The 115,343-nt window shown below is 45.1% G+C and carries 105 protein-coding genes and 3 pseudogenes (1 of these 108 only partly in view); 64 read left to right on the top strand and 44 right to left on the bottom strand.

Going from position 1 to position 115,343, the window contains the following annotated elements:
• The first annotated feature begins 629 nt into the window (after window positions 1-629).
• From MD588_RS08790 to MD588_RS08755, 9 genes are all read left to right on the top strand, one after another.
• Window positions 630-953, top strand: a complete 324-nt coding sequence (locus tag MD588_RS08790; RefSeq protein ID WP_265696727.1) for a hypothetical protein — start codon at window positions 630-632, stop codon at window positions 951-953.
• 287 nt (window positions 954-1,240) lie between these two features.
• Complete coding sequence (locus MD588_RS08785; protein WP_265696726.1) at window positions 1,241-1,564, top strand: hypothetical protein; 324 nt, start codon at window positions 1,241-1,243, stop codon at window positions 1,562-1,564.
• 530 nt (window positions 1,565-2,094) lie between these two features.
• Window positions 2,095-3,501: a tryptophanase gene (locus MD588_RS08780; RefSeq protein WP_265696725.1), complete on the top strand. Its 1,407-nt coding sequence runs from the start codon at window positions 2,095-2,097 to the stop codon at window positions 3,499-3,501.
• Window positions 3,502-3,679: 178 nt separating this feature from the next.
• Window positions 3,680-3,964, top strand: a complete 285-nt coding sequence (locus tag MD588_RS26115) for a YkgJ family cysteine cluster protein (RefSeq protein WP_407676559.1) — start codon at window positions 3,680-3,682, stop codon at window positions 3,962-3,964.
• Between the two features lie 9 nt (window positions 3,965-3,973).
• The gene (locus MD588_RS08775; RefSeq protein WP_265696724.1) at window positions 3,974-4,363 is read left to right on the top strand and encodes a TerB family tellurite resistance protein; all 390 of its coding nucleotides are present in this window, start codon (window positions 3,974-3,976) and stop codon (window positions 4,361-4,363) included.
• Window positions 4,364-4,365: 2 nt separating this feature from the next.
• Window positions 4,366-5,373, top strand: coding sequence for a hypothetical protein (locus MD588_RS08770; protein WP_265696723.1), 1,008 nt, complete (start codon window positions 4,366-4,368; stop codon window positions 5,371-5,373).
• A gap of 41 nt (window positions 5,374-5,414) precedes the next feature.
• Window positions 5,415-7,010: a hypothetical protein gene (locus MD588_RS08765; protein ID WP_265696721.1), complete on the top strand. Its 1,596-nt coding sequence runs from the start codon at window positions 5,415-5,417 to the stop codon at window positions 7,008-7,010.
• A 398-nt stretch (window positions 7,011-7,408) separates the two neighbouring features.
• Complete coding sequence (locus MD588_RS08760) at window positions 7,409-8,617, top strand: ammonium transporter (protein ID WP_407676558.1); 1,209 nt, start codon at window positions 7,409-7,411, stop codon at window positions 8,615-8,617.
• Window positions 8,618-8,820: 203 nt separating this feature from the next.
• The gene (locus MD588_RS08755; RefSeq protein ID WP_265696719.1) at window positions 8,821-9,306 is read left to right on the top strand and encodes a copper resistance protein NlpE; all 486 of its coding nucleotides are present in this window, start codon (window positions 8,821-8,823) and stop codon (window positions 9,304-9,306) included.
• A gap of 51 nt (window positions 9,307-9,357) precedes the next feature.
• On the opposite strand, the gene MD588_RS08750 is transcribed toward MD588_RS08755, so the two are convergent.
• Window positions 9,358-10,311, bottom strand: coding sequence for a VirK/YbjX family protein (locus tag MD588_RS08750; RefSeq protein WP_265696718.1), 954 nt, complete (start codon window positions 10,309-10,311; stop codon window positions 9,358-9,360).
• 548 nt (window positions 10,312-10,859) lie between these two features.
• Here MD588_RS08750 and MD588_RS08745 point away from each other — a divergent pair.
• Together MD588_RS08745 and murQ are read left to right on the top strand one after the other, a co-directional pair.
• Window positions 10,860-12,920 (top strand): DUF885 domain-containing protein, encoded by a 2,061-nt coding sequence (locus tag MD588_RS08745; RefSeq protein WP_265696717.1) that lies wholly within the window; start codon window positions 10,860-10,862, stop codon window positions 12,918-12,920.
• A gap of 130 nt (window positions 12,921-13,050) precedes the next feature.
• Window positions 13,051-13,956, top strand: coding sequence for an N-acetylmuramic acid 6-phosphate etherase (murQ, locus tag MD588_RS08740; protein WP_265696716.1), 906 nt, complete (start codon window positions 13,051-13,053; stop codon window positions 13,954-13,956).
• A gap of 246 nt (window positions 13,957-14,202) precedes the next feature.
• On the opposite strand, the pseudogene MD588_RS08735 reads toward murQ, so the two are convergent.
• Window positions 14,203-14,507, bottom strand: a pseudogene (locus tag MD588_RS08735) (IS30 family transposase); the annotation flags it as partial.
• 291 nt (window positions 14,508-14,798) lie between these two features.
• Between MD588_RS08735 and MD588_RS08730 the strand changes: the two are divergent.
• Together MD588_RS08730 and MD588_RS08725 are read left to right on the top strand one after the other, a co-directional pair.
• On the top strand, window positions 14,799-15,908 hold the full coding sequence (locus MD588_RS08730; RefSeq protein WP_265696715.1) for an HlyD family secretion protein: 1,110 nt from the start codon (window positions 14,799-14,801) through the stop codon (window positions 15,906-15,908).
• Entirely contained in the window at window positions 15,898-16,902 is a 1,005-nt protein-coding gene (locus MD588_RS08725) for a DUF2955 domain-containing protein (RefSeq protein ID WP_265696714.1), read from the top strand. The genes MD588_RS08730 and MD588_RS08725 overlap by 11 nt, the downstream gene beginning before the upstream one ends.
• A gap of 496 nt (window positions 16,903-17,398) precedes the next feature.
• On the opposite strand, the gene MD588_RS08720 is transcribed toward MD588_RS08725, so the two are convergent.
• On the bottom strand, window positions 17,399-19,567 hold the full coding sequence (locus MD588_RS08720; protein ID WP_265696713.1) for a DUF6351 family protein: 2,169 nt from the start codon (window positions 19,565-19,567) through the stop codon (window positions 17,399-17,401).
• 482 nt (window positions 19,568-20,049) lie between these two features.
• Window positions 20,050-21,000: a LysR family transcriptional regulator gene (locus MD588_RS08715; RefSeq protein WP_265696712.1), complete on the bottom strand. Its 951-nt coding sequence runs from the start codon at window positions 20,998-21,000 to the stop codon at window positions 20,050-20,052.
• Window positions 21,001-21,136: 136 nt separating this feature from the next.
• Between MD588_RS08715 and MD588_RS08710 the strand changes: the two genes are divergently transcribed.
• Both MD588_RS08710 and MD588_RS08705 read left to right on the top strand, forming a co-directional pair.
• Window positions 21,137-21,949, top strand: a complete 813-nt coding sequence (locus tag MD588_RS08710) for an enoyl-CoA hydratase/isomerase family protein (protein ID WP_265696711.1) — start codon at window positions 21,137-21,139, stop codon at window positions 21,947-21,949.
• A gap of 166 nt (window positions 21,950-22,115) precedes the next feature.
• Entirely contained in the window at window positions 22,116-22,997 is an 882-nt protein-coding gene (locus MD588_RS08705; protein WP_265696710.1) for a radical SAM protein, read from the top strand.
• A 171-nt stretch (window positions 22,998-23,168) separates the two neighbouring features.
• Here MD588_RS08705 and MD588_RS08700 read toward each other — a convergent pair whose 3' ends face one another.
• Window positions 23,169-23,705: a lactoylglutathione lyase family protein gene (locus MD588_RS08700; protein WP_265696933.1), complete on the bottom strand. Its 537-nt coding sequence runs from the start codon at window positions 23,703-23,705 to the stop codon at window positions 23,169-23,171.
• Between the two features lie 152 nt (window positions 23,706-23,857).
• On the opposite strand from MD588_RS08700, the gene MD588_RS08695 reads away from it, so the two are divergent.
• From MD588_RS08695 to MD588_RS08685, 3 genes are all read left to right on the top strand, one after another.
• Window positions 23,858-24,760 carry a LysR family transcriptional regulator gene (locus tag MD588_RS08695; protein WP_265696709.1) on the top strand — a complete coding sequence of 301 codons (903 nt, stop codon included), beginning with the start codon at window positions 23,858-23,860 and terminating at the stop codon, window positions 24,758-24,760.
• Between the two features lie 206 nt (window positions 24,761-24,966).
• Window positions 24,967-25,158, top strand: a complete 192-nt coding sequence (locus MD588_RS08690; protein ID WP_265696708.1) for a hypothetical protein — start codon at window positions 24,967-24,969, stop codon at window positions 25,156-25,158.
• A gap of 203 nt (window positions 25,159-25,361) precedes the next feature.
• Complete coding sequence (locus MD588_RS08685) at window positions 25,362-26,342, top strand: aldo/keto reductase (RefSeq protein ID WP_265696707.1); 981 nt, start codon at window positions 25,362-25,364, stop codon at window positions 26,340-26,342.
• Between the two features lie 93 nt (window positions 26,343-26,435).
• On the opposite strand, the gene MD588_RS08680 is transcribed toward MD588_RS08685, so the two are convergent.
• A complete protein-coding gene (locus tag MD588_RS08680; RefSeq protein ID WP_265696706.1) occupies window positions 26,436-28,289 on the bottom strand; it encodes a hybrid-cluster NAD(P)-dependent oxidoreductase in 1,854 nt (617 codons plus the stop codon).
• A gap of 662 nt (window positions 28,290-28,951) precedes the next feature.
• Here MD588_RS08680 and MD588_RS08675 point away from each other — a divergent pair.
• Both MD588_RS08675 and MD588_RS08670 read left to right on the top strand, forming a co-directional pair.
• On the top strand, window positions 28,952-29,164 hold the full coding sequence (locus MD588_RS08675; RefSeq protein WP_265696705.1) for a hypothetical protein: 213 nt from the start codon (window positions 28,952-28,954) through the stop codon (window positions 29,162-29,164).
• Window positions 29,165-29,473: 309 nt separating this feature from the next.
• The gene (locus tag MD588_RS08670; protein ID WP_265696704.1) at window positions 29,474-30,964 is read left to right on the top strand and encodes a SulP family inorganic anion transporter; all 1,491 of its coding nucleotides are present in this window, start codon (window positions 29,474-29,476) and stop codon (window positions 30,962-30,964) included.
• Between the two features lie 90 nt (window positions 30,965-31,054).
• Here MD588_RS08670 and fbpC read toward each other — a convergent pair whose 3' ends face one another.
• The 10 genes from fbpC to MD588_RS08620 all read right to left on the bottom strand — a co-directional run bounded on the left by fbpC (window position 31,055) and on the right by MD588_RS08620 (window position 41,405).
• Window positions 31,055-32,110: a ferric ABC transporter ATP-binding protein gene (gene fbpC, locus MD588_RS08665; protein ID WP_265696703.1), complete on the bottom strand. Its 1,056-nt coding sequence runs from the start codon at window positions 32,108-32,110 to the stop codon at window positions 31,055-31,057.
• Window positions 32,111-32,128: 18 nt separating this feature from the next.
• Window positions 32,129-34,225, bottom strand: coding sequence for an ABC transporter permease (locus MD588_RS08660; RefSeq protein WP_265696702.1), 2,097 nt, complete (start codon window positions 34,223-34,225; stop codon window positions 32,129-32,131).
• Window positions 34,226-34,412: 187 nt separating this feature from the next.
• Window positions 34,413-35,447, bottom strand: a complete 1,035-nt coding sequence (locus MD588_RS08655) for an ABC transporter substrate-binding protein (RefSeq protein WP_265696701.1) — start codon at window positions 35,445-35,447, stop codon at window positions 34,413-34,415.
• A 145-nt stretch (window positions 35,448-35,592) separates the two neighbouring features.
• The gene (uhpC, locus tag MD588_RS08650; RefSeq protein WP_265696700.1) at window positions 35,593-36,921 is read right to left on the bottom strand and encodes an MFS transporter; all 1,329 of its coding nucleotides are present in this window, start codon (window positions 36,919-36,921) and stop codon (window positions 35,593-35,595) included.
• A 90-nt stretch (window positions 36,922-37,011) separates the two neighbouring features.
• Window positions 37,012-38,604, bottom strand: coding sequence for a signal transduction histidine-protein kinase/phosphatase UhpB (gene uhpB / locus MD588_RS08645; RefSeq protein WP_265696699.1), 1,593 nt, complete (start codon window positions 38,602-38,604; stop codon window positions 37,012-37,014).
• Entirely contained in the window at window positions 38,604-39,230 is a 627-nt protein-coding gene (locus MD588_RS08640) for a response regulator (protein ID WP_265696698.1), read from the bottom strand. Before MD588_RS08640 ends, uhpB begins: the two co-directional genes overlap by 1 nt.
• A 223-nt stretch (window positions 39,231-39,453) precedes the next feature.
• Complete coding sequence (locus MD588_RS08635) at window positions 39,454-39,732, bottom strand: hypothetical protein (protein ID WP_265696697.1); 279 nt, start codon at window positions 39,730-39,732, stop codon at window positions 39,454-39,456.
• Window positions 39,733-39,769: 37 nt separating this feature from the next.
• Window positions 39,770-40,288 carry a thiol peroxidase gene (gene tpx, locus MD588_RS08630; RefSeq protein WP_265696696.1) on the bottom strand — a complete coding sequence of 173 codons (519 nt, stop codon included), beginning with the start codon at window positions 40,286-40,288 and terminating at the stop codon, window positions 39,770-39,772.
• 307 nt (window positions 40,289-40,595) lie between these two features.
• Window positions 40,596-40,940: a hypothetical protein gene (locus MD588_RS08625; RefSeq protein WP_265696695.1), complete on the bottom strand. Its 345-nt coding sequence runs from the start codon at window positions 40,938-40,940 to the stop codon at window positions 40,596-40,598.
• 144 nt (window positions 40,941-41,084) lie between these two features.
• Window positions 41,085-41,405 carry a hypothetical protein gene (locus MD588_RS08620; RefSeq protein ID WP_265696693.1) on the bottom strand — a complete coding sequence of 107 codons (321 nt, stop codon included), beginning with the start codon at window positions 41,403-41,405 and terminating at the stop codon, window positions 41,085-41,087.
• 651 nt (window positions 41,406-42,056) lie between these two features.
• Here MD588_RS08620 and MD588_RS08615 point away from each other — a divergent pair.
• The 6 genes from MD588_RS08615 to napC all read left to right on the top strand — a co-directional run bounded on the left by MD588_RS08615 (window position 42,057) and on the right by napC (window position 47,643).
• Window positions 42,057-42,317, top strand: coding sequence for a chaperone NapD (locus tag MD588_RS08615; protein WP_265696692.1), 261 nt, complete (start codon window positions 42,057-42,059; stop codon window positions 42,315-42,317).
• Between the two features lies 1 nt (window position 42,318).
• On the top strand, window positions 42,319-44,805 hold the full coding sequence (gene napA, locus MD588_RS08610; RefSeq protein WP_265696691.1) for a nitrate reductase catalytic subunit NapA: 2,487 nt from the start codon (window positions 42,319-42,321) through the stop codon (window positions 44,803-44,805).
• Between the two features lie 178 nt (window positions 44,806-44,983).
• The gene (gene napG, locus MD588_RS08605; protein ID WP_265696690.1) at window positions 44,984-45,748 is read left to right on the top strand and encodes a ferredoxin-type protein NapG; all 765 of its coding nucleotides are present in this window, start codon (window positions 44,984-44,986) and stop codon (window positions 45,746-45,748) included.
• Entirely contained in the window at window positions 45,748-46,614 is an 867-nt protein-coding gene (napH, locus tag MD588_RS08600; RefSeq protein WP_265696689.1) for a quinol dehydrogenase ferredoxin subunit NapH, read from the top strand. The genes napG and napH overlap by 1 nt, the downstream gene beginning before the upstream one ends.
• Window positions 46,604-47,038 (top strand): nitrate reductase cytochrome c-type subunit, encoded by a 435-nt coding sequence (locus MD588_RS08595; RefSeq protein ID WP_265696688.1) that lies wholly within the window; start codon window positions 46,604-46,606, stop codon window positions 47,036-47,038. Before napH ends, MD588_RS08595 begins: the two co-directional genes overlap by 11 nt.
• A 14-nt stretch (window positions 47,039-47,052) precedes the next feature.
• On the top strand, window positions 47,053-47,643 hold the full coding sequence (gene napC, locus MD588_RS08590; RefSeq protein ID WP_265696932.1) for a cytochrome c-type protein NapC: 591 nt from the start codon (window positions 47,053-47,055) through the stop codon (window positions 47,641-47,643).
• Window positions 47,644-47,691: 48 nt separating this feature from the next.
• Here the strand turns inward: napC and MD588_RS08585 are convergent, their stop codons facing one another.
• Window positions 47,692-48,177: a hypothetical protein gene (locus tag MD588_RS08585; protein ID WP_265696687.1), complete on the bottom strand. Its 486-nt coding sequence runs from the start codon at window positions 48,175-48,177 to the stop codon at window positions 47,692-47,694.
• Between the two features lie 699 nt (window positions 48,178-48,876).
• Between MD588_RS08585 and MD588_RS08580 the strand changes: the two genes are divergently transcribed.
• Window positions 48,877-50,169 (top strand): sensor domain-containing diguanylate cyclase, encoded by a 1,293-nt coding sequence (locus MD588_RS08580; protein ID WP_265696686.1) that lies wholly within the window; start codon window positions 48,877-48,879, stop codon window positions 50,167-50,169.
• Window positions 50,170-51,000: 831 nt separating this feature from the next.
• Here the strand turns inward: MD588_RS08580 and MD588_RS08575 are convergent.
• A complete protein-coding gene (locus MD588_RS08575; protein ID WP_265696684.1) occupies window positions 51,001-53,232 on the bottom strand; it encodes a glucosidase family protein in 2,232 nt (743 codons plus the stop codon).
• A 359-nt stretch (window positions 53,233-53,591) separates the two neighbouring features.
• Window positions 53,592-54,203, bottom strand: coding sequence for a LysE family translocator (locus MD588_RS08570; protein ID WP_265696683.1), 612 nt, complete (start codon window positions 54,201-54,203; stop codon window positions 53,592-53,594).
• Between the two features lie 130 nt (window positions 54,204-54,333).
• Here MD588_RS08570 and MD588_RS08565 point away from each other — a divergent pair, with 130 nt between their 5' ends.
• Together MD588_RS08565 and MD588_RS08560 are read left to right on the top strand one after the other, a co-directional pair.
• On the top strand, window positions 54,334-55,356 hold the full coding sequence (locus MD588_RS08565) for a GlxA family transcriptional regulator (protein ID WP_265696682.1): 1,023 nt from the start codon (window positions 54,334-54,336) through the stop codon (window positions 55,354-55,356).
• Window positions 55,357-55,509: 153 nt separating this feature from the next.
• Window positions 55,510-56,382 carry a DMT family transporter gene (locus tag MD588_RS08560; RefSeq protein ID WP_265696680.1) on the top strand — a complete coding sequence of 291 codons (873 nt, stop codon included), beginning with the start codon at window positions 55,510-55,512 and terminating at the stop codon, window positions 56,380-56,382.
• An 85-nt stretch (window positions 56,383-56,467) separates the two neighbouring features.
• Here MD588_RS08560 and MD588_RS08555 read toward each other — a convergent pair whose 3' ends face one another.
• Window positions 56,468-57,013, bottom strand: coding sequence for a sugar O-acetyltransferase (locus MD588_RS08555; protein WP_265696679.1), 546 nt, complete (start codon window positions 57,011-57,013; stop codon window positions 56,468-56,470).
• Between the two features lie 954 nt (window positions 57,014-57,967).
• The gene (locus tag MD588_RS08550; RefSeq protein ID WP_265696677.1) at window positions 57,968-58,891 is read right to left on the bottom strand and encodes a DMT family transporter; all 924 of its coding nucleotides are present in this window, start codon (window positions 58,889-58,891) and stop codon (window positions 57,968-57,970) included.
• Between the two features lie 152 nt (window positions 58,892-59,043).
• Here MD588_RS08550 and MD588_RS08545 point away from each other — a divergent pair, with 152 nt between their 5' ends.
• On the top strand, window positions 59,044-59,940 hold the full coding sequence (locus MD588_RS08545; protein WP_265696675.1) for a LysR substrate-binding domain-containing protein: 897 nt from the start codon (window positions 59,044-59,046) through the stop codon (window positions 59,938-59,940).
• A gap of 218 nt (window positions 59,941-60,158) precedes the next feature.
• A complete protein-coding gene (locus tag MD588_RS08540) occupies window positions 60,159-60,719 on the top strand; it encodes a sugar O-acetyltransferase (RefSeq protein ID WP_265696673.1) in 561 nt (186 codons plus the stop codon).
• Window positions 60,720-60,791: 72 nt separating this feature from the next.
• Here MD588_RS08540 and MD588_RS08535 read toward each other — a convergent pair.
• Window positions 60,792-60,923, bottom strand: a pseudogene (locus MD588_RS08535) (thioredoxin peroxidase); the annotation flags it as partial.
• A 170-nt stretch (window positions 60,924-61,093) separates the two neighbouring features.
• Here MD588_RS08535 and MD588_RS08530 point away from each other — a divergent pair.
• Window positions 61,094-61,669 carry a VOC family protein gene (locus tag MD588_RS08530; protein ID WP_265696672.1) on the top strand — a complete coding sequence of 192 codons (576 nt, stop codon included), beginning with the start codon at window positions 61,094-61,096 and terminating at the stop codon, window positions 61,667-61,669.
• Window positions 61,670-61,753: 84 nt separating this feature from the next.
• On the opposite strand, the gene MD588_RS08525 is transcribed toward MD588_RS08530, so the two are convergent.
• Window positions 61,754-63,529 (bottom strand): acyl-CoA dehydrogenase, encoded by a 1,776-nt coding sequence (locus tag MD588_RS08525; RefSeq protein WP_265696671.1) that lies wholly within the window; start codon window positions 63,527-63,529, stop codon window positions 61,754-61,756.
• 825 nt (window positions 63,530-64,354) lie between these two features.
• On the opposite strand from MD588_RS08525, the gene MD588_RS08520 reads away from it, so the two are divergent.
• Window positions 64,355-65,542 (top strand): dicarboxylate/amino acid:cation symporter, encoded by a 1,188-nt coding sequence (locus MD588_RS08520; protein WP_265696670.1) that lies wholly within the window; start codon window positions 64,355-64,357, stop codon window positions 65,540-65,542.
• A 105-nt stretch (window positions 65,543-65,647) separates the two neighbouring features.
• On the opposite strand, the gene MD588_RS08515 is transcribed toward MD588_RS08520, so the two are convergent.
• Window positions 65,648-66,601, bottom strand: a complete 954-nt coding sequence (locus tag MD588_RS08515) for a DUF3179 domain-containing protein (RefSeq protein ID WP_265696669.1) — start codon at window positions 66,599-66,601, stop codon at window positions 65,648-65,650.
• Window positions 66,602-66,683: 82 nt separating this feature from the next.
• Window positions 66,684-67,478 (bottom strand): AraC family transcriptional regulator, encoded by a 795-nt coding sequence (locus MD588_RS08510; RefSeq protein WP_265696668.1) that lies wholly within the window; start codon window positions 67,476-67,478, stop codon window positions 66,684-66,686.
• A 263-nt stretch (window positions 67,479-67,741) separates the two neighbouring features.
• Between MD588_RS08510 and MD588_RS08505 the strand changes: the two genes are divergently transcribed.
• The gene (locus tag MD588_RS08505; protein ID WP_265696666.1) at window positions 67,742-68,593 is read left to right on the top strand and encodes an MBL fold metallo-hydrolase; all 852 of its coding nucleotides are present in this window, start codon (window positions 67,742-67,744) and stop codon (window positions 68,591-68,593) included.
• Between the two features lie 319 nt (window positions 68,594-68,912).
• Window positions 68,913-69,959 (top strand): hypothetical protein, encoded by a 1,047-nt coding sequence (locus tag MD588_RS08500; RefSeq protein ID WP_265696664.1) that lies wholly within the window; start codon window positions 68,913-68,915, stop codon window positions 69,957-69,959.
• 206 nt (window positions 69,960-70,165) lie between these two features.
• Here the strand turns inward: MD588_RS08500 and MD588_RS08495 are convergent, their stop codons facing one another.
• A complete protein-coding gene (locus MD588_RS08495) occupies window positions 70,166-71,047 on the bottom strand; it encodes an NAD-dependent epimerase/dehydratase family protein (protein WP_265696663.1) in 882 nt (293 codons plus the stop codon).
• Between the two features lie 442 nt (window positions 71,048-71,489).
• On the opposite strand from MD588_RS08495, the gene MD588_RS08490 reads away from it, so the two are divergent.
• Window positions 71,490-71,672, top strand: a complete 183-nt coding sequence (locus MD588_RS08490) for a hypothetical protein (RefSeq protein WP_265696662.1) — start codon at window positions 71,490-71,492, stop codon at window positions 71,670-71,672.
• 382 nt (window positions 71,673-72,054) lie between these two features.
• Here MD588_RS08490 and MD588_RS08485 read toward each other — a convergent pair whose 3' ends face one another.
• From MD588_RS08485 to MD588_RS08475, 3 genes are all read right to left on the bottom strand, one after another.
• Window positions 72,055-72,432 (bottom strand): hypothetical protein, encoded by a 378-nt coding sequence (locus MD588_RS08485; protein ID WP_265696661.1) that lies wholly within the window; start codon window positions 72,430-72,432, stop codon window positions 72,055-72,057.
• Window positions 72,433-72,803: 371 nt separating this feature from the next.
• The gene (locus tag MD588_RS08480; protein WP_265696660.1) at window positions 72,804-73,670 is read right to left on the bottom strand and encodes a hypothetical protein; all 867 of its coding nucleotides are present in this window, start codon (window positions 73,668-73,670) and stop codon (window positions 72,804-72,806) included.
• Window positions 73,671-73,708: 38 nt separating this feature from the next.
• On the bottom strand, window positions 73,709-75,220 hold the full coding sequence (locus MD588_RS08475) for an alpha/beta fold hydrolase (protein ID WP_265696659.1): 1,512 nt from the start codon (window positions 75,218-75,220) through the stop codon (window positions 73,709-73,711).
• Between the two features lie 626 nt (window positions 75,221-75,846).
• Between MD588_RS08475 and MD588_RS08470 the strand changes: the two genes are divergently transcribed.
• The 13 genes from MD588_RS08470 to MD588_RS08410 all read left to right on the top strand — a co-directional run bounded on the left by MD588_RS08470 (window position 75,847) and on the right by MD588_RS08410 (window position 84,667).
• The gene (locus MD588_RS08470) at window positions 75,847-76,911 is read left to right on the top strand and encodes a pentapeptide repeat-containing protein (RefSeq protein WP_265696658.1); all 1,065 of its coding nucleotides are present in this window, start codon (window positions 75,847-75,849) and stop codon (window positions 76,909-76,911) included.
• Window positions 76,912-77,026: 115 nt separating this feature from the next.
• On the top strand, window positions 77,027-77,485 hold the full coding sequence (locus MD588_RS08465) for a hypothetical protein (RefSeq protein ID WP_265696657.1): 459 nt from the start codon (window positions 77,027-77,029) through the stop codon (window positions 77,483-77,485).
• 218 nt (window positions 77,486-77,703) lie between these two features.
• On the top strand, window positions 77,704-78,081 hold the full coding sequence (locus MD588_RS08460; RefSeq protein ID WP_265696656.1) for a hypothetical protein: 378 nt from the start codon (window positions 77,704-77,706) through the stop codon (window positions 78,079-78,081).
• Window positions 78,082-78,221: 140 nt separating this feature from the next.
• Complete coding sequence (locus tag MD588_RS08455) at window positions 78,222-78,569, top strand: SH3 domain-containing protein (protein WP_265696655.1); 348 nt, start codon at window positions 78,222-78,224, stop codon at window positions 78,567-78,569.
• A gap of 180 nt (window positions 78,570-78,749) precedes the next feature.
• Window positions 78,750-79,187: an excinuclease gene (locus tag MD588_RS08450; RefSeq protein WP_265696654.1), complete on the top strand. Its 438-nt coding sequence runs from the start codon at window positions 78,750-78,752 to the stop codon at window positions 79,185-79,187.
• 133 nt (window positions 79,188-79,320) lie between these two features.
• Window positions 79,321-79,854 (top strand): 2'-5' RNA ligase family protein, encoded by a 534-nt coding sequence (locus tag MD588_RS08445; RefSeq protein ID WP_265696652.1) that lies wholly within the window; start codon window positions 79,321-79,323, stop codon window positions 79,852-79,854.
• A gap of 111 nt (window positions 79,855-79,965) precedes the next feature.
• A complete protein-coding gene (locus tag MD588_RS08440; protein ID WP_265696651.1) occupies window positions 79,966-80,313 on the top strand; it encodes a hypothetical protein in 348 nt (115 codons plus the stop codon).
• Between the two features lie 137 nt (window positions 80,314-80,450).
• Window positions 80,451-80,813 (top strand): hypothetical protein, encoded by a 363-nt coding sequence (locus tag MD588_RS08435; RefSeq protein ID WP_265696650.1) that lies wholly within the window; start codon window positions 80,451-80,453, stop codon window positions 80,811-80,813.
• 251 nt (window positions 80,814-81,064) lie between these two features.
• Window positions 81,065-81,370: a hypothetical protein gene (locus MD588_RS08430; RefSeq protein ID WP_265696649.1), complete on the top strand. Its 306-nt coding sequence runs from the start codon at window positions 81,065-81,067 to the stop codon at window positions 81,368-81,370.
• Between the two features lie 411 nt (window positions 81,371-81,781).
• Window positions 81,782-82,627: an MBL fold metallo-hydrolase gene (locus tag MD588_RS08425; protein ID WP_265696648.1), complete on the top strand. Its 846-nt coding sequence runs from the start codon at window positions 81,782-81,784 to the stop codon at window positions 82,625-82,627.
• Between the two features lie 67 nt (window positions 82,628-82,694).
• On the top strand, window positions 82,695-83,201 hold the full coding sequence (locus MD588_RS08420) for a GNAT family N-acetyltransferase (RefSeq protein WP_265696647.1): 507 nt from the start codon (window positions 82,695-82,697) through the stop codon (window positions 83,199-83,201).
• A gap of 124 nt (window positions 83,202-83,325) precedes the next feature.
• Entirely contained in the window at window positions 83,326-83,964 is a 639-nt protein-coding gene (locus MD588_RS08415) for a glutathione S-transferase family protein (protein ID WP_265696646.1), read from the top strand.
• Between the two features lie 223 nt (window positions 83,965-84,187).
• Complete coding sequence (locus MD588_RS08410; protein ID WP_265696645.1) at window positions 84,188-84,667, top strand: cupin domain-containing protein; 480 nt, start codon at window positions 84,188-84,190, stop codon at window positions 84,665-84,667.
• Between the two features lie 199 nt (window positions 84,668-84,866).
• Here MD588_RS08410 and MD588_RS08405 read toward each other — a convergent pair whose 3' ends face one another.
• The 4 genes from MD588_RS08405 to MD588_RS08390 form a co-directional block, all read right to left on the bottom strand.
• Entirely contained in the window at window positions 84,867-86,129 is a 1,263-nt protein-coding gene (locus MD588_RS08405; RefSeq protein WP_265696644.1) for an MFS transporter, read from the bottom strand.
• 12 nt (window positions 86,130-86,141) lie between these two features.
• Window positions 86,142-86,519, bottom strand: coding sequence for a RidA family protein (locus tag MD588_RS08400; RefSeq protein ID WP_265696643.1), 378 nt, complete (start codon window positions 86,517-86,519; stop codon window positions 86,142-86,144).
• A gap of 181 nt (window positions 86,520-86,700) precedes the next feature.
• Complete coding sequence (locus tag MD588_RS08395; RefSeq protein WP_265696642.1) at window positions 86,701-87,648, bottom strand: sugar phosphate isomerase/epimerase family protein; 948 nt, start codon at window positions 87,646-87,648, stop codon at window positions 86,701-86,703.
• An 8-nt stretch (window positions 87,649-87,656) separates the two neighbouring features.
• Complete coding sequence (locus MD588_RS08390) at window positions 87,657-88,361, bottom strand: GntR family transcriptional regulator (protein WP_265696640.1); 705 nt, start codon at window positions 88,359-88,361, stop codon at window positions 87,657-87,659.
• 457 nt (window positions 88,362-88,818) lie between these two features.
• Here MD588_RS08390 and MD588_RS08385 point away from each other — a divergent pair, with 457 nt between their 5' ends.
• From MD588_RS08385 to MD588_RS08370, 4 genes are all read left to right on the top strand, one after another.
• Window positions 88,819-89,076, top strand: coding sequence for an EF-hand domain-containing protein (locus tag MD588_RS08385; protein ID WP_265696639.1), 258 nt, complete (start codon window positions 88,819-88,821; stop codon window positions 89,074-89,076).
• 14 nt (window positions 89,077-89,090) lie between these two features.
• The gene (locus MD588_RS08380) at window positions 89,091-89,648 is read left to right on the top strand and encodes a DUF6515 family protein (protein ID WP_265696638.1); all 558 of its coding nucleotides are present in this window, start codon (window positions 89,091-89,093) and stop codon (window positions 89,646-89,648) included.
• 176 nt (window positions 89,649-89,824) lie between these two features.
• Entirely contained in the window at window positions 89,825-90,370 is a 546-nt protein-coding gene (locus MD588_RS08375; RefSeq protein WP_265696637.1) for a 3'-5' exonuclease, read from the top strand.
• A 160-nt stretch (window positions 90,371-90,530) separates the two neighbouring features.
• Entirely contained in the window at window positions 90,531-90,974 is a 444-nt protein-coding gene (locus MD588_RS08370) for a hypothetical protein (RefSeq protein ID WP_265696636.1), read from the top strand.
• Between the two features lie 116 nt (window positions 90,975-91,090).
• Here the strand turns inward: MD588_RS08370 and MD588_RS08365 are convergent, their stop codons facing one another.
• Entirely contained in the window at window positions 91,091-91,546 is a 456-nt protein-coding gene (locus MD588_RS08365) for a hotdog fold domain-containing protein (RefSeq protein ID WP_265696635.1), read from the bottom strand.
• A gap of 372 nt (window positions 91,547-91,918) precedes the next feature.
• Here MD588_RS08365 and MD588_RS08360 point away from each other — a divergent pair, with 372 nt between their 5' ends.
• Together MD588_RS08360 and MD588_RS08355 are read left to right on the top strand one after the other, a co-directional pair.
• A complete protein-coding gene (locus MD588_RS08360) occupies window positions 91,919-92,806 on the top strand; it encodes a DMT family transporter (protein ID WP_265696634.1) in 888 nt (295 codons plus the stop codon).
• 83 nt (window positions 92,807-92,889) lie between these two features.
• Window positions 92,890-93,099 (top strand): annotated as a pseudogene (locus MD588_RS08355) (AzlD domain-containing protein); the annotation flags it as partial.
• A gap of 56 nt (window positions 93,100-93,155) precedes the next feature.
• On the opposite strand, the gene MD588_RS08350 reads toward MD588_RS08355, so the two are convergent.
• Together MD588_RS08350 and MD588_RS08345 are read right to left on the bottom strand one after the other, a co-directional pair.
• Window positions 93,156-94,736: a DHA2 family efflux MFS transporter permease subunit gene (locus tag MD588_RS08350; protein ID WP_265696632.1), complete on the bottom strand. Its 1,581-nt coding sequence runs from the start codon at window positions 94,734-94,736 to the stop codon at window positions 93,156-93,158.
• 4 nt (window positions 94,737-94,740) lie between these two features.
• Window positions 94,741-95,784, bottom strand: a complete 1,044-nt coding sequence (locus MD588_RS08345; protein WP_265696630.1) for an HlyD family secretion protein — start codon at window positions 95,782-95,784, stop codon at window positions 94,741-94,743.
• Window positions 95,785-95,913: 129 nt separating this feature from the next.
• On the opposite strand from MD588_RS08345, the gene MD588_RS08340 reads away from it, so the two are divergent.
• Window positions 95,914-96,813, top strand: coding sequence for a LysR family transcriptional regulator (locus MD588_RS08340; RefSeq protein WP_265696629.1), 900 nt, complete (start codon window positions 95,914-95,916; stop codon window positions 96,811-96,813).
• A gap of 68 nt (window positions 96,814-96,881) precedes the next feature.
• Here MD588_RS08340 and MD588_RS08335 read toward each other — a convergent pair whose 3' ends face one another.
• The 7 genes from MD588_RS08335 to MD588_RS08305 form a co-directional block, all read right to left on the bottom strand.
• On the bottom strand, window positions 96,882-97,868 hold the full coding sequence (locus tag MD588_RS08335) for a DUF3187 family protein (protein WP_265696627.1): 987 nt from the start codon (window positions 97,866-97,868) through the stop codon (window positions 96,882-96,884).
• A 363-nt stretch (window positions 97,869-98,231) separates the two neighbouring features.
• Entirely contained in the window at window positions 98,232-99,704 is a 1,473-nt protein-coding gene (locus MD588_RS08330) for a hypothetical protein (RefSeq protein ID WP_265696625.1), read from the bottom strand.
• Window positions 99,705-99,852: 148 nt separating this feature from the next.
• A complete protein-coding gene (locus tag MD588_RS08325) occupies window positions 99,853-101,079 on the bottom strand; it encodes a DUF3179 domain-containing (seleno)protein (RefSeq protein WP_265696624.1) in 1,227 nt (408 codons plus the stop codon).
• Window positions 101,080-101,192: 113 nt separating this feature from the next.
• Entirely contained in the window at window positions 101,193-102,095 is a 903-nt protein-coding gene (locus MD588_RS08320) for a LysR family transcriptional regulator (protein WP_265696623.1), read from the bottom strand.
• Window positions 102,096-102,226: 131 nt separating this feature from the next.
• Window positions 102,227-103,408, bottom strand: coding sequence for a diaminopropionate ammonia-lyase (dpaL, locus tag MD588_RS08315; RefSeq protein ID WP_265696621.1), 1,182 nt, complete (start codon window positions 103,406-103,408; stop codon window positions 102,227-102,229).
• A 68-nt stretch (window positions 103,409-103,476) separates the two neighbouring features.
• The gene (locus tag MD588_RS08310) at window positions 103,477-103,863 is read right to left on the bottom strand and encodes a RidA family protein (protein ID WP_265696620.1); all 387 of its coding nucleotides are present in this window, start codon (window positions 103,861-103,863) and stop codon (window positions 103,477-103,479) included.
• A gap of 24 nt (window positions 103,864-103,887) precedes the next feature.
• Window positions 103,888-104,565 (bottom strand): helix-turn-helix transcriptional regulator, encoded by a 678-nt coding sequence (locus MD588_RS08305; RefSeq protein WP_265696619.1) that lies wholly within the window; start codon window positions 104,563-104,565, stop codon window positions 103,888-103,890.
• A 350-nt stretch (window positions 104,566-104,915) separates the two neighbouring features.
• Here MD588_RS08305 and MD588_RS08300 point away from each other — a divergent pair, with 350 nt between their 5' ends.
• The 8 genes from MD588_RS08300 to MD588_RS08265 all read left to right on the top strand — a co-directional run bounded on the left by MD588_RS08300 (window position 104,916) and on the right by MD588_RS08265 (window position 114,405).
• Complete coding sequence (locus tag MD588_RS08300) at window positions 104,916-106,082, top strand: M24 family metallopeptidase (protein WP_265696618.1); 1,167 nt, start codon at window positions 104,916-104,918, stop codon at window positions 106,080-106,082.
• A 71-nt stretch (window positions 106,083-106,153) separates the two neighbouring features.
• Window positions 106,154-106,924: a maleate cis-trans isomerase family protein gene (locus MD588_RS08295; RefSeq protein WP_265696617.1), complete on the top strand. Its 771-nt coding sequence runs from the start codon at window positions 106,154-106,156 to the stop codon at window positions 106,922-106,924.
• A gap of 24 nt (window positions 106,925-106,948) precedes the next feature.
• On the top strand, window positions 106,949-107,902 hold the full coding sequence (locus tag MD588_RS08290; protein WP_265696616.1) for a DMT family transporter: 954 nt from the start codon (window positions 106,949-106,951) through the stop codon (window positions 107,900-107,902).
• A gap of 81 nt (window positions 107,903-107,983) precedes the next feature.
• A complete protein-coding gene (locus MD588_RS08285) occupies window positions 107,984-108,955 on the top strand; it encodes a DMT family transporter (RefSeq protein WP_265696615.1) in 972 nt (323 codons plus the stop codon).
• Window positions 108,956-109,010: 55 nt separating this feature from the next.
• Window positions 109,011-110,165 carry a M20 aminoacylase family protein gene (locus MD588_RS08280; protein WP_265696613.1) on the top strand — a complete coding sequence of 385 codons (1,155 nt, stop codon included), beginning with the start codon at window positions 109,011-109,013 and terminating at the stop codon, window positions 110,163-110,165.
• Between the two features lie 502 nt (window positions 110,166-110,667).
• Complete coding sequence (locus MD588_RS08275; RefSeq protein ID WP_265696931.1) at window positions 110,668-112,533, top strand: methyl-accepting chemotaxis protein; 1,866 nt, start codon at window positions 110,668-110,670, stop codon at window positions 112,531-112,533.
• Window positions 112,534-112,559: 26 nt separating this feature from the next.
• Window positions 112,560-113,453 carry an EamA family transporter RarD gene (rarD, locus tag MD588_RS08270; protein ID WP_265696612.1) on the top strand — a complete coding sequence of 298 codons (894 nt, stop codon included), beginning with the start codon at window positions 112,560-112,562 and terminating at the stop codon, window positions 113,451-113,453.
• A 67-nt stretch (window positions 113,454-113,520) separates the two neighbouring features.
• The gene (locus MD588_RS08265; protein WP_265696610.1) at window positions 113,521-114,405 is read left to right on the top strand and encodes a radical SAM protein; all 885 of its coding nucleotides are present in this window, start codon (window positions 113,521-113,523) and stop codon (window positions 114,403-114,405) included.
• Window positions 114,406-114,458: 53 nt separating this feature from the next.
• On the opposite strand, the gene MD588_RS08260 is transcribed toward MD588_RS08265, so the two are convergent.
• Window positions 114,459-115,343, bottom strand: the 3' portion of a protein-coding gene (locus tag MD588_RS08260; RefSeq protein ID WP_265696608.1) for a glutathionylspermidine synthase family protein. Its footprint extends 279 nt past the window's final position; only the last 885 of its 1,164 coding nucleotides appear in the window; the start codon falls outside the window, past its right edge; the stop codon is at window positions 114,459-114,461.

Genomic DNA, 115,343 nt, shown 5'->3' with positions numbered 1-115,343 from the left:
TCCCGCGCCCATTTGGCGTCGGCTGTTATCGTTTTAACTCATTGACCTTTATCTATTTACCGCTATGAGTTCACCCTACTCAATAGCGCATCACTGCATGGTCGATTGCAACGATACCAAACGTAATTATTATCTGGACCAATCAGAGCGGCTCCAGCGGTTTGGCATACACGACGGCAGTGGAAATAAATCATGTTTATGATTTTTGTTGGATGTTCTTCTTTACAGCAGGCTTTGGCGAGAAGCTAGGAGTGTGAAGTGTTCTTCGAAAATCATTTTCAGGTCTGAGTTGCAGACCGCAAAACAGTAAACAGAAAATTATTGGCTGTAAATATATTTTTTGAAAAAAAAGTAAATACGAATGACAACAGAATATGGGGCTGTGCTTAATGTTTTGATTTTTAATGACTTATTGGCATTCTGTTAGAGGTGTTTTTTTCTTGTGTTATTTGAAATATTTCGTTGCCTCTCTCTTCATGTCGGATCTCAGACTAAATTCTTGCTCAAATTTTTCGAACATCTCCTATCAAAATGCATTGTGGAGTGTGAGGTACATCACGCCTAAGATAATGATCAATTCGCAAACATCCTGCGTATAACCAAGCTGATAATCAACATGAGAGGACGTTATGAATAAATCAATTCTAGGAATTATTTTAGGTGCCGCGACTTTTTCAGGTCTGGCAATGGCTGATCTTCAACAGGGACTGACGCTTGATATTTCACCGCAGAAAGGTGGTGCTTGGGTGGTCGTAGAAAAAGACGGCATGCCGCAGGTTGGTGCCCATGTGATGATTGATGGAGATACCAACAACAGCTATACCACCGCTGAAAACGGGCGTGTGTTTGTTCACAGTACGGGGGAAGCTGCGCGTTCACTGACATTCATGGCGACCGATGATGAGGGTAATACCGCGTCGGCTCAACGTTTTATCCCTGCCAACCGTTCATAACTCTAGTAACGTTAATATGCATAGATGTTGACACTGCTTTTAGCTTGCCGCGAAAAATGGATTTCACTCGCGGCCGTTTTGTCGTTGATTCATAAGAACTGTAATTTAGAAATGTAAGCTTAGAGTCAATCTTATTATTACTATTTGGTAAAGGTTGTTTGCTTTATTGGCCAATTATCACCTTTATTAAAGGTAATATAATACACCCTATCGAACGGGTACACCGCAAAGCTAAATTGAAAGCTGGCTAAGTTATCAAACTGAAAACAGATTTAGTTCGAGGGGTTATGAATAAATTATTCTCAGGAATCATGTTAGCAGCCGCTGCATTTTCAGGCTCAGTACTGGCATGTAACAAAACAGGTCTGACACTTGATGTCTTTCCACAAAGAGGGGGAGCCTGGGTGTTGGTAGAAAAAGATGGTGTACCACAGGCGGGAGTAGAAGTAACTGTAAAAGGTGCGACTAACCAGCGTTACACCACAACAGAGTGTGGTCTCGCATTTGTATATAGTTCACTGGAGGCTTCTCGTTCCATGACGTTCGAGATTACTGATGATACTGGCAATACTGTCTCAACCCAGCGCTTTATTCCGTCTAACCGCTCGTAACCAATATTACGAGCGAGTTAAACATGGATGGAAATCGACGACAATTTACTAATTAGAGAGCCGGGATTGAAGGATTTTACTCGCGGCTCCTTTCTGCTGTTCATCAATACCATTCGTTCCTCAGTGAATACTCCCTCAGTGCAAATTTTGTCCATGTCTCAGTTTTAAACTTCCCCTGTGGTTTATCGGCCATGCGTCTGGCTATACTGGTCTAGAAACCCACGTCAAGGAAGGATGACATGATGAGCACAACCTGCTTGGTTACGCCAGACATCACACTCGTGTTGTCATCTTGGTACAATCAAGACTTTCGCCTGTCCCACGATTTCCCGTCTGTATAAGCCTTTTTAATGCATTTTGCTTAACGCACTTCGCATTTTCTTGCTTGTTATCAACAAGCCAACCTAAGAAACCTAACAGCACAGCTTTTGGCTGAAAGTTGCTGTTGGTCAATTGTTGAACCCGCCATTGATTCGCTATATCGAAGAGAAAATTAGCAGAATCTGGCGGTTGCTTATGAGGCATTTTCTATGAAACGTATTCCAGAACCGTTCCGCATCAAAATGGTGGAACCGATCCGCATGACTAATGAGGATGATCGCCGTGAAGCCCTAATCGAAGCCGGGTACAACCCGTTTATGTTGCGCAGCGAAGATGTCTATATCGATTTGCTGACTGATTCGGGAACCGGGGCGATGAGTGATGTACAGTGGGCCGGTTTGATGATGGGCGATGAGTCTTATGCCGGAAGCCGTAACTATTTCAATCTGTGCGAGGCCGTGCAGTATTTCTTCGGCTATAAACTGACAGTGCCAGCCCACCAGGGACGAGGAGCAGAGCAGATACTATTTCCTTGTTTGATCGAGCGAATGAAAACAGTGCGCGGTGGCGACAAGCCGGTGTTCATTTCTAACTACCATTTCGATACGACAGCTGGCCATGTGGAACTCAACGGCGGCAAGGCGATCAATGTCCTGACCGAGAAAGCCTTCGATACCGAAACTTATGAAGACTGGAAGGGCAACTTCGATCTCGACAAGCTGGAATCGACTATCGCGCATTATGGCTCTGAAAATATTGCGGCGATTATCACAACAGTGACTTGCAATAGCTCGGGCGGCCAACCGGTGTCGATGGCTAACATGCGTGCGGTGTACGAGATCGCGAAAAAGAACGATATTCCGGTTGTGATCGATTCTGCCCGCTACTGTGAAAACGCCTATTTCATCAAGCAGCGCGAGCCGGGCTATGAGGACAGTTCGATCCTCGAGATCATCCGTGAGATGTACCAATATGGCGATATGCTGACGATGTCGGCGAAGAAAGATCCTATGGTCAATATTGGTGGTTTATGCTGTATTCGCGATCATGAAGAGTTGTTCCAGGCGGTACGCACCCGCTGTGTGCCGATGGAAGGCTTTGTGACCTATGGTGGTATGGCGGGGCGTGATATGGAAGCACTGGCGCGCGGCTTGTACGAAGGGGCCGATGAAAACTTCCTGCACTACCGGATCAGTCAGGTGGAATACCTTGGTGAACGCCTGCGCGAGGGGGGGGTACCTATCCAGTATCCGACGGGCGGCCATGCGGTGTTTGTCGATGCCAAGAAAATCCTGCCGCATATTCCGCCGGAGCAGTTCCCGGCTCATGCGCTGTGTAACGAGCTCTACCTTGAGTCCGGGGTTCGAGCGGTTGAAATTGGTTCATTGTTGCTGGGGCGCGATCCGGAAACGGGTAAGCAGAAGGAAACGCCGCTGGAGTTGATGCGTCTGACGATCCCGCGTCGTGTCTATACCAATGATCATATGGACTATATTGCCGATGCTCTAATTGCCGTTTGCCAACGGGCCCATGAAATCAAGGGGCTGACATTTGAATATGAGCCGCCGGTATTGCGTCACTTTACCGCCAAGCTTAAGCCAGTTGAGTATGTATGAGCTCACGTTTCAGCTACATGACTGAACATTAAACAAGAAATAGCCTCGGTGGAAACTGGGGCTGTTTGTTTTTTAAACGAACGTTTTAATTGTGCTTCAACTGTCTGTTTTTTTTGAACCTTCTCCCATTTTTTGTCAAAAATAACTGTCACACTCTTTCATAGATTGCAGTTGAATAATGTCTATGAACCATCATAAAAACAAATCTTTCCCATGTGATAAATGTGGCTTGTGTTGCCGGAATATCAGAGGCCATGAGCTCTACCTGCATTTAGATCGGGGCGATGGCGTTTGTTGTCACTTTGATGAAAATAATAACCTTTGTGCTATTTATGATGAGCGTCCCGATATCTGCAATATCGATACGATGTATCGCAAGTTCTTTAGTCAATCCATGACTCTTCCTGAATATTACGTTTTGAATATTGAAGCCTGTAAAAAGCTCCAAGGCATTGAACAATAGGTATCCCTCATGTTTATACAAAATCTAAATACAAAGCAGCAAAAAGTTTTTTTGGCATTGGCCAATGATTTGATTAAGGCGGATGGCGTCCTTGAGCAGCAAGAACTGGATTTGCTGGCAGTATTAAAAGCTCAAGCAGAAAATGGAATTGAAGCTGAAGGCTATGAGTTAAGTGCTCTGGCAACAATTTTTGATTCTCGCAAAGCAAGATACTCAGTGATGTTCGAACTCATTGGCCTAGGGCATGCAGATGAAGATTTCGACCCGGCAGAGCAGAAATTTGTGCTCGATGTTGCCGAAGTGCTGGGCTTTAGCCAACAAGATGTAGATGAAGTTGAGTTTTGGGTGACAAGGCAGATGTCATTGGTTGCTGAAGCTTCGATGATGATGGAGGGGTAATTATGCCTATTCCATTTATTCTTGCTGGTGCGGCGATTGCTGCTGGTGCGTATGGTGTGAAGAAAGGGGTTGATGCCAAAGAAGATTTTGAACTGGCAAAAACAATCAATGCCCGAGCGAAAAAGAAAGTCGATGCTGCCGATGAGCTGTTGGAAAAGGCCCGTAAACAGACTCAGAATAAGCTCGAAACCTATGGCAAAAGAAAGGTCAATGCGATTGATGTTGGCCTAAAGGCCTGGAAAGCTGAATTTGATAGCTTCAAGAATGTCGATTTATCCAAGGTCGAAGCAGCTGATGTTGGGAGCGTCGATATTTCGAAGACCATCCTTACCCTTAACAGGCTGCAAGTTTCACTAACCGAGTGTGGCCTGGGTGGTGGGGCGGCTGTCAGTAGCGGTGCTATCGCAGGTTTTGCGGCTTATGGTGGTGTGCAGGCACTGGCTGCGGCATCTACCGGGACGGCGATCAGTAGCCTGAGTGGGGCGGCGGCGACAAACGCAACATTGGCCTGGCTTGGCGGCGGTGCCCTGGGTACCAGTTCTACAGCCTTTGGTATGGCGGGTGGTACCGCTGTACTGGGTGGTGTTGTGGCTGGACCTATTTTGGCTGTTGGGGGCATGATGCTGGCTTCGAAAGCAGAAGAAGCCTATGAGCAGGCCCGCGCTAATGAAAGAAAGGCCGAAGCCTATGAGAAGCAAAAGAAGGCAGCCAGTGCTGCTACCAACCGGATTTATAAAGCTGCCAGTGACCTAGATCTATTGTTGGTAAAACTGACTCGTCTTCTGGGGGGCTTTACTATCGAGCTGTCTAAGATTGCGTACAGAGAAACGGATTACCGGAAACTAACCAAAGATGAGCAGGTTAAATTAGCGCACAGCGCGCTGATGGCGAAGTTGGTTGTTGGGGTTATCGAGTGTCCATTATTGCTGGAAGACGGCTCAGTCTCTGTTAAAGGTAAAGCCCTAATCGAAGATACCAACGCAGTATTGGAAAAAATCAATTCTATCTAATGTGAAGGAGCCTATGGCTCCTTTCTTTTAACGCTATTTTTATGAATCAATCTAATATTTTTGTAAATGATGTCATTACTGAGTTCTGTAATGACATTTCTGGTCGTTTAAATATTGACTTAGGATGGGCTGTAAAGGAAAGAGCGGAAAATATAGCCAAGGCGACAGATCAGTATGTTGAAGGACTTGCTGACGTTAACTATCGAAAGGATGGCGAGCGAAACAATAACCCCAACCGGTTTGGTAACCAGTTTGAAGAGAGGGATGTAGCCTTAAGGAATATTGATGAGGCGATAAAGGGATCAGGAAAGCAGTTCACGACAACCGACAAGCTTTACAATGACAAGATGAATGGACAGAAAATGTCCAAGAGTAAATCTGACGCCGCGACATACAACGATGATTCTACTGATGTCATTGCTCATCAGAGGGGGAGAGTGCTCAAGGGGGAAAACCGTCAGCACAAGGTTATACAGAATTCGGCTGATTTGGCAGTTGATCGGTATTTGGAAAATAATCAGTATCTCACTGTTCCGCAGGAAGATATCGAAAAGCACCGGAGCTACTGGGAAAAGCAGAAAGCGCAAGGTGACGCGAAGGCGGAGTCTGTTTTGCAGAAGCTTGAAGTCGCCGTGTCTTCTAAATCTGCAGTCACGCTCGAAGGTGGTTTGGTTGAAGCTTGCATCAATGCGACAACTGCCGATTCTGCTGAAGCAAAAAAAAAATTACGGCGATTGGCTGATCATAAATTAGAGCTTGAAGCGAAAACTATGCAAGTTGCGTCGCATGCATCGGTGTCAGCGGTAAATGTTGCGAAAAATGCGAGTGGAAAGTTTGTTTCATATCTTGCTGGAAGGGTCATTCAAGAGATATATGAAGCCTGGAACAGTAATGATCAAAAGAGTATTACTGAAAGCCTGTCGTCAATATTTAATGATGCAAAGGCCCGCTTTAAAGAGGAGTTCAAAACCTCAGGCCTTACTGAGATAAGATCGAAAGCCTCTGAATTTTTCAAGAATATCATCTTTTCTTTTTTTAAAGATTTAAGAGGTGCTTTTAAGAAAGGTGGAAAATATCTTTCTATTTTGGTCAAGGAAGTGTGGTCCTTTATAAAGGGAGAAACGCGTTCGTTTTCATCGGTCATCATTAATATTTCAAAGGCTCTAGTGGGTTTGGCTGTGATTGGCGTTTGTTCTACATTCAATACCTACCTCAAGTCACTCGGGCTACCCGATTATATTTGCATTGTGTTAACGGCATTTGTATCTGCGGTGTTGACGGTTACCTTGCTAAAACTGATTGACCAAACGGCTAAGGTGGTGATTAGTATTTTGGCAGCCGCTGAAGCTGCAAAACTAAAAAGGCAAGAGATTGAAGCAATCTGTGAACAGGCATTTCCGCTGATTGATCAGCAAACGATAGAGTATGAGAATTTGGTGCTGAAAGAAATCGAGGAGCGTCAGGAAACATTTAACTCCAGTTTTGCGGATATTCAAAACTCGGTGGATAGTGAATCAATCAGTGTGATTTCGTCAGCGTATAGCGGCCTGTATCAATACTTTAATATTGAGTTGCCGTTTACCAATGAAGAAGAGTTTGACGCTTTCATGCTCGGCGATGAGGATTTTGTTCTGTAGTTAACTTGAAGCAGGTGCTGGGTATCAATCTACTTTAATAGAGAGGTTGGTATCTATTTCCCCTTCGGCACCTACTTTTTTGCTTTATTTATATTCGGCTAGGGTGCTCGCGATAAAATTTAGGCACTATGGTGGTGCGAGGTTCATTGGTATGCACCAAATAAGCGCACAATATCCCTATCTCTAAGGCTTGCTTGGAGTGCTTGGGCTTTCTAGTTGTCGTTGTTATGCACAAAATTCGTGCGTCAGTATTACTATTAATCTAATTAAAAACATTAGCTTATAATCAGTGCCGTATCGCTATTCCAATTCGGTTCCCTAATATGGTTCGCTCTGGCACAGAACCTGCTCTGTTCTTGGTGCAAACATGATTAATCAACAAGGATGTGGGGACGTTTGTGGACAACATCAACAACGCTGTAGAAATATTGATCCAAAGTTCTAATACGTTATTTATTCTGATGGGGGCGATCATGGTTCTGGCCATGCACGCCGGTTTTGCCTTCTTGGAAGTCGGCACCGTCAGGCAGAAAAACCAGGTGAACGCATTAGTTAAAATCATTGCTGATTTTGGCTTTTCCGCGATAGCCTATTTTTTCATCGGCTACTGGGTTGCTTATGACATTACCTTCTTGTCCAGTGCCGAGCAGCTCAGTGCCAGTAATGGTTATGAACTGGTGAAGTTCTTTTTTCTTATGACCTTTGCAGCGGCGATCCCGGCGATTATATCGGGCGGTATTGCTGAACGTGCACGTTTCTATCCGATGCTGGTCGGCTCCTTTTTTATTGTCGGCTTGGTCTATCCGTTCTTTGAAGGGCTCATCTGGAACGGAAATTACGGCTTTCAGGACTGGCTGACAGCAACATTTGGTGCCGCTTTCCATGACTTTGCCGGCTCGGTGGTCGTCCATGCCGTCGGTGGCTGGATCGCTTTGGTTGCGGTGGCTATGCTGGGTATTCGAAATGGTCGTTATCGTGGTGGCCGTCTCGTTGCTTTTGCACCATCCAATATTCCCTTGCTGGCCTTGGGGGCATGGATCCTGACGATTGGCTGGTTTGGCTTTAACGTGATGTCGGCGCAAACCATGGAGGGTATCAGCGGCCTGGTTGCGGTGAATACCTTGATGGCGATGGTCGGCGGGATCATTACGTCACTCTTTGTCGGCAAGAATGACCCCGGTTTTATTCATAACGGCCCGCTAGCAGGCTTAGTTGCCGTTTGTGCTGGTTCCGATCTTATGCACCCTGTCGGTGCCCTCGTTACAGGAGCTATTGCGGGAGCCCTGTTTGTTTGGTTATTTACCTATATTCAGAATAAATTGCATCTTGATGATGTGCTGGGTGTATGGCCATTGCATGGCGTATGCGGAGCGTGGGGTGGTATTGCTGCTGGCATCTTCGGCAGCGAGGCGTTTGGCGGGCTCGGTGGAGTGAGTTTGGCGAGCCAGTTCATTGGCACTATTGTCGGCATTGTAGTGGCAGTTGCCGGCTCGGCGATAATTTATGGCCTGATTAAGAAGACGGTCGGTTTACGTTTGACCGCTGAAGAAGAATACAACGGCGCTGATCTATCTATCCATAGAATTGGTGCGATTAACGAGGACTAACCGTTATTCCGTAATCTTCTGGATACAATGAAAAGGTGGTGCATTTGTTGCCTTTTTTGTCGGCGATGTGCGGGGTAAATCTACAAAGCTGGCCAACCTATTGAGAGTGGTATACTTTTTTGACTTACCGCTAACTTGGCGATGACGCTGCGCAGACATAGCCCTGTCTATAATTGCTCTGTGTTTGAGACTAAGGAGTTATCATGAACAAAACACTACTTGCACTGGTTTTGGCTGGTTTAGTTATAGCGGGATGTGATCAAAAAGCCACTCCAGATACCGCGCCGCAAGAGCAGACTGATAATACGGTGGTAACAGAAGCCCAAGTACCTGGTGAACAGGTTCTTTCAGCCGATATGGCACATAATGCCCGCAACTCCCTGGACTGGAACGGTACATACCGAGGTATTTTACCGTGTGCTGATTGCGAAGGGATCGAAACCACGCTGGAGATTAACCTCGATGGTACTTTTGTTCTGACAGAGACTTACTTGGGGAAAGAAAAGGGCCAATTTTCTCATCAGGGTAAATTCAACTGGAATACAGCCGGTAATACGATAGCCGTGCCCAATGACAATGAAGATGTGGCGCAGTATTTTGTCGCTGAAAACCAATTGTTCCGGTTGGATCGTGATGGTCAGCGGATCACCGGTGATCTGGCAGATAAATACGTGTTGAAGAAACAGTAGGTACGGTTCGAGTTTACTATTTTAATCCAAAGGTTGATAAAAGGAGCGTCCTCACTTGAGGCCGCTCTTTTGGGTTTGAGTTACTGCTTTGATTCGGTCTGTGATGCTCTGCTCGGCGCCATCAAGCCACTGGTAGCGTTTTGTATATAGACGGCGCTTTGTTTTCTTCAGGGTTGCCGGATCTTTCCTTGCCGGATTTATTGGCAGCTGATAGAAATATTTGTTGATCTTTGTCGCGCCGTATTCACTCCATAAATCGTCGTAGTCGAACGTAATTGAGTTTCTTTTGGAACCTATGTATCGAAGAGCCTGATAGATGTGTCCTTTGTTAGAGATGGCGTATATCTCATCTATTTCTAATACCCTTGCCATGATTAGAGTCAACTCTGTCATTAGTGCCTTGGTTCGCAGGCCATGGATAGAGCGCGTGAGTGTCTTGATAACCTGCTGGCGGTCTGAAATGCTTTCGCTTGGTCCCTGAAGGGCGCCAATGTAGAGTTCTTTCTTTTTGCCGGCAGAGATGTGACAGGTCAGCGAGTATATGTTCCGGTTTTGGTCGTCTATCAGTTTCAGTCCAAGTGAACCTTCACGGCTTTCGCCCCGGAAAAGTTGAACTTTGTATGTTTTCTTCTGTGAGTCTTGAAACTCGAAGATTGTTAGGCCGAACGGAGAAAAGATGGTTGATGTATGGTGGCCAAAGGTATCTTTAAGGAAGAGGAAATGATTGCAAATATGTTCAAGCTTTTCTTCTTTTTTCCAGTTAACGCACAGGTAGGGCTTAAGTGGCTTTTCGATAATATTAGGGTTTTGCTTGATTATCGGTAACAACACTGGGTCGGAAAAGATGTTTGTTATTGCCTTTATGGCTTTCGCATTAACGATTCCCCACATACAGAAACGGGCATTCTTTTTTATTTTTCTAAACCCTTTGGAGTTTGGATAAATGGTATTGGCTAATGCTGGTAGGGCACGAATGTAATCTGAGTGGGTTGTTGTTGAATTCAAAGCACAAACTCTAATTGGTAAATACATACCGTATTATACACTGTGCAATTGTTGTTTATGACAGCCATACAATGTACGTGATTGTATGGCTGCTATCTTAAGATAAATTCAATCAGACATGGTTAGTAATACTATTGTTGCTTTTTGTGATAATAAATATGAGTGGTAAAATAAGTAGTTTGGAAAGAAGTGAACGCTATATAAAGAGGATTTATTCTATTTTCTGAAATAATATCTGTGTTGATCTCACACTTGATTCAATAAATTTGATCTCCAATCAAAACTTGGTTTTTTTATTAGTTGCAGGTTAGATTTTTATATTCATTCTAGTCTCTAATGTATGCAACGTCGCTCTCCACCCTCTAGAAAATACCAACATCTTGTGAATAAACTCGCTTGTAGGTGAATATGCGTGCACTTGAATAAAATAACTGCCGCGTTATAGCGTGAGGGCTTTCACAATGTCACTACCTGTATTCCTTTAGCCTTGCCGATGTATTCATTACTCATCAATGAGATACGGTCATAAAAACAATAAGGAAAACGTTATGAAAGGTATTGGTACGATGCGTCTGTCCCCCTTGGCGATTGCGGTATTTGCACTAACAACGCTGGCGGGCTGTAATGATGAAACAACCCATATAGATAAATCCACGAGTGTAATAGAGCAGCCGAAGGAAAAGTCGGATGCCGCGGCTGAAATGCGAACAGTTTTTTCTGACTATCAAAGTGCGATGGATACGTTAGATAGCACAACATTCGGTCAGATCACCGATCAGATGGCATCCTCGCGTCAGTCTGTCGATCGACTGTATCTGGATAAGCTTGAAGCGATTGATCGCGGTGCGTTAACGGATGAAGATAAGATTTATTACGATACATTCCAGTTTGATCGCAATATTGCTATTCGCGGTACATCATTGCCCAATACCCGTTTCGGTAACTTTGCCATTCCGATTACCCATTTTTACAACTATATTGAGTGGAATGCCGGGTGGGCGGGAACAACGCAAGATAGCCCAGAAAAATACCAAAGCCATGTTCAGGTCGTGCGCGAATTTACTGCCTGGGTGAATAACCTGCACTCTCAATATGCGATGGGGCAGATTGAGCGCTCACAATTGCCGAAAGTGTTGACGGAGCGCCTGATTCAGAGCACAGAAGCGACCGTATCCAAAGATAGCTATGCGATGCTGAAGGCTGGTATTACAGATATTCAAAATCACAGTGACGACTACGACATAGCGTTTATCAAGGAATACCAGCGTGCTGTTGATGATGCGGTTGCGGCAACGAGTGGTCTTGTTGCCTATCTGAAAGACGACTATATGGCTGCCGCACGCGGCACTGGCGAGACCGGCAGCCTGACCGATACCAATATCGGCTGGGGGGATCTGCCTAACGGCCAGGCTTGGTATCAGTGGCATCTGGATAGAAACAGTACCACTGGTAAGCCCGCGATGGAGCTCAGCCAGCTTGGCGAAGACCTGGTTGCCGATGCTAAAGCAGAAATGATACGTGTCGCCAAACTGATTGTGGAAAACCATGGCAAAGATATTACAGCAGATTGGCGAGATAGTGAGGGTAACGTTGTCAGCCGAACTTTCCATGTCGAAGATGCCGAAGGCAATATCAATCTTGCCGAGTTTTTTGCTTACCTGAACAGCGAGAAGTTCTTCTATGGCCGTGATGGCCGGTCGATTGCAGATACCCCGTATGCCGATACCTGTACCTCGGCTTCGGTACCGACAGCTTGTGAAGCCGCGCTGGTGGACTATTACAAGTTTAAGAACGATGCCAATGATGTTGTGGCCAAGTACTTCAAGCCAATCAAAACGGACTACAGCATCGTGCCTGTTCCGGCAAGTCGTGAGTTGTATGACGGGGTTGCCTCCTACGGTGGCAATGAATTTAACTTAAATACTAACCCGGACTACAGCCTGCAGAAGTGGAATGTCTCTACCTTGTTGTTGCATGAGGCAGCGCCAGGACATCACTTCCAAAATGCCTATTCGATTGAGTACCCGCCAGCCAATAAGCCTGATTATATCAAGAAGGTCAGGTATACCGCTTATGCCGAAGGCTGGGCGCTGTATACCGAATGGCTGGGTATGGAGATGAATATCTACGGTGAACTGGATAAAAATGGCAAACCGACCTTCACTAACGCAACCGGTATGTGTAAAACCGATCTGGATTATACCCAGTTCCAGGGCGGTATTTATAAAGATGCCGAAGAGTGTAATGCCTTGCAGTATTTCGGTAGCCTGAACGAGGCGCAGCTGCGTAATATGCGCTTGGCCGTCGATACCGGTATCCATGCTAAGGGCTGGAGTATCCAGGAGGCGCGTGATTACATGAGTGCAAACTCGGCGCTGGGTGAAGGTGATATCGAGTCGGAAAGCTTCCGTTATGCTGCGTATGTCGGTCAGGCTGTTTCTTATAAATCGGGTTATCTGGTGATCAAGGAAATGATGACAAAAGCACAGTCGGAACTCGGTAACGAGTTTGACTGGGCTGAGTTCCATGATCAACTTCTCAAGTATGGTGCTCAGCCAATGGAAGTGGTTCAGACCAGTATCGAGAACTGGATCAAGTCCAAAGGCTAACCTCTTTAATCGCTGACTAAGCCGCTGGGTTCCGAAAGGATCCGGCGGTTTTTTTCATCTGTACCTTTCGGTTTAATCCCTTAAAATTACTTGCAACGATCCGATCTGACTACAGAGCAACAGAAAGTCCATGAAAATTGATCTATCCAAGATGGTAACGGAAAGCCGTAACGAGGCGAGCCAATATATTGATACCTTATCGACGCTGGATATGCTGAAGGTTATCAATGATGAAGACAAGAAAGTGGCGCTGGCGGTTGAACAGGCATTGCCGGAAATTGCTCAGGCTGTTGATGTTATTGCTGAGGCATTCCGCCGGGGGGGACGCCTGATCTATAGCGGTGCTGGAACTTCCGGTCGGTTGGGAATTCTTGATGCAAGTGAGTGCCCGCCAACTTATGGTAGCAAGCCTGAACAAGTAGTGGGGCTGATTGCTGGTGGTCATCGGGCGATTCTCAAAGCGGTAGAAAATGCCGAGGATAATCGCGAGTTGGGGGCAGACGATCTCAGGGCATTGCACTTCAATCAAGGCGATGTCTTGGTTGGTATTGCCGCCAGCGGCCGGACACCCTATGTACTGGGGGCAATGGCCTATGCCAAGTCTGTCGGCGCGACCGTTGCCTGCATCAGTTGTAACCCGCAGAGCGCGATGACCGAGGCGGCGGATATCAGTATTACCCCGGTGGTGGGCCCCGAAGTAGTGACAGGTTCATCCCGAATGAAAGCGGGAACTGCCCAGAAGCTGGTGCTGAATATGCTGACGACCGGTGCGATGATCCGTACAGGCAAAGTCTACGGCAATTTGATGGTCGATGTGGAAGCGACTAATGCCAAACTGGTCGAGCGGCAGAAGAACATTGTTATTGCGGCGACGGAATGCAGTCGCGAACAGGCCGAGGCGGCACTGGCTGCCTGTGACGGTCACTGCAAAACAGCAATCGTAATGATTTTGGCTGGCTTGTCTGCCGAAGATGCCCGTGAGGTACTTGAACAGAACCAAGGCGTCACTCGTCAGGCAATAAGTGCGGTGAAATAAGCAAGATTAGCCGTGTATCAGTGCTAACTGTTTTTGCCTGGCGAGAAGCTACTAATACCGCTGGGCAGAAACAGTATTGATACCTGCGTGTTGGTAGGGCACCGCCTCAACTTAGCTTGCGGGTGGTTTATAAACGATTATTTCATTAATAGCTTCAATGTTTGGGTCTGCCCATGTTGCCAAATGAATAATCACAAACCCCATTCGGAAAAGTTTGCTTTAATGCGCTCCCTTTAGCAGACAAATTCAAATTGCCATACATGCTATTTCTTTGAAAATGACTTCTGGCTGCTTGAACCCTAAACACTTTTGTGACCGATAATTTATCTTAGATTGTGCAAATAGAATATTCTCATCAGTAATCATTCTTAAGTCTGTGCCTTTATTTACGTACCGCCTCATACATATTCCTTATATGGCATAAGCAAATCTACCGCCACTTGGTTGACCTCTTCTGAGGATTTTGAAGGCACTTTTACGACCAAATAAATATGACTTTTACGCTCCAGTATCGAGGCTACATCGCCAGTGGCATGCTTACCTAAAACCGTGAATGTGGCAAGCTTGATGAGGAATAAAATGTTATTGCTGACGGATACAAGGCTTTGAGGACAAATAGGCGAGAATCGTTGTCTGATAAACGGATGAGGATAGTCAGCCCTGTTACGGTTAAATACCCTATAGTTTTTCTGTCGTTAAATGGTAAATTTTCTGTCGGCTAGCGATGTATATTATTACTCGAGAGTCAGGTTGTTTATCAGGGTATCTGTTGATTTTTAGGTATTAAATGTACTGGTGTATACCTGTCGGTTCGCGAACAAAACAACTCTACGAGACTAGACATGACAGAAAATACACAAAAACAAGAAACTAAGGAACTAGGTCAGAAAAAGGGAAATAAGGTTAAAACGACGACAAATACATTGTTAGCGCTTACGGCTTTATCCATTTTGACTTGTATTTTTGCAGATAGAATTGTGCCAACAACCGATAATGTACGTGTAGAAGGTAATGTAATTTCATTAATTCCACAAGTGTCAGGTCAAGTCTCGAGTATTCAAGTACAAGCTAACAGTGAAGTTAAAAAAGGGGATGCCTTAGTACAGATCACCCCAATCGATTATCAAATTGCCGTTAAGAAAGCTGAGACAAAGCTTGAGATGGCTGGTCAACAAGTTGGTGCACAAATGGCGGGTGTGCTTTCTGCACAAGCTCAATTAACCAATGCACTCGTTTCGCAGGAAAATGCAAAACGACAAGGACAGCGTGTTCTGGCTATGGCTGAAAAAGGTGTCGTTTCTAAATCTGATGCGGATAAAACACGTGCTGCTCTTGATAAAGCGGATGCTGATGTTTTGAACGCAAAAGCGAATCTGGAAAAAGCACAAACTCAAGTTGGTGCGGCAGGTGAGGATAATGCGCAGATCCAGGCAGCGTTGCTAGAACTCCAACAAGCTCAATTAAATCTTGAGCGTACCATGTTACGTGCACCATCTGATGGTGCAGTAACCAACTTTAACTTATCTGAAGGTGCTTATGCTTCTGCTGGCAGCCCGTTGATGACGTTTGTAGAAAAAAATGGATTTTGGATCGAAGCATTCTTTCGTGAAAACAGCATGGGGCACATCAAGCCTGGCGACAAAGTCGAAGTCGCTTTGGACTATGCACCAGGTGAAACCTTCGAGGGAACAATTAGTTCTGTTGACCTTGGTGTAGCTTGGGGGACGAACAATCAGCCTGGTACATTGGCTAGTGTTAAGAACCAAAATGGATGGTTACGTGATACTCAGCGTATGCCTGTATCTATCAAGCTTGAAAACGAAGAAGCGATGCAAATGATGCGGATCGGTGGTCAGGCAGATGTGATTGTGTATACCGGAGACAATACGCTGTTCAATCTGCTTGGTAAAGCTTGGATTAACTTAGTAAGCTGGTTCTCTTATGTTCGATGATCTAGATAAAGCGCAGGAAAGACGCATCCTGCGCTACACAATAACGGTTGGCTTTTCGGTATTTTTAGCCGTGTGGTTTAACTGGCCTCTCGCATTTTGTGCCCCTTTATTCACTGCAAAATTTATTGTCGACAAGCCGAGTTTTCATATTTTGCATGTAAAGCAACTCGGTTTCGCTTTAGTTTCTACCGCAGTGATTGGTATTCTTGTATCTACAGGGATACCGGAATACAAGTTTGCTTTTTTAACTCTGTTTTCATTGGGTTTATTGTGGGGCTATTACTTGTTTACAGACCCTAAGTGGGTCATGTTTGCTACATTTTTGATTATTCAATTAGTACTGGTACCAGCGATAACAATAATCGATCAAAAAGCTGCGCTAGATGTTGCGGCTGGGTTGGCGTTCTCTGGTGTGTTGGCAGTAGCACTATACGCAATATCTCATGTTTACTTCCCAGAAGATAATGACGCTGAGTTTGAAGGATTTCCTCCTTCTCCTTTACCTTGTGAGGTGAGGTGGGCTGCAGCAGTGCGAGCTTGGATGATTTCTTTTCCATTAGTTTGTTTATTCTTTTTCTTTCAACTGTCGCAGGTCTTGCTTACGGTGGCTTTCGTTGCACTGTTGTCATTCATGACTACTGGAGAAAAGGCAACTAAAACATCAATGTTTTTTGTTCTGAGCAATGTTGTTGGTGGTCTCGTTGCTTTCTGCGCATTTTTTGTTATCTCGTTAGTGCCTAACATGTATATTTATATGCTGGTGACACTTTTGGTGATTGTCGTATTTGGTACGAAAATATACACAGACCCAGCAAAAGCCCCAATATATTCTACAGCATTTACGGGATTTACTGTACTTATGGGTACATCCATGAGTACAGGCGCGCTAGATGACAAGTTCTTTATACGTATTTTCCAACTTCTGCTGGTTATTGTCTATCTTGTTTTCATGGCTTACTTTTTTGAGGGGCGAGAGGTAAAAGCAGCACAATAAAAAACCTTTACCATCGGAGTTGACCGCCATATTATCAGTCAATCTCGATGTGTCTTTTATACTTGTCATCAATAGGCAATCATTCCAACCTGTGTTTGATATCCTAACTTATACCTAAGTAACGTTTAGGTTGTCTTGCGGCTTTTAAATTCGTTTACTAGTCCAAAGCTTTTACTTTCTGTTGATTTTGACGCAATGACAAAACTCGGAAGGGCGCCCTTTGAGGTCTTTTGAGGGCAAAAAATATTGCTAGAACCCGAACCTTAGGGAGCTTCCTGCTATCTTCTATAAAACCAACCACTTCAGTGACACGTTACGCATATATCTAGCTTATGAGCAATTTGTTTTTGGCGGGTTTGTCTGTTGAAGGTGCCTGTGAGGTACTTGAGAAGCCGCTAATATCGTTGGGCAGAAACAGTATTGATACTTGGCTGTCTATTGGTCACCGCCTTAACTCTGCTTAGCTTGTATGATAGTTCAGAAACGATCTTTTTCGTTAATGGCTTAAATGCTTTGGTTTGCCCATATCGCCAAGCGTATAGTCACAAACACCATCTGGAAAGGTTTGCTTTAATGCGCTTACTTTTGCAGACAGATCCAAATCGCCATATATGCCATTTTCAATGGCAGTGTCGATAGGAATGGTGTGACACTTAAATATACTTCCTTGCCAGGGAGCTCCTGCTTTTATTCGACTATTGCTATAGATAGGGAAAAGCTTAGTACAAGCGCCACTTGGCTGTTGATTCCAATCACCATTAAAAACATCTTTGCCAGAAGCGATGATGTTACCTTTTTCGGCAAAGCAGGCGTCTTTGGCCATGATGGGCTTAGCCATTTGTACTTTTTGTTGATAAGACAATTGGTCGGGCAGTAGGTTTATGGCCATCAGCCATTTATCCATAACATCATAGGCTTTTTCAATTGGAGAATATTCCTTATCTGAAATCCATATCACATGGTTTTGAGTATGTTTTTGCGAGTTAAGGATCCGTAAGCGGCTGGCAAAAGAGGCTGAGGTATGATGCATATTTAAATCGTCTTCAAGGTAATTGCGAATATCAATGATGGGTAAGGAAATACGGCCAATAAACACCTGACCATATTCATAGGCCTTGTTAATCGCTGTTAATGATGCCGATTGTCGTTTCGCCGAGACGGTGTCGACTTTGGTAATATTATGATTTCCCCATAGCGATAACCAAATTGGCGGAGTATTTGCGCTAAGGCTGATTATTCGTTCTGCCTTCATTTCGTTGAGAGGCTTCCATGAGCCAATCTTTCTATTTAAATCAATAAACTCATCAAATGTAATATGGTTGTTGAGCAGCGCTTGCAGACCATATTGAACCCCTACATTATCCCAGGTTGATAAGCCAAAGCCGTGTTCGTCCTGGCCAAATATATGCACCATATCCTGCCAATAATTCCAGTTGACTTGCTTAACAACAGAATCATGAAAGTAGGGTTTGAGAAAGCCTTCTTTAGGGTTGTTAAGGTAACTGCTTAAGCCAAAATAGCCGTTGATACACTCATTATTACCCCGTGGGAATTCTGGTTTTTGCCAACGTAATAACTGATTTAGCGGTTGCAACCAACCGGCTTTTTGTTTCGCGCCATTAATGGCCCGTAGGCCCTCTACATGCTGTCTATTTTGCCAGTCTTGCCACCTGGCTCTATCGTTGGCTAGAAAGCTGAAGTAGTTATTAAATAAGTCACAATCTAAGGCGTAGGTAGCGACACTTACCATGTCTGGATAAGAATACAAAGGCAGTAAGCCGTCTAATATATCCTGGCTATTTTGGCCGATAAGGTATTGCGATAGGCCACCGCCTGAACCGCCGATTCCGACTGTATACAAAGGTTTGCCAAATAAGCTGACAAATTGCGCCTTTACCCGTCTGGCGGTATCTTCAGCCAGCAGCATATTATATCCATAACTGGTTTTATTGCCGCTGGAGGTGATTAAGGCGTAACCTTTTTTCAATTGGGAAAGCTCTTTATTAATTAATCTGAATAGATTAATTCGACCTTGTCTGTAACCTATGCCCGACCCTCCTTCAAACCGATAAATCAAACGTTTATTCCAGGCATTGGCGCTGCTTTGATTACCGACCTCTTCCACTTGAATAGGCATCAAAATGGTATAGATATAACGGTTGATGGTGCCTTGTTCCACCCTAATTAATAGGTCGTCTTTGTTTAGCGATAATTGCTTTAGTTCAAACTCTGTTTTGCTATGTAAATTATTGTCTGTATCGACCACGACATAGGTGAGGCGGGTTTTTAATGAACAATCTTTAGAATAACCAAGGTGTCTTTTGCCGGTAACCATGTCATAAATGGGAACCCCAAAGCCGGCTTGGTTATCTATGAGGGGCTGGCCTAAACCTGAGTCTAAGGTCATGCAATAAAAGGGGTATTGATTGGGGCCGGAATAAAGGGATGACACCGGTCCAACGCCCCCCACTTTAATGGGAAACGGAAAAGTCTCTTCAGGCCGTTGGGTTTTGCTAATGTGCTGGTTAATCTCTAGCAGATAATTAGCTTCAGGAGTGGCGATGGCTTTTACTTGCCTGGCAACTAAACTGTCCTGATCAGTCATCTGGCCTAGGGTGATAAATAACAGTAAGAAGCCAACCAGCCCAAACATTACTTTTCTCATAGCATCATTCAATCTTTCCGAACTATATCTATGAGTTTAGCTTCGCAATACCGGAACTTATTTAGATGTAACGAGAACCAGAGTTGATGCCATGTATGCTAGTGCGTATCAATGGAGGGGGATCTTGCTTTTGTTTCATTGCCTACAGGAAGTGAAATGTTGCCGTTAGAGAGACCATATTAATATCATCATCTCCGACAGCATAACTCATGTATTCAGCACCTAACGCTAAAGGGCCAAAGACCTGATAGTCTGCGCCTACTCCCCGCACCGAGTTTGAAAGGTCGCTCAGGAGTTTTTTTGCAAAAAAAACCGAGCATCCAGCCCGGTAAAAATATATTAAATTTAAGCAGCGGTTTTGCATGAAACCGTTAGTCATTATCATAACTTTAAATACTGAAGCCTTGCTGAATACCAGAGGTCTTCTTGTTGGCCTAAAATTACAGATTCAAACTTGTTCAGCTCCGATTAATCATAACGCCCTATCTTATTCGGCCATACATCTGTTCAAAGTTTGGGATATGCTTTTCCCACACTGGCACACCTTCACCAATGATGGATTTGAGCGTCTCTATGAACAATTTAGTTTTGATGGGGGCATCTCTATGAGGGTACACAGCATAAAAAGTACCGAAATCATCTAAATGAAGCTGCGTCATGATCGGGATGAGCTTGCCATCCAAGATTTCGTTTTCAATCATCTGCGCTGTTACGACAGCAAGTGTGTTCCCCGCTACCGCACTTTTTGTGACCATTTCAACATCATTTACTTTATAGGCAACCCTTAACTGAAAATGCTTGCTCTCTTTGTTGCCATCTAAATACCTGAATTTATCGATCAAAAGCCCCGGGGCAGCGTAGACCGTAGCGGGCAGTGACTCCAACTGTTCAACCGTTTTGATTTCTCCGTGCTTTTTAATAAACGCGGGGGATGCAACAATCAATAACCGGTTACGGGCTATTTTTCTGATGATCAGGCTAGAGTTTTTCGGCTTGCCGATGCGAAAGCCAATATCAAACCCTTCTCTTACCATATCCACAACCCGATCTTCTAAACGTAATTCAATATCCACATCGGGGTATTGCTGCTGAAATGCCAGCACCGCTTGCTGAACATATTGACGACCAAACAAGGTTGAACTGGTGATCCGCAATACGCCTTTGGGCTCGGCATGGTAATTCTGTGCCAGCCGATGAGTGTCACTTAACAGCGTTCGTAATGATTTGGCCTGGTTCACCATTTCACTGCCAGCGGCGGTTAAAGAGAGTGAGCGTGTTGTTCGGTTTAGCAAACGGACACCAAGCTCATCCTCTAATCGGCTTATATGTTTCGAGATAACCGATCTATCGACATTTCTTTGCTCGGACACTTTAGTAAATGAACCGAGCTCTACCACTTCAAGCAGCAGCAATAATCGACTAGGAAAATCCATACGCCCTCTTTGTTGCAATTTTAGCACCAATTAGGTGTCAATTTGAGCATTTTTCTTCACCTAAGACAAATTTATAGTAGCTACACATTGAGGGCTTAGACTGATAAGGCCCATTTAGTCAAGTGAGGAAGATTCCATGAACAAGTTATCGATTACCCACAACAACGGCATTGCAACAGTAACTATCAACAATCCACCAGTGAATATCCTGACGATTGAGCTGATAAACGAAATTAACGAGTTTGTGCTATCGCTAAAAGATGAGCGCGATATAAAAGTGGTGGTATTCAAATCACTTCACGAGCAGTTCTTCCTGGCTCACTTAGATCTACATGTAATCAACGGAACTCAGGGCGGCCAGGCGGCATCTATTGAATTCAATCATATGATTGCCAACATCAAAGCAATGAAGCAGGTATCTGTGGCCGTGGTAGACGGTGTAGCGCGAGGTGGCGGTAATGAGTTCGTAATGGCGTGTGATTTAGCTTACGGCACGGAAAACGCCGCATTCGCTCAGCCAGAAATTCACGTCAACATTCCTACTGGCGGTCAAGGTGCGGTGCATTTTGCGAGACGAATGGGTAAAAACAAGGCGCTACAAGCACTGCTTGTCGGTAATGATTTTACTGCTCAGCAAGCAGAGGCATTGAACATCATTACTAAGTATGTTCCTAAAGCAGAAATGGATGCCTTCCTGGCTCAGACTCTTGGTGTCATTAGCCTGTTAGAAATTCGGGATATCGTGATGTACAAAGAGATCATCGAGACGTCAATTAAAGATGAAAATGCCGGTGTGGAATTAGAGTTACGCTACTTCCTGGAACGCGCAAAGGAAGAAAAGACCCAAGCTATCATTGAAGCGTTTCTTAAGCATGGAGGACAAACCGAGCGTGAGGCAAAAGATATTCAAGGTATCTTTGTAGACACTGCTGCCGAGCTTGAAAAATAAGTACTGGCTTAAAATCATTAAAGGCAGCCGCAGCGAAATATCACGGCTGCTTTTTGTTGAAAGTTAGATAATTACAAGACGGATCAGACAGGCAAATTGCTCGTTCTATCTATTTGATTGTTAGCTATTCTCTTACCAGTTTTCAATATATAGCCTGAGGTGATAAATGAGATACGAAGGTAATATTTATCGTCCGCCACCAGAAGCTGATGCGTATATATTACAATGCACTGTTGGCTGTTCTTACAACAAATGTACCTATTGTTCGATGTACAAAGATGTGCGTTACCGGGTTCGGCCTATCGAAGAGCTTAGAGAAGATATACAGATGGCAAAAAGGGCTTTTGGCTCTAGAGTTGAAAAAGTATTCTTAAGCGATGGCGATGCGATTTCGCTTCCCACAGACATGTTGTTAGAAATTTTGTCCGAGCTGTACTCTGCTTTTCCAAAGCTAAATCATGTAAGTACATACGCAGGCCCGCAAAGTACACTGAGTAAAACACAGAAAGAACTTAAGCAATTAAGAAATGCGGGCTTAACCATGACCTATTTGGGGGTGGAATCCGGCTCTGATGAAGTACTAGAAGCGGTACGTAAAGGGGTCACCGCCGAAGAGATGCTTGAAGCGGGAAGTAATATCGTTAAATCCGGGATCAAACTAGTTGCAATGGTAATGATTGGACTGGGAGGCAGCGGTGAACTTTCACAGATCCACGCTAAAAAAACGGCTCAATTAATTAATCAGATGAAGCCTTATTTATTGGGAACATTAACGACGGTACCAATCGAAGGCACTGTGTTGTTCAGACAAATGGTCAAAGGTGATTTTAAGTTGCTCGAGCCATATGAGGTTCTGGAAGAAATGAGGATATTGCTGGAACATATTGAATTAAAAGACCTATATGTCGATGGTACCCACGCTTCTAATTTATTACCGGTAAAAGGTTCACTTAAAGAGAGTAAGTCAGAAATGCTTGCTTCTATTAATAAGTACCTATTAAACAAGGACGAAAACTTGATAGGAAAAGCTTACGTGGGACGATTTTAAGCACCGGATTTAAGCCATTATAGCTTCTATAATGGCTTTTCTAGTCAACTCTCTCAGGTATTAGAAAGTTGTGTGCAATTGGTATTGATGATGGAATATAAACGAGTTTTCTTAACTAGTCTCACTCTCGCATTGCGTAAAGCAACGGCCTCTCGCTTCGTTATTGTTGGTTTAACCTGTATAGGCGACGCTCGAGTAGTGTAACTCGTAGCTGTGGCTGTAGATCTCAAGGATATTGCCGAACGGGTCTTCCATATAAATCATGCGGTATGGTTTCTCGCCTGGGTAGTAGTAACGTGGTGCTTTCATACGCTTCTTACCACCTGCTACCACAATTTTCTCTGCTAATTCTTCGATGTTTGGATCTTGAACACAGAAGTGGAAGATCCCTGTTTTCCAATACTCGAAGTTATCTTCAGGATTCTCTTGGTTCTTGAATTCAAACAGCTCAACACCGATGCGGTCGCCCGTCGAAAGGTGGGCAATGCGGAAGCGTTCCCAGCCAGCACCAAAAACGTCGGTACACATTTCGCCAATCGCGCTGTCATCTTCGGTAATTTCAGTTGGCTCCATGATCAAGTACCAGCCAAGTACTTCAGTGTAGAACTTAACGGCCGCGTCTAGATCCGGCACTGAAATACCAATATGGGAAAATGTTCTTGGATAGGGTGCAGACGTGTTTTGAATCGCGTCTTTGGCAGATAGCATGGACATAGTTACCTCTACTCATTATTGGCTTGGAAAGCGGGACATCCCCTTTCGATGAGGTAAAGATACGCGGTGATGGGTGTTGTTAAAAATTATCATTTATTCTTATTATAATAATTATTTGTTATCAACCAAATAATTTAAGGTCAATGATGCTGAATCCTTTGTGGCTACATACATTCAAGACTCTAATTGAAACGGGTCATTTCACCCAGACGGCCGAGAAGCTGCATATGACCCAACCCGGTGTGAGCCAACAGGTCAAAAAGCTGGAGCAAGCATGCGGGCATACATTGCTGAGGCGAGAAAAGAAGAGTTTTGAGCTGACGGAGCAGGGGAGGCGGGTATACCAATATGCTTTGAAGCTGGCACAGGATGAGGCTGCTTTGTTAGAGCACTTGAGTTTTGATAACCCGTATTCGGGAATATGCCGATTGTCTTGTTCGGGCTCCCTGTCACTATTGCTGTACCCGCAGTTATTGTGCCTGCAGAATCAACATCCAGAGTTAGTTATTCACCTTGAGGCAGCCCCGAACTACAAAATTCTAGACGATATTCAAAATGCCACGATTGACTTAGGTATTGTTACCCATATTCCCAGCGCAAGCCTGTTTCATAGTGAAGTGATTGGAACGGAACCGCTGTGCTTGATCCTTCCCCAGCAGTACCAAGATCGGCCTATTACGCCAGATCTCCTCAAACGATGCGGGGTAGTTAAACACCCTGATGCCGAGCATTATCTATCGCTATATTTTGACCAAAGTGGCGAGCCAGAGTTAGCCAAACTGAATATCGAAGAGTTACCGACGGCAGGTTACGTTAACCAGCTGAGTCAGATCCTTCTTCCTGTTGCCCAAGGAATCGGGTTTACCGTACTGCCATATAGCGCACTGGAAAGCTTTCCCCAGAAGGAGCTGCTATACGTTCCAACAGCCAAGCAGACAGTAGCAGAAAGTCTTCACTTGGTGACGAAACGGAACCGGCCGCTACCCAAGCGCTATCAGACAATACGCCAGTTATTCTTGGAGGCTCTGCGTACCAATTTAACGGAATGAGTGAGATATGCAGCTGGGATAGTATGCTGGGTTGGCTGCATAAAAATCCAACAATTGCGGCTTGAGTCACGTTATCTTTTGAGCTCGGAGATGGACGGAGGTTTATAATAGATGAGTAGGCAATACCGTAATCGTGATACCTATTTGAAAAGCAAGTTGGCAATGCCCCGTAGGCTTTTCAACTAAGTATTACGGAAGACTATCACATGAAAAATCTACAGAAGGCAGAAGCATTATTTGATAAACCGTTAACAATAGATGAGCTTAGAAAGCTCGATCAGCTAGAGCGACAGGCAAAAGGACAGGAGCGTAAGTTTATCGGCGCCCTGTGGTGTACTGCTTATGCCGCCATTAATCCCGTTGTCTTGCATCAGGCCCGGGTCGAGGGGCTGATGTAAACCAGGCTTGCAGTAAATATGATGTAATACGTTCAGCCGGGGTGGCTCTATACTCCGGCTGAACGGATCCCGACTCCCCCTCCCTCAACTACAGGGCTTTGACGCCTGTTATATTTCCTTTTGAGCTAAAACGATTTATTTCTATTGACTTAGAGTATGCTCTAACTCTTAGGCTGTTCCTGTAATTGATAACAGGAGTTTGTATGAAAAAGGTGGAGTTAGGAAATACAGGGCAGCAGATCAGTCAAATGAGCCTTGGCTGTATGTTGATGGGGAGTCAAATCAATCAGGAAAGTTCTTACAAACTGTTAGATAGCTATGTGCAAGCTGGCGGAAGTTTTCTTGATACTGCCAACTGCTATGCCTGGTGGGTTGAAAACGGCAAGGGCAACGACAGTGAGTTATTGCTGGGTCAGTGGATGAAAGCCAGAAATAATCGCCAAGACATTTTTCTGGCGACCAAAATCGGCGCCAATCCGACTGATACCAAAGCAGCTGAGAAGGACTTTTTGAATAATATTGAAGGCTTGTCAGAAAAAGCAATTCTTGCCGCGGTTGATAAAAGTTTAAATGATCTGCAAACCGACTATATAGACTTGCTCTATATCCATATTGATGACCGTAGCGTGCCGCTGCAAGAAACTATGTCGGCTTTGAACAAGCTGGTCGATTCTGGCCTGGTGAAACACTTAGGTTGTAGCAACATGAGGCCCTGGCGGATTGAACAGGCAAGAGGGATCAGTCGAGCCAATCATTGGGCTGAGTTTAGCTGCGTTCAGCAAAGTTATACTTATCTGAATCCACGCCGTGGATCTGATATGGGCATCAATGAGTATGTTGATGATGACCTGCTGGATTATGCGAAAGAGAACAAGGATCTTTCCATTATGGCTTACTCGCCTCTAATGGGGGGCTATTACACCCGTCCAGATAAGCGTGAGACATATTGGCGAAAGCATTTGTATGAAAACGCCGGTAATGAAACACGTTTGCAGGCGCTTTCCCAGGTCGCAGGGGAGCTTGGCGTATCGGAAAATCAGGTTGTACTGGCCTGGCTGTTGCAAAAAGAGGTGCCTGCTATTCCGGTGATAGCCGCCACTCAGGTTGAACATTTACAGCAAAATATGGCTGCCGGTGAGCTTACGCTGTCTGCAGAGCAGGTTGCGCTGCTTGAAAACAGCTAATCTAGTTCTAGAACAATGGGTCAGGCCGGATATTTTGCTGATTTGCAAAAGAAAGCCTGACTCCGTTTTTGTTCTAGCGCTTGAAGCCCCCTCCTAGGAGCGAACCTCGATATCGGTTTTCGGGATGCAGCAACAAGCAAGCACTTTGCCTTCTTCTTTCTCTCCCGGTAGCAATGCCGGTACGTCTGGCTGCTCGACCTCGCCAGATTCCAATGTCACTTTGCACGCCCCGCAGAAACCAGCTCGGCAGCTGTTTGATACCTGCAACCCGGCGTTTTCGGCCTGCTCCAGCAATGTCAGTTGGTTATCGCCCTGAAACAGGTTGCCATCAATGCTGATGGTGACTGATTTATTGGCTGCGCGGTTTCCTTTCGCCGGTCCGAAAGCCTCCTGATGGTAGTTGGATTCATCCAGCCCGGCATCGAGCAGCAATTGCTTGGCATTGGTCATGAAAGCGTCTGGGCCACAGACGAAGACCTGGCGCTCGGCGAGATCAGGAATTTGTTGAAGATGTGCAGTATTCAGACGGCCAGTCAAACCCTGCCATGCTTTCTCTGGGCGGCTAAGGGCGATATGTATGGACAGCTGTGGGTGATCTTCGGCAAGTTTCGCGAGCTCCTGCTGGCAGGGAATATCGAGCTGACTGCGGCACTGGTGATAGAACACCACATCGCGGATCTGATCATGATCGGCCAGATAACGTAGCATCGATAACATTGGGGTGATCCCGCTGCCTGCCGATAGCAGAAGCAGCTTGTCGGTATGCGGGCCAAGGTGGAAGCTGCCGTCAGGTTTCTCGGCGACCAAGGTATCGCCGACCATAAAGCGGTCATGGAGCCAGTTTGAAATCCGTCCGTCATCAACTCGTTTGACGGAAATGGCGTATTTCCCCGGACGGGAAGGGCTGGAAGACAGGGTATAGCGACGAGCAACATATTCACCGTTGATCTCAACTTGCAGTGGCAGGTGCTGTCCCGGCTGGTAAGCCGGTAGTGTCTGCTGTTTGGCAGGCTCTAGCCAAAAAGTACAGAAATCACGGGCAATATCTTCACGTTCGACGCAAGTCAGCGTTAGATTGATTTCGCTATTGTCTGGGTAAATTTCTCTGGGTTTGGTTTCCAGCACTTCAATAGGATCGCCAGCCTTGATCACACCTTCATTGAGCGCGACTAGGTTTTGGCCGAAGAAGACATCTCCAGAAGCATCGGAGCGGAATTTCGACAAGGTAACCAAGGGCTCTTTTCGTTCATTGAACTCGGCGGTTTTGGGATTGACCGTTGTTAGGATGCAGCGCGCACAGGGTTTGACGGATTCAAACTCGACCTCACCGATACGGATCCGTTTCCAGCCGTCTTCGGCAAAGGCATCGGTGCCCGTTACAACAAGATTGGTCCGGAATTGATCCATGGTGTGATGCTGAGAGCTGCGCTGGTTAAGTGCATCGAGCGAGGCTTCACTGATCACCAATAGCGGGTAGCCATCGGCAAAGCTGACATTTTGCTGGATCTTGGGGCGAATGCGATTGGACTGCTCGCCGCTATACAGCAGACGAACCGGCTCGCCAATGATATGGCTGAACCAGGCATCGGCCTTGGATAAGGTGGTGTAGGCACTAAATGAATCATTCCATACCTTAGTATTGGCTTCATTCATTGTGAAGTCAGTATATTTTAATACCAGTGGTGATATGCCCGGAAAGCTGAGTGTCATACCGTGAGGCTGTAGGGTTGCGGTGACTTTTACCAACTCGGGGTGCTTACGTGCGGTGATCATGCTGCCGTCTTTTTTCGTAACCATAAACCGACGATCAAAGCATAATCCCTGCTTTTCGACCCAAGCCTGAGATTGGCTTAGACCGCCGATGGATTTGACCGGGAAGACATTGATTTGTGAAAGTGTGGGTATTGGCGAAAGAGCCTGAGATCCGGTAGTTAATGACTTGCTCACGATGACTGTCCTTGATGCTGTTATTTTTGATATGCACTAGATCAGTATTTTATCAGAGCGAAATGATGATAGTTATAGCAAATGGTGAATTTTAAAGTTGAACTGGTCTACTCAATGCAGATTGAGTATTTCACTTTTTCCTTTTTGTTCCATTCGGTACTAGATGAACGTTGATAGCCGGAAACCCACTTTTGAAAATATTGCTGTAACTTATAACGGTTTTTCTTCTGATAGAGGGTGTTAGAATTGATAACACATATTCAAATAATTTGTCATTGAAAGATGAAAAGTTTAATTTTCATTAAAGTTAGAATGATAAAGTGAGATGGGGGTAATTATTTGTCACTTATAAATAATGATTTATTTTATGGTATATATAAATGACTTTTATACTTATTTGTTTCGTGGCTTTTGAATGCCTTCATATCAACCAGAATGAGTCTCAAACATTCGGTTAAATCTTGTCTTTGATTTGCTTATATCAGTGATTTGTTTGTGATGATATTATATCTGGTGTTAATGTGCGTTCAATTTATTTCCTTTCATAATATAAAGCAAAATTAATTGTTATGCGTTTTATTTGCATGAAATGTAATGGTTGAATGCAGTTTGTTTTAAGCGTGTTGATGGAAATTTGAACTTAAGTATCTAAAGGTGTTCTATTGATTCTTAGCAAAGAAAAAGCAGCTAAATTACTTGCATATGGCGTTCAGGCGAAAAGAGTCGTCATTGTAGTTAATGGACTTACTTTCATCAAATGGTCGCCTGTAGTACAAGGAGTGACGTTAATGGATGCGTCATTTAATACTAATAATGAAGCAATTGATGCTGGCGTTGCAATGTTGAAAAGGATAAGTAGCGAATATCAACATTAATATTTGATTCATGATTAAGATTGATATTTCCTTTTAAATCAGTGTCTTGAAATTTATTTTTTTCATTCGTCATTCTTTTTGGTATGCATTCTATTATTTATCATATAAAATGTGTTCGCTTATACTAATTCGAACAAAAAATATACGGAGTTACATCAAAAGTGTTAATTACGCCGCCTTAGTTTTTCCCTTCTCTTTCATGGTCACATGAGCTGTAGGCATCGCGCCTATATATTTTCACGTCAAAATAATGCACCTATCTATTGCCATCCTTGGTAAGGCTTGTTGCACCTTAAAAAGAGAGTTTCAATGTTTAATATTCTAAAAGAAGATTGGTTGTCCAACGTAAAAGGAGATCTGCTGTCTGGCATTGTTGTGGCACTCGCGCTTATTCCTGAAGCTATCGCATTCTCAATAATTGCGGGTGTTGATCCAAAGGTTGGGCTTTATGCTTCATTTTGTATTTGTGCTGTAACAGCATTTACCGGCGCAAGAGCGGGAATGATTTCAGCGGCTACAGGCGCAATGGCATTATTGATGGTAACGTTGGTAAAAGATTACGGACTTGAATACCTGCTGGCAGCATCTCTGCTTACTGGTGTTATTCAATTAGCGGTTGGTTATCTGAAACTTGGTAACCTAATGCGGTTTGTTTCACGCTCCGTTGTAACTGGGTTTGTTAATGCTTTAGCTATCCTCATCTTTATGGCACAGTTACCTGAATTAACCAATGTAACATGGCATGTATACGCACTGACATTGGGTGGTTTGGCTATTATCTATCTGTTTCCATATATCCCAACCCTTGGCAAAATTCTGCCGTCGCCGCTTGTATGTATTATCACGTTAACCGCAATTTGTATTGGCTTCGGCATCGATGTCAGAACGGTTGGCGATATGGGTGAGCTTCCTGATTCATTGCCTGTTTTCCTATGGCCTGATGTCCCACTTACATTCGAAACCTTCAGAATTATTCTTCCCTATTCTCTTGCTCTTGCGATTGTAGGTGTTCTTGAGTCACTGATGACAGCTACTATTGTTGATGATCTTACTGATTCAGAGAGTGACAAGAACCAAGAATGCAAAGGGCAGGGTATTGCCAATATTGCTGCTTCCCTAATGGGCGGAATGGCAGGTTGCGCAATGATTGGTCAGTCTATCATTAATATCAAATCAGGCGGGTTGAGTCGCTTATCAACACTTGCTTCAGGCGTATTTCTTTTAATTATGGTTGTGTTCTTGGATGAATGGTTGAAACTCATCCCAATGGCAGCATTAGTAGCCGTCATGGTTATGGTGTCCATAGGCACATTTTCGTGGCGCTCGCTTGTCGAGATTAGGCACCATTCGCTATCAACCAATATTGTGATGATTGCAACCGTGGTCGCTGTCGTATTTACCCACAACCTTGCAATTGGGGTGGTTACTGGCGTTGTCCTAGCATCACTATTTTATACAAACAATAGTCGCTCAATTATGGACATCAAAGATGAGGTGATTAAGCACGGTCATCACATCACGCACAAAGTTCATGGGCAAGTGTTTTTCGCATCGGCAGATCAGTTCGCTGAAATGTTTAATTTCGACGATGTGACCAGATACATAACCATTGATTTAACGGATGCGCATTTTTGGGACATTACTGCCGTAGCTGCACTGGACAAGGTTGTGATGAAGTTTAGAAAGAAAGGCGCATTTGTCGAGATTATCGGAATGAACGAAGCCAGTTCAACGATTATTGGCAAATTTGCTATTTACGACAAGCCAGAAAAACTGGCTAAGGCAACCGTCGGACACTGATAATTTGTATGCTAGATAAGCACAATTAAAGTTTCAGTATTAGCGATTAAAGCCCACAGTGTGGGCTTTTTATATCGTGTGATATGAGCGCTAGCCTTCTTTAGTTAGCAGGAACAGGTTGGATGGGTTAATCGTCAGGTAAGCGTGATCAACGAGGTTGGCATCAAACTGTGACGAGTTTAGCTGCAGCAATAGCTCCTGATCATGCCAGCGAACCAACACTTCGTACATCGAGCCCATATAGACCACGCTTTCGACGAGGCATTGCTGGCACGGTTCGCCTTCATGAGCCAGTAGGATTGCTTCAGGGCGCACACCTATCTGATAGTCCCCAGCTGCTTTTCCCGCCACAACATTTGGATCGGCAGGAATACGGTAGCCGTTGATTTCAATCTGCTGGCCATCGTAGCGGCCAGAGAAGATATTGGCATCCCCCATGAAATTGGCCATGAACATTGATCTTGGTGTCTTGTATAGCTCATCGGGAGAGCCCTGCTGCATGATATCGCCGTCTTTCATCACGATAACCGTATCGGACACTGCAAAAGCCTCTGCTTGATCGTGGGTAACATACAGCGAGGTAATGTTGAACTTCTGTTGTAGCTCGCGAATGGTTTCACGCATGTTCCGGCGCAGGTTGGCGTCGAGGTTACTAAGCGGTTCGTCAAAAAGCAGTACCTTGGGTTTTAGCACCAAGGCTCTGGCCAATGCTACACGTTGCTGCTGGCCACCAGAGATTTGATCAACGAAACGATCGCCGAAGCCTTCCAGATCAACCAGTTTCAGCGCTTCGTCAACACGTTGTTTGATTTCGGCAGCAGGCAGTTTGAGCATCTTCAAGCCGTAGCCGACATTGTCATGCAGCGACATATGCGGAAACAGGGCGTAGGACTGGAAGACCATACAAATATCACGGTGCTGGATCGAGGTGTTGGTGACGTCTTCACCATCGATATAAATCTGCCCGCTGGTTGGTTTTTCCAACCCTGCAACTAAGCGTAAGACGGTGGTTTTACCGCAGCCTGACGGGCCGAGTAGGGTGACCAGGCTGCCTTTCTTGATTTCCAGATCAAGGTTGCCAATAACCGTATTGTCACCAAAGCGTTTGCAGATATTTTTAAGAACTACAAAGTTGTCGTTTGCCATTAGAATTATCTCCAATCGTTATTCTTGGTTGTTGGCTTTTGAGCGCGAGACACGGGCTTCGCCGACGAGGAAGTCGAACGTTAAAATGATGCCGAGCATGACGAAAATCAGAATTGAGCCGTAGGCGATAGCGATGCCGTATTCGCCGTCTTCGACCCGGTTAAGAATGTAAGAGGTCGCAACGCGGGTTTCCGGTGTGACCAGGAAGATGATCGCGCTGACGGTGGTCATGGCGCGGACAAAGCTATAAATCAGCGTCGACAAAATAGCCGGGCGCAGTAGCGGGATCAGAATATGGGTAATGGTTTTGAACGAGTTGGCACGCAGGCTAAGCGAAGCTTCGTCCAGCGATTTGTCCAGCTGTCCCAAACCGGCAACACCAGCACGAATCCCAACGGGTACGTTACGCATTACCATCGAAATCACCACGATAGCAGCTGTCCCTGTCAGATACACCGGGGCATCATTGAAGGCCAGGATGTAAGACACACCGGCAACAGTTCCCGGAACGGCAAAACATAACATCGTGGCGAATTCGATCACCTTTTTGCCATGGAACTGTTGGCGAACCACGATGTAGGCAATCAACAGACCGAACAAGGCGGTGATTGGTGCGGCAATACCTGCATAGGTCATGGTGGTTATCAATGATGGCCACGCGCCTTCGCTCATGCCCATACCGAACAGGTTGATATAGTTATCCAGCGTCAGGCTGTAGTCGACACCCCAGTTCACGGTAAAACTACCGTAGACGATGCTGCCGTAGAGCAGGATATTGAAGGCCATCCAGAAGTACAGTAGTCCGGAGACACCGTGTTTCAGCGAGGTTGGTAGCGGCTGAACATCTCCCCGGTATGACTTGCCGGAAATGGTGACGTAGGAGCGCTTGCCGATCCATACGTATTGAACGACGAAGATAGCCAGGGAGAACAGCAACAGAACTGCACCCAGGGTACTGGCAGAGGCGTAGTCCAGCTGGGCACCGGCGATATAGAAGTAAATCTGGGTCGCAAGCACATCAAAGCTGCCGCCGAGTACTAGCGGGTTACTGAAGTCGGCCAGCGACTGGACGAAAATGATCAGGAACGAGTTGGCCAGCGCCGGTTTGAGCAGTGGCATGACGATTTTGAAGAAGGTTTGGTAGCGGTTGGCGCGTAGGGTGTAGGAGGCTTCTTCCAGCGAGGGATGCAGTGACTTCATTGCGCCGTCGAGGATCATGAAAGACATCGGGGCAAAAGCCAGTACCTGCGCCATCCAGATACCGGTGAACCCGTATAGCCAGTTGGTTTGCTGTAGGCCGAACCAGTCAACCATCAGCTCGGTAATATAGCCAGAGCGGCCAAGCATTAGGGTAACCCCTAGGCCGACGACAAACGGTGGTGTAACAATTGGCAAGATGGAAAAAATCCGGGCAATAAAGGCCGAGCGCTTGGCGATACGGGTAGTGTAGATGGCAAAAATAAGGCCAAAGAAGGTAGCGGTAATACCGACTGTTGTGCCAAGGGTGATCGAGTTAAGAATGATCTGGATAATCTGCGAGCGAGAGAGGATCTCGATAAATTGCCACATCACGAAGTTGCCCATGTCGTCCTGGAACATGGGAACAAAAATAGCGATGCTCGGATAGATGATGAAAACGGTGATCAGCGAAACAATGCTGACGAGGGCGCCAATCACAAACACATCGCCGCCTAGATACTCCAGTCTGGCCAATGCCAGAGTCAGAATACAGCCTAGGGCAATAAACAGGATGATACTGGCATAGCCCAGGCCCTGCTCGGTGTACCAGGACGAGAGTAGGGTAAACAGCATACAGAAGCTGGCATAGCCAATATCGAAGTGGTGGCGTTTTTTGGCGTATTTGTCCTGGGCCTTGAACGGGCGCGCCAAAAGGGCGAGAGGCAGGGCGAACCACAACCACGAGATATTCATGCTGCTCCAGCCCATGGCCTCTTTGAATTCCTGCGAGGTTGATTCAAAGACCCCATAGTCGAGCGCGAAGGAGGGCAGTAACACAAAAGCCCCGACTAGCGCGATGATCCAGTAGAAAACCGGGTCGCGCTGTTCCGAACTTTGGAGCTGTCTTGACGGAATGTCAGCTGCTAAGTCATTCATTGTTCATTACCAATTGAGTTGTTTGGTTTAATTGTTTGTATTAAATACTTGGATTGTTTTGGTACCGCTTCTGGTATAGCTATCGGTCAGTTTTGTTGTTTTCAGGGTGCAAAAGCCCCCAAGACAGTGCCTTGTTAAATCAATTAGGGGGAAATGAGCAGCAGTAGTTGCTGCTCATCACTAGAGGTTATTCGCCCATCTTGACGACGTTGACCCACTTGTTGATCAAGCGCTTACGCTCATCAGAAGAACCATAGGTTTCCATGTCGTAGTTGATGAGAGAAAGTTTTTTCGGATCCAGTGCGTTAGGTGACTGCTCAGCCTTGGTGTTGGTCAGGATCTGGAAGGATTTGCCTTTCTGCCAGGCTAGCTGCTGGCCTTCTTTAGACAGTACCCAGTCAACGAACAGTTTGGCATTGTCCATGTTACGGGCACCTTTGATGATGCTGACCCCACCAATTTCATAGCCGGTACCTTCACATGGCGAAATCAACTCCAATGGTGCCCCTTTGGATTGTTCAAGCGAGTAATCGTGAAGGAACCCGATACCAATGGCAATTTCACCACGGGCAGAGTTGCGCGAAGGGGTAACGCCAGACTTGGTGTATTGGGAGATGTTCTTATCGAGCTTCTTGAAGTAATCGAAGGCCTTGTCTTCGTCCCACAGTTGGATAAAGGTGGCCAGCGCGGTATACGCAGTGCCCGAGCTTTGCGGATCGGCAATCTGGATTTCTTCTTTGTATTCCGGTTTGGTCAGGTCGTTCCAGCAGCGCGGGATCTCCAGGCCTTTCTCGGCAAGACGCTCTTTGTTGACGCCGAAACCTAAGATGCCCATATAAACCGCAGAGGAGTAGTTGCCTTTACGCTTGGCTGGATCGCGGAAGTCGGCCATGATGTTTTCTAGCTGAGGCGACTGGTAGGCATGAAGCAAATCCATTTCGCCTGCCTGTGATTGCGGATCAAGGGTACCGCCATACCAGACATCGGCGCGTGGGTTCTTCTTCTCGGCTTCAATTTTCGCCAGCGTACTGCCTGAGCCATTACGGACGAAAGAGGTTTTCACGTCATACTTTTCAGAAAAAGCCTTGGTTTCCGCTTCGCACATCGCGTTGGTTGCACTGCAGTAAACCACAAGGCGACCGTCAGCCATGACCTGGGGAGCAGCCATTGCCGAACCAAGGATGCAGGCTGCAAGCAAGCTGCGTTTAGTATTTGCTTTCATTATTATTTCCTCTGCTTTTGTTGTGACTCAATGCCAGAGATCGTAGGTAGGATGCATTGAGCTGATTACCGCAACCCTGCGGTAAATTTTTTATTCTTAGCAGCGCGATGGCAGCGAGAGGAACTGTGGGCAACTCGCTTGCGTGTTAGGTCGCCGTGGCGACGGAGCGCTGTTGTGCTTTAACAAAAGGCAGGATCAGCAGGCCGATAGACGCGGCGGCCAAGGTGATGACGCTGAAGAAGCCTTCCCAGCTAAATTGTTCAATAATCAGAGATACCGGATAACTGGCCATTGCCGCACCAAGGTAGCCAAACAGGCCGACAAATCCGGTTGCGGTGCCTGCTACATCTTTGTGTGAACATTCCGCTGCCGCCATCCCAATCATCATTTGCGGGCCAAAAACAAAGAAGCCAACCGCAAAGAAACAGCCTGACAGCACGGCAAAACTGTCCATCGGGGTAAGCCATAGCGCGGCGACCGAGATAAAAATGCCGAGGGCAAAAATCAGGTTCATTGGAGCCCGGTTGCCGTGAAAGAAGCGGTCTGAGCCCCAGCCGCCAAACAGCGATCCCAGGAAGCCGCCAACCTCGAACATTGAGACCGCCGTATTTGCCGTGAGCAAATCAAAGCCATGGCGTTCGGTTAAATACAGGTTGCCCCAGTCATTGACGGCAATTCGGACCACATACACCAGAAAATACGAGCTACACAGCAGCCAGATATATTTGTTGCCGATGACATAGGTTTTCAGAATTTGCCGAAACGACAGTCCGCGGCCTTCCTGCTCCTGCAGTAGCTCCAGTTCATCGTTGCGCCACTGTCCGACGGTTGGCAACCCCATAGTGGTCGGCTTGTCGCGCATGTGGAAACACAGTAGGATCCCGACGGCAATTCCGACACCGCCGGGAATGATGAAACCATAGCGCCAGCCCCAGGCTACGGTGGCAAAGCCAATAAGCAGCGGAACCAAAGCGCCACCCAAGTTGTGACAGGTGTTCCAGATTGACCACCAGAACCCACGTTCGGAACGCGAATACCAGGTGGTAAGCAATTTGGCACACGGCGGCCAGCCCCAGCCCTGAAAAAAGGCATTGAATGTCCACAATACCGCGAACACCGCCAGCGACGAGCTCAAGCCAAAACAGATGTTGATCACACCAGTGGCAATCAAGCCCAGCCCCATAAAATAGCTTGGGTTGGACTGGTCACTCACCATGCCGGAGACGAACTTCGAAACTCCGTAGGTGATATAGAATAGGGTGCCGAGAAAACCAATGTCTGAATGCGTCAAGCCAAGGTCTGCCAACATGGCAGGCATGGCGAAGTTCAGGCTTTTTCGGGTGAAGTAAAAAACGCCATAACCGATATACATCGAAAACATCAAATGCAATCGCCAGTGTTTGTAGGTGGCGTCAATTTGTTGTTTATCCGATATGGTTTGCGCTGGTTGTTCTGATGTCAGAAAACCCATCATGGCGGCGCTATCTCCCTATTGCTGAATCGATAGTACGTAAAGGGTTACGGAAATGAATGAGACAGGTTTTTAAATCACTAGGAAAATTTCCTATATTGGTTCGGTTGTTGTTATTTTTGTGGGCAAGTTAACAATAAAGCGGGTGCCTTTGCCGTTGCGAATGTCAGACTGAATCGAGAGGTTTCCCCCCAAGGCGCTCACCCGTTCTTCTATGCCTTTTAGCCCCTGCCCCTTGGTACGCCAGCCGTCCGGCAGGCCACAGCCGTTATCGCGAAGTTCTAGGCTGAACATAGTGCCCGGCATTAGGCTGAGCTGTACCTCGGTGGCTTGTGAGTGCTTGCTCACATTGTTCAGAAGCTCTTGCACAATGCGGTACAGGGTGACGGCTGTGATGTCGTCCAATTTATGGTTAGCAATACCGATATTGAGCTGGAAGTCTATCTGGCGTTCGGCAAATTTCATTTCTTGCGCCAGCTGGCGCAGGGCATTTTCTAACCCCAGTTCATCGAGGATCTGAGGACGAAGCTGGGTAAGTAGCTGCCGGGTCGCGCCATGGATACGCATAGAAAGCGAATGAATGGTTTCGGCAATGTTTTTGGTGTTGTCTTCCTGGGTAGTGCGATCGGCCAGCATAGCCTGAATTTGGATCGCGGTAATGTTCTGGCCGATTTCGTCGTGCAGCTCCCGCGCGACAGATTTGCGGATATCTTCTTCAACCATAACCAGCTGACGGGCGAGATTTTGCTTATTGTTGAGTTCGTGAGCCAGCTCTTGGTTGACTTGTTGTAATCGCTGCGCCAGTAGATACTGGCGGCTGATGGCAATCCCCAGCCCTAATCCAACTAGCGCCTGGGTGGTAATGAATATCTTCAATTCCTGATCGCTCGAAAACGAGCCTGAGATCTGCCGAGCGGTGGTTAGCAAAATACTGTTCATCACGGCGGCCAGCACACCACCTTGCCAACCGTAGCGGTAGGCCATAAAGATGTTGGGCAGTAGCATGATCAACAGAACCAGCGGCTCCATCTGTTCGATAAAGGTGAGCTCGGCAGCAAGGCCTATCGAGAAGAAAGCAATGGTCCAAAGTAGCGCCGAAGGCCGGATAGTGATCTCTTGGTGGATCAGCGTTGGGCTCAGTGGTTCCCAGATTTTTTGGTTGAGGTAATCGTAGAGTAAGTAGAAAAACGGGCTAAGTAGGATCCCTCCGGTAATTGCCGTAATGGTGCCTGAGAATGCATAGCTAGCAGGCAGCTCCAAAGGTTTGCTGAGAAGTAGTATCATTGCTCCGACAGCGGCTCCGTGTACTAACACTAGCCCGATCACGGCTAGTAGTCGTTGCCAGTAGGCGGCGAGCCGTTGCCAGATACCGGCGAAGGGGATCGCTAGGAAGTAACTCACAAATGGACAGAGTAATAGCAGCATGTTGTGTTGCTCGCCGTTTAATAGCCAGAGCAGCCAGCCACAGATGGCCAGTTCGCTGACTAAGAAAAGTTTCCAAAATCGGCGAGGTGTAAGTACCAAAACTGCTAGCTTGAGTCCGGTGGGCAAGAAAAGTCCGGCAAGCAGCAAATCGGGTGATAGATAGCTGCTGATACTCCAGAGGCAGAACCAGCTAATGCTGAAAATGACGATGCTAAAGGCGAATGAAAAATAATGACCGGCGCTGTGGGGTTTACTTTTCATTACTCAACCAAGAGCTTGTGTTGCAGGGCAAAGCGGATAAGGTCTACGTTATTGGACAGGCCGAGTTTGCCGAGAATATTGGCCCGATGGACATGAATGGTTTTGTGGCTAATGGCCAGCTCGACGCCGACTTCTTTCACATCTTTCCCCCTGATGAGGTGGTTGAAGACCTCGCGTTCCCGCTTGGTCAGTTCGTCGAGGACTTTCGGCTCGGCAGGGGCATTACTGAGATTGAACAAGGCGTCGGCACAGAGATAGCGATCTCCCTGGGCGACGGTACGAATCGCGGTAACGAGCTCGCCCGGTCCGCAACGTTTGGATAAATACCCACAGGCGCCAGCCTCGATGGCCTTGCTGACAAAAGAAGCCGAGTCATAAATGCTCAAGATAATGGCACGAAAGCTGGGATTGGCTTTGCGGAGTCGTTCTAACAGGACAAGCCCGCTTTCGTCAGGCATCGAAATATCAATGACCGCGACATCGACGGTTGAGCGTGAAAGAGCGGAAAACGCCTCTTTGGCCGAGCTGTACTCACCACAAACTTCAAGATCTTGCTCAACGTTAAGTAACTGGGCAAAGCCCGAGCGCACCATAATGTGGTCATCGACCAAGGCGACAGAAATCATTATCACATCCTTTTTTGCAGACCGAGTGTATTCAATCCAGTCACAATACGCTGTGATGATAATCGCTAAATGATATTTCTTATACCCTACTTAGATCTCAAAAAACAAATTGCATCATTGTTTTTTTATGCTTCGCAGAAGTGATTTGTGCCCTTATCGATATTTTTGTCATGCGCTGTATTGAGGTTGGCGTTTACCCTCCTTGTTGCTAGGTGCTTCTAGGTTAACGTGTTGGCTGTGGTTTTCTGTCTATACCGATCATTGTAAATAATGAAGAGGTGAATAGTAAGATAAATCCGTCCTTTGTTAATTCAGAGGCTTTTATTTTTGCTTTTTTAAGCCTCGTATCACATTCATCAAGAACCATGAAAATAAAATTTATATTATCACTTTCAAGGTAAGGCATGTTTGTATTCTCTAAAATGTTTAGCTTAAAGTTATTTGAGAATTGTGTACATAACCTCTCGAATTCATTAAAAGAGATCGGATCTTTATAATTCATGATACTGTTATTCCTTAATTTGTGAGAAGTGTTGAATTTATCTAGGCTTCAATGAGGTTATCGCATCATGATAATTATAGAATGCTTCAATGTTTGTCACTCTTTTGCTATAACAGATTTCTTGGTTATTGTTAATACTTATTATTGCTGGTGTTGATAGGCCTCTAAATGCTCCGGAATCGATGCTAACGCCATAATCATCAGTGAAGTTGGTATTACGGAAGAAACTGGCAGTTTGAATATAATCTAAACCTTCTCTTTCACAAAATTCTCGCATTGATAAAGGTAGATCTGCTGACACACACAGAAAAATAATATTGCTGTTCTTGGCTGCAATAAGGTTGAAATCTCTAATTGATTGTGCGCACTCTGGTATATGAATGGATAAGAATATATTTAAAATTATATTCTTTCCGTTTAAGTCATCGAGAGATAAGTCTGCAATATTTTTATCTGCTAATGTAAAGAAAGGTGCAGTATCACCGACAAAAGGGAGCTCTCTAGAAGTATTCAAGGGTTCACCTCTATAAAATACTGTAGACATTAATTCTCTCATGTGACTTTTTCGTAGTTTGGGCTAGAAATTTCAAAGTTTAGGAGATTCAATATGTATTGAAACTCCCTGGTATTTCTAAGTGCTGTAGTGAAAACCGTTGGTTGAGCTCGGTATGTTGCCATTAATGCGAATTCGAGATTGTTATCATGTATATCTTCACACATGAATACCGCAATAACACAGGATTTTACGTTATCATCATCAATGTTGAGCTCTAAAAGTGCACTTATACTGATCAGCTTTCTTAATCGAGACTGTCTTTCGAAAAATGACATTTTATGTCCATATTAAACGTTACTGTTATTTTCTACTTGTTACATGCTCTTCTATTAACTGCATCACCGACAAGATAAAGTAGCTCTTTAAATTCATTGGACTTCTTAATTGTTTTTACAAATATTGGATCTCGTAATGACATGGTTTTCATTAGTTCTATTTCAAGAGACCCAGATTCTATTATGTCATCATAATTGATAACAATTGTAGCAATGCTCACTTTTACAATATCGGAGTTGAGATCAAGATTTAACTTCTTTGAGATATCCAATAATTCACGATATCTTTGTTTTATTTGATATTGACGTAAGCATTGTTTCAAATTGTTGTCGTCGAATGTAACACCCATACATTTTAGTTCTTCAATCGTAGTCATCAAACTGTTCATTCTACACCTCTTGTTCGTAAGTAAATTGATTAATATTTATAGATGAACTTATTCTTATAGTGGCATGTTGTTATTTATTATGTTTGATAAATCATAGTGATGGTTTTTGGTTTAATTGAGATGTTGAACTATTTAAAACAGGAATTTTGATACTTTATTACTAATACCATAATCTGACTTTGTGTTGGTTTTACTTGTGAATGGCATGACTCTATTTTGAGTTCCATCCAATTTTATTGTCAGCTCATTACCTCCGTTAAGTTGAATTTTATAACCAGTTATCACGGTTTGAGTCATGCCATTCACGTCAAAGTAATCTTCAATATTTTTAAATCCTGTGACTTGTTGCAACTGCAATCCATCGTTAAAGAAAAATGAGATATTTAGCTGTTTTGATTTATTTTTAAGTATGTCACAGATGTAAGGAGCTGAATCAATATTAAATACAATCATTATGAAACCTATTGTTAACCTATAGAAATTATTTGTGAAATCTATCACCTTTTTGTGTTTATCTGGTCTAACCATTGACATTTTTTTGTAACGAAGATCACGCTATGTATGGTTTTTTATACACTATGGTGTTGAAATTAATGCAATTTATTTACGTAAATTATGTTACATTCAATAGCTATAATCATTTGTGCAAACTGCTTGATTTTACTCACTTTACTTGTTTTATGGTGTCATAAAAGTTGCATAATATATTCAAGATATTGTGTTTTTGACCAAAAAATTATTCTGCGACGTCATTCCTCCTTCTCTGATCTACTGTGTTTTCTGATTACGCTTAAATGAACACTATCGAATTATCATAACTTTTGCGCCTTCTCGTTACGTTGTCACACTTAAGTGGTTGATTTTAATAAGTGTGAACTCAGTGGCAGTTGTTTTTTGATCTATCTCAACTAGGTATGGCATTACCCCCTAAGGGGTATGCTTAGTCTAAAAAATAAGCATAAATTGGTAGTAGCCCCACAAATTATGTGTGTAAGTGGCCAGCTCACATTTTGCTTAATCCTGCTATCTATCTGTTTTATCGAGCGGTGCCATTTACAAATACTCAAATTCGGGGCGGTATGACGCCTTTTGGGAGGGCTGAAAATGAATGATTACCATGTTTGTAGTTTGGTTGTGTATACATCGGCCGGGCAGACTGAATTTGTTAAGAAAGCCATTGAAAACCTGAAAGGGGCTGAAGTACCTGTAAGCAATGAAGTCGGAAAGATGGTGGTGGTACTAGAAGGCGATAGTAGAGACGGGTTGGTAGAACGCTTCGATAAAATCAAAAACCTACCCGGCGTTATAACTGTCACTTTGGTGTATCACCAAATGGATGAAAAATCTGAGCTTAAGGAAGCGTAACATGACACTCAGTAGACGTAGTTTCTTAAAGGCTAATGCTGCTGCGGCGGCGGCAACAGCTGCAGGCCTAACCTTGCCTGTTTCTGTTGCCCAGGCAGCTGGTGAAGATAAAAATGTTAAGTGGGATAAGGCGCCATGTCGTTTTTGCGGCACAGGTTGTAGCGTGTTAGTCGGTACTCAAAATGGCCGGGTAGTCGCTTCGCAGGGTGACCCGGATGCGCCGGTTAATAAAGGCTTAAACTGTATCAAAGGGTATTTTCTGCCCAAGATCATGTACGGCAAGGATCGCCTGACCCAGCCATTGTTGCGTAAAACTGATGGGGTTTATGATAAAGAGGGTGAGTTCACTCCGGTAAGCTGGGACGAAGCTTTCGATGTTATGGCGGATAAATTCAAGCAGGCATTGAAAGAGAAGGGGCCAACTTCTGTCGGGATGTTTGGTTCGGGCCAGTGGACCGTATGGGAAGGCTATGCGGCTGCCAAGCTATATAAGGCCGGTTTCCGCTCGAACAATATCGATCCTAATGCTCGCCACTGTATGGCCTCGGCGGTCGTCGGTTTCGGCCGTACCTTCGGTATGGATGAGCCAATGGGCAGCTATGATGATCTGGAGCATGCTGATGCCTTTGTGCTATGGGGCTCGAATATGGCGGAGATGCACCCTATTTTGTGGACGCGTCTTACCGACCGCCGGTTATCTTCCGATAAAGTGAAGGTCGCGGTGCTTTCTACGTTTAGCCACCGTAGCTATGAACTGGCCGACAACCCGATTATTTTCACCCCGCAAACCGATCTGGCAATCCTCAACTTTATCGCTCATTACATCATTTCCAATAATAAGGTGAACAAGGACTTTATGGATAAGCACGTCAATATCCGTAAAGGAGAAACTGATATTGGCTATGGCTTGCGCCCTACTCACCCACTGGAAAAAGCGGCTAAGAATCCGGGCAGTAAGAAGTCTTCACCGATGAGCTTTGAGGATTACGCTAAGTTTGTCTCGACCTATACCGCGGAATATACCTCTGAGTTGTCGGGAGTGCCGGTCGACCAGCTCAATGAGTTGGCCGAAATGTATGCCGATCCCGACGTTAAAGTAGTTTCCTACTGGACCATGGGATTTAACCAGCATACTCGTGGTGTCTGGGCCAATAACTTGGTTTACAACATTCATCTATTAACCGGGAAGATCTCTAAACCCGGCTGCGGTCCATTTTCGTTGACAGGGCAGCCTTCGGCTTGTGGTACAGCTCGTGAAGTCGGCACCTTTGCTCACCGCCTGCCTGCAGATATGGTGGTCATGAACCCCAAACACCGGGAAATGTGCGAGACCAAGTGGAATATACCGGCCGGTACGATTCCGCCGAAGCCTGGCTATCATGCAGTTTTGCAGGATCGGATGCTAAAAGATCGCAAACTCAACGCTTACTGGGTGATGTGTAACAACAATATGCAGGCCGGGCCGAACATCAATGAAGAACGCTTGCCCGGCTACCGCGACCCGGAAAACTTTATCGTCACTTCCGATCCGTACCCAACGGTAACAGCTATGGCGTCGGACTTGATCCTGCCAACCGCAATGTGGGTTGAAAAGGAAGGTGCCTACGGTAATGCAGAGCGTCGTACCCAGTTCTGGCGCCAGCAAATTTCGCCGCCAGGCGAAGCAAAATCCGATCTCTGGCAGCTGATGGAGTTCTCCAAGCGCTTTAAGGTCGAGGAAGTCTGGCCGCAGGAGCTGATTGCCAAGAAACCGGAGCTGAAAGGCAAAACACTGTTCGAAGTGCTGTTCAAGAACGGCAATGTCGATAAATTCGGCCTTGATGAGTTAGCTGCTGATCAGCTAAACGACGAATCGCGTGACTTTGGCTTTTATGTCCAGAAGGGGCTGTTTGAGGAATACGCCTACTTTGGCCGTGGTCATGCCCATGATTTGGCTCCGTTTGATATGTACCACCAGTCTCGAGGACTACGTTGGCCAGTGGTGGATGGCAAGGAAACCGTGTGGCGTTATTCCGAAGGGTATGACCCTTATGTAAATAAAGGGGAAGAGTTCGCCTTCTACGGTAAGCCGGACAAGAAAGCGGTGATCTTTGCCTTGCCATATGAGCCGCCTGCGGAATCGCCGGATGAAGAATACGATCTCTGGTTGTCGACTGGTCGGGTACTTGAACACTGGCATACTGGCTCGATGACCCGTCGTGTGCCTGAGCTCTACCGTTCGTTCCCCGATGCTGTGGTTTATATGCATCCGCTCGATGCGAAGAAACGCGGTTTGCGCCGGGGGGATGCGGTCAAGTTGGTATCACGCCGTGGGGAAGTGTTGAGTCACATCGAAACCCGCGGCCGGAACAGAGTACCGCAGGGGTTGGTGTTCATGCCATTCTTTGATGCCGGGCAGCTCACCAATAAGCTAACGCTGGATGCAACGGATCCGCTTTCGAAAGAAACCGACTTCAAGAAATGTGCGGTGAAAGTGGTTAAAGCCTAATACCAATCTGGATAAGTAGATGGTCAATTTTCATGAGGGTAAATTGCAAAGTACAAGGCGGTAATTGCAGTAACTAGTGGTTCTAATTACAAAATTTCCAACGCAGTAATTGGTAATTTTAGCCATGAAAAACGATTAGATACTTATTTTGATTGGTATAAATAACGGATACAGAACGATGAAGACTCCGCGCTTTAGAACTTCTGACAGTCGACGGCGTTTCTTGCGAGACGCCATGCGGACTGCCGTCGGTGTTGGTGCCGCTGCCACGGTATTGGGTTTGCAGTCAAGGCAGAGCCAGGCCGATGTCGGTGTGCCGATCCGCCCGCCGGGGGCATTGAACGAGCCTGATTTCCTTCAGGCATGCCTTCGCTGTGGCCTGTGTGTACAGGCCTGTCCCTATGACACCTTGAAACTGGCGACGCTCGTTTCGCCGGTAGCGACCGGAACGCCGTATTTTTCGGCCCGGGATATACCGTGTGAGATGTGTGAAGACATTCCCTGTGTCGTGGCGTGTCCAAGTGGTGCCCTTGACTCTGCATTGCAGGTCATTGATGACGCAAGAATGGGCACCGCGGTGCTGATTGACCATGAAACCTGTCTCAACTGGCTGGGCTTGCGTTGTGATGTCTGCCATCGGGTGTGCCCGTTGATTGACGAAGCAATCACTCTGGAGCCGATCCGTAACCAGCGTACCGGCTACCACGCCAAGTTTATCCCAACCGTACATTCTGACGCCTGTACTGGTTGCGGTAAGTGTGAACAAGCCTGCGTGCTGGAAGAGGCGGCTATCAAGGTGATTCCGACGGCACTGGCCAAAGGGCAGATGGGGCTGCATTACCGGTTAGGGTGGGAGGAAAAAGCTCGACAAGGTGAAAGCCTGATCTCTGACGATCTGACGCTGCCTGTCCGTACACCTGGTGGTTCAGGAGGAGGTCAGTAATGGCAAAACGTTTTGTGAAAAACCGTGCCAAAGATGCCGGCAAAGCTGCAGTTAAGACTCTGGGCTGGTGGAAAGCCCATCGTTTCTTGCTGCTGCGTCGTAGTTGTCAGTTGTTGATCATCGGTTTGTTTATGCTGGGTCCGACGCTTGGTGTCCTGCGGGGCAACCTGTCGTCTAGCACCCTGTTCGATACCATCCCGATGACCGATCCGCTGATCTTGCTGCAAACATTGGCGGCAGGCCATCTGCCTGAGCTCACAGCCCTACTGGGCGCACTGATTGTGGTGGTGTTTTATGCCGTCATTGGACCGCGTGTATTTTGCGGCTGGGTTTGCCCGTTGAATATGGTAACGGATGCCGCAGCGTGGCTGAGGCGCAAATTGGGGCTGAAGGTCAGTTATAAGTGGTCTCCCCGCTTGCGTTACTGGCTGCTGCCGGTGTTGCTGCTGGGTAGTGCGGTTTCAGGCTCAGTACTGTGGAGTTGGATTGACCCGGTTGCTGCATTACATCGCGGGTTGATCTTCGGCATGGGGGCGAGCTGGATCCTGATTGCATTGGTGTTTGTGCTGGATTTGCTGTTGGTTGAGCACGGTTGGTGTGGCCATTTATGCCCGCTGGGGGCGACTTACGGGGTGATTGGCCGTAAGAGCTTGCTTCGGGTAACGGCAACGAATCGTGAGGCATGCAACAAGTGTATGGATTGCTTCAACGTATGCCCCGAGCCAGAAATTTTGCGACAACCGCTGAAAGAAGGTGATCGTCGGGTAATGAGCCAGGACTGTATCAGTTGTGGACGCTGCATCGATGTCTGTTCCGAAAGGGTATTGGAATTTAAAACAAGAATTGGAGCCAAATATGAAGGGTAAGTTTGTTGTGTCTGCACTGCTTGCAGCATTTGTTAGCGTAGCGGCATTCGCTGAGGTTACCTCGCTACGCGGCGATCAGGGAATTGGCGAAAGCAATGAGGTGGTGGCGATTAAGCAAGTGCCGAAAAAGCAGGATCGTCTGGCACTTGATTATGTCAATCAGCCGCCGTTAATTCCGCACTCCACCGATCAGGTACAGCTTAATCCGAGCAACAATGGATGCTTGGAGTGCCATGATGTGGACAAGTACCGTAAGTCGGGCGCACCGCGTGTCAGCCCAACCCATTACATGGATCGTGACAACAAGATGTTGGGGGATGTAGCCCCACGTCGTTACTTCTGCCTGCAGTGCCATGTTACACAGGTCGATGCAACACCGTTGGTTGAAAATACCTTTCAGCCTGCTGGTAAATTTGGCCAATAGGAGGTTGTATGGGAATTAAGCTACCCGGCTTTATTCAGCGCTTCTGGAGCTGGTTTAGAAAACCGAGCCATTTTGCTATCGGTAGTATATTGACGGTAGGTATTGTGATGGGGATTGTTTTCTGGGGCGGTTTCAATACCGCGATGGAAATGAGTAACCAGGAAGATTTCTGTATCAGCTGTCATGAGATGGAGAATAATGTTTACCAGGAGTATGTCGGTACTATTCACTACAACAATCGCAGTGGTGTGCGGGCAACTTGTCCGGATTGCCATGTGCCGAAAGAGTGGGTGCCGAAGATGGTACGTAAGATTCAGGCAAGCAAAGAACTGTACGCCAAGGCATTTGGCATCGTCGATACACCCAAGAAGTTTGAAGAACACCGGTTTGAGATGGCCTCTCGCGAATGGGAGAGGATGAAGGCCAATGATTCGCAGGAATGTCGTAACTGCCATAACTTCGAATATATGGACTTCACTACCCAGAAGCCGGTTGCCTCCAAGATCCATAATGATGCAGAAGACGAAGGTAAAACCTGTATCGACTGCCATAAAGGGATTGCGCACCAACTTCCAAAGGGACACAAGATCGAAAAAGCTATCTAGCCTTGCTTGGATTCACCTTAATCCCCAATTGAGCGATCCGTTGGGGATTTATTTTTTGTCTGGCTTATCCTCAAGAGCGAAGTAAATCTTGCTAACCGTGATCTCGGTAATCAGGATCACAAAGATAACCGCAAAAAATGCTACTACTCCATTGAGAGGTCCGCTGAACACCACTTTGTCACCGAATAGGATATTGATCGCTTCAAGCATGATGATCTTCGATCCCACCAGAATAATGTAAGTTGAAAAACCGCGAAATATTTTAGGCGCTAACCCTTCTTTGCTTTTGAAGTAGTTGGCAAGATGATGCTCGGCCGCGATAGAGAGCTTTAACAGCAATTGCAGCAAGATGGCGGCAGCGAGTGAAATCGTGAATGATTGTATTGTAACGTAGCTCCAGTACTCTTCGAACAAGTTTAAAACGGTTAGGTCAACCAACACCGCGAGGGTATAGCCCACAAACAATCTTTGGGGTGTATTAAAGCCATAGCGTCGCAGTGGTTCATTTTCTTTTTTTTGCACATCATTGCTCATCAGGAGAACCTTCATGAATAACCTAACTACTAATAAATATACGGTTATACATAAATAAAGCTGTCTAATTATTGGTCATAGGGAAGTGCGTCTCTTGTCTTTAGGCATTGTTTAGTACTACTCTTCCTTCGAGCGTAGTCTGCTGTAAGGAATCCACTTTATGCAGTGCAAATGGTTGCTTTTTACAACCCTTATATCCGTGAGGTTGCTTCCAGTTTTTGCGAGGAGGATCAACGCATACTGATTAAGATTACGTTACCTTAAGCATTGATCTAATACGCATCATGAGGCAAGAGTCATGATGCACAATGAAAGTTTAGGGTGTGCCCCTCAATAATGTTGTGCCCATCTCTGCTGTAAATTTTTAAGCAGAACAACTTGTAAAGCACATGATTTGGTGGGCGAATAAGTAATATTTCACCCAAGGGATTTGGGCTGAGTTATTCTGATTAATTCTCAATTTTTGTGATGCTGTAGGTAGAACGTTAGGGTATTGAGATTGCTCTTAGTGAACCTGCTTTTTAAGGTTTTTTTTAGAGTAAAAACTTTATTTTAAGGTGGGATTGCAATGATAAATCAGTATGATGCTATCGAAAGTACATCATTTTAGCCAATAGCACTTTGGAAAGAACGTAACGGGGATAGTCGTATTACCTCTGAACTTTGCATTGTAATCAACACGAGTATGATGGTGAGCCTGTGAGTCAAAATGCTGTCGTAAATGAACAATTGTTGATTGAATCCCACTATGGTGTCGTGGTCCACCGGGGGTTCAAACCGCTCTATGCGGATGACAATTATGCGCGCTATTTTGGTTACCAGAGCGGACAGGACATTGTCGCGCTAAGCAGTTTGCTTCCTTTGATAGCACCAACCGAGCAATCCAATGCGTTACTCGCGTACGAGCAAGTGATGGCAGGTAAGCTTCAGCCTGGGGTACGTACCTACAAAAATATCGACAATCAAGGTCACGAGCTGATCGTGTTAACCGTTGATCACGTGATCGAGTGGCAGGGTGAAAAGGCCATGCAGGTGACCATTGTGGATTTGAGTCCACAAGCTGAAACTCAGCGTCAACTGCAAGCGAGTGAAGAACGTTACCGAGCTCTGGTTGATGGTTCAATTCAGGGCATTTTCGTTCATAAGAATTTCAGGCCGTTGTTTTGCAACAAAGCCTACGCACAAATGCTGGGCTTTGCTGATGAGCAGGCTTTAATGGAGCAGCATTCGATCCTGCCAATGATAGCATCTGATCATCATCTTCAGGCACATAAAGATAACTATCAGTTACTGGCTGGGAACAAAGATTTCATCAAAACTGAAGCGCAATCCATTCGTTTTGATGGCTCGCCGGTTTGGATGAGTTTGTTGTCAAGGCCGATCCAATGGGATGGCGAGACAGTGGTTCAGGTGACGGCGATGGACATTACTGAGCAGCAGTTACTACGCCAGCGGCTGGAGCATAGAGCTAACTACGATGGGTTGACCAATGTACTTAACCGTCGGGCTGCAATGGAACTGTTGGGAAAGCATTTTGCTCATGCCCAACTTCACGGCAATCCCTTTTGTTGTGTATTGATCGATTTCGATAATTTCAAGTCTATCAATGATCGCTACGGTCACCATATGGGTGATGAAGTGCTTAGAGAGTTTGCTACCCACTGTAAGACCAGTATCAGAAAAAATGACGTTATTGGTCGATGGGGGGGGGAAGAGTTTGTATTGATCTTTCCTGACACTGATCTCCAGCATGCAGCAACGATCGCTGAGCGTATTTGCGATGGTATCACTCGGCTTCGGGTGTCCGCCGGGAGCATCGATATTGGCTTTTCTGTCAGTATGGGGGTGTCATCTCTGTCGGATGAGACTTCGACGGTTGAGCAGTTGCTGTCTAATGCTGATAATGCGTTGTATCAGGCCAAGCACCAAGGAAAAAGCCGCGTTGTAATTGCGGGAGAAGATATAGATGTGTGCGCTCAATTCCTTAGGTAGGGATTTTAGCTGATAGGGCGAGCCGCTCTTGGTTTTTAATATCTACTATTGCTGATAAATCGATATTTATAAAGCGATAATGCTTCTTGTCAAAAGTATTTTTATTTATGCTGTTAGTTGCATTTAATAGTGGTTGTTATAGCTAAGTAATAATATTTTAAGTTGTTGTATTGTCTGTCCTTGTATGGATTTCTAACTCAATGTCTTTATAACGATGTCCGAATACCTCAGACTGGCACTCAGTACATTGATATTTATTCCAGTCTTTGCGTGTAACATGTTTTTCCACAAAGCTTCTATGTGTTTGAGAGAAATTTGCCATTTGATTGCATACTGGGCATACCTTATTGAATAACATCCGTGTCCCCTTATTTTCAAGGTTGTAATTAATGCAGCTTAATTATATTAAAGTAGTAGTGTTATTAACTATCCTATGTTTAGCTGGACAGCTTCATTTCGTTAAAAATTTCCTAAAGGTCGGTTTGTGACACTGAAAATATAATGCAGTATTTTCTGATTTTGTAATCCTACTCATATTTGTACATAGTGTGATGACTTATTTCTGTGATTGTGCTCACGCTTTTTGGTGTGCAACTGACTGCCTTTCAAACTTTAGAGTTTTTGTTTTAACTGCTTGGGTTATTTACTATTTGATGCTGTCGGAGTGATGGTTTTTATTTGTTTTTTATAAATCTGTTGTGGGAAATAGGTCGGCGAAAATATTGTTTAAGTGATAGGGGGTAAAAAGATAACTTAAAATTGATTGCAGGATAAAATGACACCGGCAATTAGCCGGTGTCTGTAATTAATATCGGTGTTGAAATAACAATGCTAATTAATTTGCTGGTGCGATACTTCAGCCACACGTTGAGCGTTTGCGTTAACAGGTATTACGATATAACTGACTAACTCTCCGTGAATGTATTTCTGCTGAGCATTTTGTGAATTTCCATCCACATTAATGGTAGGGTAGTTACCATAAAATCTTGCTTCCCAGGCCAGTGTCTTTTCTGACGAGTTCGTCAGTGCTGTTTTTGTCGTCCCATCATGTCTGATCGCCAGTTCATGCTCGCCCATCGGAAGGTAGCTCAATTCTAGCCACTCAACATCGTCAGGCAGGTGTGAAGCGGTTACCAGTGAGTTATTGGCCGCGTTAGGTTCAACCCCCATCAGCCCCTCGACAGTATTGGAAATAAAGGTAAAGGATATTTCCGGGTAGTCACCATTGGTGCCCTGTGTTGGGCGCTCGTGGGCAAGATCCTTACTGTTGATGATATAGTTCATCCATTTCCAGGCTTCTTCATTTAGGTTATAGGGGAAGAAGGTTTCTGGCAGGTAGGTATAGGCTTCGATATTATGTGGGGCATCAGGTGTGGATCCTATGCCGCTGCCGAGTTTGGCTGAAATAAAATCTAGATATCTATCATTGCGGACGCCCGGTTCCGTGATCAGCTTCATTGGCATAAACCAGCTGTTTTCTTTGCCGAAATCATTTAGGCGCAGGCCGTCTTTTTGAATAATATTGACGTAGTTGTCCAGTGGTTTATTGGGATCTTTAATGCTCCAGTCTTCGTTGAAAAACTGTTTCAGAACGGCCGCTTTTTGCTCCCACTCAGCCGCGGCTGCGGTTTCCCCCCTTGCATCGAGCATGGCTGCATAAGCAACGGTTGCTTGGTACTGGGAGCCGATGCCATCACCGGCCTCAATTGGAAATTCGCCGCGTTCATTATAGGTCGCCGAACCTTCAAAGATCCCGCCATAACCTTCGGCTATACCGTTAGGCTCTTGGTTGTCGTGGAGTTCAATGTATTCCGTGAGGACCTTGGTGTAGAAATTCCACAGCTCTTTATCTTCGATGTAGCGGCTATCCCCGGTCCAGAGGTATTGTTCGTAGGCCTTTTCGACAAATTCGAACTGGGCGGGGACTTCGCGAACAAAGTAGTCGTCGTCTTTGTAATCGATAGTGTGCGGTGTTCCGTCAAAGTTGACGGCCCATAGGGTGTACCATTTTCTTGGTTCGGTGGAATGGCGGGCAAATGTCTTGAACATCGAGAAATTTTCGAGCTCCAGGCCAGCCAGCTGGGCGCCAGCGGCTTGGTGCAGGAAGTCTCGGGAATAAAAGGCGGTGCGGTCAAAATATCCAGCCCAATAAGAAGGAATGTAATCGGCTCGTCCGCTACCGTCATTATTGTATTCGTCCCGGTTTACCAGGCCATTTTTGCCGGTCATGACGAATTGCTTGGTTTTGTCGATAGCCCAGTTAAACGAGTCTTCCAGGCTTTTATTGGATGAGGTGATTGCCACTTCTTTGTCTTTGACTGTAGCGGTTGCTGTCCAGTTCTCTACGTTTCCTTTTTTGTCGATGACAAGGATGCTGACTGGGTTAGTGAAATCAATGACATCACCATTATGGACTGAGGAGGTACTGTCTGGAGAAATGGCAATATTGCTGACCGTTACGTTGGAAATGTCAGTGCCGTAAGGTACAAAGAAGTGGACGGTACGGTTTTCCCTGTTGATACCTGTTGCGCCGGACTGATCGGCTGCGGTGAAGCCAATGATCTGGTTAAACTTAGGCAAGTTGTTTTTTTTCGATTTGATAAGCATGACATCATCGATACTGACAGCACCTTTGTCAGAGCCGGCAAAGAAGACTTTTAGCTGCTCCCCCTGCTCCAGCGGGATATGTTTGATCTGACGATTTTTATAGTTTTTATGCTTGGGGATTTTACGAGACAGCAGCTCTTCGCCTAATAGGTTTTTGATACCGAGTCTGGCACCGTGGGTAGGGCTGTTGATATAGGCCGACAGATCATAGTACGCCGTTTCCGGTATGCTAATGGTTTGGCTGATCTCGTGATCGGATCCTATGGCGATACGTCCCCGGTAGGTTCCCTGATAGGCACCATCACTTCTGATGTTGGCAAAGTGATAGCTCCACCCCAGTCCTTTATCCTCGAAGCCAGGGTTATTGATAAGGTTGTGGTTGGATTGTTCGCTGGCATTGCTTACTCCTATTGCGAGGATACCAGACAGTACTGCTGCCAAATAATGTAACTTCATGCTTTGCCTCAATGATTGGAATGAATTGTTGTCATTTGTTTGGGGCGGTAGATACATCAGAAACCATTTTGAAACGCCCTCAGTTTGTTTCTTGTTTCTGACGAGTGCTTTTGAGCAAATATCATTGCATGGCTTTGTCGGTGCCATCTTCACGGATAGCCCGTTGGTTATCCTGTTTTATAAGATTTTTTTCACAGTCAGATTGGTAAAACGGGAAATTGGAAGCAATGCCCAAATGGCTTGATAAGTGATGTTGAGAGGGAGGGCGAGCTATGGTAAGCAAGGGGGCGTGCGGACAAGCGAGGTTCCTATTCCGTAAGTTCCGTAAGTCACTTATCCGCACGAATGATTAATGGGTCTTACTGCGCCAAAGGCAGGCTAGCACCGAGCAAGGCAAATATCCCCCCGCAGCCTTGGTTGAAACGCTTGCCGCTGCGTTCCAGCCATGGCCGGATTTTGTCGGCTATCCGGGCAAGCAGATACTCGACGCTGAATTCAACCACGGCAAAGGTCGCAGCCATCACAATGAACTGGGGAAGCAGTGCCTGCTCGGGGTTGATGAACTGAGGCAGGAATGCACCAAAGAACAGTAGTACCTTCGGGTTTGAGATGGCTGCCAGGCCGCCTTGTCGGAATAGGGCGGTATGACTTTTAGTGGCGGCCTCTTCTATGGGGGCGAGGCTGACCGCTGGCGAGCGCCATAGCTGGATCCCCAGCCAGATAAGGTATGCACCACCGAGCCATTTAAAAACCGTCAGTACCTGTGAAGAAGCCAACAGAACGGCGCCAATTCCAAACATTGAAAGTGCAATTAACACGATAAAACCGAGTACGCCACCGCAGATCGTCGCGAGCGTTTTTCTATGTCCGTACATTGCACCATGGGTGAGTGCTAACAAGCCGTTGGGGCCCGGGGCAAAAGCCAGGCCGATAACGGCAACCAGATAAATAAGCCAGCTTTCCAGAGCCATATATGTACCTATTACGATCAAAAATGAGCCGAAGCGATGGAGAAATTATAGGGAGGTATAGGTATTCTTAAAGGTAATTACTGGCTGTTTTGAGGTAATATTTGGACATAGTTTAAAACGGAATAGTGCTATGTCAGATCTCGTGGTCAATGATCAACTGTCACAACAGGCAGCGTCACCGGATGTGCGCTTTTTATTACTGCCGCTGCCCGAATTCAATATGCTGCCGTTTGGTGGCTTTCTCGATAAACTCCGTTTTTCGGCAGATGAGGAAGATCACAGTCAGCAGCGATACTGTACATGGCAGGTTGTTGGGCTGGATAAGGGGAACGTTGTGTCCAGTAGCGGAATACCTGTTGCGGTGCAGAAGACCGTTGCTGAGGTCGATCTGGCCCGTTATGACTACTTGGTGGTGTTTGGCGGGCGTAGTGCACGAAACAGTCAGCAAATGGCAGCTCTGTATCGTGGTGTATTGCGCAAGGCGGCAGCCAAAGGGGTAACGCTAGTGAGCATTGATAATGCCTGTTTTCTGCTTGCGGCTGTTGGATTGCTGCAAGATCATAGTGTGGCGGTGCATTGGCGTCATGTTCAGGAGTTCAGGATCGCTTTTCCGCGCATCGATATTCGTACCGAGCAGCTTTACTGTATTGATGGCAAACGGATCAGCTGTGCTGGAGGCAGTGCAGCGGTTGATTTGGCTGTTGAGCTGGTCGCACGCCATTGTGGCCGTACCAAGGCGTTGAAAGGGCTGGCGGATATGCTGGTGGATGAAGCCCGGGGGCAGCTCCACCAACTGAAATCTTTGGATGAGGATGTTCGTGCGAACATGGCAGCTGGGCGGCATGTTGGGCGAGCAATTAGTTTGATGCGTCAGTTGTTATCAGAGCCAAAGACAGTGGATGAGCTAGCCAGTATGCTGGCTATCAGCCGACGCCAGCTAGATCGACTGTTCAAGGATAACCTGGGCCATACAGCACGTGAGTACTGGGCCGAGATGCGCCTGAAGCATGTTCACTGGCGAGTGGTGAACTCCAATCACAGCCTGCAGTATTTAGCCGATGAGGTCGGGATTCCGGATGTCAGCTACCTGTGTAAGCTTTTTCGCAAGCGCTTTGGAGTTAGTCCGAATACTTTACGTAAATCAAGTTATTAGCTGTGAAGTCAGTTAACAATAATCCAATCAAAAACTGGTATGGTTGGTCTCCCTACCGAAGGTAAGTGCCTGTTTTCGATTACCGTATCGTTTGAATACCGAGCAGCGTAAGGCACTTCCTATTCCTTTGAACTCAAGGATATGAGGTATTTGATGACTGCTGTGTACTGGATGATTGGCACTTTGCTGTCTTTTTCACTAATGGCGATTGGTGTGAGGGAGCTGGGAGACCGTATTTCGCCGTTCGAAATGCTCTTTTTTCGTAGCCTGATTGGTTTGGCTGTGGTCTCGTCTGTCGTGCTTTATAACCGTCAGCAGTCATTGCTGAAAACAGGTCGAGTTCCTTTGCAAATTGGCCGTAACCTGATTAACTTTTTGGGCCAGTACTGCTGGTTTGTTGGTATTACTTTGTTACCGTTGGCTGAAGTATTCGCACTCGAATTTACCGTCCCTTTGTGGACGCTGATGATTGCCTGTGTATTTCTCGGCGAGCAACTAACCAAGGTAAAGGTCGCCTCGCTCGGGATGGGATTGCTTGGGGTTATGATCATTATTCAACCGACAGCTGCGGTATTTAATCCGGCGTCTTTAATTGTTCTGCTGGCGGCCGTCAGTTTTGCCGCTTCGTATGTTGCGACCAAGTCATTGTCGCTTACCGAATTCCCCCTTACGATCTTGTTCTACATGTCTCTGATCCAGCTACCTGTTAGCCTGGTTTTCACGCTTTCAGACTGGCAAATGCCGCAAGGGGCTGAGTGGTTATACTTGTTGATCGTCGGGTTTACTGGCTTGTCAGCTCACTTCTGTATTGCCAAGGCGATGCAGCATGCCGATGCCAGTGTTGTTGTGACACTTGATTTTCTTCGTCTTCCGCTGATTGCCGTGGTCGGTATGTTGTTCTATGGCGAAGCGATTGAGGTGGCTGTATTGTTAGGTGGTTTGATCATGGTGGCGGGCAATATCATTAATGTCAGGGCAAGCAAAAAAAGGATAAAGGCGAGCACCAAAGCTGTAACTAGTCACTAGGGACACATCTTAGGGAGTATTAATAACGTCCTTGTTACTAATATTTGTCCATTCCAATGAAAGAACGGCGTCCTAGGGATACACTCTAGTTAAGTTTTTTGATGATTCTGGCAGGTGAGCCGCCAACCATCGTATCAGGCGGGACATCCTTGGTGACGGTGGAGTTCGCTGCAACGACAGAGCGGGCACCGACAGTGACACCCTGGCATATTACTACTTGGCCACCAATCCATACATCGTCCTCGACAATGATTGGTTTGCAGGTGGTCTCCCAACGTCGGCGGCTATGGTAGTCCAGCGAGTGGGTCGGGGTATAGAACTGGGCATTCGGCCCGATGAGTACATTATTTCCAATTCTGATTTCGGTATTGTCGAGCATGGTGATCCCCATATTGAGGAAGGTACTGCTACCGATATGGATAGTTTTACCGAACTCGCATAGGAACGGCGGCGTTACGATGCTACTTTCGCCGATGGATCCAAGTAGTTGTCGCATAAGTTCAGGAAGGGCATCTCCGGGATTGTTGTTGATCTGTTGCTTAAGGGCGGAGGCGTGATTTCTAATTGCGGTGATTTCAGGATCCAAGCCGTCAAAATCCTCACCATTTATCATTTTTTCGAACTCTGTCATCGTGGTCCCTTTGCGGTAATCCGTATTTTGATATCGCTAAGTGTAATCTGAAGTACGGGATAGATATTGATGCGACGCAAGGGAATACGATTTGAACTTTGGTCAAAATGGTACTGCCCATCAGGTAGAGTGCCGAAGGTATTGGTGAGCTCAGTTTTTAACATGATCTAACCACACGAAACCATTTGTAAGGCCAGGTAAACTGGCCTTACTATTCATTTTTTTGGCTAAAATATTATCGCATTGCCACGGGTATATATTTTAGACATAGGTCGACTGTAACTCTAAAAGGGTCTTTTCTAATGCTTCTAATAGCATGGAAGTCTTTAAGGCATTTCCAGCAGAAACGGATCTTTTTAGTTTATGGTTAATGCTTCTTATATCTTCCTTACAGAGCTCTCGCCTAACGGTAGGGGGAGAATGAATTAATGATGGGTTATATATTATATCTAGCAAATCCATGGTGTTTTCTGAAAAATCACCATGTGTTATGACGTTGTTTAACTGCATTATTTTGATTATTTGTTTTTACAATGAATTACTTGTTGTAATGGTTGGCTTGTTTTTAATTCGATTCATTCATCGCTTATGCGGATCTGAATCAATAAGTAGTGAAAATTATAGTTTTACAATCGCACCGCAATTTCGGCATTGATAGACAGCCTTAAAAAAAATTCGTTGTAGAAAGTTTCTTTTGACTGAACAAATGAGTGGTTGATTACAACATTGCATAAATATCCCTATTGATTTGTTATTCATATGATTTTTGCTGCTATTATCCATTAGTGTGTATGTCAGTATGTGATATTCGTTCCAAAATTGCATATCAATACAGGTGCCTATAGGGGGTAGTGTGAAGTTGGTGATGTCGTGTATGAATTATTATGCTTTGGTGTATTACTTTCTGTGCTGAGGTTTTCTGGTATATCCCATTGATAATTCAGTATTATCAATTTATCGATAAGCTTTTACGTTCTTCGATATTGGTAACCATTTGGGAATAAAGGTGTTGCATAGAGTGGCTAAGACAATTAAGCCAATGCCTACTATTGTGTTCCATTCTAATTGGTGGTCAAAAAAGCAAATCTGCCAGGCCACTGCAAATATTAGGTTGGTAAAAATAAGGGGGGCGAGTTGTGAGCCCGAGTCGGCAAGCCGATATGCTTTGGCGCGGCACATTTGGGTACTGACAATACTGACGGTTAAGAAAACAACCAGAGGCAAGATAAAGGCTGGCTGACTGGATGATTCGGTATAGCTGATAACGTAGCCTTGATTGGTGATATTGCTTAATGCCAGTGGTGAGATAATCAGGGCCGCAATCAGGAAACACCAACCATTCAAAGCAGCTGCTGGTAGATTGCTTTTGCTGCCCTTAAATAATGTCACTTGAGAGCAAGCGTTGAACAACCCAGCAGCCAGACCAATTAATAGTTCAGGACGAATTACCATGCCGCCTGAGTTACCCGCCTGGATCAGCACGCCAGCAAATGTCAGCGCGAGGTTGAATAGTGTAAGGGGCTGAATACAGGTTTTTAGTAACAGTTTTTCTAACAAAGGGATAAATAGGGGACCAGTGCTGAATAGCACCACGCTTTCGACCAAGGAAAGGCGATCTAAAGCAATCAAGAAGCACATCTGGCTGCCGACCACACAAATCGAGCGGACGAAAATGGTAGGCCAGTCTTTCCTATCGGGTACGGTCCACCGTGTGACTTTCAGTATTGCCAACATAAGTAAGGCAGGGAGGAGAAAGCGTAGCAACCCCAGCACTTCAGTACTGAAACTATCGCTAAGTAATTTAGCTATCAGGCCGTTCAGTGACAGGCAGAGTGTAGATACAAGCATGAAGAGAACGGGGCGCAAATCAGTGGTCATCGAGGTCCTCCAGTAGAATAAGACATTACCCATGATGGAGTGCTATTGGTGTCGCTCCAACGTTGCTGGCTTGGGTATATATAAATTCTAGTAAGCTTGCAGTTGGTAAAAAAGCGAATAATATTAACTAAAACTGTTAGATAAACTTACAGATGAGAAAGCTGATCCCACTCAAGTCAATATATGCTTTTGTCGCCGTGGCCGAGACCGGTAGCATGACTGAAGCAGCCGATGTATTAAGTGTCAGTCATTCGGCTGTCAGTCAGGCGATTAAGGCACTGGAGGGGCAGCTGAACCTGCCGTTGTTTCGACGTGTCGGCCGCCGAGTCGAGCTTAACCATGAAGGGCGAAAGTATTATCGCAAAGTCGCTCCGGCACTGACCCAGATCGTTGAAGCCAGCGAATCGCTGGTACGGGAGGGGCAGGGTAACCGCCTGACGTTAAACATGGTTAACTCTCTGGCGCTGCATTGGTGGATCCCTCGGGTATCAGATTTTCAGCAGCAGGCTCCCCATATCGATATCCGTATTTCCAACTTAATCCAGACATTTGACCTCGATCGCGAAGGGGTTGATGTTGCGCTGCTTCACGGTAAGCCGGACGAATGGCAGGATTATTATTGCGAAAAACTCGGTGATGATGAACTGATCATGGTATGCAGTCCCTCCCTATTGGAAAGCGATGGGGACACCATGCCTGAGCAATTGCTGGCGAAGTATCCGGCAATTTTTGCAACGAACCCGCGGCGTAAAAATGACTGGCATGTTTGGTGCCAGGCCAACCAAATGACGGTGCCCAGTCAGCAGAAAAATTTAACTTTCACGGCCTCCATTCAGGCAGTACAGGCTACGATCCGCCGATTGGGAGTATTGATCACCCATAAGCAGTTTGTTAAGGATGACATTAAGCATGGCATGTTGGTACAAGTTGGTAAGGCTGTGCTCAATCCCTACCAAGAATTCTATTTTGTCTGTACTGCGGACAAATTAAAACTAGAAAGTGTGCTGACGTTGCGTAACTGGCTCAAAGGCGAATTTGTGAAGTCGTAAGTCTGATGTTGAGTGTGAGTGTTGGTGCGTATTTATAATGGGGTGGTTGGGGGCAATGTATTGTTTGGGTGATTGGGTGTTTTTTTCCGTTTCAGCCTTGCTCTCACCGAGTGTGATCCGGTGAATATTTTTTGAGGCTGAATATGTATTTCTCTGCCTATGAGCATGGCATGATCTTCATAATATCGGCAGTTTGATATTGGAAATACGGAAGCAACATGACAGAAAAAGAAAAGATGCTATCAGGCAAGCTGTATCAGGCGTGGGATGCCGAGCTGCTTGAAGAACGCCAGAAAGCCAAAGAGCTGTGTTTTAGAATTAATCATTTAAGTCCTAGTCAATCACAAGAGCGCAAGGCACTCATTAGCGAGCTGTTGGGGCAGGAGAGCGATGCCTGTTTAGAATCACCATTCAATTGTGACTACGGCTATAACATTAAGGCGGGTAAAGGCTTCTATGCAAACCATGGTTGTACGATTCTAGATTGTGCACCTGTCAATATTGGTGACAATTGCCTGCTTGCGCCTGGGGTGGTCATTGCGACGGCCGGGCATCCTCTGGATCCCGTTGAACGCGCATCTGGTGAGGAGTTTGCCAAGGCGATCACCATTGGTAACGATGTGTGGTTTGGTGCCAATGTCACGGTATGTCCGGGGGTTACTATCGGAGATAACGTGGTGGTCGGTGCCGGTAGTGTGGTCGCCAAGGATCTGCCGTCCAATACTGTGTGTGTCGGCTCTCCAGCGAAACCGATAAGAGAGATTGGCACCAAAGCATAAAAGTTTTCGAGACGCTTTGTATAGGAAGGTGAGTGATCGTAATTGTTAGGATCACTCACGACAATACCCGTGTTACTCGTAAGTCCCCCTGATCGGGTAGTCATTTTCCGGTTTGCGGATAAATGCCAGCCCCGAAAGCAATACCCCCAATTCAGGCCGGGCGAAAGGGCCGTTGGAAATATCAAGCACCTGCACCCGTCCCTTTTCTTTGCACTACCTCTATTCCAATATCGAATGAGTGGTATTCGTTTTTCGTGGCTTATATTCCTTTGCCACTAGTCCTATATTTTACTTTATGTATTGAGCGGTGATTTTGTTCGGATTTGATTTCGGAGGGAGCAACCGTATTCATTTAATTCAATAGGAATACCAGCATGATTAAACGATTGATGATAGTTTTGGCCGGCATTGTCGCGATGCCGCTATGGGCTGCGATACCAGGTTTGCAAGGCCCCGATCATATCGGCTTCACGGTTCCCAACCTCAGTAAAGCAGTCACGTTTTTTGAAGAGGTAATTGGCTGTGAAACAGCCTATCGAGTAGGTCCGTTCAAGTCTGACTCTGACTGGATGGAAAAGCACCTTAATGTTGACCCTCGAGCCGAAATCCCTCAACTGGCAATGCTTTCCTGTGGCCGAGGCTCTAATTTGGAAATTTTTGAATATAGCGGGCCAATTGAGCAACAGAAAACGGGGCCTAAAAACTCGGATGTCGGTGGGCATCACATCGGATTCTATGTCGACGATATCAATGCTGCCGTGAGCTATCTTAAATCACAGAACTTGAAAGTACTTGGCGAGCCCACCGTTATGACATCGGGTCCGAATGCAGGGATAAGCTGGGTCTATTTTCTTTCTCCATGGGGAATGCAACTCGAGTTAGTTTCATACCCAGACGGTGTTGGCTACGAGAAACAAACCGACGTGCGCTTGTTTGATCCGAGAAAGTGATATTGGTGATTTATTCATCAAAGGAATAACAGCCCGTCAGTACGGGCTGTTATTCGCCATATTATTTTGAGAATCTTGAAACGGTCATGGATTCATTTCATATTGGTCTTTAGTGACATACACATAGTTATCTAACACGCGCTGATAGCGCTCATCGTCCACCGTCGGGCGTTTGATCATTCGATCACAGATTTTTTGCTGAACCAGTGTTGCGCTAGATTTTGCGCCAAGCTGCAGGGCGAACTTTGAGAAGTCCCGGATAATAAAGTCAAAGATCTGTTCAACCATATCATCATCGAGATCCATCATCTGGGCTTTTTCCAAAATTAGCTGTCCGTACACCACCAACGTGAATAGCTCGCCTAAATTCAACAGAAAATCAAAGTCTTTCGTCTGCTCTTTGCTGGGCTTACCCAATAGCAAAAGGATCTTCAGTAGACGGATCTGTTTTTTGAATAGGTTAACGTTGGGGAGAGCGACTTTTCCATAGACCTCGCGATAGTCATGGAACTGAGTTTTGCCAAGCCCTTTGGTTGCGCCTTGATTAAACAAAAAGTCATCATTGGTTGCCTGATCCATCTGCGAGACTTCCGGGAACTTGCCTGGTTTAAAGAAGTAGTTACCCATAAACTTCAGTATCAGCGCCATATTGACGTGCACTGTACCTTCCAGCTTCGGCAAGGCGCGAATATCCCTGACTGCCATCTCGAAGTACATGTTTTTTTCAAACCCTTTGGCTGCTATTACATCCCATAGCAGGTTCATAACCTCTTCGCCCTGGGTGGTTACTTTCATCTTTACCATGGGGGTGAATAACAGGTAGCGCCGGTCGTCAGGTCCTGCTACACGCATATAGTCGGTTGCACGCTGGGCAAACAGCTTCATTGCGGTAAGACGGGCATAGGCCTCGGTAAACAATAACTTGATATGAACAAAATCTGTTACATAGTGGTCAAACAGGCGGCGTTGGGAGGCATGATTAATGGCTTCATAGAAGGAGTGGGTGCAGATGCCGATGGATGCCCAGCCAAGGTTGAACTTACCAATATTAACGGTATTGAGTGCCATATCCCAGGCATCCTGTCCTTTGGCCAGAATGTCTTCTTCGCGGATAGGGTAGTCATTGAGGCGGTACTCAGACACATAGTTTTGCGAATTGACAACATTTTGGACTAACTCGTAGTTTTCATGTTGAGAGTCCACCACGAAGAACACGTATTCGTCGGTATCTGTTAACTTACCGAAAGTGGAAACCAGCGCGGCTTTATTGCCATTACCAATGTAGTATTTGCTGCCGTTAGCCCGGTAAGTGCCATCTTCTTGCGGTGTCAGATGCATGTCACTGGCGTAGATATCAGCACCATGTTCTTTCTCTGACAGGCCAAATGCGAAGATCCCTCCCTCTTTCAGCAGTTTAACTGTTCTTTGTTTGACTGTCTCATTGTCACTGATCCAGATTGGTCCCAGGCCCAAAATGCTAACCTGCCAGGTATACCAGTGAGCAAGTCCGTAAAAGCCAAGTATTTCGTTGAGGGCGCAGTTGCGAAATGTATCCCATCGGGCCTCTTTATCGCCGTAAGCATCAGGAGTCAGGAAGGTTGAGAAGAGCTGTTCTTTTTTCACAAATTCCAAAAAATCGGCGTACCAAAGCCTTTCATGATCATCTTCTTTAAGCTTGGCTTTTCCCCGTAGCTCAAAGAAGGCAACAGTGTTTTTGATTAACCTTCTTGAGGTTTCGTCCAACTGCTCGTAATTGTCGGCTGTTGGATTAAGTAATACCCCCTTCGTCAAAGCCGTGGAGTGACGAAGAACCGGTTGCTTTTTGAATAAGAAATTTTTTGGCAGGTTTAACATTTTCATTGGAACTCTCCCAATAGCCGTTAAGAAATCGCGCCCTAAAAACGTTAACGTTACAACATGTTAATCAAGGTTAACATTAGGCTAAAAAATGACCTTTTACATGAGTAATTGCTCTAATGAGTGAGCGATCACATTTAACTCCAAAAATGACTGTCAGTGGGTGTGGTCGTTTGGGGATATTTGGCTATATAAATGCGCCTTACTTCTGCTTGAGCTTGCCTTTCACACAGGCTGCAGTAGTTGATTCGGGCATGTTTTCACAGTTATTAGCGAATAAATGTTACAAGCAAATAAGTAACTAATAGCATAAGTCGGTGCCACATTGTCATAATTTAGCTCCGAAGGAACGCTATGCCTATTATTGTTCGATAAATCATCTGGAGGTGAAGAATATTCAAAATATCCCATGATAAAGGGAGTTTATTAAATATTATTCAGTTGTGATTGCTATTTTTTATGTAATTAAGCTTTTTTATTGCTTTCATTTGTTGAGTGTCTATTTTTGCAAAGCTTTTATCGGCAGCCGACGAAAATGCTGTCTTATTTGAATATGAACACACAGTAAATCATTCTGTGTTTTGGCGTTAAATGTTATACGTGTAACGAAATTGTTGTGGTGGAGGTGTGTTTGATTTTCGACATTTGGATGTGTGACCCATCAACCACTCAGTTAATTCGTTATTAATAATTAAATAAATTAACGCGAACAATTTTGCAATTTGCTTGCCCTTACTTGTCCGTAACACAAAGAGAGGACAGGGGAGGCTTGTTAACGTTTTTATTTGTCACTTTGTGAAATTAAGCTAAAAGTTATAGGTCAATATAATGAAGTTAATTATAAAGCTACTGTGTGGAATCGTTGTAGGTATCCTGCTGGGGATGTTTTCCCCGGATATCTTAATTAGGGGCCTGATTACCGCAAAGGTATTTATTAGCCAATTGATCAAGTTTACCATTCCTTTGTTAATACTATTTTATGTCACTAGTGGCATTGCAAACCTGCCTAAAAATTCAGGGAAGTTACTGGGGAAAACCGTAGGTTTGGCCTACTTGTCCACGTTGGGGGCCGGTATTTTTGCGTTTACCGTTGCTGAGAGTTTATTCCCTGCTTTGCTTAGTGGAGCCGGAGAAATACCGGAGGCGAAGACTATTCTCGCGCCATTCCTTGAGCTTAAAATTCCACCAGTAATGAACATTATGACGGCCCTGACGATAGCCTTTATGTTCGGCCTGGGGATCTCCAGTACAGGCGCAGAGCAATTGAAAAAATTCAGCGATCAAGGACGCGATATTATTGAGTTGTTTTTAAATAAAATTATCATTCCTGCACTGCCATTTTACATTGCTGGCGTATTTGCTGATATGACCGTAAAAGGCACCGTATTTGCTACCCTGCATACTTTCAGTTTGGTATTGCTTGCAGTTATTGCGATGCACTGGTTTTGGTTGACTGTTCAGTTCGTCACCGCCGGTGTGGCTCTACAGCAATCTCCGCTTAAACTGCTGCGTACTATGATGCCGGCATATTTAACAGCCATTGGTACAATGTCATCTGCCGCAACCATTCCGGTCACTTTGCAGCAAACCAAACGCAATGGCGTTTCAAATACTATCTCCAACTTCGTTGTCCCTTTGTGTGCCAATATTCATATGTCTGGCTCTGTGATCAGTATCGCCAGTGTGGCTGTCGCTGTCATCCTTATGACAGGGGCTGGTGCGGTACCTAGCCTGCTCGAAGCTTTGCCGTTTATCGCGATGCTGGGGGTGACGATGGTTGCAGCACCGGGCGCTCCGGGTGGAGCAGTAATGGCTTCAGTCGGCTTGCTGGGTTCAATGCTTGGCTTTACCGAAGAAATGATTGCCTTGCAAATTGTGCTTCACTTGGCCCAGGATAGTTTTGGTACTGCCTGCAATGTAACTGGCGATGGTGTCATTGCTCTGCTTATTGACAAGCTTTCTGTTGCTCAGGATGAACTACAGGATGAACTGGTGCCGGCAGAAGACGCAATTTAACTGTTCCAATTTTCTTAGGTAATTAGAGAGGGCAAGGAAGCCTTCTTATTCAAAACTCTTCAGTTTTAACGATTGATCTCACTTCGTAATATCGGATTGTTAGACTTAGTCACCAGCTTTGAACATTTCAGCCTTGAACACTTTGGTGTCCGGGTAAAACGCATACCACGCAAACCAATACAGCATGGTTGAGGCCAGTTGTTTACCGCTTGAGTCGGTGATCCAGGCAGACTGGTTCTCTCTATCCCAATGAATACTCAGCTGCTGCCCTTCAAACAGGTAATTAAACTCACCTTGATCATGTTTCCGTAGTTCAGACAGTGGAAATGCAATTGTTCCTTGATCTCCTTTGTAACCCAATACCGTTTCCTTGGTTGCATAACTACTTGGTGCCTTGTTGGCGACTGGGAAGAACAGGCGTGGCGAGCGGCTGTAACCGGCATAGGGATCTTGGGAGTAGTTGCGGTAGAACCCGGTACGGGTTGAGAGAACAAGGGTGTCAGGGTGCTCTGAGTACCATTGTTTCCATCGAGTCAGGGTGAGAGGATATTGTGTAAGCTTTCTGCCTGCGGCTGTGCCGCTGATAGCTTCACCACGGATCTGTGACCATAGCGATTCGGTTTGATGATCATACATGAGAACATCCGAGTTATAGAGTAGGCCGGATACCCCAAAGGTAAGCGACTCTCCGCCTGACTGGGTGAGAAAAGCCATTCCCGAACCACAAAGTGGGCAATAGCTGACGACATACTTACGGTTACTAATACTGTCGTTGACGATCTCGTGCCAGTTGAGAATTTTAATCGGATAGGCCTTGCTCTTGCCATCCATGGTCAGGCCAAGTACGACATCGTTTTTCTTCAAGAAGTCGGCATCTTTTCCGTCGACAAAACGGGGCTTGATAATTGCAGGGATCCCATCTCTACCTGGGCCGCCAGAAAGGACTTGTTCGATGGGAATAGTAAGGCGATCGAGATTGAAGCCGTTAAGCGATGCAGCATGCATGCCTAACGGCAGAGTGAAGATAAGTCCATAGAAAAGAGTTAACAATATTTTCATTAAATCCCCCATAGCGCATTCAAGTATAAAGACCGTGGCTCGGAGGAGAACTTTCAATCAAGTGTGCATTTATTTCTCTTGATCATCGTTCCGATGGCGAATAAAAGCGTTGCCGGTACTGCTCTGGGGTACATTGGGCGTGACGCTTGAATAAGGTAATGAAAGGCGAGGCCTGATGGTAGCCAAGCGTGAGAGCTATTTCCTTTACCGAAACCCCTTTGCGTAATAAATGTAAGGAGTAAACGAACTTACGTCGCTGTCGCCATTCAGTAAAACTCATTCCCAGCTTGTCCTGACAATGGCGGGCGAGGGTACGCTCCGTGGTGTGGAGTTGGGTGGCCCAGTCTTTGAGTGTTTTCGGGGTGGTAGGGTTGTATTCGAGCTCGTGCAAAATAGGTTTCAGCAGCTTATCGTCGCTACTGGGTAAAAACTGATCATGCTCTTTCGCTCTGACGACCTGATCGAGCAGCACTTTTACCAACCGGAGATCTTCATCTGAGGTGGGTACAGCAATTCGCCTTTCTTTCAAGTCGCCGACAATAGCCCCCATGATAGGGCTGACCTCAAGCAGACAAGCATAGCTTGGCAGCGCATCAGCCAACGGCTTGACGATGTTCATTGAGCAATAATTGAGGCTTCGGCGCATATAGCTTTCATGCTCAACCCCCGCGGGAACCCAAACGGCATACTGAGACGGTGACAGGAAGCGCTTCTCCTCGGCTTTGAGTTCCAGAATTCCACCGTTAATTAGCTGCAGTTGCCCCCAAGGGTGGCTGTGGCGCGGTGTTGTTGTATTGGGAAGAAAGACTTCGTGGCCGAAGAAAATTTCTCCGGGAGGATTATTGTTATCAAACAGTGGCTGATAGGTTGTCTTCATAACTTGCGCGTATTCATCACACTATGGGGTAGCTTGCTACGGTAATCAGCAATCATGACGTTGGCAAGCTTTCGGGCTGTAAAACAAGCGGGAAGTGTTTTGTTACTACTTCCTATTTTGATAGCGAAGTAGGTGGCTGTGGCTAAACTTAAGCAATTACAGTTGCCGTGTCGCTGCTTGACGTTGAGTTACAGTAGAGAGCCAGATAGCTATTCAACAACAGCAGCGCTGTTCGCCCAAGTCTGCTTCTGGAGGTCCATATTATGACGGCCCAAGTAAAAGCGTTTTACCATCAGAGTACATCGACACTAAGTTATATCGTGTTCGATCATGTTGGTGGCCATGCTGTTGTGATTGATAGCGCTCTGGATTTCGCGGCAAACTCAGGTCAGGTGGAAACGCATTTTGTCGATCAACTACTTGCCTTCATTAAGGACAACAGTCTGACACTGGATTGGATCTTAGAAACCCATGCCCACGCAGATCATCTCTCTGCGGCTAGCTACGTGAAAAGCAAGCTTGGAGGTAAGATAGCCGTTGGAAAGCGGATCACGGAAGTACAGAAAACCTTCAAAAGTGTGCTGGATATTTCTGATGATGAATTGTGGGACGGAAATGATGGTTTTGATCATCTTTTTGAGGACAACGAGTCTTTTTCTTTTGGTTCATTAACGGGCCTAGTGCTTATGACTCCCGGTCATACGTGTGACAGTGTCACATATTTGGTGCAGGACAATGCCTTTATTGGAGACACACTATTTATGCCGGATTTTGGTTCGGCGCGATGCGATTTTCCTGGTGGAGATGCGGAAGTGTTGTATGACAGTATTATGCGGTTATATGGCTTACCAGGTGATACCAAGCTGTGGATCTGCCATGACTACCAGCCTGGTGGGCGAGAGTTGGCGTATTTAACGTCAGTTGCCGAAAGTAAAGCTGAGAATATCCACCTCAGTCAAAATGTAACCAAAGAAGACTTTATCAAGTTTCGCCAAGAAAGGGATAGCCAGCTTGATGTACCGAAATTACTTTATCCATCGGTCCAGGTGAATATCAGGGCGGGGCAGCTGCCGGTGCGGTTTTTCAAAATACCGGTGGTGTCCGAAAAGCTTTAATCGTCATCGACGCTTTAATAGGAGATTTTCTATCGCTTTTGGCTTGAAAATTGACCTTTTAATATCTGTCTTTATAGCAATGAAGTATTTATATCTTTAGCGATTATTTAATTACCCCTTAGGCAGTAATGAGTATTTTTGATTTATACCTTGTGCAAGCTATATTCAAACATGATGTAGATTATTTTGCGCCACGGTTTACATAGAACGAGATGTATTTGAGGTTGGGGAGCTACAGCCTCAAAATTTTATTATTTACTAATATTAGAAATCACAATAATTGGCTTTTTCTACCCTGCGACAACAGAGGATGTTTTCAATGAACAGAAATAGAGTTGGATATTCCCTTGCACCAATTTTTATGTTGATGTTATCTGCCTGCGGTGGCTCGGATGGAGATGGTTCTTCTGATGCTACGCCGATCGCTATTTCAGAAAGCAATGCTAAATCTCTCACCGAGGAAGTATTGAATAGTCCGAAAAATATTGGTGAGCAAGATAGTGGTGATGTTTTTCCTTTCTCTGCGACGTCTTCTAGAACTGCTGATATGAGCCGCTTTCAGCCACAATCAGGGCGTGGATTGGCTGTTATTTCCAAGATCAGTCAAACCGGACAGTGCGACGGTGGAGGAAGTATTACAATTAATGAGTATACTGATGAAAAAATTGAACTTGATGCTAACAATTGTATTTTCAGTGACTCAATAGAAGATCAGTCGATCACCCTTCGTATCGATGGTAAAGCGACCCTAACCAGTTTGACTCCAACCGGGTTTCCGCCACGCCAAGATTTTCCTACCGACGAAAGTTGGGATACGGAGTCTTTAAGTTTTACACAGACGGAGCAATGGCAGGGGACTTTTGACCGGTTCATTATTGAAATGGAAGGTGTGGAGAATATTTCAATTAAATACGATGGCAATATGCTAATAAAATCGGGGACTAATGTGACAAACAGTCCTTCTTACAATGCACTGATTAGCGATAGTTTTAGTATTACTGCGACTGGTCTTGATTTCAGCCTAAGTAACTATTCTCTGGAAAGCCTTAGTCGCGTTGATAACAATGGTTTTGTGTTTTCTGAAATGATTTATAACGCAAGCTATAGCTCAAACTCTTTGGGAGGTGTTGGCGGCCAAGTGACCGTAAGCACCTTGAATAGTTTGGTTTATGATGAAAGTTTAACAGATCCGCTGGTGAGCGGAAAACTGAAAATTAGCGGTGCTAATAACAGTTCGGTTACGGTAACCATTCCGGGGCAGGCCTCGGATGTACAACTGGACATTGACAGTGATGGTGACGGTGCCACCGATCAGGTTCAAGATCTGAGCTGGGCTGATTTGGAAGTGGAAATGGAAGTGGAGTAGGCGGTAACGCTAGAGACTAGGGACACACCCTACGCTATTTTCTATATTCAAATGAGCATTGAGCTGTTTGGTTATAGATATTCCATACTTAGGTTGAACGAATTTTCATTCGTTCAACCAGTCCGGCATTGCGGCGATAGTACGTTTAGCGATCGCAGAGCTTTACCCGCACTGATTTGATATTCATACTACGCGTTGAGGTTATGTTATTTGCAATTGGTTGCCGGAAGTACTTCTGCTATTTCGTCATCCAGCATATTTAATACGCTCTTATAACCGTATTTAGGCTGCCAGCCAAGCTCGCGTTGTGCCAGTGTTGAGTCATAAACTCGGTCGAGAGTATTAGGTAAACACCAGCCTCTGTTTGTGAAGTCCTCAGCAAGCTCTGGGGCATACTCTCGCATAACGTTATCAGCGTTTAGATACAGCTGCTCACAGCATGTTTTATTAAATGGCGACTTTCCAGAAATAATATAACGTTTAAATCCCGATGGACGCTTATCTACTGCGCAAGCATGAGCACTTGCAACATCCCGTGCATCAACACCACGTGTTAAGCGGTAGACAGCCATTAAGTTGGCAGGCTCAGGGAAACAGCGAGACATTTGAAGAACAGTGACAGGTAAATTGAACAAGTTTGAGATACTTTCTAATAACTGCTCAGCCTTAATTTTTGATTTATGGTAGATCGTTTTAGGCTTTGGAGTAACGGTCTCATTAATCCAACCCGTCATGCCCTCAGGTGTTGATGCGAAACCATAAAGGGCTGTTGTGCTCGTGAACACAAAATGTTTAACACCCTTTTTTACACCCAATAAGGCTAGCTGCTCCGTTGCTTGTATATTAATTTCTTCAAATTCATTATCAGGTACTAGCCCTACATGGGGAGCATGCAGCGCCGCGGTATGGATGATGACCTCAACGCCTTCTAAAGCCTTAGTCAATAAGGCGGTATCACAAATATCACCGACATAGTCCGCTGTTGAACATGGCGTTCTATCTATCCCAACGACTTGGTGTTTTTTCATTAGGTTGATATAGATGGCACGTCCAACTCTACCAGCTGTTCCTGTAATTAATATTTTCACAACGATTACTGCCTATTTGAATACACGAAGCACGGCGCCAGATTTCGTCTGAGCAGATGCGACCGATATTATACAGGAGCTTAAATTAGATAACGCAAACTCTATAGCAATTTTTTAGCAAAACTGTGGGGTGTTTTCCCGCTTTCAACGTTGACCGCGAGTTACCAAAAGCGGATACAGTGAGTGAGATTTTTTATGATGAAATTATAATTTTTCTGACTCCGAGCATCAGACTCCGAGCATAGATTGGAAAAAAAGTAGCAGTACTAGGAATAGCTTGCTAGCATCTAACCTATTGACAATATTTATAGAATTAAAACGGCTCAGCCTTATATTGCAATTATAACTTTTTTACCCCATTAATTTCTCACCAGTAAGAAATTTATGCACCCAATTATGTCTATTTTATGATTATGTTCCACAAAATAATGGGGGGGAGGAGATGATTGATTTAATTGCATTGATTGTGACGGCGCTGTTGTTATCACCGTTTTATAACATACTTGATATTGATAGAACCTTATTTTCAGTACCATTGGATGAAGTAAGGCTTATATCAAGTTTGGCTACCTTTTTTGTTATCTATTATTTGCTTAGGTGGCTAATGGCTAAATTTATCGATTAGGAAGATATGGCTGAATTTCAACTAATTGAAACGTTGAAGGTTTCGTGATAGTCCATCAAACGAATAAGTAGTTATGTGATTCTGGTTTCATTTATTGTAATTTAAAGTCAGTGTTTTCTTTAGGTAGTCCTGCATTTTAGTGTTGTAGCTGTCTGAATTTTTTAAGCTAAACGCTTTAGAATAATTGCTTTAAGTTGTTTCTGTCGTAAAGCGTTTTAATTCAGCAAAATTATAGGTTGCTTAAGGAGTGGTTATAATAATGCGTGATCTAAGTTACTGTAAATTTAGTGTATTACTATGGTTGTGATGAAAAAAGGCCCAGTGGAGGTAACGCTGGGCCTGAAGTAAGGGTTGTAGCGTAAGTAACATCGTGGGAATGAACTTAGATGAGGTAATCACCCGCATGGCGGTTTAGCACGTCAAGTGCAACAGTGATTTCCTCTCTGGTATTGCTGGCAAGTCCGAAAAACAAGCATACCCCCTGCAAATAGTTTCGTGTTGCCTCATCCAGTTTTATGGGTTTCAAAACGCCGGACTTTTTCCACTGCGAGGCCAAAGCATCGGACAAGGCTATCCAGCCGCCATCGGTGAGCAATTCAACAGCTAGCTCAATACTGCTTACTTTTTCAATAACGTTGGACACTCTGAAAAAGCCTAAGTCGCCTTCACAGGTATTGGGCAGCTCAAATTGTGTCTCAAGGCGTAAGTTATCAAATGAAACGTTTTCTTTTGCTGCAAGGGGGGGAGCGAGGGTGAACATAGCCACTCAGTGCTAAGTTGCCAATATATTGGGAAGCAATTCGTGCCTGCGTCCTGGGGCGATTTTCCGCCACATTAGCATTGGCTGAGAGTGCCGATAGCGATGCGATAGCAAGAATAAGGGGTTTAAATCGGAATTTTTTCATATGTTTCCCCAAGTGTATAAACCTACTTTCGACAGGTGACTTTTGTTTCATATGGAGATTTTACCAATGATGGCCACACAAAAAATTCAACTATGTAGGGAGAAGCCTTCCAACCCCTTGAGATGCACGAAATGAATAAACTGAGCCTTAAAAAAGCTCAGTTTAACGGTAGATGAGTAATTGATAGAGAGATTACTCAATATGCTCAATGATGGTTGCAATTGCTTTATCCAATACTATCTGTATAGCTTTTCAGATCGCCGATAAGCTCTTGGGTAATCGATTTGCTCTGACGCTCGATGCTTTCAAAAAGAAGGTTGCTAACCTTTTGAGTCATTTTTGTTTTCTCACCATTGCTCAACTCTTGTTTTTGACTGTCTCGTTGTCCTTTTTTACTGAGCTTGGCCATATCTCGGATCTTCTTTCTTTCATATTCAGTCAGTGAGGGATCATCGAGAATAGCTTTAAACTGCGACGCTGCATTAATAATTGAGCCATTCATAGTTAAGGCGGCTGTTTTTGCTAAAGTCACAATCCAAGGTCGCCCCGTTTTCAGCGCAACTTTGCCAAAGGTATCTTGAGTTGCTTGCAGATTTCCCTCTCGGATCGCCAAACTGCCAACGATTAAATTCGCAAAAAGTTCCTCCTGCTCATATTTCTTAGAGTAACCACGAAACTCATTTGTCTGTAACAGAGCTGACTGCTTCCTGGCGAGACTAATCCATCCCTTATTATAAAGCGCCAATGAAAGGGCACTATGGGCGATATATTTATCTTTGGTCTTTTTCGCTTTTTTTAAAGAGAGTAAACTATCTGCTATCGCATAGTCTGCGTCTAGTCCCATGCTCCACATCAAGCCTAATAGCGAGTGGATCTGCGCACGACTAAGCTTTTTATCTTGATCACTACTTAATTGCTCATTATAGGTATCGGCAATACTTCTTACGGTCTCTCTTGAAAGCTTGCTATAAGCCTTAAAAAAGAACCCTTTTTGTAGCTTTTGATATTGTCTATGCTCCGACTTTGCTTCAGCACTTGTCGAATATGAAAAAAGCAAAACTGAGATCATTAAAATTCGAATAACTAGACTCATTGTAAAACCTATCACTAAATACAGGAATACCACTCAACTCAATGGGCTACTGACTTTGAGTAAAGTGAATCTAAACTCTGCTTCTCTACCTCAAACTCGCCATGAATCAGTCCTTGGTAATATCGACTATTCATGTCACTGATTGAGAAGATAACTTGGGAGTGAACGTCCGAGAAAACACCATTATCCGATGCCTGAATTGATACGCCTGCCATATCAATACGGCTACCACTTAGGTTAACTGCGTTTTTCCCTTCAATGTAGCCATTAGTTACTCTGATAACAGATTCCTCAGCACTGAGCGCTACGCCATTGCTGGTTATTGATAGATTTTCAGCCTCAACCAATGAGTCTTTAATCGTCATCTGACGTGTTGTCACATTCACTAGTTTCGTATTGGTACATCGCTCCAGTAACACGGCATCATAGTAACCACTGTATGTATTATTGGCTTCATCGATGCAGCTAAGTGTTCCCTGTCTCTGGCTTATTTGCGGTATTTTTGATTCTGATACAATCGTATTTGATAGCGACTTGTTCAACGCGGCTAAAAACTGTTTGTTATGGCTTTTCATCGGCACATGGCCTGCACCGTTAATCACTTGCAACCGCGAATTTTGAAGCATGTTTTCCAGTACCTTGGCTGTACGAATTGGCGCCACGCTATCATTTTGCCCCCATATGATATCGACCGGCATTTTTAATGCTCTTACTGCTTGGTTGAAATCTTCTTCAACTAGGCTCAATGCCGCATTCATATTTGGCGCGCTCGATATCAAGATGTCCCAAGCAAAATCGTTTTCCTGCAAAAAATCGGATGCCGAATCATTCAATGTGCCTAATTCAACCAGTGATGAGCTGAAGTCATTCAACTGTGCCCATTTCTTTTTGAACATCTCAGGAATAGAGGACTCTTCTACCGGGATCGTACTCAAGTGCTTTACGAAGGCTGTTTTCGTTAAGATACCAGCCGCATCAACCAGAATAAGTTTATGCACACTCTCTGGGTACATTGATGCGAAACGTAAACTGACCGCGCCGCCCATAGAGTGGCCCATCACAATCAATGGATCTTTCGCGTATTGCTGAGTGACAGCAGCCAGCACCTTTGCGTAATGAGTGGGTGAATAACGTCCATTTGGCACGGCCGAAAGCCCAAATCCGGGCAGATCGATAGCAATGACATGATAATTTTGTTCGAGAAAAGGGATCACATCTAGCCAGTCTTTCATGCCCAGTTCACCGAGGCCGTGAACGAGTAGGATACTCTGTTTATGCTTAAAACCTGTTTCTAATACCACTACTTGAGAATCAAATTCAGGCTCAGTGAAATAGGAAAACTTCCAATGCTGAGGCATATCGGTTGGTAGTGGTTTAGCTTGTGCAATATCGACTTTATTATCGGGGTGATCCCCCTTTTTGTCATTGAAAGACAGCTTTTTCTCAACCTCTTTATAGCCAGATTTGACCTTATCAAGCCAAGAGTCCGAATGAGCTGAAAAACTAGCGCTTGTTATGATGACGAGCAGTAAGAGGTGAAGGAAACGCAAACTACATCCTTATGTCATGACGATCCGAATCCTTTTATCTATACTGTCCGACATGGAATGCCTAACTTTTCGGGTATAGATAAAGAAGTTAGCCCAGAAATGGATACTAACAACAAAGAGACAAAGCAACAAATTGCAATGTCGATATTTCCAATCAGCTACAAATAATGCCAGCTTGATTTTCTATTAGCTGTGCAGTATTCCCCTCCGCACCGATAACGCTGACGTGTTCTTAGTGACCCCTCAGCCAGCCACCCGCTCCTTCATCAAGCCATCCCCGAAACGCTGTTCATTGTTAAAAGTTGGAAACAGTGATTTGTTCTACTTATTATTTCCAGCCTTACATAACTTTGAGCCAGCCCAAACAAAACCATACACACAATGGTATGATTGCCTGCATTTCAAGACATTAGTGGGCTCTGTGCGCCCAAGGGCGGTAGCGTGGTTTTTTGGCCATTTGCTTTGCGCTATCAAGTTTGTTCCACCCTAAGCTGGTTAGCTGAAAAACACGAAAATAATGAAATATACGAAATCAGATCGCATATCTCATTCGTATATCTACCTATATACAGAAGATTTACGAGCCGAGTTCGTTGATTAAAATGTTAGGTTTTTAGGAGAATTATGTGGCAGTTAAAGAACATATCGAGATTTTTAAGCAAGGATCTGATGCGTGGAATTCTTGGAGAGAGCAAAATCCACACATTAGACCCGACCTCTCAGATATAGATTTCGAGAGTGACCTACATTCATATAAGTCAATGTATGACATGCCAGAATTTAGTGGCTATAACCTATCAGATATGAATTTGAATAGGATTACAGCGAGAAACTCCAGTTTTACTCTATGTTCTTTTGCTGGTAGCGAACTTCACTTCTCAGATCTGTGTTTTTCATTTTTCTATGACTGTTGTTTTGAAACTGCAGGGCTTGCCGTAACCAAAATTGGTTCGGCTCAGTTTCATGAGTGCGACTTTACCAATGCGGACTTATCTTATTGTTCTGCTGAAGAAACCAATTTCTCTGGGTCAAAGTTTATTTCAACGAAGCTAAGCAATATGAGCTTAGTTAAAACTGATTTTTCTAATACAGTGATTGATGGTTCAAGAGTTTATGGTGTGTCGACTTGGGATCTAAATCTTGAAGGTAGTATACAAAGTAATATTTATATCGAAGAACATGGCACATCAATAACAGTACCAACAATAGAGTTAGCTCAGTTTATATCCTTACTTGTAACAAATTCAAAAATCAGAGATGTAATAGATACTATTACGTCTAAGGTTGTTCTTATTCTTGGTCGTTTTACAGAAGCTAGAAAATCTGTTCTTGATGAAATTAAAGGTGAACTTCAGGAAAGAGGTTATTTACCAGTTTTATTTGACTTCGATGGCCCAAGTAGTAGAGATGTAACTGAAACAGTTATTACGTTGGCATCTTTAGCAAAATTTGTAATTGCAGATATATCAAGCCCCAAAAGTATTCCCCAAGAGTTAACATCAATTGTCCCCAATTTCCCTTCATTACCTGTTCAACCTGTCATCGAACATACACAGAGGGAGTATGGAATGTTTGAACATTTCAAACGTTATCCATGGGTGCTAAACGAAATCAGATATAGAGAAGAAGAAATAAAATTGCTTGTAGAACAGGTTGTTATCAGCTGTGAACGTCACGTAAACAAAACCTAACAAGGCCATCAAGTGTGACGCTTTACACTCGGCAGTTTTGGTTTGAAGTTCAGTTGGCTTGGTGAGTTCGGTGGGCGCACCTTATGGCTGGCGTTAGGCACTATAGGTACAGTAGATGAATGTGAAACAATTGCAGTTAAGTTCTAAAGTTACATTTTGTTTTAAATACTTGATCTGCCCTCTATCACTCTTTGCGTTGCCAATACTTTGCTCTCTTGACTTATATTTTTCATTAGCAGAGAGTTCCTTTGAACTGAACATGATTTTCAAACCATTGTTTGTGTTTATATTATTCAGTTTGTTGATTACCCCTTTCTTACTGATTAAAAAGGTTATCCTTTTACCTGATGGCTTTCAGGTTTCAAATTATTTTAGAAATTGGTTCATTCCCTTTGATAAGGTCAAATCAGTGCATGGTTCTCTTTTGGTGTCACCTGAATTGATCTTGCTAAGAGTAGAAAAGGGCGCTTATGGGCGGTTTATAATTTTCATTCCAAAATACAGATTGAACCTTTCGCATGGATTTACAATAAACCCTGTAGTAAAAGAACTTAGAACTTTCCTTAAGGATTGATTTTACTAAGCATTTTCACTATCTGATGCTTGGTGTTTTAACTTCGCGTGCCTAACAAAGGCACCAAGGTGACGCGTTACACTCGGCGGTTTTGGTATGGAGTTCGGTGTACTTGGTTGGTTCAGTGGGGCACACCTTATCGCAGGCGTTATGGCTACTATTATTGCTCCGTACTCGCAATGATTTCGATATAGCTTGAAGTGCTGTATGAGGTCTGATTGCTCAATGATGACTTTAATGCTAAGCAAAGTGTAAATGTGGAGAGTTTACCCGAATATGTATTAAGTGGTGGGAACTCTCCATTTAATAGTTTGGAAAACGATTGTAGTATTGAGGTGTTTCTTAATGCTCAAAGTATCTATTTTAAGGGGGTTGGTGTGTCAGACGCACAGCCGCCAATTTCATTTCAAGCTAAAACCGGGGATGTTCTACGTATTGTTTCTAGTCGAGGTCATTCAGAAGATGCGCTAAACGTGAAATTAGTCTCTCCGCTATGGCTATTTACTCCAAGTGGTAAAGGAATAAAATTACATCACGGTGGTGAAAATAATTATACAGATGGTGTATTTATAGACCTTCAGTATGTTTTACCGTAATTATACTTTAATTACATAACAATGCCATCAAGGTGATGCTTTACACTCGGCGGTTTTTGTACGGAGTTCGGTGTACTTGGCTCGTTCTGTGGGGCACACCTTATTGCAGGCGTTATGTGAATAGAGCAATTAGGAAGCTTATGCGATACAAAGTAGTAAAAGAATATAGCGATGCACCCTCGAATCCGATCAAAGTAAAGAAAGGTGAAATTCTTCAATTTATAGAAGAATCAAATCCTGAGGGAGATTGGGCTAACTGGATATTCTGTAAGGGCAAAAATAAAGAAGGCTGGGTTCCCAAGCAGATACTTGAAATAAAAGATAACCATGTAACGACACTAGAGGATTATCATGCAATCGAGCATAGCCTATCAGTCGGTGAGTTTCTTGTTGCAAAGTCAGCTCTAAATGGGTGGATATGGAGTGCAAAATGTGACACACCTGAAGAGTTTGCATGGGCTCCTCTTAATCACCTAGCCAAAGAGTAAATTCACATAATAAAAACATCAAGTTGACGCTTTACACTCGGCATTTTTGGTATGGAGTACAGTGGGCCAGGTGGATTCATCGTGGTGCACCTTATCGCAGACGTTATGCACTCAATATTAACGTTATAATAATCAACCTACTCGATGGTTATAATTAAACATAAAGTACAAGGAAATATCATGAAGAAACACATTGCATTATTAATTGTTGGCTTGTTTTCTTTTTCATCTCTGGCAAATGCTAAAGATGATGTAAGTGATTATTCAATACAGGATGCTCTAAATACGGAGCAAGCAAAATTAAAATTGGGTAGTGATATTGAATTTTATTTTGGTACTCAGCCTCATGGGAAGATAGTTAAAGAGTTGGGTGAGTTCAAAACTAACAAGAAGACAAATGCTTTTAATAAAACAGACTTGGAATCATGTCAATGGGTATTTTTGTCAGCAATGATTGCTTTAAAAGATCGTGCAGTCAAAGAAGGAGGTAATGCAGTTGTTGATATTAAATCAAATTATAAAAATAATCTAACAACAAGTAATGCGACTTTTCAGTGTGGTGCTGGTACTTTTGTTTCAGGAGTTGCTTTGACCGGCAAAGTTGTAAAACTTAAATAAAGTTCAAGACATCTACAAGGCAATCAAGGTGATGTTACCCTTGGCGGTTTTGGTTTGGAGTATGGTGCGCTTGATGGGTTAGTTGTGGCGCACCTTATGCCTGGCGTTAGCTCTCTGAGGAAGTGAATAACACATGGAAATATCTAAACCAACATACATTGTTGCAGAGTTATCAGGTGAAGTAGCAAGTTGGATTCATTCTACACGGGTAACACTTGAACCCGGTATTGCCCATTTTCCTGAAGAAATAACTTTAGCAGGTTCATCTGGCGTAGGACCTATCAGCAAAGGGCAGAAGCTCAGCGTGGTAATTTCTCAACTTGAGCAAGTTCTCCAGAGTCAACCTTGTATTCAGTTTAAATTTAAGGGGATCAGTCATTTCCCAGGTACAGAAATCTTTTTTGTAGAACCAGAACGCGAAGATTTCGACAGACTTCATGCAAAGATAATCGAAACCGCAATTGTTTTTGACGATAGTCCGTTTCCCTACAACCCTCACTGTACGCTTAAGAGCTTGACGTCAGTGGAGAGCTTCCATGAGGATATCATTTCAAACTTGGTGATACCTGTAAGTGAACATTGCATCAGAAAAATCTCTATTTACGAGTTGGACGTGATGAAATCAATTAAGCTTTGGGAGCGAGAGCTAATAAAAACATCAAGGTGATGCGTTACACTCGGCGGTTTTGATACAAAATTCGTGCATTTTGATGCTTCGGTGGAACACTCGTTATGGCTGGCGTTATAAACCAGGTTTTGGTCGGAGAGTTTAATTATTATGATTAAAGCAATTAACCTACAGAAAAAATTACCATTAAAATATCAAAGAATAACATCTGTTGTTGGTTGTATTGGTGTTTTTCTTGGTGTCGTAATGATTATACAATTTCATTTACCACTAGCATCTCTTTTGGGGATTGATCCTGATTTACCAATGCGTCTTCAAGATAATTATCAATTAGCCTTGTTATTACTTTTCATCTCAATGGCTCTTTCTATTTATGTTGGCGTTGTTTGTGTTGCTGGAACATTTTCATTAGTGATGTGTATTCTGAGAAAGTTTACGATAAAGGAAGCACTTCTCTATACGTTTCTTTCCAAGTTTCCACGTTCATGGAGTAGATAAGCTAGAACAATCGTCAGGTTTATTACAAAGTAACCAAGGTGACTCTCTGGACTCGGCGGTTTTGGTATAGAGTTTATTGTGCTTTGTAGGTTCAACGGGACACACCGTATTGCAGGCGTTAGCTTTCAAGGAATATCATGAGAAAATTCATAATTTTAAGTATTACATTGGCTCTTGCTTCGTGCGCGCTAACACCTCAAAAGCTGCGCACGTCAAAACCAGTTTTAGAGCAAGATAGTCTCAAAAGCCCGGAGCATATGGCAGTTTGCATTGCTGATGGTTGGGAGAATATAGATTATATAATTTATAGTCCGGTAGTAGGCTACAGGCCGACCTCATCAGGTTATGAGGTGACTCAATTTATCGATGGTGTACTGACACATTTAGCAGACATTGAGAGTGATTCCTCAGGAAGTAAGGTTAAGATTTACACCGAGTCATTAAATCTTGGAAAAGACTCTGCAGTAAGTGCTGTTGAACGCTGTGGGCTGGAAAACTAACAAGGGCATTGGTGGCGGCTTTGGTTTGAAGTCAGGTGTGCCTAGTAAGTTCACCGTGGTGAAACTGATGTTAGGCGTTATAGCTGATACCTTACGTACATTGAAATCTAACAATTTTTCAAAGCTGGCTGTTTGGCCAGCTGTGTAATGTGCTTTGCTTTGGGCGGACACTTATAGCAGGCGTTATATGGGCTAAGTACTATACTGCAACTGGGTGTTAGTTTTACCTAAAGCAAGTAGAGGGCAAGAATATGTCAGCAGAAGATAAGTTAGGTGGCTATGCAAGTGGCTTTGGAAGCTTAGATGCTAACGTTATTGCTGCTAATGTGACGGCAGAATATAAGCTTCTTGATAAAAATGGTACAGTTTATAAAAAAGATGATTTGCCTGGATATATTACCGAGCTTAAAAAGTTTGGTGATCAAATGGAGATCACTGATGTCGTGGTTGATGGCGGTAAGGCCTGGTGCAAGTGGCAGATAGGTGAAATTGTAGGGGCTGGATTAATTAGTTTCGGGGAAGATGGTGTAAGCCAAGAACAATTATTTTATTTCTAGCATTAATACCCCTTATGAACGCAGCAGAGGGCCTCAAACCACCGCTTTATTCTGGTTTTCGGCCCCCGCTGGTATGTTATGGCAAGTACCCTCTTATCATCAAAATCATACAGTACTTCAATGGTAGTCAGTTTGTCATTTATACGCTGCAATGCCGTTTGATCCGTTCATCGAACATAACTTTTGTATATTTATTTTACAGTTAAAGTTGAGTCCGCATGATATTGTTATTTATCTAAAAGCTGCGGACTATTAAATGATATTTAGCCATACAAAGCTATCAAGTTAGCCTGGAGTCGCGCCGTTTCACTCAGAATTTTTGGGGCGATGTTCGGTGCGCGGATGGTTAGTCGTTGCGCACCTTATGTCCGGTATTAAGCGTGATAGGACTTTCAATCTCATTAGGTAATTATGAAACTTACAGCTTTAGTTGATAATTCTCGGTTAGACAACAGACCCGATCTTGCTGTGGAAAGGGGATTGTCTCTTCATGTGAATACGATGGGTCGGCAGATATTATTTGATGCTGGTAGTAGTAAAGCGTTTTGTGATAATGCAGCGTTGCTGGATATTGAAATCCAACACGTAGATGCTGCGGTTATCTCTCATCGGCATCATGACCATTGTAATGGTGTTACTCACTTTCTCGATAGTAACTCTAAAGCTCAGGTGTATTTTCGCGAGTGTGAAGATACTGACTATTGCTTCAAGGCCTTTGGGTTCAAGAACAATATTGGTATTGATAAGAGCTTATTAGACAAAGCACAGGGGCGAGTTACTTTTGTCGATGATACAACGGAGATATTTCCTAATATATTTGCAGTTACAAGCATCAGCGATAAGTATGAACAACCTAAAGGTAATAAATACCTATTTACTAACTCGGGGCAGGGGTGCAAGCCCGATACGTTTGACCATGAATTACTGTTGATAATCAAAGAAAGCGATGGTCTTGTCGTCTTTACTGGTTGTGCGCATAGCGGTGTTCTTAATATGGTGGAAACTGCTATCGAACTTTTCCCGAATACAAGGATTAAGGCTGTCGTTGGTGGTTTCCATTTGGTCGGGCTACCAATGTTTAATAGCATTGGTGGTACCAAAGAAGAGATAAAGGCTATCGGACGGGAGTTACAGAGTTACCCAATAGATAAGCTTTACACAGGTCATTGCACAGGTATGAAAGCGTATGGATTGCTGAAAGGTGTACTTGGTGACCGTCTCGAGCACCTCCCAACAGGGCGTAGTGTCGTCATTTAGTTTCGATGTGCTTAGTTTATCGTGGCGCAACTTATGTTCTGCGTTATGTGCAAAGAGTAAATATGAAATGAAAATACATTGTCGAAAGTTATACGATGTTGATTATTCGAATATGAGGACCCTCCTGTTAAGAGATGGGGTAAATGACTGGAACTACATTACCGAAGACAGTATATCCACTCAATTCACATTGATTGATCAAGGGAAAGCATCGGTTGTTTTAGCTGAAGTTGAAGACGGGGAAATCATAGGTTTTGCTGTAATCATTCATAGTGACGCCTTTCCAGCCAAACTTGCAAAATACACAGACTTTTCAGGTATCGCTTATATCAAAGAAGTCGTTGTGAGTAAAAGTCACAGCGGAAAAGGCTTGGGTAGTAAGTTGCTTCAAGAGTGCGTTTTAGTTGCCCGTAGTCGTAATGCGAGTAATGTTTTCGTCGAAAGGCATGAGGAGAATGCAGCTTCAGCAGGGATGATGCGCAAGGCCGGATTTGAAATTATTGATACTTTTTATGACCCTATGAAAAGGTCATCTGGTTCAAGAAACACTGCAGTATTAGCAAAGTGCACGTAACAGGGCCATCACAGTGACGCGTTACACTCGGTGGTTTGGAGTGTATTAGTTTTGTAGTTGCAGCGTTCGCGTACCTTATGCCAAGGGCCATGAATTTCGTTGAAAATTAGACAAGGAGAATAACTTGTACAAGCTTTATTACTATCCAAATAATGCAAGTTTAGCCCCTCATTTTCTGTTGCATCATATGGGGCTTAAATATGAATTACTGCTGGTTGACAAGAAGTCCAATTCTCAAAAATCGCCAGAGTACTTAAAACTAAACCCAGTAGGCCGTATACCCACTTTGATCGATGATGGTACTGCAATTTTTGAAAGCCCAGCAATCTGTGTTCATTTATGTGAACAGCACCCTGAATATGAGTTAATTCCTAAATTAGGAAGCAAAGAGCGGCCACTGTTTTTCCAATGGTTAGCCTATCTAAATAATACGCTTCAAGCTGAGTTGATGGTTCGCTACTATCCTCATCGGCACACAAATGATGAAAGTACAATTCCCAATGTTGTAGCAGCGCAAGATGATCGAATAGCAGATGCATTAGCAGTGATCGATGCTCAGTTGGAAGGAAAGCAATATTTGCTGGGTGACAGTATCACAGCCTGTGATTTTTTCTTATTTATGCTTTCTGAATGGTCGTTACCAATTACAAAGTCACCTCTGCATTTTGAACATTTAGCCGCATATCTGAAACGTTTGTCTGAACACCCCACAATTCGCGCTGTTTGTGAGTTAGAAGGCATCGATCTCATACCGTTTGAGTAGAGTTCATTTAAAAATATATTGATACGAGCCTTTTTATAGCCCCTTCATATCAAATAGATTTAACGCAGCAACCGAGCAGCTGATAAACTTCCAACAGCGAGTTTAATGGTTTGTCTTGTTTGTTAGTGAATTTTACACAGTCAGATATGGCTGAATCTATAGTCTCTCTTGCATGCAATTACTCTCGCGTATGACCACATATTTATGGGAATAAGTATTATTTATGTACACAGCTGATGAATACATTCAACTATTAGAACTGGAACAGCATATTGAAGGGGGATACTACTGCTCTTCTTATAGCTCACAGAGCAATTTCGACCAGACACGTTCACTATGGAGTAGCATCTATTTTCTGCTTCGTACTGGTGAGGTTTCACATTTTCACCGCTTAACCGCCGACGAAATGTGGTACTTCCACGCGGGTGAATCGCTAACCATCTACATGATTTCAGAACAAGGTGAGTTGACGACAGCGCAACTGGGCCTTGATATTGCTGCAGGTGAACGACCGCAATTTCTGGTGCCTAAGGGATGTATTTTTGGTTCGGCAATGAATCGTCCGGGGTTCTCTTTAGTGGGATGCATGGTATCTCCTGGGTTTACCTTTAATGACTTTGAGCTGTTTAGCCAAGAAACATTAATGGCAATGTATCCACAACATGAGGGTATTATTCGACGCCTGAGCCGCAGTGAAGGATAGGAACTTATAAATACCACCCCCCGTAACATGGTGCGCCATGATGAACTCTCCAAGCGCACCCCACTCCATACCCTACCGGCGAGTGTTGATGGCTTTGATACTTATTGAGCCTTCTCCTAAGATAAAAGCCCTGTCACTCAACTTGCCAGGGCTTTGTCATCAGTTCAAAGAGGTTAAGAAGCCGCTTTTTTCCTGTTCGTTAAGCTGTTGCAGAAGCTGTGGTAAGCTGTTTTTGCTTTTTTATTCTTCTGGTAAGTGTTGCTGAGCAGGCAAAGCCTAGTAGGCTGAATGCCATCATGATGCTGAATACATAGTTATACCCGGTAATTCCTTCGAAATTATCCAGCATCCAGCCGTAAAGCGTATATGCGAACATGGCTGGCATGTACCCGATAATACACCCAAAGGCCATAGCAGATCCGGCGTACTTACGCGGTGTTCCGATTTCATCCATTGGTGCAAAGAAAATTGCACGTTGAGAGAAGATGATCGCTCCAAAGCCTAACGTTGCGGCCATACCTAAGTAAACATTCATTGAATCATGCGGTAACTGCATGAAAAGGAATATACCAATAGCCGAAATCAGGAAAGTCCATTTCAAATAGACTGTCGGAGATTTAACAACTTTATCTGCCAGGAAGCCGCCAATCGGACCACCGACCATTTTTAGTGCGTACTGGTTGATGATGCCGTAGGCACCAACAAGGGCTACAGGAAGAGCATAAATATCTTTCAGGAACGGGATAAAGTAGGTTAGACCACAATAAGCGGCATAGACAAAGAAAACACCGAACGATGCCAGCCATACGTTAGGGCAGGTGAGTACGTGCTTAATGCCTTTAAGGACTTCGAGGTTTGCACTTGCATTATCTTTGCTTTCAACCTTGTCATCGTTATCAACGATAAAGTAGGTGATTATACCGACAGCGATAGTGATCAGCGTATAGTAAATTAGGCCTGCTTGCATACCTGCTTTACCTTCACCAAATTGAACAAATATGAACAGTGCGCCAGAAGCGACGATGACATCAACGATGCCACGTCCAGCCTCAAGGAAACCGAACATACGCCCTTGTTCTTCCTTAGAGCCAAGCAGTCGAACGGCTTTAAGTAATACAGGCCAGTAAAGAACATCAGCGAAGAAAGCCATTGCCGCAAAGCAAATTAAGTACCCGGTGAACGGAGGTAGTGTAGACAGATAAAGGCCACATAACCCAACCCCGACCAACCCCATGGGTAAAAGAATTTTTTTAGAAAAACGGTCAGCGATATATAGCGACAGGAAAAGGCCCGCTGTCTGGACAATGGTATAAACCGTAAAGCTCAGACCAATTTGAGTATTTGTCAGGCCCCAATCCTCCTGCATAGGAACGTAGAACACATCTTTCATACTGGACAGTTTAAAGATGGTACCGCCGCCTAAAATAAGGAAACACAGACGTATCCATTTATTCATTAACATAAAAATACATCCTTATTTTTTATATATAACGGCTTCTACTTCAATCAGTACGTCTTTAGGCAGACGAGCGACTTCGACGCAAGAACGGGCCGGGAAAGTGCCTCCAGAAAAGTAGTCAGCATAGATTGCATTAAATGTAGCAAAGTTTTCCAGGTCGCTGATAAAGCAAGTTGTTTTTACTACATCAGACATGGTGAGATCAGCGGCAGCAACAATGGCTTTCAGGTTTTCCATTACCTGTTTGGCTTGCTCTTCAATGGTTGTTCCTACGACAGAACCATCTTCAGCGCTAAACGGGCAGCAGCCTGACACATAGATATAATTTCCAGCCACTACAGCTTGAGAATATGGGCCAATAGCTTTCGGGGCATTATTTGTTTCTATTTTCATGATTGTTATAATCCTAGACTTAATGTTTTTACTTTGTTAAATAAAATTATTTTTATATAAGTCTGTGCTTGGGAGATTAATTTAATAAAATCCCATTGTCAGAGGTATATTTTTATAGGGTATTCATTCCATTTCTATCGATGGAATAAATGTTATTTAAGCTTGGAGTACAATGCGTTATTTAGGTCAATTCTTCACACAAGTTTCTAATATAAGTAATTTGATCCAATGCGTGCTTTTTCTCTAACTTGAGTCGCTCTTCAAGGTATTCCGCATCAGGTAGTGGGGTCAAACTAGCATCACGCCATGGAATCCATGGGTTTCCGTCTTCTTCATCAAATCGAAATGCAGGCGCGTAATAATCAACTTCTTCTTCCAGACCAAAAGCTGTAATTTGTTGTCGCTTTTGACCCAGCATTAACAACTTGACTAGCAATTCCTTGATTGGTAAATCACCATGACCTGTGCGGCAAGCTTCATGAGCATAACCTGAACCTTCTCTGATGATTTTGGCATCTTTCACATGAACTTGAGTGATATAAGGAGCCATAGCATCAAGTGCCGACAATGGTAATTCATTTGCATTTATCATATTTGCAAAATCAAAGAGTATTGATAGATTCTTCATTCCGCTATTCTTTACCAGCGTGACCAACTCGTGACTTTTAAGGTCTTCATGTTGTTCTATGGTAAAGCTCAATCCACAGTTGTCATACTGTCGTAAATAATCTAGATCGCCGGAAATTTTTGCCATTACATCATATAGATGCCCCTCATAACGAGGGTAAAAACGTATCGAACTGGCTCCTGTAGCCTTTGCTATACGAATCGCTTCATCTAATGTGGCTTTATCAGACGCACTAGTCTCAATATGGATATCCAAATCATACTCTTGAGCTTTTAATTTAAACTTAGTTAATTCACCTAAGCTAAGCTTTTGAAGAGACTGCGATTCACCATCTTCGACATGGATTTTTACACCACGCAAACTCTGCTGATGGGCAATATCGAGTAAGTCACTAGGTATTAAACGTTCATACCGCATATTTAGATGGAAAGCATAAGCGTGTAAATACAATGGAATATTGCGAGCACGCTCTGCAAGTAAAGAATGGTCAATATTTTTCATGACTCCCCTTATAAATCATCAATAACTAATTCAACAGATTCAAATCGCCAATATTCCAAGTCGATTTGAACTACTTTTTTATCGTTTGTTGCGCGATGTTTTTCAATTAAAATCCCAAAAGAGTTTGGAGCTACCCCCAATTCTTTACAGGCAAATACAGGCATATTTACAGGTTTGAATGATAGTTTTTTTAATGTTAGAGCTTGTCCATACTCTTCTTCCCATACCTTAGCAAATGACTGGCTTTTCAATTTCTTTATGAAATCCGGAGCAAAATTAGCATCAATATAAGACTCATGGTAAAACACCTTGTGTTTATCAAGGCCACCCCAGCCCGTCACTTTGTATGTGCTTTTCTCAAGAGAATATATTTGTTCTATTTCTGATGGTAAGGATTGAGCTAAATCTTGTTCTAAGTATCCCCAAGAGGGTTGTCTTCCTTGTTTTATGGCTTCTGCATTAAAGCTGGAGAGAGATTTTGGGTTATACATAAACCGACTAGGTGTAATAAACCAACCACTTCTATTCTTTCTGAAAATCCGTGATTCTACTTCCAGCTCTATTAGTACTTGTCGTAATGTCATTCGCTTCGTATCTAATAGTTCGCATAATTCCCTTTCGGAAGGTAATTTTGCCCCTGCTGGTAAGTTGGTCTTCAATAACCAAGCTTCAAAACGCTCACGAGTAGCATCCACGTAATTAGTTGCTTCCATTAAAATCTCTATCTGGTTTAAACCAATTTGTCGGTGTAGAGTAATTGCGTCAAAAAAATTCTCAAGATTTTTCGAAAAAACAATACTAATTTTGTGGGCTTTGTAACAAAGTGTGAATCGATGACTGGAAAATACTTAGAATTACTCCACTTGTTAGCTTAACTAGTGCCTCTATCGAAGTTTGGACTTTGATAATTGATCATATATTGGATGGACATATGTGAAGGGGGGGCTGGTGGGGGGACTCCACCCCTACACCTACGCTGTTCGTATGATATGGATTAAGTGAGACAGAATCACCAAGCTAAATGTACTCAAGTTTGTAAATTGGCACTTTGAGTTGACAGCTACAAAGGCTGCGGCGGCAAATTTACCAAACCTTACATACCCTGACGTTCCCTTACCTGTCGTTCCCTATACTTCGTTCCATTAGTTTATGGTATTAACGGAGGACAGGGTGGCACGCTTGCTACAGCTCTTACTACTTTCTTCAGCGGTAACGATGGCGGTTTACGCCCATGCCAACGGTGGTGCTTTTGATTTCAATAACTTGGATGCGAACGGTGACGGGCTGGTTTCTCGACAGGAGTTTGTTGACGGCGTCACCAAGGGCAGAAATCCCGATAAGATGTTCGCCCGGTTAGATACAGACGGTGACGGCTATTTGACAGAGGGTGAGCTCGCGGTAGCGGAGCAGCTCAGACGCCGCCAGTAAAGGGATCTCAAAGAATGAACTTGAAACGTATTTTGATGGCGCTGGCGGTGCTCCTGACGACCGCCAGCCTCTGTGCGCAAGCCGCGGCATTGCGCGCCCACCAACGGACTCCCGTTAGGCACCTCCCTCCTGGGGCGGTCACTGTCGTGCTCCAGGGCGTAAAATATTTCGTCGGCAATGGCATTTACTACCGGGCGTCCCCTTCCGGCTACCTTGTGGTCGCGCCTCCCGCCGGTGCGGTGGTGAAACGCCTTCCTGCGGGCACCCGTCCGGTGTTTATCAAGGGGAGGACCTATTACCGGTCGGGAACCGTCTGGTATCTGTGGGATCAAGGTCAGAAAGCCTATTTGTTGACGGATGCTCCTGGGGTGGAGGTGTCCGCGGAGATTCCGGCGGTTCCAGCAGCGGTGGCTGGTTCGGAGTCGTCGCCAGGTGTCGAAGGGGTCTTTCCTTCGCTGCCCAAAGGTGCCAAGAGTGTGGTGATCGATGGGATCCAGTACTTTGAAAAAGACGGGCTTCGTTTTCTGCCGACCAGCCGGGACGGGGCTGTTGTGTATGTGGTGGTTAAGTAAGACACTTGGGGGTAGCCATCAACTCTCTGCCTCTTCATGGCTACAGTTCCATTAATTACAGCGAGTTACCTCGTTATCAGCCTCCGACAGTGCCTTTTCATGCTTCCTTGTTTTGGCGAACAGCGCTCTAAATGGTATCCTTCGTGCCCAGTTTTAGCGTTGTGCTCGGAAAAGTAATGAATTTTAATCGTATTGTCTGCTTTGACCTCGAAATGTGTTGTTGGAATGATGGCCGTGAGTCGAGAACCGGAGAAATTATTGAGATCGGCGTGGCCGAGCTGGATTTGACAAACGGTGAGATTGTTCGGCGAGCGCAGCATTATGTGAAGCCTGAGCATGATGAAGTTTCCGAGTTTTGCACCGAACTCACCGGTATCAAGCCGGAAGTGATTGCAAAAAATGGTAAGCCATTGGCGGCTATCCTCAAGTCAATCGAGCAGAAGTTTGGTGGCCGCCATAAGATCTATGCCGCTTGGGGACGTGATGATCTGATCTTGCGGGCGGAATGCAAAGAGAAGGGGCTGAAGGTCCCTTTCAATGAGTATTTGAATTTGGCGACACTATTCCGTCTGCAGCGCCATGTGAACAACAAGCGTTGTGGTCAACGAGCGGCAATGGATTTGGCGGGTGTGGAATGGGAAGGTCGACAGCACTCCGGGTATGTCGATGCGTATAACCTTGCGCGCCTAGCGAAGACGATGTTCGTATTACCCGAGGAATGATCCTCTTTATTTTTATGAAGCCGCTTTTAGCGGCTTTTTTTATGCTATTCCCAAGCTACCCGCACTCCATCTATAACTAAAACTATTGGGTATTAACCTGTGTGAATATGTTATATGCGGTAATATTCATATCTTTTTTGTTAGATTGGATAACAAATAGATGGAGATTGAGTTTACCGAGCAAAACATTCCTATCCGAAATGAACGTACACAGGAGCATTTTCCCCGTCGCGACATTATGAACGAAGAAAGGGACCATGATGAACTGAGACGTTGGTGGAATGTCCCGTTTGTTGATGAGCTAAGTTACATCGATACGGGGCTGATAGGTGTGTATGTTCTTGATGGAGCGACCTGGGATTGCCCTCGTAAAATATCAGAGCATAAGACGATGGCTGAAGCGGCTTCGGCTGCACATTTTTATCACTCACACTCCTCGATACTCCGTGCCTTCGACGAACCGTATCGGCCTACGGCCAAGGTGGGGCATTTGCTGGAAATGAGCTCGCTTATCAATGGTAAGCTAGGTAAGCCTACAGAGCAGGAGCTGTTTGAGTTTATGTTCAAGTGGCTGCCAGAAGAAACGCCAGAGGCGACGGTATAGCTATAGCAAAACTAGCGTAGATGTGAGTTCCAGCGAGAATGACTCAGCTGGTAGGTCGCGTCGGCAAGGCACTGATTTGAAAATTTACCGCCATTGTTCGTAAATGGCGGTATTCATCAGGCCAACCGGACATTCATGGTAATTTCAGCGCGAAAGACCAGATTGCCTGCAGTGTCCTTAACTTCGACCGGTACTTTCTTATCCCCTTCGGTATCCCACTCAATGCCATCTCCCGATGCAATAGCGGTAAGATCTGTCTTGGCTTTCTGTAAGTATTCGACGGTCATACCTACGGGGATCCAGCGGCTTTTTACCGGAACGGTTACATCCGTCATCATACCGCCCGCGAGCTCTGCCATATTACACATAGCTATTGCATGAACCGTATTGAGGTGGTTGGTTACCTTGCGCCGCTTTTTAATCGCAACTTCGGCGTACCCGGGTTTTAGCTCGCGGATCTGTGGCTTGATAGAGGAAAAGTATGGTGCCATTCGGCAGACAACGAATGTGAATATCTGACGGCCAAAAGGCAAACTGGACAAGCGCTTATAGATTTTAAGATTTTTACGCACTGAAAATTCCTTCTTTTAATTCTCCTGGTCAGACCACGCTACAGCGGGGCAGTATGAAAATCAATCACTCCGTTTACTTTCCTCTAAGCATGATCACTCTTTCTTATTTGGAATGATTACTGTTGCTAATACAGATTTGAAAATTAAATTGTTTATTTTCAGAGCATTAAGTGGTTTTGTGGTGAGGTGAACTAGTGCTGGGAGCTCATGTGCTACAAGTGTCTTTGGGAAATGTCTGACAATAGTAGCATGATGTCTGATTAGAGATATTTATATCTAAAATGACCTGCCAGAATATGACTGAAATGAAGAGTAATTTTTTATATACCCAATTTAATTGGGTATATCCGTAAACGTAATTAAAGGCAGACCATGTTCTACTTATTCCCCTTGTTAACCGTTTCAATTTGGGCAGGGAACGCCATTGTAAACAAGCTATCGTTCAGTGTGATCGATCCAGGTGCTATTTCATTCTATCGCTGGTTTTTTGCCATGCTGGTACTTACGCCTTTTGTCCTTCGCTCCGTGGTACGTAATTGGTCGGTGATCCGACCATATATTGCCAAGTTGGCCTTCCTTGCTTTGTTGGGGATGGTGCTCAACCAATCGTTGGGATACTTTGCGGCGGCGACGACAACGGCGACCAATATGGCCTTGATTATCTCGTTGGTTCCGCTGATTAGTATGTTCCTCAGTGTGCCACTGCTAGGGAAACGTCTGTTGCCGTTGGCTATTGTTGGTGCTGTGCTGTCTTTAGCCGGGTTGGTGCTGATGCTGAGCCACGGTGACATCAGTAACCTTGCCGCGCAGGGTATTACTCAAGGCGACGCACTGCTGTTGGTGGCTGCATTTGTTTATGCCCTATATTGTGTATTGCTCAAGCGCTGGCAGATGCCTTTGAGCAATTGGCAGTCTGTGTATGTTCAGGGAGTACTGGCCGTGTTGATGCTGACGCCGATGCTATTGAGTAGTGAGCGTGTCGGGATTACCACTGAGTCCTTGCCTTTAATCATGTATGCCGCGATTCCGGCATCTGTGATTGCGCCTTGGTGCTGGTTGCAGGGAATAGAGCGTCTAGGGGCTGATCGTACGGCGATGTTTATGAATTTGATGCCGGTTATTACGGCTGGTATTGCCAGCGTGATGCTGGGTGAGCAGTTGGCGGTTTATCACTATATCGGCGGTAGTATGGTGTTAGCTGGTGTGGCGCTGGCACAGCGCAAACCAAAACCAATCCATCAGCAACTGGCTACGGCATAAGTCTGTTTGAGTTAAGAACTCGGCGATTAACGGCAATAACCTAAAGTTATTGCCGTTTTTTTATGGTTAGCTTTGAGGGGGCTATGCTGAGCTACTCCAATCCCGCGGTATTAACGGCTATTTGGGCACCTATTGTATTTTTGCCCGAAGGGAAGCTAGTTGTTTCATTGACCAACTCATACTTGATAGCGGCCACCATCGCAGCGGTGCTGGCGTGGAAAACGAAAAATGTACTAATGACAACGGTGATCAGTATGGCGATCTTTTTCATGCTCAATAGCCTGATGGGGTAGAGAGGGAAATCGGCGAGAACCTAGAATCTGGAAATTAGGCACTCGCCTTTTATTACTTAACTTTTCGAGCTCAGCATAATCACGGCTGCGACAGCCAGAAAGGCACTCATCATCAGGAAGGCATCGTTATAGGCCAGGATTGCGGCGTCACGCTGCATCGTTGCCATCAAAGATGCCTGGGCCTGCATCATTGCTGTTCCGGCATCGCTGCCCGATTGCATGAAGAAGCTAGCCTGCTGTTGCATCTGATGCCAGGCATCGTTGCTGACACTTGGTAGTGCGGTCTTGATATGAGCTAAGTGTTCGCGAGTTCTGTTGTCCAGCATGGTTGCAATGATCGCGATGCTGAAAGCCCCGCCGAGGTTGCGCATGACATTGGTCAGCGTCGAGGCATCGGGGGTATCCGCCTTGCTGATCCCTTGCATAGCGACCAGCGACAGCGGCACCATGATAAACGGACTGCCGATGGCACGAAGCAACATCGAAAATATCAGTTGCGGGCCGGCAAAATCCACTGTCATATGGGTGTTTACATAGCAGCTAAGTCCGAACATCACAAAGCCAAAGGTGACAAGGTATTTAGGCTTGATGATGTTAGTGAGCTTCGGCACTAGCGGGAAAATTAGCAACTGCGGGAAACCCATCCACATTAACACTTCGCCAATTTCCATCGCATTGTAGTGCTGGATTTGGGTCAGATAGAGCGGCAGTACATAAATTGATCCCAGCAAGGCCATTCCGAGAATCAGGTAGGCCAGACATGACATTGCAAACTGTCCATTTTTAAGCAGCCGCAAGTTAACCAATGGCTTTTTGTGCTGCAGTTCGTTGATCACAAAATAGACCAGGCTGACTGCTGAGATGATTGCCAGGGTGACAATAAAATCGGAGCTGAACCACTCTTCGCGGTTACCATCTTCCAATACCACCTCCAGACAACCCAGTCCCAGTGCCATGGTAACGATACCGATCCAGTCGGCTTTGAGCAGGCTTTGTATATTCAGTGGCTCATCATCCAGTCCATAGCGAACCATAGCGATCAGCAAGATTGCGGGCGGAATATTGATGTAGAAAATATAGTGCCACGACAGGTTCTCGGTTAGCCAGCCGCCAAGGGTTGGCCCAATTGACGGAGCAAAGGTGGCGGTGACGCCAAACATGGCCATCCCAATCGCACGCTTATTGATAGGCAGTAGCTGTACCACCAAGGAAAAAGCCAGCGGGATGAGGGCACCGCCGCTGAAGCCCTGTAGCGCCCGAAAGGTGATCATCGAGGTCATATTCCATGAAATGGAACACAACAGTGATGATAGGGTGAAGACGACGGTGGTCCCGGTTAGATAGCGGCGTTTCCCCAGTGCTTTGGAAAGCCAGCCGCTCAATGGGATCGCTATCATCTCAGCCACCAGGTACGAGGTTGAAATCCAGGAACTCTCGTCCAGAGTGGCGGAGAGTGCGCCTTGGATATCCTTTAACGAGGAGTTGGTGATCTGAATGTCTAAGATAGCCATGAATGCGCCAATCAGGCCACCGATCAAGGCGATCCAGTGGCGGCGGGGGACGGCATTGCTGGGTTGTTTTTCGGCTCCTTGCTGCGAGGATTGGATTTCCTCTGCGGAGGCTACTGACGTACTCATCGGTTTAACCTCGGGTATCGACAGTCGCGACAACGGACAAGCCTGGGATCAAGCGCCCTTCTAGTTGTGCAGGATCCGGTATGGTGATTTTGACCGGCACCCGCTGGACAATTTTGGTGAAGTTACCTGTCGCGTTTTCTGGTGGTAACAATGCAAACTTAGCACCTGTTGCCGGTGAAAAGCTGTCGACAACCCCTTCCAATGGTTGGTTCGGGAAGGCATCCAGCTCGACTTGCACTTTTTGCCCCTGATGGATGTCTGCCAGTTGGGTTTCTTTGAAGTTGGCCTCGATCCAGACATTGGAGGTAGGGACAAGGCTCATCAGCGGCATTCCTGGCTGAACATAGAGTCCGACTCGCAAGCTACGTTTACCAATGATACCGTCAACGGGCGCATAGATATGGGTGTAGCTTAAATTGAGCTGTGCCTGTTCAAGTTGTACGTTAGCTTCGTTTACTGATGCCTCTGCCTGCGCGATTTGGCTGTCAATGACAGATAGTTGATCTTGTGCGGCTTGGGCATTGGCGGTTGCTTCGTCTAGCTGGGCTTTGGTGACCTTCAGGTGTGAGGTAGCGCTGTCTAGCTCATCTTGTGACGAGTAGTTGCGATTAAGCAGGCTGCGGGTACGGGCAACCTGTTGCTGGGCTCGCTCATACTCTGCATTGGCCGAGGCAATTTGGCTTTGCGACTGGCGGATCATGGTTTTTTGCAGTTGCTGCTGGGCGATCAGGTTGTCGATAGCCGCTTTGCTGACGGCAATGTTGGCTTCTGCTTTGTCTCGGGCGGTAATGAAGTCGCGGTCATCAATTTTTGCCAGCAGTTGTCCGGCTTTAACTGTTTGGTTGTCAATTACAAATGATTCAGTGATGTAGCCGGAGACCTTGGGGCTGATATTGGTGATGTCCCCTTGTAGATAGGCGTTATCGGTTGATTCGAAATATTGGCCGTAGCTAAACCAATACCCACCGGCACCAAGGCCAAGTGTTAACATGACCAAGGTCGCGATCAGCGGTGCTTTTTTCTTTTTGGTTTGTGGAGTTGCTGTCATGGAGTCTCTTTCTGAAGATTGGGAATGCCGAGATTTTTTTGTGTTACAAAGTGTAAGTGAAAAAGATTGGTTGATTGGATAGGAAAAAAGAGAAACACTGTTGCAGATTTTTAACCAATAGGTGGTGTAATGGATCTGAATACCATTGCGATATTTTCTCAAGTTGTTGAATGTGGAAGCTTTACTCAAGCAGCGGAGGCTCTTGATCTAACAAAATCGACAGTCAGCCGCAAAGTGGCTGAGTTAGAGCAACACCTAGGTGTGCGTTTGATCACACGTTCAACCCGTAACCTGACTCTGACGCCGGAAGGTGAGACTTTTTACCAGTCCTGTATGCAAATGCTGGAAATTATGGAACAGGCCGAACTTGAGGTTACCGCCAACCAGGATCTGATCCGGGGGCGACTGAATGTGGTAATGCCGGTTGAGTTGGGACAGCAAGTGTTGGGGCAGTACATCCATGACTTTTTAAAGCTCTACCCTAATGTGACTATCCATTTGGAATTGAGCAACCGGGAAGTGGATATCATTGGTGAGGGGATCGATTTGTATGCTCAGGTCGGTGAGGTCTCTGACTCCAGTATGGTGGCACGGCAGTTTCATACTTCAAGGCGAGCGATGGTCGCTAGTCCACAGTACCTCGAACAATACGGCGAGATCAGGACGCCCGCTGATCTCAAGCCGCCCCATCATCAGGTGAAGGTGTATAACAAGGCAGTGAAGCTGCCGAACTGGCATTTAATGCAGGCAGGCGAAGAGGTCTATATTGATCTGCCCTATAAGCTGAGAGTAAACAGTATCACCTCTTCGCTGATGGCTTGCCTGGATGGACTGGGTATTGCGTTGCTGCCTGAGTTTATTTGCCGTGAGCATTTCGCCAGTGGCCGGCTGGTGCACCTGTTGCCGCATTGGGAGATGCCGATGGTACCGGTCAGCTTTGTGTATCCGCAGCGTAAGTTGATCCCAAAGCGTTTACGGGTGTTAATTGATTATTTGATAGAACGTTTTGAACAGCGCGTGACGAAATAGGCTCATTGTTTAATCATCAATGAACACGCAAGGAATAGCAGGATCCGATTATTGTTTTACAATGTAAATCAAAAACGGTGGCGGTAACCGAGCGTGAAGGCAATATCGGTACTGTTATCCATATTAAAAACATTCTCAATCATCGAGACCTCTATGGCACTGTGCTTCATGTGATAGCGATAGCCGAGCAGGATTTCATGTGAAGGCTCGGACAGATCTGAAGCGGCATCGGTAGCCCCTTCATAGATATGATATTCGGCAAGCAGACGATGCTTTTCCCTTAATTGGTATTGGTAACCGGCTCCGGCAGCAAAAGCAACGGTGTTATAGGGAACATTACCGAGTACTTCGTCATTGTGTCGGTATGAGAGTCCAAACAGGCTATAGAACGTATTCTTTTTGTTGCGATAACTGTAGTTGAGTTGTATGGATTGTTCGAAGTTATTGGTTTTAAAAGGGCCGCTAGGGACATAGTTATAATACAGCGAGCCGCCAAGCGATAAGCCATGGTGGGCGTTTTCGAAAAGTTGGTAGCTGGTATAGAAAGTCACAGCACTGCTTAATGTCTCCCCGCTGAAGTCGTGAATCTCAACACCGTACTGCGGAACGGATATGTCAAAGGAGTGATCATCGACTTCGTCTCGACCGTTAGCGCCAATGCCAAAAAGATCATGGAAAGAGTTGGTCAGGTTGTCCAGGTGGTTATTGGCTGCAAACCGCCACGTATAGTCCAGCTCGACGACCCATTTGTTATTGATTTGCCACAGGCCGCCTATAGAGAGTGCATTCTGATAATAGTCAGCGCTGTATTCGTCTGTTTTTGCCCAGACGCTGGCAATGGTTCCTGTCGTGTATAGTTCTACCGTACCTGGCTGATAGCTAAAACCATTGCGCATCAATGGCGTTAGGCTATTTGATTGTATAGGTGACTGGGCGTAGGTCTTTAACGGGCCATAATCATCAAAGCGGGTAACGCTATCCGCCAATGCGTAGCCAGAAGTGCAGAATGCTGCCCCCCCTGACAAGAGATATACCGTGATACTGCGTGTATTCATCACAATGCCGTTTTGTATTGGTTATCATTTTAGTTATGAATGATTTTATGGGTATCTTGTATAACCTAACTTGCCTGACCGCTTTCTGAACCAGCATGAATTAGTGATTAAATAGGTACTTTTACTGATGATATGGGCGGATTGATTCCTTGGTAATTAACTTTGAGTGTAGCGAACCGGTAAAGAGGTTGGTTGTTCAGTTGTGCAACCTTTTCTCAAACTCAAGAAGGCATGGAACAAGTGCGCAACTCTCTAGATAGGTGCGTAAGGAGCCGCAGTCAACGGCTCCTTACCTGTTATGAGTATGATGAGAATATGGAGTGAGGGGAAGTAAGGTTGCTAAAACTGCCGTGTGGAGCCCCATTAATTAGTTAGAAATTTCGGAGGGGGGGCCTGGAACAGCGCCTCTAACATAAAAGCGTCGTCAAAGTGCCTTTCGCCAATAAAGGCGGTGGCATGGTGGCCGATTTGGCGCATAGCACCGGGCGACTTGACCCCGAACGGCCATAGATAAAATCGCTCTAATCGCTCGCTGGCCGTCAGCATACCTTGTTGGTCAAACAGGCTTTTGTTTCCCCCGTCCTGTATCGACAGGCTACGCAACTGTTGATAATCAAGTACTGCTAAATGACGAATTCGGTTAGTACTCTCAGCCCAACGCACCCCTTTAATCATATGTTCACCATTAGATAACGTGATGTTTAGTGTATTCGCGTTTCTATTGGGGGGGACCTGGAGGGTGATCGGGGCTTCAATGTCAGGATTTCTGGCCGCAAACCTTAGCTGCGGATCTAGGGCGAAAACCATATGGTAGCAGCCGCAATGATGAATGCTATCGAGGATATAAGGTTGCCCGTGACTGTCTAATGTGAGCCGTACGAGAATACCGTCGAACTTGCCGGCATAGGGATCTAACGCCGATTTGGCCGTTCGGTTAGGAAACCACAGGCTGTAATTTAGCTGAAGCAATGTTTTGCCGTGAAAACGGGTATAGCTCGAGCTGACGTAGAGTGTCGGTTTTTGGATATTTACAGTAGGCTGGTCACTTTGTCGGTATTCTACCTCTCCGGGCTTGTCGTCTAGCGAGACTGATTCAATGACAAACTCAGGGGCATGAAAGTCCATTAAAGAGGTGAGTTGCTCATCTGTTAGTTGCGGCCATTCTAGGGCTGATTTTTCCCTTGCCTGTATGAACCAGGATTGCATGTCTGTCGCAGTCAGTTCCGGTTTGTCTGATACGGTATATACGACGCTATAGTCATGAAGTGGCTCGACAAAACCACCGATTATTCGTTTTTTCTCAGAGTGAATGGATGGCTCTGCAAACAAGGTACTGATCGGGTATAGACCGACTACACGTTGCCAGTTTTGATAATCAGAGGGGTATTCTGGTGGCGTTTGTTGTAACCAGTGCCAGAAGCTTTCGTCATTGAGTGTTGCTCTTGTCAGCATGCTGGTGCAGTACTTCTGGTTTTTAAATTCAACAGCGCTTTTGTCTGGTAAGTTCTGGTATTCCACTTTGCGCTGGATAGCGGCCTGCCGGGTAACATAATTGATCCACTGTGTTCTGGCACGATACGAATTAAGTTCTGGGATCAACGATAAGCTAAAGCGATCAAAGGCCAAATGCGGGTATTGCGGAAGCCATAATAGTTGTGCGTCTTGTACGCCTTGTTGTTGCACGGTGCGCTTGAAATGGGTCAGTTCATCGACACAAGCCTGTAGAGACCGTGAATAGAACTGAGTTTGTTCTGGAGTTGATTTCGGAATTGGTTCCGGCAGGCTAGAACAGGAAGCCACAGAACAGCAAATGATGAGCAGGACCAATATACGCATAGAATAAACCGACAGACTTATTTCTATATAAGTTTAACCATAATATGGGGTTAGCAACATTCTTGTTATGTGAATCGTGATACGGCGGATAAAAAAGTAGTGACCATTGCTGGTCACTACATTGCCTTTTGCAGGTGGAAGACATGCACTAAATGCGGTTGATGTCGGTTTCAGGGAAGAAGTTCGCCCAGATGATCCAGTAGGCACCAGCCTTGACGGTTTCAACCCGTTCTAGCTTCCCGTAGGGCGTCTGACCATAAAAGTCGATTTCAGTGATCGTTTTGCCCGTTGTATTGTAGAAAATACCTAAGCTTTCAAACTCGTAGTCGTAGCTGACAACAACCTCTTTCCCACCAACCATCGCGTTAACAGGCTCATTGTGAGATTTTACGAAATCTACGGTGTACGCCACATAGTCATTACCCACATTCAGGCCGTAGACTGTTTCCTTGGTCGGCAGACGAGGGTCGATATGCTTGATGGTCGGGAAGGTTGGGTCGACGCTGGTGGCCTGATCTTCAATGGCATGGTTGAAAATCAGTTCCATGATTGGATCGTAGATTGCCAGGAATGGGTTCTGCCAGAACGATGCCTTCATATCGTCAGCTAGGTAGTCGTTCACAAACACCTCGCCTTCAGGGAAAGCTTTAGCAAACTTTTCAAATGGCATGCGGTAGGTCGGCCATTCGCGCATCCTAGCGTCGGTATTGCTGTTGCGATCGGCTTCTTTCTGCCCCCATAGCTGCTGAATAGGTTCACCACTATTTTTGTCATACATGACCAGGTTGTTTTCCAATTGGTTCATTGGTGCAAGATCGAGCTTCTGACCATTAATTTCAGGGGAGTAGGCCATGCCGAGGTTAGTCAGACCGCAGTAGGTCATAACCACATCTTCACCACCGAGTTCACCTTTACCGGCAACGTGAGGGCGAAGCAGCTGTTTGTCAGAGTGCGCACGGGCCTTGCCGTTGATTTCAAGAACAATGACGCTTTCGTCAGGTGCGTAGTATTTGGCTGCCTGCTCTACAGACAAGAACACGCCGTTATCCATACGTGCACGCATCATGATGTGCGGGTTGATCATGCCGCTGTAAAAATTGAAGCAGAACAACAAAGAAAGGAAAATCAATGGCTTGTTATTAATTATGTCGCGTCGCTTGAATTTGAAGTAAAGGGTAGCAAAAAAAGCAGCCAAGCCAACAAACGCAAGTAGGTAGCGGTTATACCATACCCACATGGTGCTTTCTCGGGGAGACTGGATAAACCACTGGCTGATGTCTGCCAAGTCTTTAAACAGGAAGCCAACACAGATCTGGGCAAGGAGCATACTTGCCCAAAAAATGCTTTTGGCGTGTTTTTTGATAATGTCTTTCATCGCTAGATTCACTCTGGTAGTACTGATGGAGTGAGTCTAAAACGGGCGAATCAGGGGAAAAACCGCCCTTCTTGGAATGAACTGTGTCAGAAAATGGCACAATTAAAGTCGTGTCATTTGATGCTCTTTTCGAGTGAGTCGATTCTCGCCTGCAGCAGCATTCCGACCTCATCAAGCAGCAGTTTTACTTTATTTGGCACATAACGACGTGAATGATAGACACCATACAAGACTTGCTTAAACGCGTATTGGCCGCCAAATAGCCGGACTAACTTGTTTGATTTAACTTCATTGCTGACCATGATGGCTGGCAAACAGCAAATTCCCTGGCCAGCCATGGTCAAGGATCTAAGTACGTAGGGTGAGTCAACCGTGTACTTATGAGCTAGCGGTAGCTCCTGTTGGCCAAAGTGCCATGCCATTGCTTTGGGGTTACTCTGGTTCAGGGCCAAGGTTGATAACTGGTGGAGTTCCAAGGGGCTCTCAGGATGGCCATAAGTTGCCAGATAGCTGGGGCTGGCAAAGTAATCATAGCTCAACGTCGCCAGCGGACGTGCGATAAACGAAGAGTCAGGTTGGGTGCCAATATTGAGCAGTAAGTCAAAGCGCTTTTCCGCCATTAAGTGCTGAGGCTGAGAGTCAGAGTGAAGAGCTAACGAGATATCTGGGTAGTCCTGACAAAACTGTGCAACATGATCAACACAAAGTTCAAGAATATAGTCCGGTGCGTAGACAGTAAGCTTACCGGAGTAGTCTCCCTGTTTCTGGGCGATCTCTTTTTCGGTGGTTTCGACTTCCTGCAATATTTGCTGGGCTTTGTGGTAGAAGGCTTCACCGACTTCAGTGAGATGGAGACGACGGGTTGTTCTTTCTAACAGCCTCGTCTTGAGGCTTTGTTCAAGATCCCGAATGCGGCGGCTGACCGTTGATTTGGGGATATTGCAATAGTCGGCGGCTTTCGTAAAGCTACCTTGCTCAACCACCTTAACAAACAGTTCCATATCATCCAGTTTCACACGAAAAACTCTCTGGTGCAGAAACAGTAAATTCTATCACAGTGAAACAAAAGCAGCTCAATAGCAAAAGGCAGAAAGAGTTTTGGTGACCCCTTTCTGCCTCAATGATTAATAAGCGAATGGATTAACGCTTAAAGTGGTAACTTGCCTTCCCAAACGATCTGGCGGTAACGCTCGGCGTTGGTATCCCCTTCGGTGCTGAAAATCATCACAACAGCATCTTGGTCCAGGCCGATACTTTGCGCGAGTTTCTGACCTTCTGGGTGGTTTGCCAGTAGGTGTAATAGACCCATTGTAATTGCGCCTGACTCACCGCTGGTGACGGCTGGATCCCCTTTCAGCGGGTTCCCTAAAATACGCATACCTGTTGCGGCAACATTATCATCAACAGAGACAAACACATCGCTGCAATCACGCAAAATTGGCCAGGTAACAGGGTTTGGTTCGCCACAGGCCAGCCCGGCCATGATTGAGTTTAAGTCACCGGTTACGTTTACCATGCTGCCGTCATCGCTTGAGCCAGAGCGGAAGATACAGTCAGCCGCACTTGGTTCGGCGATGATGGTTTTAAAGTTGTTAGCCCCTAGCTTGTCAGCCAGGTAACCCAGAACACCACCAGCCATTGCGCCAACGCCTGCTTGCAGCATTACGTGTGTCGGCAGACCTTCTGGCAACTCGGCAGCCTGCTCGATAGCTTCGTCAGCCATTGTCATATAGCCTTGCGAGATCCAGGTCGGGATTTTATCGTAACCTTCCCACGCCGTATCTTGTACCAGCATCCAGCCGTTCTCTTCCGCAGTCTTATTGGCAAGGCGAACAGTATCATCATAGTTAACGTCAGTAACGATACACTCGGCACCTAGCCCCTTGATTCGGTTAACACTCGCCTGTGCTGAACCTTTCGGCATATATACAACAGCCTTTTGACCCATCTCGCGAGCGGCCCATGCTACGCCAGTACCGTGGTTGCCAGCTGTCGCTGTGGTAAATACCAGTGGTTTTTCTAGCTTCGAAGCAACCGTTTTCAGGTCGATTTCAGATATATCCATTTCCAGGTGTTCAGCAAGAAGACGACCCAGTGCATAGGAACCACCCAGTACCTTAAAAGCATTAAGACCGAAACGGTGCGATTCATCCTTTATCAGAATGGATTTGACACCTAGCTTAGCAGCAAGCTGAGGCAGCGAAACTAACGGTGTTGGCTGGTATCCATCAATTTGACGGTGAAATTCACGGGTACGCTGCGCAACTTCAGTTGTGAACAGTGAACAGGTTTCCCCGGTATAAAACTGGTTAGTAGATACTTTAAGCATAATCATCACTTCGAAAGGGGCTGAACAGGGATGAGACCATTACGAGTGTAGATGGCCTCACTTCAATATTACTGGTTGATAAAAGCGACGGCTTCTACTTCAACCAGTGCATCTTTAGGAAGGCGAGCTGCTTCAACACATGAGCGAGCTGGTGCGTTCTCGGTACCAAATACTTCGGTATATACCTCATTAAATGCGGCGAAGTTTTCCATGTCAGAAAGAAAACAGGTTGTTTTAAGAACCGTATCTAATGATGCGCCGCTTTCTTCCAGTACCGCTTTCAGGTTTGCCAGTGATTGACGAGCCTGCTCTTTAATACCGCCTTCAACAAAAGCCATTGTTTTTGGGTCTAGTGGTAATTGGCCTGAAGTGAAAACCATATCTTTGAATGCAAGACCTTGGGAATATGGGCCAATGGCTGCAGGGGCTAGATCTGTGTGGATTTTTGTTTTCATTATCTTTCTCTTTATTGTCAGTTATTACGATTTGAACTCACGGAGATACTTATAGATTGCATGGCGTGTGATTCCGAGACGTTCGGAAACCATTGCTGTCGCCTCTTTTAATTCAAATATGCCGTTTTCAAGCAATAGTTTGGTAATCGCTTTGTTTTTGCCTTTCAGATTAACCGATGCATCGCTCTCAATTTCTTGAATAGCATGATCAAGCGCCTGCTCAATCACATCAGTCGCACATGAACTGAAATTTTCACTAACAGTGACATGTGAATGGGCCATGTCTGGCATTAGTGTTTTGATAATTTCAGGAAATGGATGGGATAAGTTCATATTGATACAGAACAAGCCAATCGGTTTCCCGTTTTCTCCTGCTAATACGCAGGTGGTTGATTTAAGCAAAGAGCCGTCTTTACTGGTGGTGAAGTAACTTTTTGGCGTTACTTCGCCTGTTTTCTCGATCAGGCTCAGCATTTTTAGTCCCAGATCGGTGATCGGCGATCCAACCTTACGGCCGGTATGGTGACCATTAACAATCTTAACGACCGACTTTTCTAAGCTCTCGAACGAGTGAATCACAACCTCGCAGTGAGGACCGATAAAGTCAGCAATTGTGTCGGCTAACCGAAAATATGTAACCAAGAACTCTTTGTCTTTGTCAGTAAATTCTGCGTTAAACGATGAGTAAGCTGTTGTTTTCATTTGTGACCACTATTGTGAACTAAACTTGTTAACTATTTTGTTCCTCAGAAGGGCAAAAAGCAAGTTTAAAATCAACTTTGTGTAACTATAAGACTATAGATTGTGTGTTCAGGCAACAGTAAAGTTCACTAAATATAACTGAAGTTGACTGAAATCAACTTTTTAACCGATATGAGCCACTTTGGGTGCACAATAGTTAACTGCGCGATTCAGGTCACATTATTTAACTTAAATTCCAGTAATATTCAGCACCGTAATGTAAACAATATTGAACTGTGTGGCATTTATAGTTCACTTCTGTGCCCTATAGCCAGCCGCTACACAATAATGACAATAAGGAAGAGGTCGTAATGACTAATTATTTACAACGTGGTTTTGAACAGTCTGAATTTGAACATCGTACAGCTCGTGCACAAAAAGTGATGCATGAGATGAAACTCGACGCGATGATTTTTACCACTGAGCCTAATGTCCGTTATTTCACCGGGTTCCATACTCAGTTCTGGCATAGCCCGACTCGTCCTTGGTTCGTTATTGTGCCAGCAGAAGGCAAACCAATTGCGATTATCCCGGAAATTGGCGCCAGCGGTATGGCGGGGACTTGGGTGGAGAACATCATTACTTGGCCGTCGCCTCGTCCTGAAGATGACGGTATCAGCCTTGTGGCCAGTGCATTGAATTCATTGTCATGCCGTCACGGTCGAGTGGGGGCAACATTAGGTATCGAATCCCACCTACGTATGCCGGTTAACAACTACTTGAAGTTAACTACCATGGTGAAGAAAGACTTTGTTGATGTGTCATTAGCAATGCATGAGCTACGTCAAATTAAGTCTCAGGCTGAAATTGAGAAGACTCGCGAAATCTGCCGAATCACTAACATCGGCTTTAACAAGATTCCTGATTATGCCCGTGCAGGCATGACTGAGCGCGAAATTTGTAAGCAGTTCCGCGTCGATATGTTGTTAGAAGGTGCCGATGAATGTCCGTACATCATTGCGGGTTCTGGCCCTGATGGATATGACAGCATCATTATGGGACCAACAGATCGCATTATCGAAGAAGGTGATGTGCTGATCATCGATACCGGTGCAGTCCGAGATGGTTACTTCTCTGACTTTGACCGTAACTGGGCATTTGGTAGTGCCAGCGAACAGACAAAAGCAGCATACCGTGCAACCTACGAAGCAACCACCAAAGGCTTTGAAGCGGCGCGTCCAGGCGCGACAACCACTGACATCTATAACGCAATGTGGAAAGTGTTAGAGGCTAACGGCGCACTGGGCAATGATGTCGGCCGTCTTGGCCACGGCCTTGGTATGGAGCTGACCGAGCGCCCATCGAATACCGCGACCGACAACACGGTTCTCAAGCCGGGTATGGTGATGACCTTAGAGCCGGGCATGGTATATGCGCCAGGTAAATCAATGGTTCACGAAGAGAATATCGTGATCACCGAAGATGGCGCAGAGTGGCTGAGCGAGCGTGCTGAGCCTGAGCTAATCGTTATTTCATAACACAGATCCTTTGCCATGCCGGGTTATCGGCATGGCAGCAAAGCGTCATAACTATAAGAAAGATCATAATCATGCAAACGATTGAAGAGTTCCAAAAATTTGAAACACCTCTTACCCATGTACAAGCACCACGTATTGGTCGAGTGCACATAGGGCTTGTCCAGCTTAGCACCGACCACTCACTAGAAATGGACTGGGCAAAGTTACTCGGTACTCAAGCCGGCGTATTTAGCTCTCGCGTCTATTACAGCAGCGAAATGACACCTGAAGCGTTGGATCAGATTGCGACAGGTATCAGTGAAGCGTCGGACTTAATTGCCACAGGTTTGCCGATGGATGTGATGGCATTCGGCTGTACCTCGGCCTCTATCATTATTGGTGAAGAAAAAGTCGCCCATTTACTGACAAAAAATCGCGGCGATATTCCGGCTACCAACCCTTGGACAGCCGCTCAGGCAGCCTTCAAGCATTTGGGGGCGAAGAAAATTGCGGTGTTCTCTCCTTATCCGACAGAAGTGAACTTTCCTCTCTATCAACAATTGACCAATGCCGGTTTTGAAGTCGTGGTTCTTGGTTCGCTAGGTATTGAAAAAGACACCGATATCACAACCGTTTCGAAAGAATCTATGCTTCAGGCTCTTGAGCAAATCCTACCTGAATCTGGTGCTGATTTGGTCTTTATGTCCTGTACTAACCTGCGTGTACTCGACCATATTCAGGAAATTGAAGATAAGTTTGATATTCCTGTTGTTTGCAGTAACTCAGCGATGTTCTGGCATGCCATGCATCTGACTGGCAAGACGGCACAATGTCCAGGCTACGGACGTCTATTAAATCAATAAGAAATGACAGGAAAGGATTAGATCATGAGTAATACAGTAAAGGGTTGGATTGCGGCAATATTTATCGGATTGCTTTGGGGTATCCCTTGGATTGTGGGTACGCCTATTTTAGAAGTGATGGATGCGCAGGTACTGGTATGGGTTCGCTATACGGTTGCATTTATTACTTTGGGTGTCGTATTTAATGTTGGTTTATCAACTGGCAAGATGAAGAAAAAGGCGGACTTCAAGCTAACCTGGGATAACCGCAGTGATGTTTTCTGGGCTGCAGCCTGTGGCATCATCGGTCAGGGGGCCTTTAGTTACCTTTCATTCTTATCATTAGAATATATTACAGCTTCAGAAAATGGCGTTATTCAAGGTCTGATCCCTATCTTGATCCTGACTGTCGGATTCTTCCGACATAATGCCCGCTTTACAATATTGCAAATGCTTGCTGCTGTTGGTGCATTTATTGGTGTTGCAATCTTGGTTATGGACCCGAACTCAGAAACAAATGGTTTTAACATTGGCCACTTAATCTGTCTTGGTAGTGCCGCAAGCTTCTCTTGCACAGCATACGCTCGTGCAAAACTAGCCGAAAAATATGGCTCTGTAGCAACAATGTTCCATCAGTTTATCTTTGCATCGCTTGGCTTTGGTGTTTACCTGATGTTCTCTGGGGCTGACTTCTCTTCAGCGCTAGGTATCTTCAGTTCACCGCTACGAGTTCTATGTATTGTTATTCTCGGTGTTGGTATCTCAGGAACAAGTTACCTTGTGTACATCTACGCCATGGAACGTGTCGGTGTGGATGGTACCGGTATGGCATTGAACCTAATGCCGCTGTCATCGTTTGTGCTTGCCGTGTTCGCCCTGGGGGAAGCAGTAACTCCAATGCGTTTACTTGCGATGGCTGTGGTGGTTGTTTCTATGATGCTATTTATGAAGTTTGCTCATAAAGAAACAGCAGCAGAACCAAAAGTTGCAACTGAATAAAACTAACAAATCATGAGGCAGTACCAATTATGTACTGCCCATTTTGCATGAAAGAATTTTGCAATTTTAAAGGGATGTACCATGAGTATTACAAAAAAAGATGTATTTCTGGGTTGGGTTGCTGCAATTGCCGTTGCTGTAATATGGGGGGTCACTGGTGTTGTATCTAAGCCTCTGTCTATGGCTGTTGATCCAATGACATTGGTTTTCTTTCGTTACGTAACAGCGGTTATTGGCCTTTCCATCATATTTTTCTTCACGTCACGCAGTAAAAGCCTAAGCAAAGATTTGGGCTCATCGTTAAAAATAGAGAAAAAAGATTACCTGAAAATTGCTCTGTGCGGGATTGTCGGCCAAGGTGTGTTCTCACTGTTTAACTTTCTCTCTTTATCACATATCGGCGCGACGGAAAACGGTGTTATTCAAGGGATGCAGCCATTTGCCACTGTTTTCTTTGGCATGATGTTCATGAACTTCAAAATGAACAAAATCCAATGGGGGGCGTTTATTGCGTCAGCTATTTGTATTTATGCCATGAGTGTCGGTCCGACTAATACAATCGAAGGTGGTACGCCGTTACTGGGTTATGTCTACGTGACTTGCTCAATGCTGGCGCTGGCATGGACCGCACACTTACGTGCAAGTCTGGCGGATAAGTATGGTTCTGTTGTATCGATGCTTTACCAGTACATCTCTGTTGCGGCGCTCGGTATTATTGTAGTGTTTGCGATGGGACTGGATCTGTCCCAAATTTATATCATCCTCTCTAGTCCGTTGTTGATTGGCCTGTTGATTTTCTTAGGAACAGGTATCTCGGGTGGCAGCTACCTTATTCAGCTGTTTGCTTTTAAACGTATTGGCGTTGAGAAAGCAACAATGGCACTTAATTTAATGCCGTTAGTTGGTTATCTGGTTGCTGTTATAACACTTGGCGAGCAAATGGCGCTGGGTAAAACCATTATTGTTTCCCTCATTGTGGTTGCGCTTTACGTGTTCACCAAGTTTGAAACAACCGAAACTGACGAAAAAGTGCTTAAACCTCAAGAAGCTTAGTTAATCGATGTGCAGTGGCAAAGTATCGCTGCGCAGATTTTGTTGGAGAATAAAAATGACCATTGAACAGAACGTTATCGACTGGCGTCGTCACTTACATAAACACCCTGAATTTGGTACGGAAGAGTATAAAACATCAGAGTTTGTGGCCAGCAAACTAGAAGAGTTTGGGCTTGACGTTCATCGCGGTATTGGTGGTACAGGTGTTGTCGGGATTTTAAAATGTGGAGATAGCGACCGTTCTATTGGCCTGCGTGCCGATATGGATGCACTGCGTATCTGTGAGGCTAATACATTTGATCACGCCTCCGTTCACGATGGGGCTATGCACGCTTGCGGTCATGATGGTCATACAGCAATGCTGCTTGCCGCCGCACACGAGTTATCCAAGAGCAAAAACTTTGATGGCACCGTCTACTTTATCTTTCAGCCAGATGAAGAACGTGGTACTGGTGCAAAAGCCATGATTGAAGATGGTCTGTTTACTCGCTGGCATATGGATGCAATTTATGCCATGCATAATTTACCCGGCATTCCAGAAGGCCAGTTTTTGACTCGCCCTAGTTCGCTGATGGCCAGTGAGAGTAGTTTTGAGATTGATGTTATTGCGACCGGTGGCCATGCTGCGATGCCGCATATGGGCACCGATCCGATTGTTGTCGGTGCACAAATTGTGACGGCAATGCAGACGATTGTATCGCGTAACCTAAGTGCGATTAATGAAACCGCCGTTATTTCAGTCACAGAGTTTGCTACAAACGGAACTGTGAATGTTATTCCATCTCAGGTGAAGATTACGGGCGATACCCGTAGCTTTACGGATGAAGCCCTCCATAAGATTGAAAAAGCTATTGAACGTGTTGTCGCTGGTCAGTGTATGTCGGCAGGCGTGGACTATAAGTACCAGTTCAACAACAGCTTCCTTTCTACCATCAATACTCCGGAAGAGACCGCTCAAGCTATTAAAGCTGCCGAGGCTGTCGTGGGAGCTGAAAACGTGAATGGAAGCTGTGAACCTTTTACTATCAGTGAGGACTTCTCTTTCATGCTGCGAGAGGTGAAAGGGTGTTACATTCTTGTCGGTAATGGTCAGGGAGAATGTGGTGGTACCGCATTGCATAATCCTAACTACGACTTTAATGACAATATTCTGATGAAAGGGGTGCACTACTGGCAGACGCTGGTCGAGCAGCAGCTTGATAAAAATTAGAGTGCTAACCTAATTGTAATTATTTCCTACTATGATGGCAGAGGCTTGTATATGTACTGGCCACTGCCAGTCTTAAATACTACTTTGACACCTTAATTTCTGGATACGGTTTGTTTCATGTCGAGTTGTGAATTTATCTTGTTATTTATAGTGTGTTGATAAGTAGAAGGGGGTATTTTGAGAGCACTGAAAAAAGGATTGTTCTCTATTCTGTTCAGTCTTAAGTCTTTTTACTATCTTTCTTATCCGATGTTACAGCTATTATGTCTAATAGGTATAGGGGTAGGTATTATTCTCAGCTTTTCATCATCAGAAGTGAAAGATAGTAGTCACCTTATTACAACGATGTTTATATTGCTTAGCCTGTTCTTTGTATTGCTTAAACACTACTACCGAAACATATTGATCTGGTCAGATTCACGTTCAAACAATATCGTAAAGTTACATAGGTAAATAAAACCACAATAAACATTAATTAACTTTAAGTCTTCTACTTATGAAAATAAAATTTCAGCACAAGGTTGTATTTATATCATCCATCATTGTGTTTATTGCTCTGTCAGTATTATCTCTTCAGCAATACAAACAGGTTAAATCGCAAGTTGAGCCATTTATTCACCAAAGCATTGCAGAAATTGTTAATGGTGTAAAAACGACAGTCGATAGTGAAATTGTGTCAAAATCGCAATTGGCTACCTATACCGCACAGGTTATAGAGGACGACATTTCTACGGGCCATATTGCGAGCGTGATTAATAAGCTGGTTGCCAAGGAAGCTTTTTCCTTGATAGGCATGGGGTTTGAGAGCGATGGTCGTATCCAGAGCAACAATCCTAATTGGCAGCCGGGCAGTTTGTATGATCCGAGAACTCGGCCATGGTACAGACGTGCAAAAAGTGAGGGTAAAACTATTATTACGGCTCCTTACATGGGGGATACGGGTAGTATTTTAGTCTCGATTGCTACGCCTGTTTATAATAATGGTAGTTTTGATGCGGCTATTTTTTATGATCTAAATTTGGATCTTCTATCTGACACCATCAACCAGATCTCCTTATTTGATGCCGGCTACATATTCATGGTCAATAAAGGGGGAACGATAGTTTCTCATCCGGACCAGAATTTAGTTGGTAAAAAGCTTAAAGAGTTTATTGGTAATCAAGATATCAGTGAAAACTATAAGCTCATCGATTATAAAGGTAAGCCAACCTATATCGGCTTTACGCCTATTGATAGTCAGGATTGGTATGTCGGTGTAATTCTTGACTATGAAAAGGCGTATTCATCGATAATTCAGCTGCGCTCGTCATCAATGATGATGACAGTTGCCTTCGTGTTGATCTCTGTTCTCGCATTGGTGTTTTTGCTCAGGTACTTTATGCGCCCATTGGGGGGGTTAAATGAGGCAATGGAGGATGTGGCTTCAGGACAAGGCGACCTTACTCGCAGGTTAGATACCAATACAGATATTGAATTTTCCGAGCTAGCGACGAATTTCAATGCATTTACTGGCAAATTGCAGTTCCTTATTCAAGAAACCAAGCTCCTTGGGGCTGAAATTGGCTCAGGTGCCGAGGTTACAACCCAGGGCGCCAAGCTGACAGCGACGGATATTACGAATCAGCTGGCGGAAGTGGAGCAGCTGGCGACGGCAATGAATGAAATGGCTTCGACCTCTTCAGGTGTTGCGGGCAATGCACAGGGAGCCGCTGCTGCTGCACAAGAGGCAGATAAAGCTGCCGAAGATGGCGTTAATGTTGTCTCCCATACTACCGACGCGATAAGTACTCTGGCTCAGCAAATTGATGAGACGGTTGTTGTTGTTCAGGACTTGGAAAGCGCAACGGGAAATATTGAGTCGATTCTTTCGGTGATCAATGAGATTGCAGACCAAACTAATCTACTGGCACTTAACGCAGCTATTGAAGCTGCCAGAGCCGGTGATTCAGGCCGAGGCTTTGCCGTTGTCGCGGATGAAGTTCGAACATTGGCGCAGCGTACCCAGCAGTCGACAACTGAAATCCACAGCATGATTGCCCAACTTCAGTCCGGGGCTCGCTCAGCCACCAGCGTTATGGAAAAAAGTAAAGCTCTGACCGACGAAGCCGTCGCGAAGGCACTTGAAGCTGGTGGAGCGCTTAATCAAATTAAGCAGTCCATTATCCAAATTTCTGACATGAACCTTCAAATTGCCTCTGCGGCAGAAGAGCAGAGTTTGGTCGCGGAAGAAATCAACAACAATACGGTCAAGATAAAAGATCTTTCCCAGCAAGTGTCGGATCGGGCTCATGAGTCTTCTCTGCAAATGAATGAGCAGGTTTTGAAAGTTCAGCAGCAAGAAACGTTGTTGAACAAATTTATTGTTTGATTTCGCTTGATGACAGGAAGGGTATTATGTTTGCTCGAATACATGGCAATATTATAGCGACCATAGCGTTTGTCTTATGGGGGCTGCTACCCCTGTACTTTCAGTTTTTGCCTCAGGCTGATACCAATGAATTAATAGCAATGAGAATTATCTTCTCAGTACCATTAATGCTATTGATCCTAAAGTGCCTGAAGATACCCAGCCTGTCTTTTTCCCTGGCGATGAAGAATAAGCAGTCACTGTGCTTATGTTTTCTCGCCGGAATCCTTAACTGCGTTTCACTGTATGCCTTTACGTGGGCGATAACCAATGACAAGGTATTGGCTGCAAGCCTGGGCTATTTTATTAATCCACTGTTCTCCATTGCCTTTGGGGTGCTGTTTCTTAAAGACAGGCTTACTTGGGCGCAAAAAATGGCGGTGATACTTGCCGTTTGCGGTATTGGTTATCAAGTCTACTTCTATGGTGAGCTTCCTTGGTTGTCGCTCGTCATGGGCAGTTTTTTTGCGCTTTATGGGTTAACCAAAAAGTTTATCCGGTTCGACTCACTAACTTCCATGTCGGTAGAGGTGACATTGCTGATGCCGTTTGCGTTGGGTTATGTGTTGCTTGGATATCTGAACCAGAGTTCGACGGTATTGGCCGGCGATATGGCCACTTTCTGGCTGTATGCAGGGGCGGCTCCAGTTACCCTTTTGCCATTGGTGTTTTTTGCCCTGGCAGTTGAGCGAACAACGTTGACGATGATTGGCTTAACCCAATATATCGAACCCAGCCTCCAGTTTTTGCTGGCGGTCTGTATCTTTGGCGAAGTGTTAGATCAGGTGAAAGTGGTTAGTTTCAGTTTTATATGGCTGGGCTTAATATTGTGTACGCTCGAGGTGCTGCTCCTCTCTAAGCTTGCCTGGCGCCGGGCATAGACTATTCTTGCTGATAGAAAACATAGGATAACATTTCGGTAGCTATTATCGCTAAATAGGAAGCCTTATGCTCGACTATATCGAACCCGTATTTCGTCCACCCTCAGAGTGGAAGTCATTGATATTGCAAGTGACCAATGGTTGTAGCCACAACCGTTGTACTTTCTGCGATATGTATACCCAGCCGCAGAAGAAGTTTCGACCGAAAAAGCCTGAGGTTATCGAGCAGGAACTCCAGGCTATCGCGGAATCTGGCGTACGGGTGCACCGAGTTTTCCTTGCCGACGGTGATGCGATGACACTGCCTTTCCACCGCCTGAAACAAATTTGCGAGCTGATCAACCAGTACCTGCCCGGTGTGCAGCGGATTTCCAGCTACTGTCTACCGCGTAACCTGACCAACAAGACCACCGAACAGCTAGCAGAATTGCGCCAGCTGGGACTTAGCCTGATGTATGTGGGTTGTGAAAGCGGTGATGATGAGGTGCTGGAACGGGTAGAGAAGGGCGAATCCTTTGAATCTTCGCTGGTGGCCCTGAACAAGATCAAAGCGGCTGGGATGAAAAGCTCGGTGATGATCCTCAATGGCCTTGGCGGACCGGAGCTAAGCCAGCAACATGCTTTGAACTCGGCAAAGCTGATGAATGCTGCGCAGCCGGATTACCTGTCAACACTGGTGGTGTCGTTCCCGTTCGGCGAAGAGCGCTTTGCGGTGGGGTTCGATGGTAAGTTCCGCCAGCTGACCCAGCCGGAGCTGTTTCAGGAAATGCAGTGGTTGTTAGAGCATCTGGAGCTGGAAAAAACGGTATTTCGTTCTGATCATGCGTCGAACTACCTGGTATTGAAAGGTATCCTCGGACGTGACAAAGGTAAATTGTTGCAGCAGGTGAACTTGGCAATTAATCATCCGGATGTGATGCCATTACGTCAGGAGTGGCAACGTGGGCTGTAGTCTCCTGACTGCAATTGAGACGATATAATCTCTTTAGCTTAGTGGGCATTGGTTCATAAAATTACATGCGGAAGGTAACGTGACATGTCCTGGGTGACGCGTGACGTATCTTCCCGAATTGAGATTCCACCGGCTTTGTCATCAACCAACCAGCTGCCGATCAGGGTGTAATAATCGCCAAACTTTGGCAGTGGGTGATAGGCTTGGTAGATCACGCCTTCATCGCCATAAGGGCCTTCCGTGCGCAGTGTCTGCCGGCCCTTCTGGACAATCTCAATATTGGCCCCTTCACGGGCAAAAATCGGTTTGATGACATAGTCTTGCAGGTTGCCGAGTTTCCGGTCATCGGGGAAATAGGCGGGTAGCAGGTTGGGGTGGCCTTCAAACTTCTGCCACAGCAGCGGCAACAGGGCCTTGTTACTCAGTACCGACTTCCACATCGGCTCCAGCCAGTTGACCTTGGCATCCTTCAGCTGCTTGCCGTATTTCTCGCGAAACATGAACTCCCACGGGTAGAGCTTGAACATCCAGCGGATTGGACGATCCTTGAGATCGGTAAACTCCCCTTTACCATTGAGGCCAATATCCTCGACATACACAAACGCCGTAGAGAGCCCGGCTTCCTTGGCGCAGTCTTCCATATACTGGACGGTGCCGCGATCTTCGACTGTGTCTTTGCAGCAGGAAAAATGCAGCGTCTGGCCGGGCTGTCGGGTTGCTAGCTCCTGAAAGCGCCCCATCAGCAGCTCCTGCAGGAGGTTAAACTGATCGGCGTCGCGCCGGAGTGAACCATTATCGACCTGATCTTCCAGCCATAACCACTGCCAGAATCCAGTCTCATAGAGTGATGTTGGCGTGTCGGCATTGTTCTCGTACAGCTTGGCGTGGCCACTGCCGTCATAGGCGAAATCCAGTCGGGAATAGAGCGAAGGCTCATT

The organism is Photobacterium obscurum (genome assembly GCF_026191635.1).
Taxonomy (GTDB): Bacteria; Pseudomonadota; Gammaproteobacteria; order Enterobacterales; family Vibrionaceae; genus Photobacterium; species Photobacterium obscurum.
Note: the sequence above shows the minus strand (reverse complement) of the source record. Positions and strands in the feature narration are given on the sequence as shown.

Bases quoted from the DNA above. Each gene is read 5' to 3' on its own strand.
- MD588_RS08790 (WP_265696727.1), top strand. From the start codon at position 630: ATGAATAAATCAATTCTAGGAATTATTTTAGGTGCCGCGACTTTTTCA.
- MD588_RS08785 (WP_265696726.1), top strand. From the start codon at position 1,241: ATGAATAAATTATTCTCAGGAATCATGTTAGCAGCCGCTGCATTTTCA.
- MD588_RS08780 (WP_265696725.1), top strand. From the start codon at position 2,095: ATGAAACGTATTCCAGAACCGTTCCGCATCAAAATGGTGGAACCGATC.
- MD588_RS26115 (WP_407676559.1), top strand. From the start codon at position 3,680: ATGTCTATGAACCATCATAAAAACAAATCTTTCCCATGTGATAAATGT.
- MD588_RS08775 (WP_265696724.1), top strand. From the start codon at position 3,974: ATGTTTATACAAAATCTAAATACAAAGCAGCAAAAAGTTTTTTTGGCA.
- MD588_RS08770 (WP_265696723.1), top strand. From the start codon at position 4,366: ATGCCTATTCCATTTATTCTTGCTGGTGCGGCGATTGCTGCTGGTGCG.
- MD588_RS08765 (WP_265696721.1), top strand. From the start codon at position 5,415: ATGAATCAATCTAATATTTTTGTAAATGATGTCATTACTGAGTTCTGT.
- MD588_RS08755 (WP_265696719.1), top strand. From the start codon at position 8,821: ATGAACAAAACACTACTTGCACTGGTTTTGGCTGGTTTAGTTATAGCG.
- MD588_RS08745 (WP_265696717.1), top strand. From the start codon at position 10,860: ATGAAAGGTATTGGTACGATGCGTCTGTCCCCCTTGGCGATTGCGGTA.
- murQ (WP_265696716.1), top strand. From the start codon at position 13,051: ATGAAAATTGATCTATCCAAGATGGTAACGGAAAGCCGTAACGAGGCG.
- MD588_RS08730 (WP_265696715.1), top strand. From the start codon at position 14,799: ATGACAGAAAATACACAAAAACAAGAAACTAAGGAACTAGGTCAGAAA.
- MD588_RS08725 (WP_265696714.1), top strand. From the start codon at position 15,898: ATGTTCGATGATCTAGATAAAGCGCAGGAAAGACGCATCCTGCGCTAC.
- MD588_RS08720 (WP_265696713.1), bottom strand. From the start codon at position 19,567: ATGAGAAAAGTAATGTTTGGGCTGGTTGGCTTCTTACTGTTATTTATC.
- MD588_RS08715 (WP_265696712.1), bottom strand. From the start codon at position 21,000: ATGGATTTTCCTAGTCGATTATTGCTGCTGCTTGAAGTGGTAGAGCTC.
- MD588_RS08710 (WP_265696711.1), top strand. From the start codon at position 21,137: ATGAACAAGTTATCGATTACCCACAACAACGGCATTGCAACAGTAACT.
- MD588_RS08705 (WP_265696710.1), top strand. From the start codon at position 22,116: ATGAGATACGAAGGTAATATTTATCGTCCGCCACCAGAAGCTGATGCG.
- MD588_RS08700 (WP_265696933.1), bottom strand. From the start codon at position 23,705: ATGCTATCTGCCAAAGACGCGATTCAAAACACGTCTGCACCCTATCCA.
- MD588_RS08695 (WP_265696709.1), top strand. From the start codon at position 23,858: ATGCTGAATCCTTTGTGGCTACATACATTCAAGACTCTAATTGAAACG.
- MD588_RS08690 (WP_265696708.1), top strand. From the start codon at position 24,967: ATGAAAAATCTACAGAAGGCAGAAGCATTATTTGATAAACCGTTAACA.
- MD588_RS08685 (WP_265696707.1), top strand. From the start codon at position 25,362: ATGAAAAAGGTGGAGTTAGGAAATACAGGGCAGCAGATCAGTCAAATG.
- MD588_RS08670 (WP_265696704.1), top strand. From the start codon at position 29,474: ATGTTTAATATTCTAAAAGAAGATTGGTTGTCCAACGTAAAAGGAGAT.
- fbpC (WP_265696703.1), bottom strand. From the start codon at position 32,110: ATGGCAAACGACAACTTTGTAGTTCTTAAAAATATCTGCAAACGCTTT.
- MD588_RS08660 (WP_265696702.1), bottom strand. From the start codon at position 34,225: ATGAATGACTTAGCAGCTGACATTCCGTCAAGACAGCTCCAAAGTTCG.
- MD588_RS08655 (WP_265696701.1), bottom strand. From the start codon at position 35,447: ATGAAAGCAAATACTAAACGCAGCTTGCTTGCAGCCTGCATCCTTGGT.
- uhpC (WP_265696700.1), bottom strand. From the start codon at position 36,921: ATGATGGGTTTTCTGACATCAGAACAACCAGCGCAAACCATATCGGAT.
- uhpB (WP_265696699.1), bottom strand. From the start codon at position 38,604: ATGAAAAGTAAACCCCACAGCGCCGGTCATTATTTTTCATTCGCCTTT.
- MD588_RS08640 (WP_265696698.1), bottom strand. From the start codon at position 39,230: ATGATTTCTGTCGCCTTGGTCGATGACCACATTATGGTGCGCTCGGGC.
- MD588_RS08635 (WP_265696697.1), bottom strand. From the start codon at position 39,732: ATGAATTATAAAGATCCGATCTCTTTTAATGAATTCGAGAGGTTATGT.
- tpx (WP_265696696.1), bottom strand. From the start codon at position 40,288: ATGAGAGAATTAATGTCTACAGTATTTTATAGAGGTGAACCCTTGAAT.
- MD588_RS08625 (WP_265696695.1), bottom strand. From the start codon at position 40,940: ATGACTACGATTGAAGAACTAAAATGTATGGGTGTTACATTCGACGAC.
- MD588_RS08620 (WP_265696693.1), bottom strand. From the start codon at position 41,405: ATGATTGTATTTAATATTGATTCAGCTCCTTACATCTGTGACATACTT.
- MD588_RS08615 (WP_265696692.1), top strand. From the start codon at position 42,057: ATGAATGATTACCATGTTTGTAGTTTGGTTGTGTATACATCGGCCGGG.
- napA (WP_265696691.1), top strand. From the start codon at position 42,319: ATGACACTCAGTAGACGTAGTTTCTTAAAGGCTAATGCTGCTGCGGCG.
- napG (WP_265696690.1), top strand. From the start codon at position 44,984: ATGAAGACTCCGCGCTTTAGAACTTCTGACAGTCGACGGCGTTTCTTG.
- napH (WP_265696689.1), top strand. From the start codon at position 45,748: ATGGCAAAACGTTTTGTGAAAAACCGTGCCAAAGATGCCGGCAAAGCT.
- MD588_RS08595 (WP_265696688.1), top strand. From the start codon at position 46,604: ATGAAGGGTAAGTTTGTTGTGTCTGCACTGCTTGCAGCATTTGTTAGC.
- MD588_RS08585 (WP_265696687.1), bottom strand. From the start codon at position 48,177: ATGAGCAATGATGTGCAAAAAAAAGAAAATGAACCACTGCGACGCTAT.
- MD588_RS08575 (WP_265696684.1), bottom strand. From the start codon at position 53,232: ATGAAGTTACATTATTTGGCAGCAGTACTGTCTGGTATCCTCGCAATA.
- MD588_RS08570 (WP_265696683.1), bottom strand. From the start codon at position 54,203: ATGGCTCTGGAAAGCTGGCTTATTTATCTGGTTGCCGTTATCGGCCTG.
- MD588_RS08565 (WP_265696682.1), top strand. From the start codon at position 54,334: ATGTCAGATCTCGTGGTCAATGATCAACTGTCACAACAGGCAGCGTCA.
- MD588_RS08560 (WP_265696680.1), top strand. From the start codon at position 55,510: ATGACTGCTGTGTACTGGATGATTGGCACTTTGCTGTCTTTTTCACTA.
- MD588_RS08555 (WP_265696679.1), bottom strand. From the start codon at position 57,013: ATGACAGAGTTCGAAAAAATGATAAATGGTGAGGATTTTGACGGCTTG.
- MD588_RS08550 (WP_265696677.1), bottom strand. From the start codon at position 58,891: ATGACCACTGATTTGCGCCCCGTTCTCTTCATGCTTGTATCTACACTC.
- MD588_RS08545 (WP_265696675.1), top strand. From the start codon at position 59,044: ATGAGAAAGCTGATCCCACTCAAGTCAATATATGCTTTTGTCGCCGTG.
- MD588_RS08540 (WP_265696673.1), top strand. From the start codon at position 60,159: ATGACAGAAAAAGAAAAGATGCTATCAGGCAAGCTGTATCAGGCGTGG.
- MD588_RS08530 (WP_265696672.1), top strand. From the start codon at position 61,094: ATGATTAAACGATTGATGATAGTTTTGGCCGGCATTGTCGCGATGCCG.
- MD588_RS08525 (WP_265696671.1), bottom strand. From the start codon at position 63,529: ATGAAAATGTTAAACCTGCCAAAAAATTTCTTATTCAAAAAGCAACCG.
- MD588_RS08520 (WP_265696670.1), top strand. From the start codon at position 64,355: ATGAAGTTAATTATAAAGCTACTGTGTGGAATCGTTGTAGGTATCCTG.
- MD588_RS08515 (WP_265696669.1), bottom strand. From the start codon at position 66,601: ATGAAAATATTGTTAACTCTTTTCTATGGACTTATCTTCACTCTGCCG.
- MD588_RS08510 (WP_265696668.1), bottom strand. From the start codon at position 67,478: ATGAAGACAACCTATCAGCCACTGTTTGATAACAATAATCCTCCCGGA.
- MD588_RS08505 (WP_265696666.1), top strand. From the start codon at position 67,742: ATGACGGCCCAAGTAAAAGCGTTTTACCATCAGAGTACATCGACACTA.
- MD588_RS08500 (WP_265696664.1), top strand. From the start codon at position 68,913: ATGAACAGAAATAGAGTTGGATATTCCCTTGCACCAATTTTTATGTTG.
- MD588_RS08490 (WP_265696662.1), top strand. From the start codon at position 71,490: ATGATTGATTTAATTGCATTGATTGTGACGGCGCTGTTGTTATCACCG.
- MD588_RS08485 (WP_265696661.1), bottom strand. From the start codon at position 72,432: ATGTTCACCCTCGCTCCCCCCCTTGCAGCAAAAGAAAACGTTTCATTT.
- MD588_RS08480 (WP_265696660.1), bottom strand. From the start codon at position 73,670: ATGAGTCTAGTTATTCGAATTTTAATGATCTCAGTTTTGCTTTTTTCA.
- MD588_RS08465 (WP_265696657.1), top strand. From the start codon at position 77,027: ATGAATGTGAAACAATTGCAGTTAAGTTCTAAAGTTACATTTTGTTTT.
- MD588_RS08455 (WP_265696655.1), top strand. From the start codon at position 78,222: ATGCGATACAAAGTAGTAAAAGAATATAGCGATGCACCCTCGAATCCG.
- MD588_RS08450 (WP_265696654.1), top strand. From the start codon at position 78,750: ATGAAGAAACACATTGCATTATTAATTGTTGGCTTGTTTTCTTTTTCA.
- MD588_RS08445 (WP_265696652.1), top strand. From the start codon at position 79,321: ATGGAAATATCTAAACCAACATACATTGTTGCAGAGTTATCAGGTGAA.
- MD588_RS08440 (WP_265696651.1), top strand. From the start codon at position 79,966: ATGATTAAAGCAATTAACCTACAGAAAAAATTACCATTAAAATATCAA.
- MD588_RS08435 (WP_265696650.1), top strand. From the start codon at position 80,451: ATGAGAAAATTCATAATTTTAAGTATTACATTGGCTCTTGCTTCGTGC.
- MD588_RS08430 (WP_265696649.1), top strand. From the start codon at position 81,065: ATGTCAGCAGAAGATAAGTTAGGTGGCTATGCAAGTGGCTTTGGAAGC.
- MD588_RS08425 (WP_265696648.1), top strand. From the start codon at position 81,782: ATGAAACTTACAGCTTTAGTTGATAATTCTCGGTTAGACAACAGACCC.
- MD588_RS08420 (WP_265696647.1), top strand. From the start codon at position 82,695: ATGAAAATACATTGTCGAAAGTTATACGATGTTGATTATTCGAATATG.
- MD588_RS08410 (WP_265696645.1), top strand. From the start codon at position 84,188: ATGTACACAGCTGATGAATACATTCAACTATTAGAACTGGAACAGCAT.
- MD588_RS08405 (WP_265696644.1), bottom strand. From the start codon at position 86,129: ATGTTAATGAATAAATGGATACGTCTGTGTTTCCTTATTTTAGGCGGC.
- MD588_RS08400 (WP_265696643.1), bottom strand. From the start codon at position 86,519: ATGAAAATAGAAACAAATAATGCCCCGAAAGCTATTGGCCCATATTCT.
- MD588_RS08395 (WP_265696642.1), bottom strand. From the start codon at position 87,648: ATGAAAAATATTGACCATTCTTTACTTGCAGAGCGTGCTCGCAATATT.
- MD588_RS08390 (WP_265696640.1), bottom strand. From the start codon at position 88,361: ATGGAAGCAACTAATTACGTGGATGCTACTCGTGAGCGTTTTGAAGCT.
- MD588_RS08380 (WP_265696638.1), top strand. From the start codon at position 89,091: ATGAACTTGAAACGTATTTTGATGGCGCTGGCGGTGCTCCTGACGACC.
- MD588_RS08375 (WP_265696637.1), top strand. From the start codon at position 89,825: ATGAATTTTAATCGTATTGTCTGCTTTGACCTCGAAATGTGTTGTTGG.
- MD588_RS08370 (WP_265696636.1), top strand. From the start codon at position 90,531: ATGGAGATTGAGTTTACCGAGCAAAACATTCCTATCCGAAATGAACGT.
- MD588_RS08360 (WP_265696634.1), top strand. From the start codon at position 91,919: ATGTTCTACTTATTCCCCTTGTTAACCGTTTCAATTTGGGCAGGGAAC.
- MD588_RS08350 (WP_265696632.1), bottom strand. From the start codon at position 94,736: ATGAGTACGTCAGTAGCCTCCGCAGAGGAAATCCAATCCTCGCAGCAA.
- MD588_RS08345 (WP_265696630.1), bottom strand. From the start codon at position 95,784: ATGACAGCAACTCCACAAACCAAAAAGAAAAAAGCACCGCTGATCGCG.
- MD588_RS08340 (WP_265696629.1), top strand. From the start codon at position 95,914: ATGGATCTGAATACCATTGCGATATTTTCTCAAGTTGTTGAATGTGGA.
- MD588_RS08335 (WP_265696627.1), bottom strand. From the start codon at position 97,868: ATGAATACACGCAGTATCACGGTATATCTCTTGTCAGGGGGGGCAGCA.
- MD588_RS08330 (WP_265696625.1), bottom strand. From the start codon at position 99,704: ATGCGTATATTGGTCCTGCTCATCATTTGCTGTTCTGTGGCTTCCTGT.
- MD588_RS08325 (WP_265696624.1), bottom strand. From the start codon at position 101,079: ATGAAAGACATTATCAAAAAACACGCCAAAAGCATTTTTTGGGCAAGT.
- dpaL (WP_265696621.1), bottom strand. From the start codon at position 103,408: ATGCTTAAAGTATCTACTAACCAGTTTTATACCGGGGAAACCTGTTCA.
- MD588_RS08310 (WP_265696620.1), bottom strand. From the start codon at position 103,863: ATGAAAACAAAAATCCACACAGATCTAGCCCCTGCAGCCATTGGCCCA.
- MD588_RS08305 (WP_265696619.1), bottom strand. From the start codon at position 104,565: ATGAAAACAACAGCTTACTCATCGTTTAACGCAGAATTTACTGACAAA.
- MD588_RS08300 (WP_265696618.1), top strand. From the start codon at position 104,916: ATGACTAATTATTTACAACGTGGTTTTGAACAGTCTGAATTTGAACAT.
- MD588_RS08295 (WP_265696617.1), top strand. From the start codon at position 106,154: ATGCAAACGATTGAAGAGTTCCAAAAATTTGAAACACCTCTTACCCAT.
- MD588_RS08290 (WP_265696616.1), top strand. From the start codon at position 106,949: ATGAGTAATACAGTAAAGGGTTGGATTGCGGCAATATTTATCGGATTG.
- MD588_RS08285 (WP_265696615.1), top strand. From the start codon at position 107,984: ATGAGTATTACAAAAAAAGATGTATTTCTGGGTTGGGTTGCTGCAATT.
- MD588_RS08280 (WP_265696613.1), top strand. From the start codon at position 109,011: ATGACCATTGAACAGAACGTTATCGACTGGCGTCGTCACTTACATAAA.
- rarD (WP_265696612.1), top strand. From the start codon at position 112,560: ATGTTTGCTCGAATACATGGCAATATTATAGCGACCATAGCGTTTGTC.
- MD588_RS08265 (WP_265696610.1), top strand. From the start codon at position 113,521: ATGCTCGACTATATCGAACCCGTATTTCGTCCACCCTCAGAGTGGAAG.